The organism is Paenibacillus sp. FSL R10-2796, assembly GCF_037965315.1.
Taxonomy (GTDB): Bacteria; Bacillota; Bacilli; order Paenibacillales; family Paenibacillaceae; genus Paenibacillus_AQ; species Paenibacillus_AQ odorifer.
The window spans coordinates 6,684,033-6,799,375 of sequence record NZ_CP150178.1 but is presented as its reverse complement, the minus strand read 5'-3'; the positions used below and the strand labels follow the sequence as shown (position 1 = coordinate 6,799,375).

Annotated in this window: 83 protein-coding genes, 1 tRNA gene, 3 rRNA genes and 1 riboswitch (2 of these 88 cut by a window edge); of the genes, 72 read left to right on the top strand and 15 right to left on the bottom strand. The window is 43.6% G+C overall.

Going from position 1 to position 115,343, the window contains the following annotated elements; genetic code table 11:
- The 10 genes from argC to NST58_RS30360 all read left to right on the top strand — a co-directional run.
- Positions 1 to 456: the 3' portion of an N-acetyl-gamma-glutamyl-phosphate reductase gene (argC, locus tag NST58_RS30405; protein WP_339248810.1), read on the top strand. 594 nt of this gene lie to the left of the window's left edge; only the last 456 of its 1,050 coding nucleotides appear in the window; its start codon lies beyond the left edge, outside the window; its stop codon occupies positions 454 to 456.
- A gap of 20 nt (positions 457 to 476) precedes the next feature.
- Positions 477 to 1,709 (top strand): bifunctional ornithine acetyltransferase/N-acetylglutamate synthase, encoded by a 1,233-nt coding sequence (argJ, locus tag NST58_RS30400; protein WP_339245259.1) that lies wholly within the window; start codon positions 477 to 479, stop codon positions 1,707 to 1,709.
- A 41-nt stretch (positions 1,710 to 1,750) separates the two neighbouring features.
- Positions 1,751 to 2,581: an acetylglutamate kinase gene (gene argB, locus NST58_RS30395; protein ID WP_339245256.1), complete on the top strand. Its 831-nt coding sequence runs from the start codon at positions 1,751 to 1,753 to the stop codon at positions 2,579 to 2,581.
- A gap of 69 nt (positions 2,582 to 2,650) precedes the next feature.
- Positions 2,651 to 3,937, top strand: a complete 1,287-nt coding sequence (locus NST58_RS30390) for an aspartate aminotransferase family protein (protein ID WP_339245253.1) — start codon at positions 2,651 to 2,653, stop codon at positions 3,935 to 3,937.
- A complete protein-coding gene (gene argF, locus NST58_RS30385) occupies positions 3,934 to 4,902 on the top strand; it encodes an ornithine carbamoyltransferase (protein WP_036678521.1) in 969 nt (322 codons plus the stop codon). Before NST58_RS30390 ends, argF begins: the two co-directional genes overlap by 4 nt.
- Before the next feature lie 292 nt (positions 4,903 to 5,194).
- Positions 5,195 to 6,430, top strand: a complete 1,236-nt coding sequence (locus tag NST58_RS30380; protein WP_339245250.1) for an argininosuccinate synthase — start codon at positions 5,195 to 5,197, stop codon at positions 6,428 to 6,430.
- Between the two features lie 94 nt (positions 6,431 to 6,524).
- Positions 6,525 to 7,940: an argininosuccinate lyase gene (gene argH, locus NST58_RS30375; RefSeq protein WP_076192422.1), complete on the top strand. Its 1,416-nt coding sequence runs from the start codon at positions 6,525 to 6,527 to the stop codon at positions 7,938 to 7,940.
- Between the two features lie 137 nt (positions 7,941 to 8,077).
- Entirely contained in the window at positions 8,078 to 9,277 is a 1,200-nt protein-coding gene (locus NST58_RS30370) for a phosphoenolpyruvate hydrolase family protein (RefSeq protein WP_076182123.1), read from the top strand.
- A gap of 100 nt (positions 9,278 to 9,377) precedes the next feature.
- Positions 9,378 to 10,586, top strand: coding sequence for a Tm-1-like ATP-binding domain-containing protein (locus NST58_RS30365; protein WP_339245246.1), 1,209 nt, complete (start codon positions 9,378 to 9,380; stop codon positions 10,584 to 10,586).
- Between the two features lie 43 nt (positions 10,587 to 10,629).
- A complete protein-coding gene (locus NST58_RS30360; RefSeq protein ID WP_038573568.1) occupies positions 10,630 to 11,466 on the top strand; it encodes a phosphoenolpyruvate hydrolase family protein in 837 nt (278 codons plus the stop codon).
- Positions 11,467 to 11,579: 113 nt separating this feature from the next.
- Here NST58_RS30360 and NST58_RS30355 read toward each other — a convergent pair whose 3' ends face one another.
- Positions 11,580 to 12,368, bottom strand: coding sequence for an alpha/beta hydrolase family protein (locus NST58_RS30355; RefSeq protein WP_076307514.1), 789 nt, complete (start codon positions 12,366 to 12,368; stop codon positions 11,580 to 11,582).
- 188 nt (positions 12,369 to 12,556) lie between these two features.
- Between NST58_RS30355 and NST58_RS30350 the strand changes: the two genes are divergently transcribed.
- Genes NST58_RS30350 through NST58_RS30340 form a run of 3 tightly spaced genes read left to right on the top strand, consistent with a single transcriptional unit; the run spans position 12,557 to position 15,486 of the window.
- Complete coding sequence (locus tag NST58_RS30350) at positions 12,557 to 13,147, top strand: type II secretion system protein (protein WP_339245242.1); 591 nt, start codon at positions 12,557 to 12,559, stop codon at positions 13,145 to 13,147.
- Positions 13,131 to 13,676 (top strand): prepilin-type N-terminal cleavage/methylation domain-containing protein, encoded by a 546-nt coding sequence (locus NST58_RS30345; RefSeq protein ID WP_339245239.1) that lies wholly within the window; start codon positions 13,131 to 13,133, stop codon positions 13,674 to 13,676. The genes NST58_RS30350 and NST58_RS30345 overlap by 17 nt, the downstream gene beginning before the upstream one ends.
- Positions 13,677 to 13,689: 13 nt before the next feature.
- Positions 13,690 to 15,486 (top strand): hypothetical protein, encoded by a 1,797-nt coding sequence (locus tag NST58_RS30340; RefSeq protein WP_339245237.1) that lies wholly within the window; start codon positions 13,690 to 13,692, stop codon positions 15,484 to 15,486.
- A gap of 70 nt (positions 15,487 to 15,556) precedes the next feature.
- Here the strand turns inward: NST58_RS30340 and NST58_RS30335 are convergent, their stop codons facing one another.
- The gene (locus tag NST58_RS30335; RefSeq protein ID WP_339245235.1) at positions 15,557 to 20,002 is read right to left on the bottom strand and encodes a DUF5057 domain-containing protein; all 4,446 of its coding nucleotides are present in this window, start codon (positions 20,000 to 20,002) and stop codon (positions 15,557 to 15,559) included.
- A gap of 364 nt (positions 20,003 to 20,366) precedes the next feature.
- Between NST58_RS30335 and NST58_RS30330 the strand changes: the two genes are divergently transcribed.
- The 8 genes from NST58_RS30330 (at position 20,367) to NST58_RS30295 (ending at position 28,837) form a co-directional block, all read left to right on the top strand.
- On the top strand, positions 20,367 to 22,031 hold the full coding sequence (locus tag NST58_RS30330; RefSeq protein WP_076099665.1) for an ATPase, T2SS/T4P/T4SS family: 1,665 nt from the start codon (positions 20,367 to 20,369) through the stop codon (positions 22,029 to 22,031).
- A 43-nt stretch (positions 22,032 to 22,074) separates the two neighbouring features.
- Complete coding sequence (locus tag NST58_RS30325; protein ID WP_076307512.1) at positions 22,075 to 23,124, top strand: type IV pilus twitching motility protein PilT; 1,050 nt, start codon at positions 22,075 to 22,077, stop codon at positions 23,122 to 23,124.
- Complete coding sequence (locus NST58_RS30320; RefSeq protein WP_076123841.1) at positions 23,124 to 24,329, top strand: type II secretion system F family protein; 1,206 nt, start codon at positions 23,124 to 23,126, stop codon at positions 24,327 to 24,329. The genes NST58_RS30325 and NST58_RS30320 overlap by 1 nt, the downstream gene beginning before the upstream one ends.
- Before the next feature lie 190 nt (positions 24,330 to 24,519).
- A complete protein-coding gene (locus NST58_RS30315; RefSeq protein WP_076282437.1) occupies positions 24,520 to 24,981 on the top strand; it encodes a type II secretion system protein in 462 nt (153 codons plus the stop codon).
- Positions 24,982 to 25,083: 102 nt separating this feature from the next.
- Positions 25,084 to 25,833, top strand: coding sequence for a prepilin peptidase (locus NST58_RS30310; protein WP_339245231.1), 750 nt, complete (start codon positions 25,084 to 25,086; stop codon positions 25,831 to 25,833).
- A 15-nt stretch (positions 25,834 to 25,848) separates the two neighbouring features.
- A complete protein-coding gene (pilM, locus tag NST58_RS30305) occupies positions 25,849 to 27,450 on the top strand; it encodes a pilus assembly protein PilM (RefSeq protein WP_076192439.1) in 1,602 nt (533 codons plus the stop codon).
- Positions 27,434 to 28,039, top strand: coding sequence for a type 4a pilus biogenesis protein PilO (gene pilO / locus NST58_RS30300; protein ID WP_076279158.1), 606 nt, complete (start codon positions 27,434 to 27,436; stop codon positions 28,037 to 28,039). The genes pilM and pilO overlap by 17 nt, the downstream gene beginning before the upstream one ends.
- Before the next feature lie 195 nt (positions 28,040 to 28,234).
- A complete protein-coding gene (locus tag NST58_RS30295; protein WP_051491029.1) occupies positions 28,235 to 28,837 on the top strand; it encodes a DL-endopeptidase inhibitor IseA family protein in 603 nt (200 codons plus the stop codon).
- 37 nt (positions 28,838 to 28,874) lie between these two features.
- Here NST58_RS30295 and NST58_RS30290 read toward each other — a convergent pair whose 3' ends face one another.
- Both NST58_RS30290 and NST58_RS30285 read right to left on the bottom strand, forming a co-directional pair.
- Positions 28,875 to 29,282, bottom strand: coding sequence for a CBS domain-containing protein (locus NST58_RS30290; protein ID WP_076123832.1), 408 nt, complete (start codon positions 29,280 to 29,282; stop codon positions 28,875 to 28,877).
- 153 nt (positions 29,283 to 29,435) lie between these two features.
- Positions 29,436 to 30,863, bottom strand: a complete 1,428-nt coding sequence (locus tag NST58_RS30285) for a VanW family protein (RefSeq protein ID WP_076301417.1) — start codon at positions 30,861 to 30,863, stop codon at positions 29,436 to 29,438.
- 342 nt (positions 30,864 to 31,205) lie between these two features.
- Here NST58_RS30285 and ftsE point away from each other — a divergent pair, with 342 nt between their 5' ends.
- The 5 genes from ftsE to NST58_RS30260 all read left to right on the top strand — a co-directional run bounded on the left by ftsE (position 31,206) and on the right by NST58_RS30260 (position 37,139).
- Positions 31,206 to 31,892, top strand: coding sequence for a cell division ATP-binding protein FtsE (gene ftsE, locus NST58_RS30280; RefSeq protein WP_036678556.1), 687 nt, complete (start codon positions 31,206 to 31,208; stop codon positions 31,890 to 31,892).
- On the top strand, positions 31,882 to 32,796 hold the full coding sequence (ftsX, locus tag NST58_RS30275) for a permease-like cell division protein FtsX (protein WP_076123828.1): 915 nt from the start codon (positions 31,882 to 31,884) through the stop codon (positions 32,794 to 32,796). The genes ftsE and ftsX overlap by 11 nt, the downstream gene beginning before the upstream one ends.
- 28 nt (positions 32,797 to 32,824) lie before the next feature.
- Entirely contained in the window at positions 32,825 to 34,123 is a 1,299-nt protein-coding gene (locus tag NST58_RS30270; protein WP_076123826.1) for a peptidoglycan DD-metalloendopeptidase family protein, read from the top strand.
- A gap of 124 nt (positions 34,124 to 34,247) precedes the next feature.
- On the top strand, positions 34,248 to 35,714 hold the full coding sequence (locus NST58_RS30265) for a S41 family peptidase (RefSeq protein ID WP_076123824.1): 1,467 nt from the start codon (positions 34,248 to 34,250) through the stop codon (positions 35,712 to 35,714).
- Positions 35,715 to 36,254: 540 nt separating this feature from the next.
- Entirely contained in the window at positions 36,255 to 37,139 is an 885-nt protein-coding gene (locus NST58_RS30260) for a PDZ domain-containing protein (protein WP_244886400.1), read from the top strand.
- Positions 37,140 to 37,493: 354 nt separating this feature from the next.
- Here the strand turns inward: NST58_RS30260 and NST58_RS30255 are convergent, their stop codons facing one another.
- Both NST58_RS30255 and NST58_RS30250 read right to left on the bottom strand, forming a co-directional pair.
- Complete coding sequence (locus NST58_RS30255; RefSeq protein WP_076123821.1) at positions 37,494 to 38,147, bottom strand: response regulator transcription factor; 654 nt, start codon at positions 38,145 to 38,147, stop codon at positions 37,494 to 37,496.
- A 17-nt stretch (positions 38,148 to 38,164) separates the two neighbouring features.
- Positions 38,165 to 39,322 carry a sensor histidine kinase gene (locus NST58_RS30250; protein ID WP_076219747.1) on the bottom strand — a complete coding sequence of 386 codons (1,158 nt, stop codon included), beginning with the start codon at positions 39,320 to 39,322 and terminating at the stop codon, positions 38,165 to 38,167.
- A gap of 164 nt (positions 39,323 to 39,486) precedes the next feature.
- On the opposite strand from NST58_RS30250, the gene NST58_RS30245 reads away from it, so the two are divergent.
- From NST58_RS30245 to NST58_RS30215, 7 genes are all read left to right on the top strand, one after another.
- On the top strand, positions 39,487 to 40,422 hold the full coding sequence (locus tag NST58_RS30245) for an ABC transporter ATP-binding protein (protein ID WP_036678569.1): 936 nt from the start codon (positions 39,487 to 39,489) through the stop codon (positions 40,420 to 40,422).
- A 17-nt stretch (positions 40,423 to 40,439) separates the two neighbouring features.
- Positions 40,440 to 41,612 (top strand): ABC transporter permease, encoded by a 1,173-nt coding sequence (locus NST58_RS30240; RefSeq protein ID WP_081387166.1) that lies wholly within the window; start codon positions 40,440 to 40,442, stop codon positions 41,610 to 41,612.
- Positions 41,605 to 42,765: an ABC transporter permease gene (locus tag NST58_RS30235; RefSeq protein WP_339245224.1), complete on the top strand. Its 1,161-nt coding sequence runs from the start codon at positions 41,605 to 41,607 to the stop codon at positions 42,763 to 42,765. The genes NST58_RS30240 and NST58_RS30235 overlap by 8 nt, the downstream gene beginning before the upstream one ends.
- Positions 42,766 to 42,887: 122 nt before the next feature.
- Complete coding sequence (locus tag NST58_RS30230) at positions 42,888 to 43,211, top strand: L-rhamnose mutarotase (RefSeq protein ID WP_038573529.1); 324 nt, start codon at positions 42,888 to 42,890, stop codon at positions 43,209 to 43,211.
- Positions 43,212 to 43,434: 223 nt separating this feature from the next.
- A complete protein-coding gene (locus tag NST58_RS30225) occupies positions 43,435 to 44,589 on the top strand; it encodes a cation:proton antiporter (RefSeq protein ID WP_076123814.1) in 1,155 nt (384 codons plus the stop codon).
- 277 nt (positions 44,590 to 44,866) lie between these two features.
- Positions 44,867 to 47,875, top strand: coding sequence for an efflux RND transporter permease subunit (locus tag NST58_RS30220; RefSeq protein ID WP_339245220.1), 3,009 nt, complete (start codon positions 44,867 to 44,869; stop codon positions 47,873 to 47,875).
- 675 nt (positions 47,876 to 48,550) lie between these two features.
- Complete coding sequence (locus NST58_RS30215) at positions 48,551 to 49,342, top strand: helix-turn-helix transcriptional regulator (RefSeq protein ID WP_076220158.1); 792 nt, start codon at positions 48,551 to 48,553, stop codon at positions 49,340 to 49,342.
- 186 nt (positions 49,343 to 49,528) lie between these two features.
- Here NST58_RS30215 and NST58_RS30210 read toward each other — a convergent pair whose 3' ends face one another.
- Positions 49,529 to 50,716 carry a copper amine oxidase N-terminal domain-containing protein gene (locus NST58_RS30210; protein WP_076276889.1) on the bottom strand — a complete coding sequence of 396 codons (1,188 nt, stop codon included), beginning with the start codon at positions 50,714 to 50,716 and terminating at the stop codon, positions 49,529 to 49,531.
- Between the two features lie 44 nt (positions 50,717 to 50,760).
- On the bottom strand, positions 50,761 to 51,114 hold the full coding sequence (locus NST58_RS30205; protein WP_339245216.1) for a hypothetical protein: 354 nt from the start codon (positions 51,112 to 51,114) through the stop codon (positions 50,761 to 50,763).
- A gap of 750 nt (positions 51,115 to 51,864) precedes the next feature.
- Between NST58_RS30205 and NST58_RS30200 the strand changes: the two genes are divergently transcribed.
- The gene (locus tag NST58_RS30200; protein WP_076220896.1) at positions 51,865 to 52,080 is read left to right on the top strand and encodes a helix-turn-helix transcriptional regulator; all 216 of its coding nucleotides are present in this window, start codon (positions 51,865 to 51,867) and stop codon (positions 52,078 to 52,080) included.
- A gap of 225 nt (positions 52,081 to 52,305) precedes the next feature.
- On the opposite strand, the gene gcvPB is transcribed toward NST58_RS30200, so the two are convergent.
- From gcvPB to gcvT, 3 genes are all read right to left on the bottom strand, one after another.
- Positions 52,306 to 53,766, bottom strand: a complete 1,461-nt coding sequence (gcvPB, locus tag NST58_RS30195) for an aminomethyl-transferring glycine dehydrogenase subunit GcvPB (RefSeq protein ID WP_076276886.1) — start codon at positions 53,764 to 53,766, stop codon at positions 52,306 to 52,308.
- Positions 53,763 to 55,115, bottom strand: a complete 1,353-nt coding sequence (gene gcvPA, locus NST58_RS30190; RefSeq protein ID WP_076276885.1) for an aminomethyl-transferring glycine dehydrogenase subunit GcvPA — start codon at positions 55,113 to 55,115, stop codon at positions 53,763 to 53,765. Before gcvPA ends, gcvPB begins: the two co-directional genes overlap by 4 nt.
- A gap of 106 nt (positions 55,116 to 55,221) precedes the next feature.
- On the bottom strand, positions 55,222 to 56,334 hold the full coding sequence (gene gcvT / locus NST58_RS30185; RefSeq protein WP_076276884.1) for a glycine cleavage system aminomethyltransferase GcvT: 1,113 nt from the start codon (positions 56,332 to 56,334) through the stop codon (positions 55,222 to 55,224).
- A gap of 186 nt (positions 56,335 to 56,520) precedes the next feature.
- A riboswitch (glycine riboswitch) is annotated at positions 56,521 to 56,619 on the bottom strand.
- Positions 56,620 to 56,845: 226 nt separating this feature from the next.
- Between gcvT and gcvH the strand changes: the two genes are divergently transcribed.
- A complete protein-coding gene (gene gcvH, locus NST58_RS30180; protein ID WP_036678614.1) occupies positions 56,846 to 57,238 on the top strand; it encodes a glycine cleavage system protein GcvH in 393 nt (130 codons plus the stop codon).
- Positions 57,239 to 57,659: 421 nt separating this feature from the next.
- On the opposite strand, the gene NST58_RS30175 is transcribed toward gcvH, so the two are convergent.
- Both NST58_RS30175 and NST58_RS30170 read right to left on the bottom strand, forming a co-directional pair.
- Entirely contained in the window at positions 57,660 to 58,496 is an 837-nt protein-coding gene (locus tag NST58_RS30175) for a flagellar motor protein MotB (RefSeq protein ID WP_339245211.1), read from the bottom strand.
- Positions 58,493 to 59,275 carry a flagellar motor protein gene (locus NST58_RS30170; RefSeq protein ID WP_076123782.1) on the bottom strand — a complete coding sequence of 261 codons (783 nt, stop codon included), beginning with the start codon at positions 59,273 to 59,275 and terminating at the stop codon, positions 58,493 to 58,495. The genes NST58_RS30175 and NST58_RS30170 overlap by 4 nt, the downstream gene beginning before the upstream one ends.
- Positions 59,276 to 59,454: 179 nt before the next feature.
- On the opposite strand from NST58_RS30170, the gene uvrB reads away from it, so the two are divergent.
- From uvrB to galU, 7 genes are all read left to right on the top strand, one after another.
- A complete protein-coding gene (uvrB, locus tag NST58_RS30165) occupies positions 59,455 to 61,446 on the top strand; it encodes an excinuclease ABC subunit UvrB (RefSeq protein WP_036678623.1) in 1,992 nt (663 codons plus the stop codon).
- Between the two features lie 504 nt (positions 61,447 to 61,950).
- Entirely contained in the window at positions 61,951 to 64,824 is a 2,874-nt protein-coding gene (uvrA, locus tag NST58_RS30160; RefSeq protein WP_076137311.1) for an excinuclease ABC subunit UvrA, read from the top strand.
- Positions 64,825 to 65,784: 960 nt separating this feature from the next.
- The gene (locus NST58_RS30155; RefSeq protein ID WP_036678627.1) at positions 65,785 to 65,994 is read left to right on the top strand and encodes a DUF2759 family protein; all 210 of its coding nucleotides are present in this window, start codon (positions 65,785 to 65,787) and stop codon (positions 65,992 to 65,994) included.
- 176 nt (positions 65,995 to 66,170) lie between these two features.
- The gene (locus NST58_RS30150; protein WP_249267658.1) at positions 66,171 to 67,220 is read left to right on the top strand and encodes a trypsin-like peptidase domain-containing protein; all 1,050 of its coding nucleotides are present in this window, start codon (positions 66,171 to 66,173) and stop codon (positions 67,218 to 67,220) included.
- Between the two features lie 27 nt (positions 67,221 to 67,247).
- Positions 67,248 to 69,161 carry a stalk domain-containing protein gene (locus tag NST58_RS30145; protein WP_076276880.1) on the top strand — a complete coding sequence of 638 codons (1,914 nt, stop codon included), beginning with the start codon at positions 67,248 to 67,250 and terminating at the stop codon, positions 69,159 to 69,161.
- A gap of 694 nt (positions 69,162 to 69,855) precedes the next feature.
- Positions 69,856 to 72,378: a U32 family peptidase gene (locus NST58_RS30140; RefSeq protein WP_076276879.1), complete on the top strand. Its 2,523-nt coding sequence runs from the start codon at positions 69,856 to 69,858 to the stop codon at positions 72,376 to 72,378.
- A gap of 278 nt (positions 72,379 to 72,656) precedes the next feature.
- Positions 72,657 to 73,544 (top strand): UTP--glucose-1-phosphate uridylyltransferase GalU, encoded by an 888-nt coding sequence (gene galU / locus NST58_RS30135; RefSeq protein ID WP_076220717.1) that lies wholly within the window; start codon positions 72,657 to 72,659, stop codon positions 73,542 to 73,544.
- Positions 73,545 to 73,609: 65 nt separating this feature from the next.
- Here galU and NST58_RS30130 read toward each other — a convergent pair whose 3' ends face one another.
- Positions 73,610 to 76,375 carry an O-antigen ligase family protein gene (locus NST58_RS30130; protein WP_076276878.1) on the bottom strand — a complete coding sequence of 922 codons (2,766 nt, stop codon included), beginning with the start codon at positions 76,373 to 76,375 and terminating at the stop codon, positions 73,610 to 73,612.
- A gap of 113 nt (positions 76,376 to 76,488) precedes the next feature.
- Between NST58_RS30130 and NST58_RS30125 the strand changes: the two genes are divergently transcribed.
- The 24 genes from NST58_RS30125 to NST58_RS30010 all read left to right on the top strand — a co-directional run bounded on the left by NST58_RS30125 (position 76,489) and on the right by NST58_RS30010 (position 106,480).
- On the top strand, positions 76,489 to 77,859 hold the full coding sequence (locus tag NST58_RS30125; RefSeq protein WP_076220619.1) for an ABC transporter permease: 1,371 nt from the start codon (positions 76,489 to 76,491) through the stop codon (positions 77,857 to 77,859).
- Between the two features lie 10 nt (positions 77,860 to 77,869).
- Positions 77,870 to 79,087: an ABC transporter ATP-binding protein gene (locus NST58_RS30120; protein WP_076220620.1), complete on the top strand. Its 1,218-nt coding sequence runs from the start codon at positions 77,870 to 77,872 to the stop codon at positions 79,085 to 79,087.
- A gap of 30 nt (positions 79,088 to 79,117) precedes the next feature.
- Positions 79,118 to 82,144, top strand: coding sequence for a glycosyltransferase (locus NST58_RS30115; protein WP_339245203.1), 3,027 nt, complete (start codon positions 79,118 to 79,120; stop codon positions 82,142 to 82,144).
- Between the two features lie 5 nt (positions 82,145 to 82,149).
- Positions 82,150 to 83,412 (top strand): hypothetical protein, encoded by a 1,263-nt coding sequence (locus tag NST58_RS30110; RefSeq protein ID WP_339245201.1) that lies wholly within the window; start codon positions 82,150 to 82,152, stop codon positions 83,410 to 83,412.
- A gap of 64 nt (positions 83,413 to 83,476) precedes the next feature.
- Positions 83,477 to 85,504 (top strand): DUF2142 domain-containing protein, encoded by a 2,028-nt coding sequence (locus tag NST58_RS30105; RefSeq protein ID WP_076276875.1) that lies wholly within the window; start codon positions 83,477 to 83,479, stop codon positions 85,502 to 85,504.
- A gap of 110 nt (positions 85,505 to 85,614) precedes the next feature.
- Positions 85,615 to 86,316 (top strand): glycosyltransferase family 2 protein, encoded by a 702-nt coding sequence (locus NST58_RS30100; RefSeq protein WP_076276874.1) that lies wholly within the window; start codon positions 85,615 to 85,617, stop codon positions 86,314 to 86,316.
- A gap of 13 nt (positions 86,317 to 86,329) precedes the next feature.
- Complete coding sequence (locus NST58_RS30095; RefSeq protein WP_076276873.1) at positions 86,330 to 86,737, top strand: DUF2304 domain-containing protein; 408 nt, start codon at positions 86,330 to 86,332, stop codon at positions 86,735 to 86,737.
- A complete protein-coding gene (locus NST58_RS30090) occupies positions 86,730 to 87,680 on the top strand; it encodes a lysylphosphatidylglycerol synthase transmembrane domain-containing protein (RefSeq protein ID WP_076276872.1) in 951 nt (316 codons plus the stop codon). Before NST58_RS30095 ends, NST58_RS30090 begins: the two co-directional genes overlap by 8 nt.
- Positions 87,673 to 88,683, top strand: a complete 1,011-nt coding sequence (locus tag NST58_RS30085) for a glycosyltransferase family 2 protein (protein WP_076220599.1) — start codon at positions 87,673 to 87,675, stop codon at positions 88,681 to 88,683. Before NST58_RS30090 ends, NST58_RS30085 begins: the two co-directional genes overlap by 8 nt.
- 17 nt (positions 88,684 to 88,700) lie before the next feature.
- Positions 88,701 to 89,444: a sugar phosphate nucleotidyltransferase gene (locus NST58_RS30080; protein WP_076220600.1), complete on the top strand. Its 744-nt coding sequence runs from the start codon at positions 88,701 to 88,703 to the stop codon at positions 89,442 to 89,444.
- Between the two features lie 20 nt (positions 89,445 to 89,464).
- Positions 89,465 to 90,013, top strand: coding sequence for a dTDP-4-dehydrorhamnose 3,5-epimerase (gene rfbC / locus NST58_RS30075; protein ID WP_339245195.1), 549 nt, complete (start codon positions 89,465 to 89,467; stop codon positions 90,011 to 90,013).
- A 54-nt stretch (positions 90,014 to 90,067) separates the two neighbouring features.
- Positions 90,068 to 91,090, top strand: a complete 1,023-nt coding sequence (gene rfbB / locus NST58_RS30070) for a dTDP-glucose 4,6-dehydratase (RefSeq protein WP_076276871.1) — start codon at positions 90,068 to 90,070, stop codon at positions 91,088 to 91,090.
- Positions 91,091 to 91,114: 24 nt separating this feature from the next.
- Positions 91,115 to 91,978 (top strand): dTDP-4-dehydrorhamnose reductase, encoded by an 864-nt coding sequence (rfbD, locus tag NST58_RS30065; RefSeq protein WP_076276870.1) that lies wholly within the window; start codon positions 91,115 to 91,117, stop codon positions 91,976 to 91,978.
- Between the two features lie 118 nt (positions 91,979 to 92,096).
- Positions 92,097 to 93,077 carry a glycosyltransferase family 2 protein gene (locus NST58_RS30060; RefSeq protein WP_339245192.1) on the top strand — a complete coding sequence of 327 codons (981 nt, stop codon included), beginning with the start codon at positions 92,097 to 92,099 and terminating at the stop codon, positions 93,075 to 93,077.
- A 108-nt stretch (positions 93,078 to 93,185) separates the two neighbouring features.
- Positions 93,186 to 94,139 (top strand): glycosyltransferase family 2 protein, encoded by a 954-nt coding sequence (locus NST58_RS30055; RefSeq protein WP_076220752.1) that lies wholly within the window; start codon positions 93,186 to 93,188, stop codon positions 94,137 to 94,139.
- Entirely contained in the window at positions 94,136 to 95,542 is a 1,407-nt protein-coding gene (locus NST58_RS30050) for an undecaprenyl-phosphate glucose phosphotransferase (RefSeq protein ID WP_076276867.1), read from the top strand. Before NST58_RS30055 ends, NST58_RS30050 begins: the two co-directional genes overlap by 4 nt.
- Before the next feature lie 108 nt (positions 95,543 to 95,650).
- Positions 95,651 to 96,520: a phosphatidylinositol-specific phospholipase C/glycerophosphodiester phosphodiesterase family protein gene (locus tag NST58_RS30045; protein ID WP_339245188.1), complete on the top strand. Its 870-nt coding sequence runs from the start codon at positions 95,651 to 95,653 to the stop codon at positions 96,518 to 96,520.
- A 226-nt stretch (positions 96,521 to 96,746) separates the two neighbouring features.
- Positions 96,747 to 97,466 carry a heptaprenylglyceryl phosphate synthase gene (locus NST58_RS30040; protein ID WP_139330100.1) on the top strand — a complete coding sequence of 240 codons (720 nt, stop codon included), beginning with the start codon at positions 96,747 to 96,749 and terminating at the stop codon, positions 97,464 to 97,466.
- 61 nt (positions 97,467 to 97,527) lie between these two features.
- A complete protein-coding gene (gene pcrA, locus NST58_RS30035; protein ID WP_076276865.1) occupies positions 97,528 to 99,867 on the top strand; it encodes a DNA helicase PcrA in 2,340 nt (779 codons plus the stop codon).
- A gap of 77 nt (positions 99,868 to 99,944) precedes the next feature.
- Positions 99,945 to 101,957: an NAD-dependent DNA ligase LigA gene (gene ligA / locus NST58_RS30030; protein WP_339245186.1), complete on the top strand. Its 2,013-nt coding sequence runs from the start codon at positions 99,945 to 99,947 to the stop codon at positions 101,955 to 101,957.
- Between the two features lie 180 nt (positions 101,958 to 102,137).
- Positions 102,138 to 102,845: a response regulator transcription factor gene (locus tag NST58_RS30025; RefSeq protein WP_036678667.1), complete on the top strand. Its 708-nt coding sequence runs from the start codon at positions 102,138 to 102,140 to the stop codon at positions 102,843 to 102,845.
- Between the two features lie 19 nt (positions 102,846 to 102,864).
- A complete protein-coding gene (locus tag NST58_RS30020; protein WP_076099628.1) occupies positions 102,865 to 103,977 on the top strand; it encodes a HAMP domain-containing sensor histidine kinase in 1,113 nt (370 codons plus the stop codon).
- 62 nt (positions 103,978 to 104,039) lie between these two features.
- The gene (locus tag NST58_RS30015) at positions 104,040 to 104,624 is read left to right on the top strand and encodes a HAMP domain-containing protein (protein ID WP_076220674.1); all 585 of its coding nucleotides are present in this window, start codon (positions 104,040 to 104,042) and stop codon (positions 104,622 to 104,624) included.
- 53 nt (positions 104,625 to 104,677) lie between these two features.
- Positions 104,678 to 106,480 (top strand): PBP1A family penicillin-binding protein, encoded by a 1,803-nt coding sequence (locus tag NST58_RS30010; protein ID WP_339245182.1) that lies wholly within the window; start codon positions 104,678 to 104,680, stop codon positions 106,478 to 106,480.
- A 4-nt stretch (positions 106,481 to 106,484) separates the two neighbouring features.
- Here the strand turns inward: NST58_RS30010 and NST58_RS30005 are convergent, their stop codons facing one another.
- Positions 106,485 to 107,741 (bottom strand): MFS transporter, encoded by a 1,257-nt coding sequence (locus NST58_RS30005; RefSeq protein ID WP_036678676.1) that lies wholly within the window; start codon positions 107,739 to 107,741, stop codon positions 106,485 to 106,487.
- Positions 107,742 to 108,145: 404 nt separating this feature from the next.
- On the opposite strand from NST58_RS30005, the gene NST58_RS30000 reads away from it, so the two are divergent.
- The 6 genes from NST58_RS30000 to NST58_RS29975 all read left to right on the top strand — a co-directional run.
- Positions 108,146 to 109,703: ribosomal RNA gene (locus NST58_RS30000) — 16S ribosomal RNA — on the top strand.
- 101 nt (positions 109,704 to 109,804) lie between these two features.
- Positions 109,805 to 109,880, top strand: a tRNA-Ala gene (locus tag NST58_RS29995).
- Positions 109,881 to 110,052: 172 nt separating this feature from the next.
- Positions 110,053 to 112,979, top strand: a 23S ribosomal RNA gene (locus NST58_RS29990).
- A 128-nt stretch (positions 112,980 to 113,107) separates the two neighbouring features.
- Positions 113,108 to 113,224, top strand: a 5S ribosomal RNA gene (gene rrf, locus NST58_RS29985).
- Together the 16S, 23S and 5S rRNA genes with 1 tRNA gene alongside form the textbook arrangement of a ribosomal RNA operon.
- Before the next feature lie 421 nt (positions 113,225 to 113,645).
- Entirely contained in the window at positions 113,646 to 114,818 is a 1,173-nt protein-coding gene (locus NST58_RS29980; protein ID WP_339245180.1) for a GNAT family N-acetyltransferase, read from the top strand.
- A 293-nt stretch (positions 114,819 to 115,111) separates the two neighbouring features.
- Positions 115,112 to 115,343, top strand: partial view of a CtsR family transcriptional regulator gene (locus tag NST58_RS29975; protein ID WP_036680465.1) — the 5' portion only. 230 nt of this gene lie beyond the right edge of the window; the window shows 232 of its 462 coding nt (coding positions 1-232); it begins with the start codon at positions 115,112 to 115,114; the stop codon falls past the right edge of the window.

Below are 115,343 nucleotides of genomic sequence, written 5' to 3'. Positions count from 1 at the left end.
GAGATTAATGAGAACTTTAAAGCTTATAAAATCAATAAGCATCAACATATACCGGAAATTGAGCAGACGCTCACAGAGATTGCTGGAGAAAAGGTAACGGTAACGTTCACCACACATCTCGTGCCGATGAGCCGGGGAATTATGAGTACGATGTATGCAGGGATGACGGACAATTATACGGAACAGGATTTTGTGAATTTATACCGTGAATATTATGCGGGCCGGCCATATGTGCGGGTGCGTGATGTAGGTGTGATTCCAGCGACAAAAGAAGTTAGCGGCTCTAATTATTGTGATATCGGATTTGCAACAGATGCTCGTACAGGGCGGGTGACCATAGTCTCCGTCATTGATAATGTTGTAAAAGGTGCGGCAGGGCAGGCAATACAGAACCTTAATTTGATGATGGGATGGGAGGAAACCCTTGGCCTCGGCTACACACCTGTGTATCCATAAGGATCAGCGGTACAAATAATATGAGCGAGATTGAGTTATTTACCAAATTGGAGGGTGGAAGCATCACTTCACCTAAGGGTTTTAAGTCCGGAGGATTGCATTGTGGATTGAAAAAAACAGATCGCAACGATCTCGGAGTGATTCTGTGTGAAGTTCCGGCAACGGCTGCGGCCGTGTATACGACGAATGTTTTTCAGGCGGCTCCGCTGAAAGTGACTCGGGAAAGCCTTTCGAACGGAGTATTGCAGGCGGTTATCGTGAACAGCGGGAATGCCAATGCCTGCACAGGCGAACAAGGTGAAGCAGATGCTTATGAGATGCGCGCTGCTGCGGCTCAGCATTTAGGTGTGGCCGTTAATGATGTGGCTGTTGCTTCGACTGGAGTTATCGGTGAACTGTTGAAGATGGACTGCGTACGTACCGGGATCACTGCAATACCAGAGAAGCTGGACGGAGGAGCTATTGGCGCGGAGGAATTCTGCCAAGCTATACTTACCACTGATTTAGTTAAAAAAGAGATCGCCGTGAAGGTGCTCATTGGCGGTGTAGAAGTTACAATTGCCGGAGCTGCAAAGGGCTCAGGGATGATCCATCCTAACATGGCTACCATGCTTGGCTTTATGACCACGGATGCTGATATTGCAGCGGAGGATTTACTTAGTCTTCTGCGTTCAGCTACGAATGTTACTTTTAATATGATTACAGTCGATGGAGATACTAGCACCAATGATATGTTAGTGTCGATGGCGAGTGGGCTTGCCGGTAATGAGAAGCTGACACGGCTGCATCCGGATTGGGACGCTTTTGCTGCTGGATTCACGTATGTGTGCCAGACGCTTGCCAAAGCGATTGCTCGAGATGGCGAAGGTGCAACTCACCTGATTGAGGTTCAAGTGAATGGTGCTGTTCATGATGAGGCGGCGGCAGCGATTGCCAAAACAGTGGTTGGTTCTAGTCTAGTGAAATCTGCTATTTTTGGAGCGGATGCGAACTGGGGGCGGATTATTGCTGCGGTTGGACGCGCGGGTGTTCCGGTATCGCCGGAGCATGTGAACATCTCGTTAGGGGATATTGAGGTGCTTTTGCACTCGAAGCCAGTTGCTTTTGACGAGGAAAAGGCTTTGGCCTATTTGCAAAAAAGTGAAACTGTGCTGATCACTGTAGATCTGCATGATGGAAGCGGGAAAGCAACGGCTTGGGGCTGTGACCTAACTTACGATTATGTGCGTATTAACGCCGCATATCGCACTTAATTTATGGCGTGTTAAGCCCATAAGGGAAGGATACCGATCATATGACGCTAAATAGCGAGCTTGAACTTATAGATGCTTTAGATGGTAGTGGATTGTTTGTAATGAAATGCGGCGGCAGTACGCTTGCGGCTCTACCTGAATCTTTTTTTGAGGATTTGCGAGATTTGCAGGAGGAGGGCATTCAGCCAGTGATTGTTCATGGTGGAGGGCCAGCCATTTCCGAGAATCTAGCGAAACTGGGCATTGAAAGCAGCTTTGTGAATGGCCTGCGAGTAACCACCGAGGAAGTACTAGATGTTGTAGAGATGACGCTGGCAGGAAGTATAAACAAGGCGATTGTCCGGCGAATTCAAGGGAGCGGCGGTCTAGCTCTGGGGCTTTCGGGCATCGATGGCAATATGATTATTGCTAAACCAGTGGCGAACAGCGCCGAAGTAGGTTTGGTAGGAGAAGTAACAGAAGTTAAGGCTGAGATCGTAACTGGTATTGTTGGGATGGGTTATATTCCTGTCATTGCACCTATCGGAGTAGATGCAGCAGGTCAGCGCTACAATATTAACGCAGATACGGCAGCAGGGGCAGTTGCTTCCTATGTGGAGTCTCCCAAAATGATCGTCGTCACAGATGTTCCAGGCATCATGAGTACAGTGGAAGGTGAAAAGGTTGTGCTTCCCTCCGTTACTGTACAGGAAATCGAAGCCTTGATCGAAAGTGGGGAAATCTACGGTGGCATGATCCCTAAAGTGCGGGCAGCTATCGATTGCATTCAGGGCAGCGTATCAGAGGTTATCATTGTGGATGGAAAAGAACCACGGGTGCTTAGTCGAGTACTGCAAGGTGAAGCGATAGGTACACGTATTATTCGTTCGTAGAATCATAGATGAATACAAATTAGAGGCGCAGCCTGTTCACAGGAGCAGCCGATGGGAGAGTGACTTAGAATGAGCAAGCTTACACAAGCGGAGTTGGATTCGCAAGCAGGGGCACAGCAGACCGATACAGTAGGATCAGGTACATCGGATGTTGCAACAAGCAAGCTGAGTGCAGTGTTCCCTTCTTACGCCAGATATGATCTCAGCTTAGTTAAAGGCAAGGGCACCTGGGTATGGGATGATAAAGGCAATAAGTATCTGGATTTCACCAGTGGATTGGCTGTGACCAGTCTAGGTCATGCTCCTGAAAAAGTCGGCGCTAAGCTGAAGGATCAGATTGATACGCTCTGGCATGTCTCGAATCTGTTCCATATTCCGGGACAAGATAAAGTTGCCAACCTTCTGACAGAGAATAGCTGCGCTGATCAAGTGTTTTTCTGCAATAGCGGGGCAGAAGCGAATGAGGCTGCTATTAAGCTGGCCCGCCGTTACCATCAGAAGATTAAGGGTGTCGACCGTTATGAGGTTATCACATTCGAACAATCCTTCCATGGACGTACACTGGCCACACTAACAGCTACAGGCCAGCAAAAGGTGAAAGAAGGGTTCCTGCCGCTTCCAGCAGGTTTCAAGACCGTACCTTTGCATGATCTCCCAGCGTTAGAAGCTGCTATCGGAGATCATACAGCTGCTATCATGCTGGAGATGGTGCTTGCAGAGGGTGGCGTACTTGAGGTAGAGCCTGAGTTCTTGAACGCTGTAGTGACCTTGTGTAAGAACCACGGATTGCTTCTGATTGTAGATGAGGTACAGACAGGTATGGGACGTACAGGCAAGCTGTTCGCTCATCAGCATTATGGAATTGAACCGGATATTTTCACCTTGGCTAAGGGGATAGCTAGCGGGTTCCCGGCAGGTTTAATGCTTGGCAAAGGGTATTTGCGTGAAGCCTTCTCAGCGGGCAGCCATGCGTCCACCTTCGGGGGAACACCGCTAGCAACAGCTGTTATGGCAGCGACGATTGAGACGATGCTGGAAGATGAGCTTCCACAGCGCGCCGAAGATATGGGTAAGTACCTGACAGGTCTTTTGAAAGAGAAGCTGGCGGACTGTTCTTTTGTGAAGGATATCCGTGGTAAAGGGCTGTTGATCGGGATTGAATGTCAATCCCCAGTGGGCGATATTGTACTGGCTGGACAAAAGAAAGGCCTGTTGTTCGTGACAGCCGGTCCTAATGTCCTTCGTCTGCTGCCTAATCTATATGTAAGCAAAGAGGAGATCGACCAAGCGGTGGACATCCTATGCGAACTCATTCATACTTATGCTAAACAAGCAAACGGGGAGGTAAGCTCATGAGTCAGGGCGTACAGAGTAACAAGCACACCATTGCGCAGCAGCTGAAAGGCCGTGATTTACTGGAGCTGAACGACTACAGCCCGGAGGAAATTACGTATCTGATTGATTCGGCGATTGAGCTGAAGAAGAAACAGAAAAATGGCGAAGAATTTCAGCCGCTGAAGGGTAAAACCATTGGTCTTATTTTTGAAAAATCCTCTACACGTACGCGTGTGTCGTTTGAAGTTGGAATGTATCAGCTGGGAGGGCATGCCCTTTTCTTGAGCAAAAATGATATCCAGCTTGGACGCGGAGAAACTGTTGGAGATACAGCGCAAGTAATGTCGCGTTATCTCGATGGAATTATGATCCGTACCTTCGGTCATGACAAGGTTGAAGATCTCGCTCGTTATGCTTCTATTCCCGTAATCAACGGTCTTAGTGACCTGGCACATCCTTGCCAAGTGCTGGCCGATTATCAAACGATTTATGAGCACAAAGGAAAGCTCAAGGGCCTGAAGCTGGCTTACATCGGCGATGGCAACAATATGGCGCATTCCTTAATGATTGGCGGAGCTAAGCTGGGCGTGGACGTATCTATCGCCGGACCGGAAGGTTATGAGCCAGATGCAGCGGTTGTCGCAGAAGCTCGTGAGATCGCTAAAGAAACCGGAGCGAAGATTGTGGTCACTCGCAGCCCGCAAGAAGCTGTACAAGACGCTGACGTCATCTATACAGACGTATGGGCGAGTATGGGCTTCGAGGAGGAGCAAAAGGCACGTGAAGCGGCATTCAAGGACTATCAGGTTAATGAGGAGCTTGTAAAAGGCGCTAAGAGCGATTATCTCTTCCTGCACTGCCTGCCAGCCCACCGTGAGGAAGAAGTCAGCACAGGCGTGATTGACGGCCCTAACTCGGTGATCTTTGATCAGGCTGAGAACCGGCTGCATGCACAAAAAGCTTTAATGGCTGCGTTGATGAGTTAAGGAATTTAAAAAATATAAAATATAAATCACTATATAAATTGAATTAATGTTGGGCGAAGTTAGACTTTGGACGATGGAGTAATGGAGCGGAATTTTTGGAACTGTAGGAGCGTAGCGTTCGCCTTTATCATCAGATTTTATCCGCACAATGCGGTTTGAAATAAAAGAAATCTGATGATAACAGCGACCGGAAGTCCAAATATTCAGTGTAATTGCGATTTATCGTCAGAGTGCTGGCAAAGGCACGTTTATTTTAATTTATATAGCCCACACGAAAGGAAGTTGCCACACCATGGCTAAAGAAAAAATTGTACTCGCCTATTCCGGCGGATTGGATACATCTGTTATTTTAAAATGGCTTAAAGAAACTTATGACGCGGAGATCATTGCCTTCACTGCTGATATCGGCCAAAAGGAAGAGCTCGACGGTTTGGAGGAAAAAGCACTCGCTACTGGCGCATCGAAAGTATACATTGACGACCTGCGCGATGAGTTCGCTAGCGATTTCATCTATCCAATGTTCCAATCTGGTGCCCTTTATGAAGGCCAATACTTGCTCGGAACTAGTATTGCTCGTCCATTGATCGCCAAGCGCATGGTAGATATCGCCATCGCTGAAGGCGCAACGGCTATCGCGCACGGCGCGACAGGAAAAGGGAACGACCAAGTCCGTTTCGAGCTTGGCGTAGCTGCATTGGCTCCGAACATTAAGGTGATTGCACCTTGGCGTCTAGAAGAGTTCCGCAATCAATTCCCAGGTCGTGCGGAAATGATCGCTTATGCGGAAGCTAATGATATTCCGGTACAAGCCTCTGCGGCGAAGCCGTATTCGATGGACCGTAACTTGCTGCATATCAGCTATGAGAGCGGCGTACTGGAAGATCCTTGGTTTGATCCAAGTGCACCAGAGAACAAAGGAATGTTCCTACTGAGCAATGCTCCTGAGGATGCTCCGGATGAAGCGGAATATTTGGAGCTCGAATTCGTTAAGGGAGACTGCGTAGCCCTGAATGGTGAATCCTTATCCCCACTTCAAGTTATGGAGACACTGAATGAGCTAGGTGGTAAACACGGTATCGGGCGTGTGGATATGGTTGAGAACCGCTTTGTCGGCATGAAGAGCCGCGGCGTGTATGAGACTCCAGGTGGAACAATCCTGTTCGTCGCTCATCGCAAAATGGAATCCATCACGATGGACCGTGAAGTGATGAACCTGCGTGACAGCCTGATCACTCGTTACAGCACTTTGGTGTATAACGGTTTCTGGTTCGCTCCAGAGCGTATCGCACTGCAAGCTCTTGTAACACAGAGCCAACAAAATGTAACGGGTACTGTTCGAATTAAACTGTACAAAGGCAATATCATTGGCGCTGGAGTGAAGAGCCCAGTCAGCTTATACAATCCTGAGATTGCAACAATGGAAGCTGATCCTACACAAGCTTATGATCAAGGGGATGCTACTGGTTTTATCCACTTGAACGCATTGCGCCTTAAGGTTTCTACAGGTGTAAATGGAGCTTCTAAATAGTACGATAACATAAACTTAAACGGGCAACCCCGAAGGCCGTTCCTCCCGTCAGGATAGGAGCGGCCCTCTGGCGTCCAAGAGGAGGAAACAACAGGTGAGCAAGCTTTGGGGCGGACGGTTTACTAAAGGAACGAACAAGCTGGTGGAGGAATATACGGCTTCCATTGGCTTTGACAAGGCTTTGGCCAAAGAGGATGTGCAAGGCAGTCTGGCACATGTCACGATGCTGGGCAAATGCGGAATCCTTCCACAAGAAGACGTGGAAACAATCAAACAAGGCCTGAATAAAGTGCTGGACAAGGTCAATGCTGGAGAGGTTGTTTTCTCAGTATCGGATGAAGACATCCATATGAATATTGAAAAACATCTGATCGAGGAAATCGGTCCAGTTGGCGGTAAGCTGCACACAGGACGTAGCCGTAACGATCAAGTGGCGACGGACATGCACCTTTACTTACGTGGCCGTGTAGTTGAGCTAGTTAGTTTGCTGCATGAGCTGCAGGAAGCTTTGATCGAACAAGCAAAAGACAATGTGGAGACCATCATCCCTGGTTATACGCATTTGCAACGGGCACAGCCGATCCTGTTTGCTCATCACTTGCTGGCTTACGTATCGATGTTCCGCCGCGATGCAGAACGTCTGACGGACAGCTACAAACGGATCAACGTGCTGCCACTCGGAGCAGGAGCGCTTGCTGGAACGACCTTCCCGATTGACCGTCATTTTGTAGCGGAACAACTGGGTTTTGACAGTGTGTATGAGAACAGTCTGGATGCTGTCAGCGACCGCGATTTCATCGTGGAGTTCTTGGCGAATGCTTCCCTTATCATGACACATCTATCCAGACTCAGTGAGGAACTGGTGCTGTGGAGCAGCACAGAGTTCAGCTTTGTAGAACTGGATGATGCTTTCTGCACAGGCAGCAGCATTATGCCGCAGAAGAAGAACCCTGACGTACCAGAGCTGGTGCGGGGCAAAACAGGCCGCGTTTACGGCAACCTGATTGGCTTGCTGACGGTGCTGAAATCATTGCCACTGGCGTACAACAAGGATATGCAGGAAGACAAAGAAGGCATGTTCGATACGGTTACTACGCTGACTGGTGCACTGCAATTGTTCGCGCCGATGATCTCCACTATGAAGGTGAACAAAGGTCGTATGCGTGAAGCGGTGAACACGGATTTCTCGAATGCAACGGATATTGCCGACTTCTTGGTAGGCAAGGGGCTTCCTTTCCGCCAAGCGCATGAGGTAATTGGGAAAACGGTACTCTACTGCATCAACGAAGGCAAATTCTTGTTGGATTTGACGCTGGAAGAGTTCAAGCAATTCTCATCGCTGTTTGACGAGAATATCTATGCTGTTCTTCAACCGGAAGCTGTAGTTAACGCTCGTAACGTTTATGGCGGCACAGCCACTGTTCAGGTGAAGGCTGCAATTGAACGGGCAGAGCTGGCATTGCACGAAGCTAATGAATGGGTTGTACAACACGGAGACGCTATATTGTAAACCGTATCAATATCAAATCTCGCCTCAGACCTTTATAGGTATCAGGCGGGATTTTTTTATTATCTAAATGAACTATGACTGGATTAGCAGTGTTCTTTACGGTTATCCTTAGGTTAGAGATAGGAGGGTTCGTAGGTATGAACAGAGAGCAAATCCTAGACGAGCTTAGATCGGAATTAAAAGTAGGCAATCATATTATTGGAGTAGCCACCGGTGCTGGTATAACGGCAAAGTATGCGAAGCAGGGTGGAGCTGATTTCATTCTGATGTTAAACTCGGGTAAATTTCGCCAGATGGGGAGGAGCTCTCTCGCTGGTATTTTACCATTTTGTAATAGCAATGATATGGTGATGGACTTTGCATCTAGAGAGATCATACCGTTGGTCAGAGATATCCCTATTATTTTTGGCCTCAATGCAACTGATCCGACCAAAGATATGGAATCCTATATAAGTGAAATAAAGAATAGAGGCTTTGCCGGCATTAACAATTACCCCACGGTGGGTTTAATAGATGGTCAATTTGGAGAAGCGCTCGAAGAAGAGGGGAATGGTTATCTACTTGAAGTAGAAGCCATAAGAATAGCCCATGAGAAGGATTTGTTTACCATTGCTTTTGTATTTGACGAAATCCAGGCAGCACAGATGATCGAAGCTGGAGCGGATATTATTTGTGCACATCTAGGTCTAACAGAAGGCGGGTTATTAGGCGCTAAAAAAGTATTCTCTCTGGAAGCTGCCAAGGTTAAAGCGGATAAGATATTTAATACATGCAATGAGCTAAAGCCAGATTTAATTAAGCTGGTTTACGGTGGTCCGGTGAAAACGCCAATTGATGTGCAATATATGTACAGCAATAATCAAAACTTGATGGGATATATCGGAGGCTCTGCTTTTGAAAGAATTCCCTCGGAGAAGTCCATTACGAATATAACCAAAGCTTTTAAAGTGTCGGGGACGCTGGATGAAGATGATTTTATGGTCAAAATGTTAGACGGCATCACAAAGCACTATGATTATGTTGAATTTGTAAAAGAATACGTAGCTCAAAATTATAGGAATGAGATCTTGTTTGCAGATTTAGCTAAGGTGGCACATGTATCCCGAAGTTACTTGAGTAGTTTGTTCACCAAAAAAGTAGGCTGCAGCTTCCAAACGTATCTCGTGCAATTTCGGATGGATAAGGCGGCGGAAATATTACATAGAGACCCTATCCAGTTATCTGAGCTAGCGCCATTAGTTGGATACCAGGATTATGCGCAGTTTAGCAAAATGTTCAAGAAGTATAAAGGGTTCTCTCCAAAACAATATAAATCTAACATAAACACAAAAACATAAGACATAAAAGCGTTTTCATCCATAAATCAAAGAAGTATGATTAACTCATAAGTTGATCATGCTTTTTTTGTTGTAGATATTTGAAGAGGAGGTTGAAGAAATGAAGACGATTGCTATTGCCGGAACTTTTGACACCAAGGGTGAAGAATATCTCTACATTAAAAATTTACTGGAAAGCTTGGAGTTAGGTACGTTTACGATTCATACGGGTGTGTTTGAGCCCACTTTTACACCGGATATCTCTAATAGAGAAGTAGCAGCAGCCGCGGGTGTAAGTATAGATGAGCTCGTTGCCAAAAAAGATAGAGCACTAGCAACAGAATTATTAGCCAAAGGTATGGAAAAATTAGTACCTGAATTATATAAGCAAGGCAAATTTGATGGAATTATCTCCTTTGGGGGCACTGGAGGCACTTCACTTGTAACCCCGGGTATGCGGGCATTACCTATTGGTGTACCTAAAGTGATGGTTTCGACTGTAGCTTCAGGAAATACTGCTCCATATGTAGGCACTAGTGATATTGTCATGATGCCATCCGTAGTGGATGTTGCCGGACTAAACTCTATTTCAACAAAGATTTTTACCAATGCAGCTTTCGCCATCGCCGGTATGCTTAAATTTGAGAATAAACAAGTGATAGAGAAAAAACCATTAGTAGCTACAACAATGTTTGGGGTAACAACCCCATGTGTAACGGCGGCCCGTAACTATCTTGAGGCTAGAGGCTATGAAGTGCTTGTATTCCATGCAACAGGGGTAGGTGGCCAGTCCATGGAAGCGCTAATCGAGGCTGGTTTTATTGAAGGTGTATTGGATCTGACCACAACAGAATGGGCGGACGAAATTATTGGCGGCGTGCTGAATGCTGGACCTCATCGGTTAGAAGCTGCTGGTAAACATCATATTCCACAGGTTGTCTCGGTAGGCGCGCTTGATATGTGCAACTTTGGTCCTTATGATACGGTACCAGCGAAATTTGCTGGGCATAAGTTTTATAAACACAATCCAACAGTTACTCTGATGAGAACAACGGTAGAAGAAAATGAAGCCATCGGCAAAAAGCTTGTCGAGAAATTAAATATGGCCAAAGAGAAAACGGTGTTAATGCTGCCGCTTAAAGGGATATCCGGCATTGATGTTGCAGGGGAAGCTTTTTATGGGGTAGAGGAAGATCAAACGTTATTTGATACCTTAAGAAATGGTGTAAACAGAAATGTTGTCGAGGTTATCGAAATGGATTGTGCCATTAATGATATGGAGTTTGCAGAAGCAGCAGCGCAGAAGCTAATAGATCTCATGAGCAAATAAGGCTTTTATAAGATAAATAAATATTTAAATGGAGGCGCTACACATGAACAAAAATACAAGAACTGAAATCATGGCGAAGTTTAGAGAAGAAGTGGCAAATGGAAAGATTCTTTTAGGCGTGGGAGCCGGCACTGGAATTACTGCAAAAAGCAGCGAAGCTGGCGGAGCGGATATGCTGATTGTTTATAATTCAGGAAGATACAGAATGGCAGGCCGTGGATCACTGGCAGGGTTATTATCTTATGGGGATGCCAACCAAATTGTAGTCGAAATGGGCTCGGAAGTATTGCCTGTTGTTAAAAACACCCCTGTATTGGCAGGCGTATGCGGAACGGACCCTTTTAGAGTAATGGAAGTTTATTTAAAACAACTTAAGGAACAAGGTTTTAGCGGCGTGCAAAACTTCCCAACCGTAGGTTTGATCGATGGCGTGTTCAGACAGAATCTAGAAGAGACCGGCATGGGATATGGTTTAGAAGTAGATATGATTAGAGCTGCGCATGAATTGGATATGCTCACCACTCCTTATGTATTTGATCCTGAGCAAGCAAAAGCCATGGCAGAAGCCGGCGCAGATATTTTGGTGGCACATATGGGCTTGACTACCAAAGGTACAATTGGAGCTAAGACCGCTCTGACATTGGATGATTGTGTAGAAAGAATCGAAGCGATTATTAAAGCAGGGAAAGCAGTAAATCCAGATATTATGGTGATTTGTCACGGTGGACCGATTGCAGAGCCGGAAGATGCGGCGTACGTAATTGAACGGACAGAAGGCATAGACGGATTCTTTGGTGCATCGAGTATTGAAAGATTTGCTGCTGAAAAAGGAATCACAGAACAGACTGGATTATTTAAAAATATCACCAAACAAGCATAATTGCCTTCGGCGTCCTTATAATTAAAAAGAACCCTCCGAAGAGGGCAATCTGAGTAGAACAGATATTAAGATGCAGCTTATGGCTGCATCTTTTTGTTGTCTATTAGGTACAGCTAGTTACTTTTTAAAGGTAGCCATGCCAGCACATCGCGGATTTTGGCATCCCAGTATCCCCATTCATGTGTCCCCGGACCTTCTTCATAGGTTAAAGAAAGTGAGGTTGCCTGGCAGGCATCGCGGAATCTCAAGTTATCGGTATATAGGAAATCCTCTGTGCCACAGCATTGATACAACGCTGGTTTTGGTCCCGTGGAGCGGTTCACTACCTCAAGCAGCCAAAGAAGGTCTTCCGGCGTTCCGGCGGTATCTTCTTTTCCGAAGATCATTTCGTATTCTTTACTTTTAGTGGTAGCACCTTCCCCGTTCAAGAAATTATGCGCCATATCAAGTGCTCCAGACAAACTCGCTGCCGCTGCAAAAGACTCGGGTTTACGCAGTCCCAGCTTAATTGCTCCATAACCACCCATCGACAACCCGGCTACAAAGTTCTCCTCGCGTTTATCGGAAAGCGGGAAAAATGAGCGCGCCAGCATCGGCAACTCCTCACTAATGAAGGTCCAATAACGGCCTCCCATCGCCATATCTGTGTAGAAACTGCGGTGCACATTCGGCATTACCACAGCTATCCCCATCTCCGCTACATACCGTTCTATGGAAGTCCGGCGCAGCCAGATCGAATCATCGTCAGACAAGCCATGCAGTAAATACAAAGTAGGGTGAAGATCACCTCTTGTTACATTACTCATCCCGATTTGTGTAGTTGTTTTTTGCGGCAAAATTACAGTCATTGAGGTATTCAAACCTAGTACTTCAGAATAAAATTTGCACTCTATTAAAGCCATTTCATTCATCTCCTCTCTTTCCAAATCATAGCATAGACCTAAAGTGAGAGATATTGTAGAAATATCTGAATTATAAGGGTTTTGAGGATTGCTGTAGCTGGATATGAGAGAATATAATGGAAGTAGAAAATTTAGGAAAAACGTGCAAATACGAAAAGTATTTTCATAGGCGAGAGGCGGAAAGTAGGATGAAACCGGGCCTAAAGCAGGAAAAAGGATTTACGTTAATCGAAGTTCTGGCCGCTATTGTAATTTTATCGATAGTTTCTCTGGTGCTTACGTCTTACTTTACTAACGCCATGAGTTACTCTAAATCGAACCAGAACAAAACGATTATGGTCAATCTGGCGCGAAACGCGCTGTTTTATGTGGAGAAGCAGGATTTTAAGGAAATGCAGGAATTTTTTGTAACAGATCCATTAGAGCATAAGAAGGTTGTAGATGCAGGTGGGGAACCGCCCATGATTAAGGCTTCTGAGTGCACGGCGAATATAACATGTGTTTATAGCAATATTTTTGTAAATGGTGGAGCTTTACCAGATGTATTAAATCCAGTCGTTAACAACATTAAATATGAGATTAATATTCGATACCAGTTTCAATTACATCAGGAGATGCAGGATGGAAAGAACAGTGGTGGAGGGGTAGATACCCGCAAGAGCGAGATGGCACCTTATCTTATACCTGTTGAGGTGGAAGTTAATGGTAATGGTGGGCCTGGTGGAACAGCTTATACAACGGTGGTGGAGGGATATATTACGGATGAGAAGATTCGCTGACCGCCTAAAATATCAGCAGGGCTTCACACTGATTGAGATGATCGCCGCAATTACCCTCTTCGCTATGGTTGCAGGAATGATTTCTATGGTGATGATGTTCGGTTTTCGCAGCTATCATAAAATAACGATTGAGAACTCACTTCGTGAGGAAGCAGATTTGATTATGTCATCTATCATTAATGAATTATATGTATTCGGGCCTACTAGAGTGGAGAATACAACAGATGGATTGAATCTGATAAAGGATTCAGATGGTGTGATATCTACGCGAACTATTCAATTTGTTACTTCTGAGGGCGGGGGAGGTGGCATTACCACACTTACCATTAATAGTGTCATAAACGATCCTCGTACCTCAATTCATTCCGATCTTTTTGGTTCTACGATTGTTTCTACCAATTCTAATGGTACGGGTTGCAATGTTAATGTACCTTGTAGAAGCGGACTAGTCGATATAAAACTACTTCTAACTCAGCATTACGATGGAAGGACATATGATATGGAGATGGTGAGCAAATTTGGTTTTTAGGAGGAATCACACAATGACAGGACAACCATCACGGTCTACCCGCGTCAGAATAGCTCATACTAGTTTGCAATGCTTAAAGGAAGAGAGAGGCTCGGCACTTGTACTGGTCATGTTCATTGTACTGATTCTTACTATTCTCGGTCTGAGTGTACTTAGTGCTACAGTGGGCGGTACACAACGGACGGAGACGCGTAAAAATGATGTGCAAAGTCTACACTTAGCTGAAAAAACGCTTGATGAGGCTGTGGCGTATATTACATCGAGCTTAAATAAAAAGATAGAAAATAATGTAGATATGAGCCAGGAAGACTTGGATCAGTCTATAAAGAATTTTTTGGGAACACTTCCAACCACACTTCCAGATACACTTTCGGCAGGCCTTAAGACAAGTACTGGTTTGGCAAACGCAAGTGGGAAGATAAATGGGGTTACATATGCAATAGAGGGAACGATTGGAACTGGAAAGTTGGTCAAATACATAGTGACTATCAACTCGGAGGCTGAAGTTAACGGGGTCAAGCGTAGCCTTAAGCAAAGGGTGTTTATAGACACTTTTCCAGATTTTCTTAAATACACTATAGGGTCAGAAAAGAATCTTACAATTAATGGAGCACCTTTAATTATTGGAAATATTTATGCAGGAGATACACTGATTATCAGCGACAAGGCTGAGTACACCTATAAGAAGAAATTCCATACACTTGTATCAAGTCCCTTTGAAATAGATGGTGAGGCGCATGTTCAATCTCTTGATAAGCTGATATATCGAGAGGAAGGCAAAAGTGAGTTGAAGGCTTCTGAAATTACTAAAGTAACCTCTATGACAGGAAAAATCCCTCAAGATAAGGTGGGAATTAGAAACCGTCGAACGTTTGTAGAAGTTAATGTTGAGGGTTCATTTGTGGATAAAGTAGCGGAAGCAATAGGGGCGGGGGCTGACAGAACTACGATTAGGAATAAGCTTGCTGAAGGCGAACTAGCATCTTATTTAGCAGGTATGAATCTTTATAATTTTGATGCTATTGACCAGGTTGACTTGATCAAACCAGTCCTTATGGATGATTCGCCTGAGGCTCAGGAGGACTTTGTTGAGGAGATGGAGGAATACAATGAAAAAGTAAACATTATAAAGCATCCAACCAAATCAGTTATTTATAAAGGAGATTTGGATCTGGACGGCAGTGGTGACTTTCCGGGTATTTTATATTTAGTAAATGACAAAAACTCAACATTATCCCGTAAGTGGTTCATTGTAGACGGAAATTTAATCATTGATAATTACGGTAATGAAAAACCAGTACAGATAAGTGCTAATATTTTGGTGACTGGAAAGGTGGAAATTCGGGGGAACGTTCAAATTGATTCCACTATGTTTGTATTTAAAGAACCCTCGACAATTAATGGAATTCCCGAACATACTACATTGGTGGAAGATGCAACACTTCAAGGCTTGGATGGTAAGGAACTAGTATTGATCTCCCGTGGGCCAATACTTATTAATCGATTGGCCGCCTTCAATAACACTCCTACTAAGTTAGATGCTTTTTTCTATACAGACTCGGATGCAGATTTATATGGTGTAGGATCTATTTTCTCGCTTAGTGGAGGATTCTTTGCAAAGGGGAATCTTACTATAAATGCTGTACGGGGAACAGCTGTAGGGAAAGATAATGATATTGTAATAGACAACAACAGCAATTTGATCCGGTTTAAGGCAGTTTATAACGATCAGATCTTTGAGGATCAGAAGGCCGGACTTCCCCGTGTCAAGACAGTGAATATTAGCGTAGAAGACATGCAATTGGAGTAGCAAATGATATAAATGTGGAATATAAAACCCCCGAGTCGCAGTATCTTTGCGACTCGGGGGTTTTGCCTTTTTAGTAACGATCTTCGTTCTCTACAATTACCTCTACAGAGGCTTGGATTTTAGGGTCTTCAATATACGAAACAGTAATAGTGGCTTTCCCTTTCTTTAGACCGGTTATTTTACCATCTGCTGAAACCGTTAGGATGGCTGTGTTGCTGCTTGTCCAGAGGAGTTTATCTTTAAAGTCACTTTTGATTAAGCTTTCTGGCCAAAGTACAAGACCGTTATTAAATAAATCTCTGGAATTATCCGGCCCAACTCCTATTTTGAATGGCGCGGGTAATGATAGGTTAGTTAATTTAACACCAATTGCTATTTCTTTAAAGGCTTCAATAACAGGGGAGGATCCTTTTACAATCACTTTGACCTTGACTGATTTGGTAAACACGTAGCCCTTTAACTTTATAGTTTTGTTATCAGGGGTAGGTACGTATGTCGCATAATTACTTCCATCCCCTTCCAGGCTCCATACGTATTCAACCGGATCGGAATTCTCTACAGGTTGAACGACAGACACATTTAACGGAATTTCGCTTCCAATATTCACAAAAGAATCGCCGTTAATCCTTATCTCACGAACAGGATTAGTAATTTTAATTGTAAGTTCTTCAGTATCGGCTCCATCAGGCTTTCGGGTTGTGTTCACCGTAGCTACAATAGTCACAAATCCAGATCGTTTAGCCTGCAAGGTGGCGTTACTTCCGATGTATGGATCCGGATTCTTGGTTATCGTTGCATCGGCTGAATTAGATCCTGGCTTGATGGACCATTCGTAGCCAGTTATCGTTTCTTCAAAGGGCTCATAGCTCGCTTCGAAGGAAACTTTCTCGCCGACTATAGCGTGATCTGCTCCCTTAATAGTTAAATCAGGTGAAACGACAGTTACTATTGCAGTGGTAGAAACCTTACCTCCATCATTTCTTATATCTCTTGCCGTAATTACTAGTGTTGCTGCTCCGGATCTCAAACCTGTAATGACCCCTGTCTCTGTAACTGATACAACATCTGGCTGCATCGATAACCAAATTACTTCTTTATTGTTTGCATCTTCAGGCGTTATAACCGGTAGAAGTTTCAGCTCACTACCTACCCGAATCCGAGTATCTTGAAGTTGAATATTCGCTACTTTAACGATCGCTTCAAAGGAGATCGGCGAGAAGCTTATTGTTACCCGGTCCCGTATGACTGGTGTCGGGTTCGGTAAATTCCCAGTGAATGAAGATAACTCAATACTGTGCCCACCATTATATGGAGAGATGGATTTTCCGATTACCGAGCCAACAATATCACCTGTAAAAGATATATTTGCTAATGGAGCCAGAATTGAACCATAGATTTTGTATCCATGTAGGTTCAATGAAGTAGCTTCATAAAAATTGTATAAAACGTTATTACTGAGCACTCCTTCGAGGGTATTGGAGCCATTGCTGACGGTTACATTCTGTCCAGGAATATTGACAACAGTAGTGGAACTAGGTGGTGTATTAATGTTCAGACTTTTAATATTTCCATTGATTGGTGTTACATAAAAGACGTTAAGGTTAGGATCAATTCCTTTTAGAGTGATGGTGTGCTCCGGACCTGTTGGTTTGGCAGTCTCGGGTAATGCTGCATACGATAATGAGCGACTTTTCAGGCCTTTCGCAACCTCAGCGAAATTAATGAACTTATCTTTATGCATGGTTTGGTTGAGGAGATAATCTGGAGCAGTTATACTACCTCCGTAATAAGCCATCCCATTCAGTGTACCGTCATTTAAGGTCAGGTTTCCTCCTGCCACAATAGTCGCAGTAGTATCGGTATTTGTTAATGATTTCCCTACACCAAAAGAACTGATGTGTATATTCCCACCTGCTGCTATGCGCCAGTTATTGGTGAATCCAAAGTTTCGAAAATCAATGTTCTCTAGCATAAAGATTGAATAATCATTAGCTATGCCGAGTGAAGTAATTGGAGCATTGGAACCAGGAAATGTAAGCATCTCAGCATGGATATCCTCATAAGTAATCTTTGAATTATCTAGCAGGTATAACTTCTTTTCCTGCGGAACTGCTGTAAGACTAAAAGTGATAGTAGTTCTGTTTTCTGGCGTATAAGATTTGACGTTGTTACTCTCGGTTAACTTGTAAGTGATGTTTCCTAGATTTTTTCTTAAAGTATATCCTGTGCTTAAAGTACCGCTCTTGGTCATACCATTCGGGAGAGGTTCGCTAAATTCCAAATTCGGAGGGAACTTTTCTTCAAACTGAACGTCTGAAATCACTAGGTTATTAATTCCTTGTTCACCGGGATCAACAGCAAGATAGGGAACAGAGTTTGGCGTTACAGTGTACGTAAATATAATCGGCTTACCCTTCTCAACAGTAGCGGAAGGCTGTGTACGTTGAATCGTGAGGTTCGAATCGATCTTTTGTACAGTCACGTTTACGATTTTAGTTGAGAGTGCGCCTTGTTTGTCCCAAGCAGTAATCTCGATTTGAAGATTTCCACCTGCAGGGAGAGGGTTGTTAAAAGCCTGAGTAACTGTCTCTCCAGAAAAAATTTCCTTCTCGTTCATTATGTAGCCGGCAATTACATTGTCGTTTTGTTTAAACTTTACACTGGTAAATAGGTTCTTGTCCTTCAAATCCCAGTCATCGACTGTATAACTGACGACCAGTTGGTTCTGATACGAAGGCTTTATGCTGTTGTCAGTGGGTGTGTGCACTGTGATTTCTGGAGCATGATTAGCACCTGTAAATGCACGGTACATTGTATTTACGAACAACTTTTGTTCCCACTTTGGGAAAGACGTTGCTTCAGTTTTTTTATAAGACGTTCCAATGATATGTCCGGTTCCTGAGTAAGTTACATTTCCTTTAGAATACGTATAGTAATGGTTCCAGCTATCATTGCTATCTCGGTTACTACCAGTGATATTGTACCAAGGGGTCACTGAGGGGTCCTCTAAGTCAAGGGTGAAATATTGATTATGTGTACTGGCTACAGTATTCCTACCATCTTGAACACTTAAATTAAAAGGATATTGTGTGAGTAACCCATCATTCACAGGAGTAATTGATGTTGATGTGCTTGGAGCATTTAATCCCAAGTTGGTCTGAGGGGTGGTTTGACCGGTAATTCCTTGGAACTTCTTCGTCCATTGGCTGCTATTGTTGTTGCTGGTATTAATATAAATAGTATCGTGAGTGAACATGGCAGATTGTTTAGTTTCATTTATGAATTTTAATACGGCATCCGCCGAAAGTTCGTTAATTGGAGCTTTTTCATTGTATATATCCCGGAATCCAAATAGGAGCATGTCGTATGTGCCATTCAAACCGTATTTTGGTGTAGAACTTTCCTTATTCTTAATGTAATCGTTGAATTGAGTCATTGTTTTTGTATCGATAACCAGTTCGTAGTCTTTGTCTAGACTATTTAGAAAACTGGAATCCATAACTAATTCATTATTAATGAGTTGGCTGTCATTATTTCCATCAGGTAATATCTGCAATACATTAACCATCGTCTTCTTACCCTTAAATTGAATAGTACCGGTTGTGAAATCACTTAGAACCTTTTGATTCAAAGAATCTACTGCCTCTAGCTTCCAATATAATAGACCTGAATAAGTTTTAGGAAGCTTATATTTGATTTCACCGGTTGGCGAAGTGCTCAAGGACGTGGTAGCAACGACTTGATCTTCAGTCATTTTTATGGACTTATCTAAGCCCAGATAGAGCTTAACAAGTATAGGATTCGTTCCTAAATTAACATTTGAAACATTGAACTTGAATGTGAGCTCGTCGCCGGGCGTATAGATCTTGGGCACAGTCGCACCGTATTCGATAATTTGACTCTTGTTAGTAATGTTTAGTTGAGGTCTTTGCTTCATTTTGGACAAATAAGTGGAATTACTTTTTTTCAATTCGGAGATAAAGGCATTTAACTCAGAATCATTGAAGAATAGAACATTTGATTTTGGTGTTAATGTCCGGTAGGTATTGAAGGTGTTGTACAATATTCCGCGTTGGTTAGTTGTTTGCGTATCAAACGGCTCTTTGTTGAGTAATACGTAAAGTCCTTTATTAATAAAATAGTCGGTAATTTCTTTGGCTTTCAGGGCAGTTATGTCATTCATAACTGCTTTGGTATTATGATCTTTTCCGGAGACCCCACTTGTACTGTAAGTCCCCTTCCCGATATATACCGTATCATATCTTCCGTCCAGATCATCCCGCAGCGCCACAAAGCGCTTCATACTCATCGTGTCGATGGTAAGGTTAGATATTCCCGTTTTTAGAGACGCAAGCTCACTAACCCCACTCTCTGTAACCTCCAGCATACGAATTTGGTATTCATTAGAACTGGCATCGACATTCATAAAGTGATTTTTGATTGGCAGAACAAGCAGAAGGAGAAGCAGGGTAGTTACTGTAAAAATAAAAACTTTTTTGTTACTGGCAAGTTTCATTGTCATCTCTCCCTGATTGTTAACTATTGGCAGATATGGTCGTATTCCGTCTCGTATATGCTAGATTCCGACAGCCTTTTTCATTCCGTGTCGTTGTAAAATTATCCAATCTATGTTATATACATTCTAGGACATTCAGCATTGATAGACAACACAAATCTATTGAAATATACCTATTAAATTATAACTAAAGTCCTAGTTAGATTGAAAAATACTCAAAATTGACAAATTTATGGAAGGTCTATTTATGGTAATTATATCTTTCGTTTTTGAGTGAATTTTGCTGGGAGTTTGATTTCTATTTCTATAAAAAATATCCATTATTTCAGCCGGCATAAATAACGGCATACGGAGATGAATAGACTTGGCTATCGCGAAAAAGAGACTGGGAGACTTGCTGGTAGAAAATAATATTATTTCGCAGGACCAGTTGCTTGAGGCTCTCGCGGAACAGCGTAAGAGTAAACGTAAGCTCGGCGATCTGCTAATCTCTCAAGGTTATATCACGGAGCAGCAGCTGATTGAAGTGCTTGAATTTCAACTCGGCATCCCGCATGTCAGTTTATTTAAATACCAGATAGATCCCGCAATCACGCAGATTATCCCTGAAAGTATGGCTAAGCGATATCAGGTGCTTCCATTCTTAAAAGAGGGTGGCAAGCTGATGGTTGCGATGGCGGACCCGCTGGATTATTTTGCGATAGAAGATTTACGAATGAGTACTGGTTTTCGGATCGAACCCGCTATTTCTACGAGAGATGAGCTGCAGCGGGCGATTGCGCGTCACTATGGCATGCGCGATTCTATGAATCAGATGCTGGTAGAACTTCCGACACAGGAAGAAATAGAGGAGACCGAGATTACAGATGAGGACTCTCCAATCGTACGTTTGGTCAACCAGATGATTCAGCAGGCAGTTGCTCTGCGGGCGTCTGATATACATATGGATCCAGGTGAAAATAATTTAACCATCCGCTACCGCATTGACGGAACCTTACGGACAGAGCGGATTATACCTAAGCAAATGCAGGGTTTTATCACCGCCCGTCTGAAAATAATGGCCCGCCTGAATATCGCAGAACGGCGTTTGCCGCAGGACGGGCGGATCAAAATGCAGTTCGATTACAAAATGGTAGATATTCGTGTGTCTTCATTACCAACGATGCACGGAGAGAAGATTGTGCTGCGGCTGCTAGATTTAAGCACAGGGGTCAAATCCGTAGATGCTTTGGGATTCAGTGAGGGGAATGCAGAAGCTTTTAAGGAGATGATAGCTCGTCCTTATGGGATTTTGCTGATCACGGGACCTACTGGCAGCGGAAAAACAACAACTTTATATTCAGCGTTAAATCAACTTAATGTAGAAAGCGCAAATATTATCACAGTCGAAGATCCAGTGGAATACCAGCTTGAAGGAGTAAATCAAGTACACGTAAACTCGGCTATTGGACTAACCTTTGCAGCTGGGCTGCGTTCGATTCTTCGACAAGATCCGAATATCGTAATGGTCGGTGAGATACGGGATGCTGAAACTGCTGAAATTGCTGTTCGCGCCTCATTAACGGGTCATCTAGTGTTGTCTACTTTACATACAAACGATGCGATTAGCTCCGTCTCCCGATTGCGGGATATGGGGGTAGAACCTTATTTGATCGCTTCTTCGCTGATTGGTGTGGTAGCACAGCGGCTGGTGCGCAAAATTTGCACTGACTGCAAAGAAACCTACAAACCATCTGAACAGGAAGCAATTATGCTACGTAGCCTAGGACTACCTGCGGAAGAGTTACAGCGTGGACGCGGCTGTGGTAGCTGTAACAATTCTGGCTATCGTGGACGAATAGCGATTCATGAAGTACTCAGTATTGATGATCACTTACGGCAGCTCATTACAAACACTGCCTCAGTAGAGGAACTGCGTGCAGCAGGTAAAGCGCGAGGGCTTGTTCAACTGATGGATGACGGACTACTCAAGGTCAGTCAAGGAATTACAACGCTTCAAGAAGTCATGCGCGAGACGGTCTCACATTAGAGGTTAACAGCGATTTAGCATTCTAACTTAGGGGGAGCGGCTAATGCCAACGTATACGCGGGATATTAGACAACTATTACAAACGGCTTACTCCTCCAAAGCTTCTGACTTACATATTTCCGTAGGATCACCGCCGGTTATTCGGATGGATGGAAAGCTGCACTCGCTTGAGGGTGAGTCCGTGGTTGCTGAAGAAGCGGCAGATATGGCCAAAATGCTACTTGGTAGTGAACGAATTGAAGCATTTCGGAATGCGGGCGAGTTGGATTTTTCATATCCGCTTGATGGTGGGGTAAGATTCCGGGTGAACGTTTATCGTCAGCGGGGCGAGGTTAGTATCGCCGCCCGGGCCATTCCTGCAGAGATTCCGAGTCTGGAACAGTTGTCGATGCCTTCGATTTTAACTACTTTGTCGCTTAAGCCACAAGGTCTAATTTTGGTTACAGGACCCACAGGCAGCGGCAAATCTTCTACGCTTGCAGCTATGCTGAATTATATTAACCAGACAGAGAGCAAGCATATAGTGACGTTGGAAGATCCGATAGAATTTCTACATAACCATGGAACCTGTCTAGTAGATCAACGTGAAGTGGGAAGTGATACGGCTAGTTTTGCTAATGGATTACGTGCTGCCTTACGTCAGGACCCGGATGTTATTCTCGTTGGTGAGATGCGGGATTTGGAGACCATTTCAGCAGCGGTTACGGCCGCAGAGACAGGTCATCTTGTGATGGCAACTTTACACACAACAGACGCACCACAGACGATTGACCGAATTATCGACGCTTTTCCGGGCCATCAGCAGGGACAGATTCGTTCACAACTAGCATCAGTGCTGCTGGCAGTAGTCAGTCAGCGGTTGTTCCCAAGGGCTGGAGGTCGGGGGCGTTTATGCGCTACGGAAATTTTGATCAATACACCAGCCGTAGCCAATCTTATTCGTACCGAAAAAACACATCAGATCAAAAATGTGATGCAAACGGGACGCTCACAAGGCTTGCACACCTTGGACATGAGCATCCGTGACTATTTATCGCAGGGGCTTATTGATCCAACAGCAGCTAAGGCGTTTATGGCGGAGGTGAGCAGCTGATGCCTCTTTTTGAATATCAGGTGAAGACATCCGCAGGCAAATCTATCAAAGGGAAACTAACGGCAACCGATAAACCTACGGCGATGGAGGAGCTACGCAAGCGGGGACTTACGGTATTTTCACTGATTGAACGCAAAACCACAATTTTATCGATGGACATTTATATTGGTAATCCCGTTAAGCCGATTCATTTCATCATTTATTGCAGGCAGTTTGCCACGCTTATGCGGGCGGGGGTATCGATTGTGGATGCAACGCGTATTTTGGCAGAGCAGACCGAGAGTAAGCCACTGCGCAAAGCGTTAGTAGATGTTAATTCCAGCCTGATGCGCGGGATATCGTTTTCACAAGCCGTTCAGGATCATAAAAAAATCTTCCCGCAGCTATTTGTCAGTATGATCCGTGCCGGTGAGGAATCCGGTGATATTGAGGGGACGTTGGACAGGTTGGCTATGTTTTTTGAGAAACAGCACACCACGACAGAGAAGATAAAATCAGCGCTTACGTACCCGATTACCGTAGGGGTTATGGCGATTGCCGCGGTTATCTATCTACTTTGGGCGATTGTGCCGCAATTTGTGACCATGTTCGAATCGATGGATGCCGAGCTTCCGGCAATTACACAGATGGTCTTGGCACTTAGCAAAAGCATTCAAGGTCAATGGTATTTCTGGATACTCGGAGTACTCCTCCTAGTGATAGCTTTTCAGATTACAAAACGTACGGAAAAGGGTGCTTACGCTCTGGATTATGCCAAGCTTAAGATACCTGTGTTTGGTAAGCTGAATCAAAAAGGCTCGATTGCTCAGTTTACGCGCACATTTTCTTCTCTTTATGCCAGCTCTGTACCGATCCTACAGTCCTTGGTGATTGTTGAGGAGGTAGCAGGAAATAAGGTCATCGGGAAATTCATCCGTAGTGCAGGGGATTCGCTGAGACAAGGAAATCCACTATCTGAGCCGCTAAAAAAAGCTTGGGTCTTCCCGCCACTAGTTACGCAGATGATAGCGATTGGCGAAGAGACGGGGGCGCTCGACACGATGTTGTCCAAGGTAGCTGATTTTTATGAGATGGACGTGGAGAATACCGTTGACCGTCTGAAATCGCTGCTTGAACCACTATTGATCGCTTTTCTAGCCGCTGTTGTAGGTGTCATTGTAGCCGCCATTATGCTGCCGATGTTCAGTCTGTACGGTAATATGTGAACCTCTTGGTTCCTTGTATATATTGAGAGGGGTGACGCCGGGGAGGCGGGGCAAGATCCACGAACTTACGCTGGCATTTAGACGACGATGGACGAGCTGTTTCCGTAAGCACAAGAAAGATGATGCTGGATTCACTGAAATGAAGAATATAGGTTTTATCACTCACACACCACTTAGAGGGGGAAATCAAATGTTAGCACAAGCCATTAAGAGAAGATTAAGCAAAGAGGAAAATCAAAAGGGGTTTACGCTGATTGAGTTGCTGGCGGTTATTGTTATTTTGGGGATTATTGCGGTAATTGCTATACCTTTGATTGGGAATGTAATATCGAATGCTAAAGAAGATTCTGATGTAGCAACAGCTCGTCAAATTTATGATGCATCAAGATTATATATTGTTGGTGAAAAAGATGGGAAGTTTAATGATGATACTGCTGCTGTAACGGTAACTCTTAAAGAAATGCAAGATGAAGGTTATCTAGATAAGGAGATCAGTCTTCCAAGTTCAAAAGCAAAGATCACTGAGGCAACAGTTAATTATACCAAGGAAGGACAATTGGATAACATTGTAATTAAACCAATAGCAGCTGGTGCAGATAAAACAACAGGTGTTTTTACAGCTAAACAAGTCTTAAGTTCTAAAGCAAAATAATATATAACTTACTACTGTTATTATATTCCACTGATTTGTTTCCTTAAGGAATCGGACTTCCCGATTCCTTTTTTAAAATCCAGAAGCTAACAGAGGACAGCCATGACGATATTTATCGCAAGTTACATCACATTACTGGGTCTGATTCTAGGCTCCTTCTATAACGTAGTGGCGCTGCGGGTGCCGGCCAAGGAATCCTTGCTTAATCCGCCGTCACATTGCCCGAACTGCAATATGCGGCTAAAAGCGCGGGATTTGTTTCCAGTGGTAAGCTACCTGCTGTCAGGAGGCAAGTGCCGATACTGCGGAACGAGGGTTTCGCCATTATATCCGCTTGGAGAAGCGGCAACGGGTTTGCTTTTTTTATGGGTGTATTTGCAATTTGGCCTGACGGGTAAGGGAATCATCGGGTTCATTCTTGTGAGTTTAGTGGTTATCGTGACGGTTGCGGATTTGAAGTACATGCTGATTCCCAACAAGGTATTATTGTTTTTTTTACCGCTGCTGCTGATTTTTGTACTGCTATTTCCAGAAGGACCGATATGGCATCATCTGCTAGGAGCTGTGCTTGGGGGAGGGGGCCTTATCCCTTTTGTTCTATTAGGTGGCATGGGGGCTGGAGATGTGAAGTTATTTGCGCTGCTGGGCTTGGTGATTGGCTTTCCGAATGTGATTTTGGCCTTTTTTGTGGCTTGTCTGCTTGGGAGCGTGGTGGGCGGACTGCTGATGCTGCTCGGTGTAATCAAACGTAAACAGCCGGTACCCTTCGGCCCATGGTTAGCTATAGGAGCTTTAATTAGTTTTGGATATGGTTCACACATCATCGGCGCGTATCTCTCGCTCATCGGATAGGAGGACATCGATCACATGCTTGGATTAGGCCCCAAAGTGGCCGGACTTTCAATTGAAGCTGCCGGAATCCGTTATATTAGTTTTAAGAATAAACAGTCATGGGAAGTCCGTAAAAAACGGTTTCTCCCGCTCCTTCCAGGCATGATCATTGAGAATCAGGTGGCGGATAGCGAGGCGCTTTATGATCGGGTAAGGCAGTGGGTGAAGAAGGAAGGGTTAAGGGGAAGTAAGGTTTCTTTGTCCATTCCACCTTCGCAGATCATTATCCGTAAAATGAGTATTCCTAGTACCAATGACAAACAGGTAGAACAACTCGTGAAGCTGGAAGTGGAGACGGGATTGCATTTACCTTTTGAAAATCCTGTCTACGACTATGTAACGCTCGAAGTGGATGAGGAGCAAAGTCACCTGCTCGTATTTGCTGCTCCGCGAAAATCGATTCAGGATTACGTAGAAATTCTGGAGCGGGCGGGTCTTCGGATAAGTAGTGTCGAAATTTCGGCAACCGCCTTAGCGCGTGCTATAACCACTGGGCACGGGGAGAGCTTTGCGGAGACGATGCTGATTAATATGGAGCCATCGGTAATGGACATTTATATGTTCAGAAACGGGAATCCGGTCTTCATTCGTACGATAAACTTACTTGATCTACATAAAGGAAGAAATTTAGCGGGAATGGATCTTTTGACAGACAGTGAAACCTTGGCAGAAACAGCTGTCGCTGTGGAAGAACATTTATCACCCGAGCAAATGGTGGAAATCACTGCGGAAATCTCCCGTATGCTCAGCTTTTATCAATACAGCTTGCATGACGGTTCCACTCGTATCAACAATTTAGTGATTACGGGCACTCCCTCGATTCGTAAACAACTGGACCTGGAACTCCAGCAGTCCCTAGCTGAACTTGAAATAACACCAATAAGTCTGGAACAGATGGCTAGTGCTGCTGTTTCTGACCCTGATCTAAATGATTACCGTGTAGCTGCCGGGACCGCTCTAAAAAATAGCATCAACACGGATACGATTGATCTATTGCCGAGAGAAGATCGGGAGACGTTGCTATTTCCTTATGTCACGATGGGGCTTGTAGCGATCTGGCTGCTGGGGATGATCGGAACGGGGATATATTTTTCGGCCAATAAGGGTCAAATTTCTAATGGTAAAGAAGAGCTGCAAGGCCTGCAGGATCGCAGTTTAATGCTCCAAGTAGAGCTCGCGAAGCTTAAGAACAGCGGACCTGGACAACTGGATCGGAAAGCAGCCATCACAGTGCTTCAGGACAATAAGGTGATTGCAGTCCCTATCTTGGACGAATTAGTGGAAGGATTGCCTAAGGAGGCACTAATCCGTGATATTAACTATACCTACCGGACATCTATAGATCTGACTGTAAATGTATCCACTATGGAGGATGCTTCTAACTATTTAAGACAACTTCGCCAAATGTCTTTTACGGCCGATGCCTCTATTCAAAAGCTTACTGAAGGAGCCGCCGATGCCATTTCATACAATACGTATACGGCTATTTATAAAGTGAACTTAGCAGCGGCTAAGCAGCAAAAAAGTGATACGGATGCCAGCCAAGGGGAGGTGAGAAGCGATGGAACAGATCAATAAATATCGCTCTCCCATCGTACTAGGGGTGTTAATTCTATTCCTGATATTGTTTGCATTCTATATGCTGGGTGTTCAGCCGACTAATAAGGAAATTTCCGCACAGAGCAGCGAGATCAGTCAGTTGGAAAAGGAAGCAGAAATGCTCCAAACCAAAATCAATGAGCTGAAGGGCAGCGGCACTGAGGGAGATCTAGAACAGAAGGAATTACTGGGGGAACTCCCAAAGGGCGATGACAGCGAAGGTCTGATTGTTGATTTGCGGGAGGTTAGCACGTCCTCACAAGCGCGGCTAAAGGATCTTAGTTTTGTTTTGGATGAGGCTAATCCGATTCAGCAAATGACAGGTTCAGCTGAGGTGTCATTCCCGACGGTCAAACAGATCAAAATGACTGCAGTGGTGGAGGGGACATATTCGGGGATACGGCAATGGATGGATGAAATACAAGCCTTACCTCGTATTGTGAATGTGGACTCTTTCAATTTTCAGCAGTCCTACGAGGATCGTACTAAGAACAATACGGAGAGTATTTTGACTGCTAACGTAGCTTTTACAGCGTATTATGAGGCCACCGCAGCAGCATCCAATTAGGGTTCTAGTACTACTTTATTTAATTATATTACTCCGCTTTTCCTGTGAATCAGGAGGGTGGAGTTTTTTATATTTTCAAAAGAGTTGTAATACGTTTTCATTCCTCTGTTTATTGGGTATTTTAGCTTGCGGGGTGCATAAGCTGAAACAGTGGCGATCGCCTGTATTTTTTAGATGAAAGAGGAGGAACTTCAGATGAACAAAAAATGGATGCTTGGTTCGTTGGCCCTTTCCTTAGGCCTTTTATCAGCAGGTAGCGGAGTTATGGCAGCTTCATCATCAGTGGGAAGCTCGGCAATAAAAAATGTGGCTGTGATTGGCACAGGAAAAGAAGGTCCAGCTACCATAAACAATTTGACGGTAAAAAGTGTTGTACCGCTTGTTGTACATGCCAGAGCAATCTATTTCTATACTAGCCGCGGGGGCAACTTTTTCCCGATGGAAACCTTCATGTATAAAGCGCAAGAGTACCGTTACCTTTCCAATGATATTGGGACAAAGGCGAAGCTGATGAATTACATAAAAAAAGCCTACACGCATAATGCAGCAGCTTATTATGTGCAGACTCAATTTTTGGAGCATGAAGGTAGAATGTCACAGGTGAATGCGGATCTTGGAAACTCATTAATGTTTGAAAAAGCCACCGCCCGAATGCTCTCCAAAACTGCAACAACCGCTGAATTTGACTTAACAGTTCCTTATTCGAGCGGGCAGGAAGGCAGTGAGTCGGTGTATGTGAAGCTGAAAAAGGTGAATGGATACTGGAGAATTGATACGTCACCGGATATTCTTTTTTGAGGAAGGTTTAGGGTAGAAGAGGAAAGGTAAAGAGGTTCTACGCTTGGGCGCGGATAAGGTCAGAGGTATATGCAACACCAGCGAATTTACCTTTGCGAGTGATAATGACACAATCATTTTTCATAGGATCTGGGCGGTTCATAGCGAGGCTCAATACCATATCGAGTGGAGTGGAAATATCAAGAATGAGCGGGGTTTTGTTCATAAGCTTCATGGCAGGTTCTCTGTAGAACAGGTCTACTCCCGATCTTCCTGTAGCTTTCAAAAAGAAACGTTCGCTCATCAACAATCCGAGGGGTTCATTCATAGCATTGCAGACGACAATACATTTGGATTCTGGATGCTGAAACATGACGCGAAGGGCTTCTCTGCAAGTGCGTGAGGCAAAAATAGCAGGAGCACTGCGGACAATACCAGTAAGATCATTTACAAGAGCTGTTGTCATAGGATGTTCATCCTTTCTGATTATGGGTCTACTTCTAATGTACCCCTGAATCGTAAATTTCAAAGCCGGGTAACGTAAGCTACTGGTAAAATAGATTGCTGGTAAAAATAACCGATCAGACCTTAGGGGCTCTGAACGGTTATTTGTTGTTAGCTATTCACTGCGGACGCCGTCCTCCACCAGCTGCTTTCGGGGGACATCCGGGATTATGGATTTGCTCACGCCTCCACGATTAATGGCGATTAATCGTTTTTGTGCGTAATATACGTCGCGGGACAGTTTATTCACCTCAGTGGATTTACCGTCAACATACTTTGTAATGTAGGTTTCAACAATATATCCGGTTTTCCCATTTTGAATAACGCGTGAGCTGCCACGAGGCAGTGAAGAATCGTTTACGTATTTATCGACTGGTGGGAGTACCTCTACTGTTTTTGAATGAACTTTGTAAGTGACATTTTGCGGAAACGTGCCGAACAGCTTTATGGTCAGTGATTTACCCTGCACAGCTGCTTTAATTATGAGATATTTGCCAGTCGTATTGCGAAAACGAAAGTTGATATAACCTTCAGCGAATGTTGCGTCCTGACCTTTGGGCAAGTAGTTGACGGGTAAGGAATGATTACGGCGTTCCACAATTTCTAGCCCTATACGCAGTGCGGCATTGTAAAGAGTGCTCGACACTTGGCAGATCCCTCCACCAACACCTGCTTGCAGCTTGCCGTTCACAATCACCGGCGCTTCACGGAAGCCGTAATTTACCTTTGCTTTTTCTATAGCTTTTCCATAATCAAAGACGGCTCCAGGCGGGAGAATGGTTCCATCCACAGCTTTGGCAGCAGCTTCCACGTTGTAGCTCCGTCCAGGTCCACTTGCACCTAGAGAGGTGCTGAACTGCATTACTTTTCGCTCGATACCTTGTTCCTTTAATTTCTTTAAAGTTATGTCAGGCTGCAGAATTAACAAAGGGACCTCCATCGTGATTCCCTTCTCCAGCAGGGCATTCAGATGATTAAAGCTGGTGGGGGCAGCTGCTCCTAAGGAAGTCTCCAGAGCTGTCCAATCAACCTCCAGGGAAGTTTTCTCAGAAGTATATACGATTCGGTCATCGCCTGTAATTCGTCGTGTAGCGTCCACTGGTTCACCAAAGGACTCCTTCTCCCAACTGGGACTTAGAATCTTTTGAAATTGTGCGATTTCCAGATGGGTTTCAAGCCTCCACAGCTGAGGAAAGTTATAGCGTGCCTTTACCCGCTCCCAAAGCGTTCCTTCGGCAAGCTCTTTTAAGCCCTGCTGAAAAGCAGAGGCTTCATAGCTCAATCCAGTCTTACTAAGAGTTAGGGGTAAATCTGCATTGCCTTCCACTTTTAGCACTAGAGGGACGGATTCGAGGGCATGTAGCCGTTTATCCAGCTGGGAGCGGACCTCGGTGAGGGTCATGCCTCCGACCTGCCAGCCGGCAAGGGTTGTACCCTTTGGAAGCGTGGTTTTGCTGCCATATAGATGAAGCCCTCCGTAAATACAGGAGCCGATAAGGACGAGTGCGATGACCACTATGAGGGCAGCATGGATTTTTTTCATGATTAATCTCCTTTTGGGGATTTGGATTGCGCTAAGCAGACGCGGCCCTGTAACAGAACTTAAAGAACACTTCGTGGGATACCGATAATAAATTAGTAAGAAATAAGTAGTCTCTAATAAAGGGAGTTACGACATCTGATAACAGGCACCGCTAGGTGCTTTTTTATATGTATATGTCCAGTCACTACAAAACTTTCGAATAGTCGTGCAGTTACGGGGTACTCAATCAGTTACAGATTTGTTACAATAGATACATTGCGGAAATATTGAAGTTTATGGAAACTTGAGGTGGACAATGTCGATTCGCACAAGTGGAAAATGTCATAATTGGGAAGTGAGAAAATGATTGAGATGCAAGATGTATGGAAAACGTACCCTAACGGAACTCACGCACTGCAAGGAGTTTCAGTGAAAATCGACCGCAATGAATTCGTGTACGTTGTCGGCCCTTCCGGCGCGGGTAAATCTACTTTTATGAAATTGATTTATAGAGAAGAAGTGCCTACCAAAGGACAGATTTCGGTGGGAGGTTTCAATATAGGAAAGCTAAAACCACGCAAAATCCCTTATGTCCGCCGTAATATCGGCGTTGTATTTCAAGATTTTCGGCTTTTGCCCAGAATGACGGCATACGAGAATGTAGCTTTTGCTATGGAAGTTATTGAAGCGCCGAAAAAAGTCATCAAGAAACGTGTGAATGAGGTTCTTGATTTGGTTGGGCTGAGAAGTAAAGCGAATCGTGAGCCCTCACAGCTTTCTGGTGGTGAGCAGCAACGGATCGCTATTGCACGGGCTATCGTCAACAATCCTTCTGTTATTATTGCGGACGAGCCTACGGGTAACTTAGACCCTGAGACTTCATGGGGCATTATGCAGCTGCTTGACGAGATTAATTTTCGTGGAACAACGATTGTAATGGCTACCCATAACAGAGATATTGTGAACAAAATGCGCAAACGGGTGCTTGCGATTGAGAATGGAAACATTGTCAGAGACCAAGCGAGAGGGGAATATGGTTATGAGTTTTAAAACCTTCTTGCGACATGTGCGGGAAGGCTTCAAAAGCGTATTCCGTAATGGCTGGATGTCGATCGCCTCAATCACTTCGATTGTTGTTTCTCTTTTTGTTCTAGGTGTATTTATTCTTCTTGTTCTTAACGTAAATTCTGTAGCTGATGAGGCAGACAGTCAGGTACAGATCAAAGTGCATCTAGCTTTGAATACAGATCAGAAGATGCGTGAGACCCTGCAGACTGAAATTGGCAATATGCCGGAGATCAGCAAGATTACGTTCATCTCCAAGGAACAGGGACTTAAAGATCTCCGCGCAGATATGGGCGAGGAGGCAGCAGAGCTTCTGGAAGGGTTCGATGAAGACAATAACCCGCTTCCAGATACCCTTCAGGTAGAGGTTATTGAACCTACTACCGTTGCTTTTGTGGCTGAGAAGATTCAAGCCCTTAACAAGACACATACCGAGCAGCCTATCTACAAAGTGAAATATGGCAAAGGCTCGATAGAAACATTGTTTAAAATTACGCGTGCCGTACGCAACATTGGCTTTATTTTTGTAGCGGGGCTGGCACTTATGTCTATGTTCCTCATCTCCAATACTATTCGGGTAACGATTCTTGCCCGGCGCAAAGAGATTGGGATTATGAAGCTGGTAGGTGCGACAAATTATTTTATTCGTTGGCCTTTCTTTATAGAAGGGGCATTAATTGGACTCATTGGATCATTGATTACTTCGGGTGTTTTATATGCCGGTTACAAGGGTTTGGAATCTTCGATACAGGGAGATCCAATGCTCGGATTGCAGCTGATCCCTTTCAGTGATATTTGGCTGCTGCTCGTAGGTCTGTTAGTTGGACTAGGTGTGTTGATCGGCGTCTGGGGAAGTACGGTTTCTATTCGTAAGTTTTTGAAAGTTTAATTTAAGAGTGAAGGATGGGGAGTGCGAGTTGAAGAAGATTGCCGCCGGACTAGCCGTAATGTTACTAGCTGTCACTATATTCCAACCCTCTGATGGATATGCCAAAAAAACAAGTGTTGCCGAAATCGATAAGCAATTAAAGCAGCTGCAACAAGAGGTGCAGGAAGCTAAGGCGCAGCAAGAGAAAGCGGAGTCCCAAACGCAGGAAGCGCAGCACTATAAGAATAAGACAAATATCAATTTACAATATGTATTGCAGCAAGTGGATCAAGTTAAAGGCAAAATGACCGAAATCTCTAACAAAATTTCCGACACAGAAGAATCTCTTAATGTTACAGCAACGGAATTGGATGAAGCAGAGGCACGAGTGGCCTCAAGAGAAGAACTCTTAGGATCCCGTGTCCGGTTGATGTACACCGATGGAGCGGTATCTTACCTAGATGTTTTGCTCTCATCGACAAGCTTCTCTGATTTTCTGGGCCGCACCGATTCGCTTAAGATGATTGTGGATCAGGATCAGGAGCTGTTAGTCCAACACAAGCTGGACAAGCAGACAGTTGTAGAGAAAAAGCAGGAGCTTGAGGGGCAATATGCTCAAGCCAAGCAGTTATACACCTCCTTGGAAAATCAGAGAAGCCTGCTGAAAGAGAAGGAAGCGGAGAAGCAGGAGCTTATCGCATTTTATGATAAGCAGATTCAAGAAAGCGATGATCTAAGTGAAGAGCAGAATGAGAAGCTGGTTAAGCTGGCAAGCGAACGTTCTGCTTTGGAAACCCAAAAGGATAAGATTAAAGCTGAGGAAGCAGCGCGCAAGGCAGCAGCCGCCAAAGCAGAAGCGGCACGCCGGGCAGCAGCAGCTGCCAAGAAAGCCGCAGCCAGCAAGGCAAGCAGCAGTTCAAGCTCCAGCTCCTCAACCGCGTATGCTGGTGGAGATGGACCCTTCCTGCTCCCTGTAGGCTCGGCAAGAATATCTTCCTCATACGGACCACGGACACATCCTATTACGGGGGAGAAGGGGAAAGTACACACCGGGGTAGACTTTGCAGTTCCACAAGGAACCAATATTCATGCGGCTGATTCGGGAACGGTAATCGTAGCTGAATGGTATAGCGGCTATGGATATTGTGTAATTATTGATCATGGCGGCGGAGTTTGGACCCTCTACGGACATATCCGTAAAGGTGGTATCAAGGTTAGTCCTGGGGATAGAGTCAATCGTGGGGATGTGATTGCTGAATCCGGTTCTACAGGTAATTCGACGGGCCCCCATCTCCATTTTGAAGTTCGGATCGACGGCAAGACAGTAAATCCGATGCCTTATCTCTAATTTTTAAGAACTTATAACTCATATTATTTGAGCGTACGGCATATACTGGAAGAGATACCGTACCTTTCAGGACGGACTTATGGAGTTGTTTGCGAGATGGACAAGAAGGGACGGTGGGAACATCATGTTAAAAAAAAGCACAGCGGCGTTTATGATTATCGCCGCCCTGCTATGCGGTAGTCTGGTGACCTTGGGCGTGACGGGTTATAGTCATGTTATCGGACAAGCTGCAGGAGAAGGACTGGCCTCGGCATTGCAGGTTACTGGCCTTCAGCAGAAGGAATCCCAGAAGCTTGGAACGGCTCTCAGTCTGATTGAGAGCAATTACTACGAGACAGTAGATCGGGAGAAGCTGATAGACGGTGCTGTCAACGGTATGATGGAAGCGCTGGGCGATCCTTATTCCAACTATATGGGCAAAGAAACAGCTGAGAAATTCGAAGAAAGCATTGAGGGTTCCTTTTCAGGTATCGGTGCGGAGGTCTCTTCGGATAATGGCAAGGTAGTCGTGGTCTCTCCGATCAAGGGCTCACCTGCTGAGAAAGCTGGGATTCAGGCCAAAGATGTTATTCTGTCCGTTAACGGTGAATCGCTGGAAGGCATGGAGCTGAATGCAGCTGTTGCCAAGATTCGCGGTCCTAAGGGCAGTGAGGCCACTTTGAAAATACAACGTTCCGGCTCTGTAGAGCCACTCGAATTTGTTCTTACCCGGGATGATGTGAAGCTCGAAACAGTCTACGCTACTATGGAAAAAGACAATGTGGGTGTAATCGAGGTTACGCAGTTCTCCCTGAATACCGCAGAACGATTCAAGGAAGAGCTGGAGAAGCTGGAGAAGCAAGGCATGAAGGGACTTGTTATTGACGTCCGTAATGATCCAGGTGGTGTTCTTCCGATTGTTATTGAAATGGCAGAGCAATTCGTTCCAGCTGGAAAATCTATAGTGCAAATAGAATATAAAGACAAAAAACGCGAAGTTAGTACCTCAAAAGGATCGAGTAAAGCTTATCCAGTGGTCGTGCTGATGAATAAAGGTAGCGCAAGTGCTTCGGAAATATTGGCGGGTGCTTTGCAGCAGTCGGCAGGAGCTAAACTAATCGGTGACAATTCTTTCGGTAAAGGTACCGTGCAGACGAGCTTTGATAAACAGCTTGGAGACGGCAGCTTGCTGAAAGTTACCATTGCCAAATGGCTTACGCCAGACGGCACATGGATCCACGGTAAGGGCATTAAACCGGATATCGCGGTAGCGCAGCCGGATTACTTCTCGGTGGCTCCGATTAACAAGAGCGTGGCGCTGCAATATAATATGAACAACGCTGATGTGAAGAGTGCACAGACGATGCTGGACGGTTTGGGTTATAAGCCTGGACGTAAAGATGGCTATTTCGATGCTGGCACTAAGGACGCAGTGAAGAAGTTCCAAAGTACAGCAAAGCTCCAAGTCACAGGCATAATTGACGCCAAGACAGCCGAGGCGCTGGAAGCGGCGCTGATCAAGGTCATTCAAGACCCTGTTCACGACAACCAACGGAATAAAGGGATTGCTGAGATTCAGAAGGAAATTAAGGCGGCAGCGTCGAAAAAGTAAGAAGGCTGAATTCAGCCTTCTTTTTTTCTTTTAGATAAGAAAATGCCAACCGACGTAGAGGAATTAGAATATATACAAATCAGTCATCGGACGAAAAGGAGTGTGACGAACAGTTTGAATGTGATTCAGGAACTGTTAGGAAGCTTGGGCACTGCGTTCTTACACTTATTGATCCAGCCGTATTACTACATTGCTATTATATTTATTGCGTTATATTACCGTAGGCAGGTGGCATTAGAACGAAAGCTGATACATGTGAAATTACATAGCTGGGGTCAGGAAACGTGGCGGACGGTATGGAGTGGTCTAGTCATGGGTTTGGTCGTCTCTATAGCAGCCGTTCTGCTAGGAATATCATTATCAGGTACCGCTGTAGCCTGCATTTGGGTAGTTAGTCTCGTGTTGTCGCTACTGCGTGTACGGTATTTGTGCTTCGCGTATTCTATAGGGTTGTTAGGTATCATACAATTTGTAATTTCTTTCTTTCCAGATACTTTAGATAGTGGAACGGTAGGGAATATTACCACCGCCATACGGGAGATGGATATTCCTGCTTTGCTAGTGTTAGCTGCGCTGCTGCACATGGCGGAGGCACTGCTGGCCCGCAGACAAGGGGCCAAGCTTGCAACGCCGCTCTTCCTGAAGGGAAAGCGCGGCATGGTCGTCGGCGGCTATCAGCTGCAGGCCTTCTGGCCGCTGCCGCTGTTCCTGCTGCTCCCATCGGGAGCAGGAACGGATTTGCCATGGCACTCGCTGCTCGGCGGCAGCCTTGGCATCGTCTCTTTGCCCGTCATCATCGGCTTCAGCGAGATGACGCAGGGCATGCTGCCCGGGCGCAAGGCGGCCCGCACTGCAGGACGGCTGCTGATCTACAGCATCGTCCTGCTCGGCTTAAGCCTGCTTGCCGCTTGGTGGAGCCCGCTGACTCTGGTCGCGGCGCTCGCAGCCATTGTGCTGCACGAAGGGTTAAGCTGGTACAGCGCTCTGGAAGAGCGCAGCATCAGCCCCATCTTCGTGCATCCACCGCGCGGCCGCAAAGTGCTGGCCGTGCTGCCGGGCAGTCCCGGCCAGGAGCTGGGCATCCTGCCCGGCGAGATCTTACTGAAGGTCAACGGGGTCCTGTTGACCGATGCGGCGCAGCTACATGAGGCGCTGCGCATGAATCCAGCGTTCTGCAAGCTGGAGGTGCTGAACCGTGAAGGGGAGAGCAAATACCTTCAAAGCCCGATCTATGATGGGGATCACCATCAGCTCGGCATTATTTTGGTGCCGGAGACAGATGGGATGATTACCGCTGAGGCGAAGCCTTCCAGCATCTACAGCATCATCGGGATGAAGACAGGCATACGCAGCCGGAATCTTCCGGACGGCCAACTTAAACGAAAAAAAACCACTGAAGCCAAGCAGGAATCAGCGGAAGGATAACTAGAAGATGCCCCATAAGCCATGAAATGGTGAATGGGGTATCTTTGTTTTTGATTAGATGGTAATTTCGCGTGCGAGAAGTTGCTATCGGACCCAGTTGCCCCTAATCGCAGCATTTTCGCTTTTTTAGAATGGTAACGGACCCAAAAGGCGCTATTGGCATCAAAAACACCCCAAATGAGCCTCTTTCTGAGGAATAACGTCGCTGGGGTCCGAAACTCTGCTCAAACGCCGATAAAATTGTAAATAGCGTCGCTGGAGTCCGAACCCGCGTCCAAGGAGCAGCGCGTCACTGGAGTCCGTAAGAAAAACTAACTTTGGCAGTGGACTATTCATATGCAATATGTTACTAGTTCAACCTTGCCTATTCTTCAAATAAAAAATTGCAATTTGCGTACGATCGCGGAGCTCTAATTTGCTTAATATATCCGTTATGTAATTTTTGACGGTACCCTCGCTTAAAAAAAGTTGTCCGGCGATTTCTTTGTTGCTATGCCCCTCAGCGATAGAAGCCACTACAGCCAGCTCTGTTTTGGTCAATCCGAAGGATTCCAGTGGCTGTACCTGTGGCAATTCTTGCCGTGCCGTAGGTTGCAGAAAGGTTGCCAGCTTGCGGGCGATATCAGGGTGGATAAGCATGTTCCCTTCAAAAACCGTTTTAATGCCCTGGATGATCCGGTCTGGCGGTATGTTTTTGAGCAAATATCCACTAGCTCCGTTACGCAGTGCCTCAATGATATATTCATCATCGTCGAAGGTGGTCAGCATCAATATTGCAATTTGCGGAAAAGCCTGCTTAATCTTCTCCGTTCCTTCAACGCCACCGCAGCCGGGCATGCGGATATCCATCAGAGCCACATCGGCCATTAATCCTTCTTGAAGTAATTCCAAGGCTTCGTTACCTTCACAAGCTGCTCCAACAACTTCAATATCTGGGTCCATCCCTAGCAATACTTGCAGACTTTGGCGAATAAAGGGGTCGTCATCAACAATTAACACTTTAATCATTAGCATGGCTCCTTTCGTTATACAATCTCATCTTGCTTATAAATGGGCAGCCGCGTAATGACTGTAAAATATGGCTTCTGCCTTAGTTCGAGTGTTCCACCGATTAAATGCGTTCGCTCGTACATTCCTTTCATTCCGTCCCCACCACGGCCCAATAATTTGCTGAGTTTCTCTCCTTCGGGTAGAGAGCCATTGTTGCTAACCTCCATAGTGATTCCTGCTTGCACATAGTCAATTTTGATCCGGATGGACGTTGCTTTTCCATGCCGCAAGGCATTAGTTATAGCCTCACGGGCGTTTTTGTACAGGATTACTTGAATACTAGGATAGAGTGGATAAGGTATGCCTTGTACTTGGTATGAGGTCTCGATCCCCGTCTCACGCCCAATCTCTTCGAGCAGCCGGTCTAACGCATAAGCTCCCTCAAGCTTCGGGGTGTAGTTGATACGTTTAACTGCGGACCGCATATCGTCCATGCTAGCCGACAGCTGGTCACGAATCAATTCCATCATTTGCATTCCGCTCTCGGGAGAGGTGGGCAAGGTCTGGAGGGCGGCCTCCATCATCATTTTAATCCGGATTAACCGGTGGCCGATATCGTCATGGAGCTGGCGTGAGATTCGGACGCGCTCTTTGGACTGGGCAGACTCTTCTACTTGCGCGCTGAACTCCAGCAGGCGGTTGCGAGCTTCATCGAGTTCGAAATGCTTTTTGCGCAACTCATCATATAGAAGAAGAGTGTCTTCGCGCCGCTGGCCAGCTTTCAATAATAGCTTATTTAGGTAGGCAGTGAGCAGAAATGAAAGGTTAATGTAAGTCACTACGAGCGATGGAGAATTCTGGAGTGCGACGTTCAAAGCTATCAGATGTACACCTGTGAACACGTAAGGCACCGCTTTAGGCTGGAGTCTGGAATAATAAAGCAGTGCTGATATAGCGGGGAAAATCATCATGCTGCCATATTGATAACATAACCAGGCCGTGAACAAGATTTCAATGATACTAATCAAAGCATGAAAGGATCGAGGGAGCTTTGGCACCATGACCACAAGGAATAGAAGCATCAGGATATGCAGCGTGAAGATTCCATAATCGTTATATTGATAGACATAAATGGTAATAAACGCAGGGATTAAGATGAGTCCGTAACGCAATAAGTTTAGCTCTCTGGGCACGCCTTAGTCATCCTTTATGTTTTTTAATAATCTTAGCATATTATCCCACTACTTCAGGAGATGACTTTAGTCACCTTCAAAAAATGACCTTTCGTACATCCGCAAAAATTCAACCTAGAATAAAATTGAAAATATAGAAGCACACACGACAGGGGAGATAAGAGATGGCAATCGCGGTGTTGACCGATGTGGTGAAACGGTATGAGAACAAATTAACGGTAGATCATGTGAATGTTACGATTCAAGCAGGAGAGATCTTTGGCCTGCTAGGCCCGAACGGGGCAGGTAAAAGTACAACTATAAGTATGATTTGCGGCCTGCTAAAGATTGATAGTGGAGACATTGTTATTGATGGGTTATCAGTCTCTTCGTACGCACTGGAGGTTAAGAAAAAGATCGGTTTGGTTCCGCAGGATTTGGCTTTGTACAATACAATGACAGCAGCTGAAAATGTAACTTTTTTCGGAAGATTGTATGGCTTGCGGGGGAAATTGCTGAAAGAGCGGGTGGCGGAAGCTCTTGCTTTCACAGGACTTAGTGACCGGGCCAAAGAAAAACCAGCCACCTTCTCCGGAGGGATGAAAAGACGTTTGAATATCGCTTGTGCCATCATGCATCATCCAAAGCTGATTATTATGGATGAGCCGACCGTAGGGATTGATCCGCAGTCTCGTAATCATATCCTTGAGTCGGTCAAAGAGCTGAATCGGCTTGGCTCAACCGTCATCTACACTAGTCATTATATGGAAGAGGTTGCAGCCATTTGTGATCGGGTAGCGATTATGGATAAGGGACATATCATTGCTTGTGGCACGGAAAAGGAGCTGCGGGAACGGGTTTCTCAAGAAGAAAAAATAGTGGTCAAAGCAACGAACATCACCCCGGAGCTAATCAATGAGCTTAGTCTACACCCGCGGATCACGAGAGTGGAAAGTAAAGAGGGAACGGTAGAAATGTATCTCCCCTCCTCACAGGATGAGCTGCAGGATATCTTATTTATTTTTGCTAAACATGAAGGCGTTATTGGTTCTTTAAATATTGAGGAGCCGGATCTGGAGACTTTATTCCTTAGTTTGACAGGACGGACATTGCGCGATTAAAGGAGGGAGAGAACGCTTTGAGAAATATTTGGACAATTATGATTTATGAGCTTCGCAGGCTGTTTATTTCACGCTCAATCATCATTAATATGTTTCTGTTACCGCTGCTTTTGATCTTTCTGCTGGGTGCTTCCCTCTCCAGTGTAATCGGTGATAAGGCAGCGTCTAAGATTGACCCTGTACGTGTTGGTGTAGTTAATCTTTCTGGAGAAGGGTATGAAAGCTCGGCGATGATAGACAGCTTTTTAAAGACGCCGGAGCTTAAGGATATCATTATTCCGGTCAAAGTAGGGAGCCGAGAGACAGCGGAAAGTGGCCTGCGCGCCGGGAAATATGCTTATGCGGTTATTGTTCCCCTAGGCTTCGATAAGAAAGTACAAAGCGGCGAAACTGCAAAGCTAGAGTTTGTTCTGGGCAAAGATCGGACAGATAACATGGTTGCGGGGACGGTATTCGATAACTTTTTGAACAATATTAACTATAAGCAATCCGTAGCTATGACGTTGGGTCCAGAAGCTTTGACCGCTACTGCACCAAGTTTGGGAGAGCAGCCATCTGTTAAGGTTGGGGCGCTCAGTGAAGGTGGCCGATCCTATACAGCCTCCCAATTCTATGCGGTATCCATGATGCTGATGTTTCTGCTATATAGCGGTTTGACCGTCAGCAGCTCTCTTTTTAATGAAAAAGAAAATCACACCCTCTTCCGAATAACCTCAATGCCGGTAAAAGGTTCTGAGCTCTTTATTGGTAAAATGCTAGGCGTAGGGGTTGTAAGTGTAGTGCAGTGCGCAGCGATTATTATCCTGACTCATTTGTTGTTTGGCGTAAATTGGGGCAATCGTCCGGGCTTGCTGCTGCTCTTCTGTCTCTTAATGATCATAGCTTCCATGACGTTATCGATTGTTATTTCAATGTTTAGCAAAACTAAAGCAAGTGCAGGAAGTATTGTTAATGTTATCACTGTGGTCATGACCTTCATTAGTGGAGGGATGGCTCCACTTCCGGAATCATGGGTGAACTCGGTCGGGGCATTTACCCTGAATCACTGGGTGCTACAAGCTGTTCTAAAAATGATGCTGCATGCAGAGGTCTCAGAGATTTTGCCGAATCTGCTGGTCTTGTCGATCATCTGTCTGGTTCTATTCAGTGCAGCGGTTATCTCGTACCGGAAGGTAGGTTACCATGGATAAGATCTTAACGATTGCTTGGAATATGGTGAAAAGAACGATTGGTTCTCGGAATGGGCTGCTTTCGTATATTCTTCTGCCATGTCTTGTCGTGGCCGGGGTAGTAGCAATTAGTGGAAGTATGGGTGAGAGACCGGCTACTATTTTATATTCGAATATGGACGATGGTGCAGCGGGCAAACATTTGCTTACCGAGCTGGAGAATACCGGTGATTATAAGCTTGTAGAGAAGACAGATGAGGCTAATTTGAGGGAGAGTATTATCGATCAGAACGGAGAAGCCGGTGTTTTGATACCGCAAAACTTCACCTCCGCACTGCTTGCTGGAGAAGAGCCACAAATTAGTGTGTATGAGCTTAAGGCTACTGAAACATCCATTATGGTAAAAATGAAAATCAGTGTAATTGCTGATGAAATGCGAAACACTGCTGGACTAATTGGAGCAGCTCGGACTGAGGCTACGGACTCGGACTCACAGTTTGCTGCCGTAATGCAAAGAGCTGAGCAACATAGTGTAGGCAGTATAAGAACAGATTATGATTTATATCCAAAAGAGGGCTTAAGCATCGTCACAGGATTTACTTTGATGTTCTTAATGGGGCTGGTTACAAGTTCAGTGTCGCTTATTATGGATGATCGAAGAGAACGAACGATGAAACGTATGTTCAGTGCCCCGGTTCGTTCGTATGAGATTGCCCTCGGTAATTTTCTGGGAAGCTTCATTGTTGGGTTAATTCAAATTGTTGTAGTACTTGCTTTGGGCCGTTATGTACTGCAGTTTGACTTTGGATTACCGCTCTACTTGTATTTTTTGGTTCTTGCAGCATTTATGCTCGTTTCCATGGGCTTAGCCAGTACGGTAGCAGGTCTGATTCGCAATCCCAATAATACTGGCATGCTTAATTCGCTGATCCTGACCCCGACCTGTATGCTTGGAGGCTGTTTCTGGCCGTTATCCATTATGCCGGATTATATGCAGAAGGCAGCTAATTTTGTACCGCAAAAATGGGCGATCCAAGCGATCGATATCGCTGCTACAGGTGGAGGCTGGAATGAATTATGGCTGCCTTTTGCCATCTTGGGTCTTATGGCCGCGGTGCTGCTGGCGATTGGTTCTGCTATTTTACGTCCGAGTGAAGCCGGAATTAACGCTTAAAAAATTTACAGATCATATAGATATGCATAGCTTGGACTACTCTATTCAGGTACAATAATAGGTATCAAATGTCCCTAGTTCTTAATATGTGTAAAAGAGGGGATTTCTAGGAGGATGAGCAGATGAGCAGCAATAAATTGGCTTGGACATGGCGGGTGAAGGAAGAATGTTTAGAGGAGTATGTAGCTATGCATTTAAATCCTTGGCCAGAAATTTTGGAGGAGCACAGTAAGGCTGGTATTTCTAACTATTCCATCTTTCAGAATGGCAATCAATTTTTTTACTGTTATGAGTGTGAGGATAGTAAGGCGGCTTTTGATTACATTGCCAAAAGTGATGCTTGCAACCGCTGGAATGCGATTACCTCTAAGATGGTTGAAGGGTCATTTGATTTCAATGATGAGGTGCCTATGCAGCCCTTACGGGAAGTGTTCTATCTGAAATAAGCAATTCAATTCTAGAACAAATCAAATGTGCATAATTTATATTATCGGCGCATCTGGTTTACAGTTATTTTAAATATAGGTATAATATAATTTATAAAGTTAAATTGAATAATTATTTGTTTTTTGGAGGAGCCTGTCAACAAGGGCTCCTCTTTGTCTTTTTTTGGCTTGGAGAAGCTCCTGGTTGGCAGTTCTTATATACAACAAGGGAGTGGATTGAAAGATGGAGTTTGTTTTATATCTTATGCTGATCATATTGTTCACCAAAGTAGCTGGTGATCTATCTGTGCGGCTTGGGCAACCAGCTGTGCTAGGTAAGCTTATTGTGGGAATCATACTGGGGCCTGCGGTACTGGGCTGGGTTCAGGATGGAGAGTTTATTCATTATATCTCTGAGATCGGTGTTCTACTGTTAATGTTCATAGCGGGGCTTGAGACGGATCTGGATCAATTGCGCAAGAACTGGAAATCAGCTTTTGCAGTAGCCGTCGGTGGAATTATATTACCCTTTTTGGGTGGGTTCGCCTTAGGAGAAATGTTTGGTTTTGCTTATCATAATGCTTTGTTTATGGGCGTTATTCTTAGTGCAACATCGGTCAGCATATCGGTGCAGGTGTTAAAAGATATGAATAAGCTGAACACACGTGAAGGCTCTACAATTCTGGGGGCTGCCGTAGTAGATGATATTCTAGTTGTTATTTTGCTCGCTGTTCTGATGAGCTTTTTTGGTACAGGTACAGACGTTTCTATTGGTCTTTTAATTGGGAAAAAGGTGTTGTTCTTTGCCGTAGCGATTATTGCCGGCTGGTTCATTGTTCCTCGGGTCATGAAATGGATGGCTCCGTTGAAGGTGACAGAGGCGATTATTTCAGCAGCGTTAATGATTTGTTTCGCATTCGCCTATTTTGCTGAAATCATGGGGATGGCAGGAATCATTGGTGCCTTTGCGGCTGGGATTGCTATCTCGCAAACTTCCTTTAAGCACACGGTAGAATCCAAGCTCGAGCCGATTGCTTATTCGATTTTTGTGCCGGTCTTTTTTGTAAGTATCGGACTTAGTGTTTCCTTTGAAGGGGTAGGCAGTCAAATCGGCTTCGTGATCTTGCTTACGGTTGTTGCCATTCTGACCAAGCTGTTTGGTGGCGGTCTGGGTGCGCGTCTTACAGGCTTTGATAACCACTCGTCAGCCATTATAGGGTCTGGGATGATTTCACGGGGGGAAGTTGCGTTGATCATTGCCGCCACAGGGCTGCAAAGCGGCTTGTTACAGCAACAGTATTTTACTTCGGTCATTATTGTTGTCATTGTAACTACACTTGTAACGCCGCCACTATTGAAATTTATGTTCCGTGATCCAGTACGTGCGGAAGGGAAATAAACCATAACAAAAGGGAGTCCTGTTGGCCATTTATATGGCTAACGGGGCTCTTTTTTTATGCTCACGTTCCAGTTGCCATCATCAAGAAAAAGGACGGGGATCTGTCTACAGAAGGGGAAAGTTCCCCGTCTTAAGACTGAGTACGAAACCAGCCGTAGGGCTGTTTTGAGTTCAGCCAAAAATGACTAAACTAAATCTCGGGATGGAAATTAATACATAATCAAACAGACATAAGGGGAGTGCCAGAAATCATGTGGAGCGGAAGGGGAAAAAGAAAATGAAATGGTTAACAAAATGGTCGTTCGGTAACAAGGCTGCGGTGGGGCTTTTAGTAGTCATGGCTCTTGTGGTGGGAGGGATGAGCTACACTTCGCTACCGATGGAATTTATGCCAGAGGCGGATAATCCTCAAGTGACTGTAACTGTACTGGGTCCTGGCCAGGATACACATGCTATGGAGACTAATGTAACGAAGCCGATAGAAGCTGGAGCAGCTTTTGTGAAAGGGAAGAAGGAAATACTGTCCACTTCCGGAGACGGATATGCGCAGGTAAATATTTTTTATGATTCGAAAACGAATATGAAGGATGCTGCGCAGGAGGTCCAGAAGGTCGTCGATTCATTGAAGTTCCCGGAAGGGGTAATGGCTCCTTTTGTACTTCAGTTGAATACCTCCATGATTCCTGTATCACAGGTTACTCTTGCTTTTGACGAAGGCCTGACTAAAGAGAATCTTAAGCTTGCGGAAGAAACTATCATTCCAGAGATGCAAAAAGCTGAAGGGGTAGCGAACGTTGCTTTATATGGTAAGGTAACTCCGCAGGTCAGCGTTAAGCTGGACCCGAAATTAATGGCTGAGAAGGGAGTCACGACTCCACAAGTATTAGGTTTACTTCAAGGACGTAATGTATCGGCATCCCTTGGGGAGCAAACGATTGGTGGTCAGACCGGCAATGTTAACGTAGTTTCTACGATAGATAGTATGGATACTTTGAAAAAGCTTCCTGTATCTGCGGGCGTTAAGCTACAGGATATCGCTGCTGTCGAATTGAAGCAGGATCAGGAAAGTGTCAGCCGTTCGAACGGGAAAGACGTTCTATTCGCCATAGTGACCAAAGAGGCTAATGCGAATGCAGTCAGTGTCGGAGATAACATTCAGGCTGCCGTAAATCATATTAATACAACCATTCCTAATGCAGAAGCAGCAGTGGTATTCAGTACATCGGATATGGTAGTTAGCTCGGTGAACAGTATGATGCGTGAGGTATTGCTAGGTGCATTATTTGCGACGATTGTGATTCTGTTGTTCCTGCGTAACCTGCGGGCTACTCTGATTACGGCAGTATCCATCCCACTTTCGTTAGCAGTCACCTTATATCTGCTGAATATTTCCGGCATAAGCTTGAATATCATTACACTCGGGGGAGTCGCGGTTGCGGTAGGCCGTTTGGTCGATGATAGTATCGTGGTGATTGAGAACATTTACCGTAGGCTGCAAAAAGAACCCTTTTCCCGTGAAATGATTATTAGTGCAACTGGGGAAGTGGCTAGAGCGATTACCTCATCAACCATTGCTACCGTAGCAGTATTTCTGCCGATGGGTCTCTTGCGTGGTAGTTTGCAAGCTTTCTTACTGCCGTTTGCTTTAACAGTGACCTATTCATTGCTTACTTCACTCGTAGTAGCTTTGACGGTTGTTCCTCTTTTAAGCTCATGGCTGCTGAGAAGAACATCAATGAAAGAACACGAACCTTCTAAATGGTTTATCCGCTTTCTGGACTGGAATCTTCGCCGTAAATGGGTTAGCTTATCGTTGGGTCTCCTGCTTCTGATTGGCTCCATTGCTGCTTATGTGACTATGCCCAAAGGGGCGCTCGATGCTTCGGATGCCAGCTATGTTTCTGTTCAGATGAATTATCCCAAAGATGTTCCTGTCAAAGATATTTTGGAAAAGGGAAAGCAGTTAGAACAAGATTTGATGAAGCAGCCACAAGCAGAAACGGTAATCATGCAATCAGGGAATAGTGCGGACGCCGCTAAGTGGGGGAGTGTTACCTCTGAAACCTTAGTGGACTATACCGTTGTTATGAAAAAAGGTGCAGATGCTCAGGCTTTTATTGATCATGTTCGTGAGGTAAAAGATTCATACACTGGAGCAACACTTGTTGCTAACCAAATGAGTATGATGGGATCCAGCTCTACCAGTGAATATATTGATATTGTCGGAGATAATCTTGCGGATATTACTACTGTAGCAACAGAAGTCACCGCTAAGCTGAAGTCCGTAGAGGGAATTCAAAAAGTCAGCAGCAATATGGAGGACACGAAACCTGTATTTTCCTTTAAGGTAGATCCGGCGCAAAGTAATGCGCAAGAGATTTCAATGCAGCTGTCAGCGATGCTTAATCCGATTCCAATGGGGCAAATTGAGCTTGATGGTGACGCAGCAGGTGTAGTGTTAGATCCTATGGTTCAGCCGCAAACGGAGCAGGATTTAAAAGCGCTGACGCTCATGACGGCTGAGGGGCCGAAGCCACTGTCTCAGCTCGCAACTTACGAGGTTCGGAATGAACCGGCAATGTTGTTCCATAAAGATGGGAAGCCGTATGTACGAATTACAGCAGAGGTTGATCCGAAAAAGGTGTCTGAGATCGGTGCGAATATTAAAAAAGAAACCGATAGTCTTACACTTCCGAAAGGCGTGACCTTATTTGCAGGCGGAGCGTCAGTTGATCAGTCAGAGGATTTCAACGACTTGGGCATGACGGCATTGATCTCCATCGGGTTGGTCTATCTGATTATGGTACTCACCTTTAAAACCCTTCGGGCTCCACTGGCGATTATGTTCTCCTTACCGCTCGCAGCGATTGGTGCGATTGTTGGACTTATCGTGTCCGGTGTAACGCCTGACTTCACAGCTCTGTTCGGGGCGTTGATGTTAATAGGTATTGTTGTTACGAATGCCATTGTGCTCATTGACCGGATTAAGCAAAATGAAGCCAATATGAGTATCCACGAGGCTATTCTAGAAGCTGCCGGAACACGGATGCGTCCGATTCTCATGACGGCGATTGCCACCATCTGCGCCATGACACCGCTGCTGTTCGGCCATGCCGAGATGGGCAGCATCGTCTCGCAAAGCTTGGCGATTGTAGTCATTGGCGGTTTAACCGCAGCAACACTGCTTACGCTGATTGTAGTGCCGGCGATTTACGAGTTGTTCTACTTCCGTAAATCGGCAAAAGAGCGTAAAGGAGCAGAAAAGACTAATGCTCCGGCGCTTTAAATAAGCAAACGGCAAGCCTCCGGGTTAATGGGGCTTGCCGTTTTTTTTGTTTTGTTACAAATTCTTATAATTATGGAGTTAACTTGTCTACACTAATAGCCAAAACTTTGTTTAGGAAAGGCTGAAAGGCGCTTTGCCAGATTGCAATATCACCCCCCTGAAATAAATATTTATTTTTTAATTTTAAATATTGCTATTTTCACAACAATGTACAGAGCATTTAACATAATTATTAAGAAAGATATTATTGGAAATATTCTATTTACCGCAGAAAATGCCAATATAAATAATGAAAACAAAAGTAAAAATGGAATAGACTTTGTATACTTTCTACTGAAAATCCCTACTAAACTCTTGATGGAATTCATTCCTTTCAGGGTAGCAGATATAAGTATCTCCATTGTTTTATTTTCCCTCTGATCGACGTACATCCTAATTTTTATAGAAAAATTGGATTTTGTCTATGTCCTAGGTAGGATATAGACAAGTGTTAATTATTATGCTCTGTTCTTTTTTGCGAAACTTCAAGGATACAGGACAGTGAAATGTTCTTGTTAATAATCATTTTAAATCTTGCTAATCTCTCACAATCCTAACGACTTATGTCATTGTTTTCCTTTGTATGGAGTGCTATGCTCTGTTTTAAAAATACCATTAGTTAGGAGATTTTACTGTTTGGATATTCTTGAATGCGAACGTGCCTGGTTTACGGTAGATGATGTAGATAAAAAATCCAATAATTCTGTGTGTGAATTTTGCCAACCCTGGAGTAACATCAAAACAGAAAAATCCTTTTCTATTGAAGAGCTGGTTCCCTACGAGATATTGGTTGAAGTATTGCATTCAGAATTGGCGGAAGTAACAGAATTTCTCTTATTGCCCTTTGTCTTTTTCTTAACAGATCGAGCCGGTAATATTATTAATATTGTTAGTCCATTCGAAATGTTTCAGGAGAAAATAGATCATTTTGGAATTAGGAATGGAACTAACCTCTCGAAGCAATTCTCTGGAGTGAATGCAGTTTCTTTAGCGATGGAGGTCAAGTCAATTGCAGTAGTGCGTGGAAAAGAGCATAGTAATCCAATGTTTAAAGAGTGGAATTGTGTATGCGCTCCTATAATGATAAATGGTTTTATATGTGGATACATCGACATCTCATTTGAAGCCGAGAGACAACTGGGTTTTTCGATCCTCTTTATTAAGCAATTATCCGAAAAGATTGTTTTGAAGTTGAAGGAAAAAAGCCCAAAGCTAATTGAACACAGATTTCAGGAAAAGTGTGATTCGTATCGATTATCGCCTAGAGAAAGGGAGGTAGCCTATCATTGGTCGCTAAGAAAGGGTGCGTTGCAAATTTCCAATGACCTTAATGTGAAAGAGGGGACTGTGCGGAATATCGTTAAGAGTATTTATAGTAAGCTGAATATCAGCGAGAGATGGGAATTGATTGAGATACTTATGTTATAAATTTGGATAAATGAAGTTCTAAACATTTATTTGTACATAGGATTTTTAAAGTTATATGTCACGTAAAGATTGGCGATTGTGGGGGGGAGCGGGTAAGACTGAAGATCCGGCGCTTTAAATAAGCAAACGGCAAGCCTCCGGGGTTATGGGGCTTGCCGTTTTTTGTTTTGTTACAGATCCTTATAATTATGGAGTCAGCTTGTCTACACTAATCGGATAGGTCTGATCCAGCATCCATTTGCCTGATTTGGATTTCTTCAGCGTTGTGACAGAGGTGGAGCGGTTATCCTGAAAGTCAGGACCCTTAAGCTTGATGCTCGTCTGAACCATATATACGGCTGCGGTATCCTGGGTATAATGAATGATTTTGGCAGATTCCAGAGTGAACTTTAGATCATAGGCTGTGAAAATTTGGCTGAAGAGCTGTTTGGTTTGTTCGAGAGCAGGGGACTCAGGATCAATAGTAGATAGCACACCTTGAATATTCTCTGCATTGGTATAGTCCAAGTTGCTCTTAAGCACAGCTAATATATCCGTTTCATCCGCCTTCGTCACAGCTGGCTTAGCGTTCAGCAGTTTATCTGGGAGGATATATTGTACGCCTTTAATCTGCAGGTTGTTGATTTTCCAGTCTTCAGTGCTGGCGGTACGCGTTAAGCTATAAATATATTCAGAGGTATTGTCTAAGGTGAATGGACCGCTGAGGTGTGTAGTCGTTTCAACGGTGTGAATCGTAGCCTCTGTGGGTTGAAGGCTGATAACCTCTAATTGATCAAGTGAAGTGGTCAGATCGTATTGTTCCATTTGGCTCTTAATTTGTGGCCCGATGACCACAAGAGGAGACTTGCTATCGATTAGGCTCATGAACCCTTCATAATTCTCATTGTTGGTATAGGTTACGTATTTTTCAAAAAAAGCATTGATTTCCTGCGGATTTACCTGATTAGTCTTGCCTGTAATGGTTACTGTCTTCGAGTGTGCATTCCAGGAGACTTCATTACCTGTAGCCTCCCCAACGAAGCGCAGCGGAATGTAAGTGGAATTATTGATGAGCTTAGGGGCAACAGAAAGTTGGGTTATAACACCATTGATGCTGGCCTGCTTACTACCTAGTTGCAGTGTAATCGTAAGCCCTTCCTTAGTACCCGTTATGGTACCTGTGGTTTGATTCCAATCGATTGAAAGTCCTAGTTTTTCAAAAACCGGACGAAAAGGAACGACAATTGTACCATTATCATTGAAGGGAGACTGTCCCTTCAGTGCGAGCTGTTGCTGATTGATCTGAATGGAGATTGGCTTCTCTGCGGCATGGACAGGCCAGGCGATAGCGGTAGAAAGAAGAGTTGCTGCGATTAGGCTAGATATGGTTTTCATCTTGTGATATCTCCTTTGGGTTATGAATGATAAATTAATGGTTATTAGAGGATAACTCCACTAAGAGCCAAAGTAACTTTTGCTTGGAATAAACCGTACTTTACTTTTTGCTTATCGAATTGCTGATTTAAGTTTAGTAAATCCAGCTTGTTCTGATCTGCCTGAGCCGCTGAGATTAACCTGTTTTTTAGGAGAGTATCATTATCCTGGGAGACGCGTACGAGTTCCAATCGCTGCTCTTTTAGTTCTGAGTATTCAAAATCAATTTCATTGGCTTCCGGCTTATAACTAGCCAGTTTTTCTTCGAGTTGTTGTATTATATTTTTGTGTGCAATCTGGCTAGACCATAGGACTGAATAATAAGTGATGAGTTCAGCATCGGTTGGAGATGGTCGCAAGACAGGATGCTCCGCAATCTTTGATGTCGTATTGTTTGACGCAATGATATTTTGTGAATGCCATAAAATCGCCTGTAAAGCATTTATTAAATGATCAAAAATTTTATTTTTTCAATGAATATAATAATTCCCCGATGTTCTTACCTGTATTAAAGATAATTAAAGAACAACTACCAACAAATATAATAAGTATAAGTAATCCAACGATAGGATTCTTATCAACGTAACTGCTCAAGTTACTGAATAAGAATTTGATATTGTTCATTCATTCCCACTCCTCATTATAAGTTGTCAAGACGGCAGATTACCGACGCACTAATTGATGCTTATTTGATCCAACATTTTCAGAATTCATTTTCGCCTGGTAGACAGCCATGTTTTCGAAGTGAAGTTTTTTATTCTTTTCAATTATCAGGTTATCAAGCATGTTCATATTCATGATCTCCTAACTGTTCAACTTATCAAGCACTTACAAATACAACAATAGTGCTGTGATAAAAAAAGTTATATATCCCCTGTTAGATATTTACTTTTATCGATTATTGTGCTTTGTGTAAAAATGAAAGCTTGTAACATACTTAGTGGTCTTGAAATATAGTGATGGAGAGTTAGAACCGCACTATCATAATGCAATGGTACAACTGGTACATAGTGAGGTGAGCAGAATCGCAGAATTCATCACGATTTGCGATCCCTTTTATACAACAAATAACGGACAATATTAGCAGAAGATGGTTGGAGAGTTCTGATTTGAGGAAGCAGGACCTAGAAGCCAGATTTCAAGAATACAGACTTACTGCAAGAGAGAGAGAGGTTGCTCACTTGTGGTTGTCAGAAAAAGGAGCTCTGCATATTTCGGGTGAACTGGGCATCAGTGAAGGAACGGTAAGAAATATTGTAAAGAATATTTATACGAAGCTACGTGTGAATGAAAGGAAGCAGTTTGTAAAAAAACTGGCGGACTAGACATCAAGCTTAACTTTTTCTGGTCTTACTTACATACTAGATATAGGCAGCGGCTGTCTCGAAGTCTTCATGACTTTGAAAGACAGCCGCATTTTTGGTTTGCTTGGAACTCTAACTTATCTGATTTGGCTTCTATTATTGCAAGAATAGTAGCCACCTAATGAAGGATTCGGTTACATCTTCGAGAGACTCCGAGAGAATTTTTCTTAGAGGAGGACATTATCCTTACCCGCAAGAACAATTCAAAACCGGCTTACGCGCAGCCTGTGTCTCATCCAAACGGCTAATCTCTGTAGTATGCGGTGCGTTGATTACGATTTCCGGTGTCTCCTGCGCTTCTTTCACAATCTGAATCATCGTATCGATGAAGCCGTCCAGTGTTTCTTTACTTTCGGTTTCCGTCGGCTCGATCATCATGCATTCCTCAACAGTCAAAGGGAAGTACACGGTTGGCGGGTGGTAGCCAAAGTCGAGCAATCGTTTAGCGACGTCTAAGGTGCGCACGCCATATTGCTTGAGGTTTTTGCCGGACATCACGAATTCATGCTTACATACACCCGGATATGGGATTTCGAAATACGGCGCCAGACGGTGCATCATATAGTTTGCATTCAGCACGGCATTTTCGGATACCTCACGCAGTCCGTCTGGACCATAGGTGCGGATATAGGCATAGGCACGAACCAGAATACCAAAGTTTCCGTAAAAAGCTTTCACACGTCCAATGGATTCAGGACCACCGAAGTGAAGTGAGAAGCTACTATCTTCATTCTTCACCACAGTAGGTTGTGGCAATAATGGAATGAGGATAGATTTTACGCCGACTGGTCCGGCTCCAGGGCCGCCACCACCATGTGGGGTGCTCATTGTCTTGTGCAAGTTCAGATGCACAACGTCAAAGCCCATGTCGCCAGGGCGGGTAATGCCCATAATGGCATTGGAGTTGGCTCCATCGTAATAGAGTAGGCCGCCTGCTTCATGCACGATCTCAGCAATCTCGACGATTTGGGTTTCGAACAAGCCGAGTGTGCTTGGGTTAGTTAGCATCAGCGCGGCTGTGTCGCTACCGACGGCTGCTTTCAATGCTTCAAGATCGACCATTCCTTTATCTGTGGAAGGGATCGTGATCGTTTCAAGTCCTGCTGCTGAGGCACTAGCAGGATTGGTTCCGTGCGAGGAATCCGGCACGATAACCTTAGTACGCGTCTCGCCGCGACTTTCATGGTAGGCGCGGATCATCATGAGGCCGGTCCATTCACCATGCGCACCTGCGGCAGGCTGTAAAGATACTGCATCCATGCCCGTCAGCGCGGACAGATCATTTTGCAGGGTATACATTAATTCCAGTGCGCCTTGAATACTTTCTTCCGGTTGGTAGGGATGAATTTTGGCGAAGCCGGAGAAGCGGGCAACATCTTCGTTAATCTTCGGATTGTATTTCATCGTGCATGAACCGAGTGGATAGAAGCCATTGTCTACACCAAAGTTGCGACGTGAAAGAGAAGTGTAGTGGCGAATGACATCCACTTCCGATACTTCTGGAAGTACGACGGGTTCGCTACGGAGTAAATCTGATGGAATCAGGGACTCCAAGGTTTCTTCCTGCGGCACATCGCATAGTGGCAAAGAATAGGCCGAACGGCCGGGACGGCTTAATTCAAAAATTAGACTTTGCTCCGGTTTCATAAACAGCCCTCCAGTGCGCTAGCGAATTGGTCGATTTCGGTTTTGCTTCTTTTTTCCGTTACGGCAACCAGCATATGTCCAGCAAGTTCAGGATAATCACGACCCAGATCATAACCGCCGAGATAACCGTCCTTCAGTAGCTTCGAATTAATAGCGCTCACGCTGCAGCCTTCAGGAAGCTTCACGACAAATTCGTTAAAGAATGGGGAGGAGAAGGCAAGTTCAGCACCTGTTAGTCCGCTAAGTTTATTAGCGGCGTAATGACTTTTGCGAATGTTCAGTTCGCCTACTTCCCGCATGCCTTCTTTGCCCATAACGGACAAATAGACGGATGCGCAGAGAGCCAGCAGCGCCTGATTGGAGCAGATATTCGATGTCGCTTTTTCACGACGAATATGCTGTTCACGCGCTTGAAGTGTAAGAACGAAGCCGCGTTTACCATTACGGTCTACCGTTTGGCCAACGATCCGGCCTGGCATGCGGCGCATCAGGTGATCAGCTACGGCAAAGAATCCGCAAGTTGGACCCCCGAGAGAAGCTGGAATACCGAGTGGCTGAGCATCACCGACTACGATGTCGGCTCCAAGTTTGCCCGGAGTTTCAAGTACACCAAGAGCTATTGGGTTGGCGCTGACTACAAGAAGACCTTTAACCGCGTGAATCAGCGGCTCAACCGAGCGAAGATCCTCAATGCTGCCGAAGAAGTTAGGCGATTGCACCAGTACTGCGGCAGTATCACCATCGATAGCTTCAGCAAGTTTAGCTTGATCGGTAACACCGTCTTTATAGTCAATCTCCACCACCTCCAGACCCCAAGCATTAGCCGAAGTACGTAGCACTTGGCGAGCCTCAGGATGAACGGTACGGGAGACGATTAATTTTTTGCGTTTGGTAGCACCAGCCGCGAGAACCGCTGCTTCGGATAAAGCTGTAGCGCCATCATACATACTGGCATTGGCAACTTTCATACCGGTTAGTTCGCAAATGTAGGATTGGAATTCGAAGATCGCTTGCAGCTCACCTTGGCTGATCTCCGGTTGATAAGGAGTGTAGGCAGTGTAGAATTCAGAACGGGAAATGACATGGTTGATGACCACAGGGATGTGATGATCGTATAATCCGGCGCCGAGGAAGCTGGCGTGAGAATCAAAGTCGGCATTTTGGTCAGCCAAACCTTTCATGTGGCGCAGCAGGGCGTATTCATCGAGTGGTTCAGACATCGGCATAGTGCCTTGGTAACGTACCGCTTCAGGAATATCGGAGAACAGCTCATCTATAGACTGAATCCCGACGGTCTCCATCATCTCTACGCGGTCCTGTTCTGTCATGGGCAGATAACGGTGCTTCATTAAGGTTTCACTCCTTGGCTTTTTTAAAATATAAGAAAGTACAATTTTCACGCTATACTTTATCCTTCTATTTCTCGCTTAAAAGTTCACCGTCCTTATATGGACGCTAAAGGCGTTTATACTTGTAAAAAGGGGCCTTAATCACTACAGCCTTAAGCTGCTTACCGCGTATCTCCACGTAAACCTCTGTGCCTATTTCACTGTAAGCAGCATCAAGCAATGCCAACCCCAGGTTACGTTTCAGCGTAGGGGACTGCGTTCCGGTTGTGACCTCACCAATCTTAACCCCATCTGCCCAAACAGGATAATGGGAGCGTGGAATGCCTCGATCAATCATTTCTAGGCCGACAAGGCGACGGGGAATGCCAGCTTCTTTTTGCTGTATTAGTGCATCGCGTCCGATAAAGTCTATTTTGTCCAGCTTCACGAAGAACTGTACTCCTGCTTCAAGCGGGGTGATGTCAGCAGATAGCTCCTGACCGTACAGTGGTAATTTCGCCTCAAAACGCAGGGTATCCCGTGCACCCAGTCCAGCAGGTGTTAATCCGTGGGGCGCGCCTGCTGCAAGCAGTCCGTTCCATAACGTTTCTGCACCTTCCAGCGGAGCGTAAATCTCGAAGCCATCTTCACCGGTATAACCCGTACGGGAGATAAGTACCTCTACACCGCAAACGGTGGCGCGTTCGATGAAATGGAAAGGCTTGAGTGCTGAAATAGGAGCATCCGTAACTTCCGCGAGAATGGTCTCTGCCAGAGGACCCTGCAAGGCGAGCAAAAGCGTCTCGTCAGAGACATTAGTGAGCGTGACTTCGCCGAATTCAGAGGTCAAATGCTCTTGCAGCCACTGGAAGTCTTTGTCGATGTTGGAGGCATTAACGACGAGCATATAATGCCCTTCGCTTAGGCGATACACGAGTAGGTCGTCGACAACTCCGCCATTTGGATAACAGAGCAGCGTATATTGCGCCGCACCATCTGTAAGGCGGCTGACATCATTGGTTGTCATTTTTTGCAAAAAGTCTTCTGCACCGCTCCCAATCACCATGAATTCACCCATATGCGAGACATCGAACAGCCCAGCCTGCTGGCGAACGGCTTCGTGCTCTTTCACGATACCTGTAAACTGTACTGGCAGCTCCCAGCCACCGAAGTCAATGCACCTGGACTCCGTATAAGCGGAATAGAGATCATAAAAAGGTGTTCTTCTCAAAGCATCCATGTCGTCACTCCCCTTGATCTGATTACATACGAAAAAAGGACAGGCAGAAGCAATCATGCATAAATGCACAAATCGCTTTCTGCTCTGTCCTTTGTACCTGAGAGTTACCCTGCCGTAACTAGCTTGCAGGTTTCCCCGTTGGTGATCTGACGCATCTAGCCTTGCGTCTGATGCTCTCCAGAGATACGTCCGACAAAGGTCCTTTTGCCTGAGAGATTCACCCCTGTTAGGGCTTACTCCTTCGGCGCCGTCTTCAAGTGAGACAGTCTCTCCCTATGCCATCATCCGCAATTATATTTCTTCGAGAAACGGTTATTGTCTATAAAAAGACGACAACGTCATTTCTTCTTGTATGTCTCCATTAAACGGGTATAGTCGGGCGCTGTCAACAAGAAAACGTCGAAAAAATGACAAATTTAAATTTCCTGTTAGTAATATTGACATTGTGAGCCGGGATAACTTAGGCTATAACTAAATTTAGAACTCCAAATTGGAAATGAGGCGGCTTGAAATGAGTGAAGTATTAGACAACCTTCTTTACAGCGAAGAGCATGAATGGGCACAGCAAGTAGAAGGGCGAGTAGTACGTGTTGGGATTACGGACCATGCTCAGCATTTATTAGGCGACATCGTATTTGTTGAGTTTCCTGAGGTAGGATCGACCATTTCGGCCGGTGACAGCGTAGGCAGTATCGAATCCGTTAAGACGGTATCGGAGTTGTATTCGCCCGTCTCTGGGACGGTTACCAAGGTGAATGATGGATTAGAAGCTAGTCCGGAGCTTATCAATGATCAGCCGTATGGCGGGGGTTGGATTTTTGAGATTGAAGTTGATGGAGAGTATGCTGATGCTGTAAAAGGTCTGTTAGATGCAGCTGGTTATAGCGCGTTAGTTGCTGAATAATTGGAAATCGGGGACGGAAAATAGTCTGATCAAGTGTGATATTTTTAGCAGCAAGTTTCTGTGATTCGGGGACTTGCTGTTTGTGTTTCTTATGTAGATTGTGCGAGTATTCGTAAACCCAATCGAGTGGTTTGAGGGTCTAGTGGAGTATGGAATTAGGGAAAACCTCCCTCATTTTAGACGATTATAGCGTGAGAGTTAGGGTTTTAGGAAATTCCTCCCTAATCATCTCGGTAAAACCACTATTTCAGACTAAAAAGAGTAATAATCAGGGAGAAATTCCCTCATTCCGCGATTGGATACGATAATAGGTGAATAATCAGGGAGGTTTTCCCTAATTAAATTGGATGAAGCCCCTTGTTAGCTCAATGTGGTAATTGCCATTGCCCCTGCTGCCGAACTTAGCTCTGAGCGCAAACTTTTATTCCACCTCTTGAAGCTGTCGAAGTACAATGATCTCTACGCGTCGATTTTTCTGTTTGCCTGCTACCGTAGTATTATCTGCTGTTGGTCGGGTATCGGCATAACCTGCATATTGAAAAGTGTCCGGGTTCAGTCCTTCATTATCTAAGAAAAAGCGCAGCACAGAAAGCGCACGAGCACCCGATAGCTCCCAATTGTCGTTATAACGTGAAGCTGATGACACTGGTGTATTATCCGTATGTCCTTCAATGCTAATCGTTGCCCCGATATCTTTGAATAAGCCAGACAACTGCTGAAGAGCTGGAAGGGCTGGTGACTTCACATCTGCTTTACCCACATCAAAAAGAAAACGGTCGCTGAGCGTGATTTCTATGCCCTGCGGTTTGTCGGCTACAAATATTTGTTCACCGAGATTATTCTCCTCCACATAGTGGGTGATCACACCCATTAACTCAGCAAGCTTCGCCTCTTGTTCTCGAAAAGCCAACTCCCGTGCTGAAGGTGTTTCATTCTCCGTTTGTTCATCAGAACCGTCATTTGGTTTTGCAGTTGCGTTCGCATTTCCATTCCCATCTGTACTCTCTGGTTTGTTGTCAGGGGTCTTTCCAGCATCTAAAATACCGTCCCCGCCTTCAAGAACAGTGCTGCTCGACTTGAAAGTCTCGGATAAAGAGCCGGTTACGATATTATATTTGTCAGTGTCCAGGCTGCTCATCGCATACAATATAACGAAAAATATAAGTAAAAGTGTAATTAGATCAGCGTAAGTAATCATCCAACGATCACGGCTTTCTCGATTCTCTACCCGCCGTTTGCGCCGGTCTCTTTGTCTCATATAAAACCTCTTGCTTCTGCACGGTCATCTGTGGTGGTGTCTGAAATGAAGGAGTTCAGTTTTTTACGCACCAGCAGCGGATGATCCCCGTTCTGTAGAGAAAGAATGCCTACTAGCAGCATCTCCATGCTATGCAGCTCACTTTGGCTGCGGGATTTGATTTTGGAAGCAATGGGTAAAAATATTAGATTAGCGATGGCTACTCCGTACAGTGTTGCAGTGAACGCTACTGCGATAGAGGTACCTAGATTTGATGGGTCCGTAAGGTTGCCCAGTACCCTAATGAGTCCCATAACTGTACCGATGATCCCCATCGTTGGAGCATATCCGCCAGCGGCTTCAAAAATCTTGGCGTAGCTTTCATGCTTCAATTCTTTCGCATCCATTTCCAATTCCAAAATCTGTCTTACCTGCTCAGGGTCAGTGCCATCGACGATAAGCAACAGTCCTTCGCGTGTAAAAGGATCAGGATGTAGTTCCGCTTGTTTTTCGAGCATTAAAACGCCGCCGCGGCGGGCCACTGTGGCCATTGCGATAAGCTCTTCTGCTTTCTCTTCATCACGTTCAGGATTGCGGCCAAAAGCCATGCGCAGAGCGGCGGGAATGGAGCGTAGCTTAGCTGCCGGGAAGCTGATCATTACGGCAGCAATCGTACCTCCAAATACAATCAAAGCTGCATTAAGCTGCAGCAGTCCGGAAAGGCTTCCGCCTTCCCAGAGGTAGCCGCCGATTAGCGCAGCCAGTCCGGCCACTAGGCCGATTATTGCGGTAATATCCATGCTTCAAGCTCCTAACATTTCTGTGTATTATGGTTTGCATCGATCTAAGCAACACTGTATAATGAACGGGAACACATATTCTTATCTTCCATATTTTTTACTGTCGTATGGAGAGAGAAGATTCAGACAACAATTATAATATATTAATCTAGTTTAGACGATAGAGGGGAGACGGGCAAATGAGTGATATTGTCGTCAGTACGAAGACTTTTGAATTGGAGTCCGAGTATACACCCCAGGGCGATCAGCCTCATGCCATAGATGAATTACTACAAGGCATCCGGCAGGGTAAGAAGCACCAGACGCTGCTGGGAGCGACAGGTACAGGGAAGACCTTTACTGTCGCGCAAGTTATTTCCAAATTAAATCGCCCCACGCTGGTTATTGCGCATAACAAGACACTCGCTGCCCAGCTGGCAAGTGAGTTTAAGGAGTTTTTCCCGAATAATTCGGTAGACTATTTCGTCAGCTACTACGACTATTACCAACCAGAGGCGTATATTCCCTCCTCCGATACTTATATTGAGAAAGATTCCAGTATTAACGAAGAGATTGATAAACTTCGCCACTCCGCGACAAGCTCCTTGTTCGAACGGCGTGACGTTATTATTGTAGCGAGTGTGTCTTGTATTTACGGTCTCGGTTCACCAATGGAATACGGAAGCTTGCTGTTGTCCTTGCGGGTTGGGATGGAGAAACCGCGCAATGAGATTCTGAGCAGACTGGTGGATATTCAATACCAGCGCAATGATATCAATTTTGTACGCGGAACATTCCGTGTACGTGGTGATGTGGTTGAGATCTTCCCGGCCTCTCAGGGTGAACATGCGATTCGTGTTGAATTGTTTGGGGATGAGATTGAGCGGATCACTGAAATAGATGTTTTAACGGGCGAATTGATCGGTGAACGCGATCATGTCGCCATTTTTCCGGCTTCTCACTTTGTTACCAAGGAAGAAACGATGCGTGTAGCAATAGTCAATATTGAACGGGAGCTAGAAGAGCGGTTGACCGTGCTTCGTGACGCAGGCAAGCTTCTGGAAGCGCAACGTTTGGAACAACGGACACGTTACGACATTGAAATGATGAAGGAAGTGGGTTTCTGTTCGGGGATCGAGAACTATTCCGGGCCACTAACCTTCAGGGAACCGGGAGCAACTCCATATACGTTAATGGATTATTTTCCTGATGATATGTTAATCGTCGTAGATGAATCCCATGTTACCCTTCCGCAAATTCGGGCGATGTATAACGGTGACCGGGCGCGTAAAACAGTGTTGGTAGAGCATGGTTTCCGTCTGCCTTCTGCACTGGATAACCGTCCGCTTCAGTTCGAAGAGTTCGAAGATAAAGTAAACCAGATCATTTACGTTTCCGCGACACCTGGACCTTATGAAATGGAACACTGCGAAACTATGGTGCAGCAGATTATCCGTCCGACTGGTTTATTGGATCCAATCATCGAGGTCCGTCCTACAGAAGGTCAGATTGATGATCTGATTAGCGAAATCCGTGACCGGGTCGAACGCGATGAACGTGTACTCGTTACCACTTTGACGAAGAAGATGTCGGAGGATCTGACAGACTACTTTAAGGAAATCGGGATTAAGGTTCGTTATATGCACTCTGACATCAAAACACTGGAACGGATGGCGATCTTGCGGGATCTTCGTCTTGGTACGTTCCATGTACTGGTAGGGATTAACCTCCTGAGAGAAGGTCTCGACTTACCGGAGGTATCTTTAGTTGCAATTCTCGATGCCGATAAAGAAGGGTTCCTTCGTTCCGAACGTTCACTAATTCAGACGATTGGCCGTGCGGCTCGTAACTCTGAGGGTCGTGTAATCATGTATGGTGATCGGATCACTGATTCGATGGAGAAGGCGATGAGTGAAACATCACGCCGTCGCGCCATTCAAATTGCTCATAATGAGAAACATGGCATCACCCCCACCACTATTAATAAAAAAGTGCGTGACATCATCGAGGCAACGAAGGTTGCTGAGTCTAAAGCTGATTATCTCACAGGTGTTGGTGGCAAGATGAATAAGAAAGAAAAACAAAGTCTGATCCAGCGTCTGGAAGCTGAAATGAAGGACGCTGCCAAGAACCTGCAATTCGAACGCGCGGCAGAGCTACGCGACGCATTGCTGGAGCTTCGGGCTGAGTAACAAACCATTAATGCATCACCGATATTTAAAATAGGTATTGAACGGTGCTGTCCTAGACCGTTCTTTTTGAATCAATAGAGGGTCGCGTATCCCGCGATGTTTATGACACTTATGCGTATCCGCAGGGACAGCGCCCGAAATGCACTCGGCACTTATGCGTATCCCACAGGGACAGCACCATGCAATGAACTTGGCACTTATGCGTATCCCGCAGGGACAGCACCATGCAACGTTTATGACAGTTGCATGTACCTGTCTTTAGTTAGTGCGCTAACGTCCAAGCGGTCCCGTAGGGATAAGCGCTCTGAGCATTGTAGTCACTAAGTTACGTCCCACCATACTCCTTCTCCAGAAAATGCGGGTGTCCAGAGGGTGCAACCCTTGGGGCCCTCCCTTGGAAGGGAGGGTTTGGGAGGGATCGAAAGGCTTTGAAAGGGCTTTGAAAAGGCTTTGAGAATATTTTGAAATAAAGTTGAAATAGTTTTTTTAAAAGGAGAGGTTCCGTTGGCGAACGAAAATATTGTAATTAAAGGCGCGAGGGCGCACAATCTCAAAAACATCGATGTGACGATTCCACGTGACCGTTTCGTCGTGCTGACGGGACTTAGCGGCTCAGGTAAATCGTCGCTTGCATTTGATACGATTTATGCTGAAGGACAACGGCGTTATGTTGAATCTTTGTCGGCTTATGCACGTCAGTTTTTGGGACAAATGGAGAAACCAGATGTGGATTCGATTGATGGTTTGTCCCCGGCGATATCTATAGATCAGAAGACAACAAGCCGGAACCCACGCTCCACGGTAGGTACAGTTACGGAGATTTATGACTATTTGCGGCTGCTCTTTGCACGTATTGGTCATCCCCATTGCCCAGAGCATGGCATTGAGATTACCTCCCAGACCGTTGAACAGATGGTAGACCGGATTATGCAGTATCCAGAGAAAACTCGGTTACAGATCCTGGCGCCAATCATTTCAGGACGTAAAGGTGAGCATAAAGGACTTTTCACAGATATCTCTAAGCAAGGCTTCGTACGTGTGCGTGTGGACGGGGAGCTAAGAGATCTGTCAGAGGATATTGAACTAGAAAAGAATAAAAAACATACAATAGAAGTTGTGGTAGACCGGATCGTTGTTAAAGACGATGTGGAGACCCGGCTGACGGATTCACTGGAGACGGCGCTTAAGCTTTCGGGCGGTAAAATCCTTGTTGATATCATCGGCCAGGAAGAGCTGCTTTTCAGCTCAAACTTTGCTTGTCCAATTTGTGGTTTTAGTATTGAAGAGTTGGCACCACGGATGTTCTCTTTCAACAGTCCGTTTGGAGCTTGTACAGAGTGCGATGGACTTGGCATGAAAATGGTTGTCGATCCAGACCTGCTTATTCCTGATGCTGAGAAATCCATTGAAGAAGGTGCCTTTTTAGCTTGGACTGGAAGTACTTCTAATTACTATCCGCAATTTCTGAAGTCGGTTTGTGAACACTTTAAAATTCCACAAAACGTTCCTGTAAGCAGTCTGACGCCTGATCATATGAATAAGTTACTGAATGGTACAGGCAGTGAGAAAGTCCGCTTCCGTTATGAAAATGATTTCGGTCAAAAGAAAGATGCGATGGTTGCTTTTGAAGGGATTATACCTAACCTAGAGCGGCGTTACCGTGAAACTGCTTCGGATGGTATTCGTGAATTTATCGAAGGGTTTATGAGTGCTAAGCCTTGTCATGTATGTAAAGGTAAACGTCTGAAAAAAGAAATATTAGCTGTGACCATCAACGATCATAATATTTCTGATGTTACGGACCTTTCAATAGGAGACTGCCAGCATTGGTTTGAAGAGATAAAATTGAGCGAAAAAGAAACAGCCATCGCCAATCTCATTTTAAAAGAGATCTGTAATCGGCTTGGATTCCTTGTGAATGTAGGTTTGGATTATTTGACGCTTAGCCGTGCAGCGGGTTCGCTTTCCGGTGGTGAGGCGCAGCGTATTCGGTTGGCTACTCAGATCGGTTCAAGTCTCATGGGTGTATTGTACATTCTGGATGAGCCAAGTATTGGTTTGCATCAACGGGATAATGATCGCCTGATCTCTACGCTTGCGCATATGCGTGATTTAGGCAACACGCTGATTGTTGTAGAGCATGATGAAGATACGATGATGGCAGCGGATTATATTATTGATATTGGTCCGGGCGCAGGTATTCATGGTGGACAAGTTATGGCTCAAGGGACGCCAGAAGAGATTATGAAAGATCCGAATTCATTAACGGGTGAATATTTAAGCGGACGTAAATTTATTCCGGTTACTGCTAAACGCCGTCCTACCGATGATCGCTGGGTAGAAATACGTGGTGCTAAAGAGAATAACCTGAAAAATGTGAATGTGAAGATTCCATTAGGTGTATTTACAGCGGTGACAGGTGTATCGGGTTCCGGTAAATCCTCGCTTATCAACGAGATTCTTTACAAGAGTCTGGCACGGCAGTTGAATAAGGCTGTGAAGGTGCGTCCTGGTCAGCATAAAGAAATTCGTGGACTAGAAAATCTCGATAAGGTTATTGAAATCGATCAGTCGCCAATCGGGCGGACACCGCGTTCCAATCCAGCAACCTATACAGGTGTATTCGATGACATCCGTGACCTGTTCTCCAAGACAAATGAGGCTAAGGTACGTGGTTTCCAAAAGGGACGCTTCAGCTTTAACGTAAAAGGCGGACGTTGTGAAGCTTGCCGTGGAGACGGGATCATTAAGATTGAGATGCACTTCTTGCCGGATGTGTATGTCCCTTGCGAAGTATGTAAGGGCAAACGGTATAACCGGGAAACACTAGAAGTGAAATATAAAGGCAAAAACATTTCAGATGTGTTAGAGATGACGGTAGAGGACGCAACGGAGTTCTTTGTAAATATTCCGCGTATCCATCGTAAAATGCAAACACTAATGGATGTAGGCCTTGGTTACATTAAGATTGGCCAACCAGGAACCACTTTATCCGGTGGTGAAGCACAGCGGGTAAAATTGGCTTCTGAGCTCTACCGTCGCAGCACGGGTAAAACACTTTATATTTTGGATGAGCCTACGACAGGCCTGCATGTAGATGACATTGGTCGTCTCCTTGAGGTGTTGCATCGTTTGGTGGATTCCGGAGAATCTGTTCTTGTTATTGAACATAATCTGGATGTAATCAAGACAGCGGATTATATCATCGATATGGGACCGGAAGGTGGTAGCGGCGGGGGTACTGTCCTGGCAACAGGAACACCGGAGAAGATCATTACAGTCACAGAGTCTTACACAGGTAAGTATCTGAAGCCGGTTCTGATTCGTGATACAGAGCGGACCGAAGCGCTTATGCTTGAGACGGCGGAAACCCTTTAATAAATAGTAAGTAATATAACCTATGTATAATAAGGCCTCGGTATCTTACCGGGGCTTTTATTGTAGGTTGTAAGCAATAGTTTTTACTGGGGAAATATCCAACAAATAACAACGAACGGCTAACCTCGTCCTCTAGAATGGAGTCAAGGCCATTTAAGACGTTGTAGGATTATCCGGTAATTATACGAAAGACGGCTCATAGATATATGATGTGATCTTTCTAGCAAAAGTTATACGGATTCTATAGAAAAAATGGATTTAATAATAGGCAAGGTAGGCATATGTAGGACATGTTCGTAGTAAGATTCAATGAGGAGTATTCTGTTGATAGGGTTAACGGGTAATTGACTAACGTTAGGGTCAAAAGTTCCTTGAAAACCGAATAATTAATCATTCATATCACTCTATCAAATAACTGTTTATTAGATTAGGGAAAACCTCCCTGAAAATCCGAGTTTTTAGATCATAAAAGGTGAAATCCGGGAAAACCTCCCTAATTATCGGGTAGATTCATTCATATAGCCGGTTTTCTAATGATTTTTAGGGAGGAATTCCCTGATAATCACAAAATGAGCTGATAATCGATTAATTTTAGGGAATATTTCCCTAATTCATTAACACCCTAAATTTCGAGCCCAGAGTTCTAAGTTCTGAATTCCAATTCCAATTCCAATTCACTGCTCAATTTATCTCATCTCTAAAGCAGTTAACGGACTTTCTATTGTAACCTTCATGACGATAGAGTTGATTGGACTCACAGTACTTTCACTAAGCCACCCCAATTGTCAGTGATCAATCTCATCGTTATTACGGATTTTGCAGGGATAAAATATATTTTTTACGACAAATACATAATTTTTCTACAAAACCTATTGCATCGCCCAAATGGTAGCGATAACATAGAAGGTGATATGGGGATTACTGGATCTTGCTTGACAACATTTTTGAGGAGGTAAGGTTATGCTGCTTGCAGAAGTTGCCGCGCAAGGACCGTCTAAATTTCATACCTTTGATGTGTTTATGATTTTATTTACCATCTTGATTTTGGTCGGGGTTGTTCGACTATTGAAAGCTCCCCAGAAGAACAAATTTGCCATTGGTTTTGGAGCCGTTAGCTTGCTGGTTTTTGTGATCTCTGACTATGCCATGGTGATGCATTGGTTAAGTTAATGAAAGAACTAAATTGAACAGCTTTGCACCAAAAGACTCCTTTAACGCCATGGGCGCATTGAAGGCGTCTTTTTTCAAATAATATAATGTAAAATTTATCCATGAGCAAAGAGAGGGTCTGGTGAGGAATGAGGAGTATTGGGGAGAAGCTGGTGAAGAAAGGATTAGGTCTATTACTGTGCGGCGTAGTGCTGTCGGGAGTATGGAGTCAGTCGGTGTTTGCTTTTGATAGTACTAGTAAGGTGGTTAGTAAAGCAGCGGCAGAAGATCCGATACCTGGAATTATTAAAAGTATCACTCCTTCTGTTGTGGGCATTATCGGCAAAGACGAGAGTGGCGGGAATAGTGGCCCGGATGATCGGTACAATCTGACGCATGGCTCCGGCATCATTGTGAAATCGAACGGATGGATTGTAACCAATGCTCATGTAATCAAGGATCTGCAAAATGCCATAGTGGTCACTTCGGACTCCAAAACCTACAGCGTTAAAGAAACCTATCTGGATGAAGTTAGTGATCTGGCGCTGATCAAAATCAATGCCACCCATTTAAAGCCCGCCAAGTTTATTCCAGCGAATAGCAAAACAGTGGTTGGGGAGAAGGTTATTGCTATCGGAACACCGATTAGCTTTTCTCTACGAAACTCAGCGACTGTAGGCGTTATAAGTGGTCTTAACCGTGAGGTAGATGCGGCTTATCGTCTTATCCAGAGTGACACTGCGATTAATCCCGGAAACAGCGGAGGGCCGCTTGTAAATATGAAAGGTGAGGTGCTGGGAATCAACAGCCTGAAATACTCAGCGGTGGGTGTGGAAAATATGGGGTTTTCGATTCCAGCGAATACTGTGCAGTATATTATGAACCAACTTTTAAAATATGGTGAGGTACAGCATCCGAGTCTAGGGCTAGAGCTGGAGGCGAGCTGGTCTACGATTGTGGGATTGCCAACGCTGGACCCGCTGTCCGTCACTAAGGTGGTGTCTTCAGAAGCGCTCAAGTCAGGGGTTGCTGAAGGGGACGTCTTGTATAGCATTGATGGGCATCGTGTGGTCTCACTAGTTGATATTAATGAATTGTTCAAAAGCTACCTGCCGGGAGCAACTGTGCGGTTGGTTATGCAAAGCGATGGGGATATCGTCGTCCGTAAACTCGTGCTCACTCAAGGTGATCCATTGTTAAGCGGAGATGATTATGAAACGGATGGGGACGAGCACGCGGAAGAGTGATTAGCAAACTGGAGAGGGGGACGGTAAATGGGCTTGAAAATTTTAAAACAAGGATTTTGTGCGATGCTGACCTTATTACTGCTATTTTCTATATTACCCATACAAACAGTATTAGCTTCACAAGGAGATAAGCTACAGCTGAGTCTAAAAGTTGGCAGTACTTCAGCTACGGTGAATGGTAAGAAGGTGGCTATCGAGCGGCCTTATACGGAGAATGGAACGGTTATGGTCCCGCTTGGGGTTTTTAAAAAGACGTTTGGCAGCACTGTTTCCTTAGAGCAGAACAATGTTGTAAAAGTAACCTATGGTGCTCATTCAGGGGTGATGACGATTGGGAGTGATATCGCTTGGAAGGATGGGATCAAAGTTAAACTGGGCTCAGCGCCCCGGATGGTTTCAGACGTGCTGATGGTACCGCTACGTTTTGTAGCTGATGTGTTAGGTGCGACTCTCTCTCAAGGGAGTGGGGGTGAGCTAATGGTTACCCTAGTGCCTATAGACAACGAAGAAGAAACGCCAGAGGAGACTGGGATTGACAGCGATGTTGGTAAGACTCAAATTGGGAACAGCTATTTTCAATGGACACTGAATTATCCCTCTGGGCTGATTGCTGGAAATAGCGGTGGAGATGAAAGTGTGGCTACCTTTTCAAGTGCGGACAATCTATATTATGTGGAGATTCATGTAAGTGACCAGGCGGTTGCGGTGGATGCGGATGGGCTGCTGGAACAGCTGGTTCGGGAGGTCGAGGCAGGTGGGGAGTTGATATTGGATCGGGAGTCGTTCCCCAAGGCCGCGGTACCTTATGCTAGATTGATCAGTAAAGATTCCAGTGGAGCGCTCTGGGAGAGCAGACTGTTATATGCTGAAGGTCGACTCTACGAGATTTATTTGACGGATAACAAAGCAGTTAATTATAAGGATTTTGCTAAATATACAGGATTACTTAACTCTTTCCAGCCTTCTTTTGATACTAAAAGCAAAAAAATCCGTGATCTTTCTACGGTGAAAAGTGGATTGCGTGACGCGTACAATGAGGACTATGGGATTTCACTACAGGTTCCCGCAGATTGGAGTAAGGACGACCAGCATCTCTATTACGAGAGTAAGCAGGGAAGTCATCTGAGTGTGGCAGTTACCTCGGCACCTGCTGGTTCTACACTAGAGAGCTGGGCTGAAGATCTGAAAATGAAAACTAAAGAAAACTTTGTAGCGGATGCTTATATTCTGAAAGACAGCAACAAGTCGGAGATCTCGGGCGTATCCGCACAAATTAATGAGCTACAGCTAAATTACGGCAACGGTGTTACTACAGAATATCAAGCTCTCATACTCAAAAATGGGTATCGTTACTATTTTGAATATGTAACAGCTGCTGGGCAAGATGACGATAAGGCAAAATTCAAAGCCATCATATCCTCTATTGATATTGATTTTGCTCTGCTGAAGGAGAACTTCGGGCGGCTCGCTAGTGATGATTATAAGACGCTCAAAAATAAGACACTAACCAAAGTATCCAAAACCTACGGTTATGCCATTGATATTCCAAGTTTATGGACACCTTATCAGGATATTTTCGAGACGCAGTCGATTGAGTATCGCTTCAGCGGAGGACGTCTACAGATCAATTCAAAACCCGAGGGTTCAGTGGATTATACAGTTAATGTGCTCAAAGATGCTTATCAAAATAAAAATAATGATCCTAAAGGCTCTCGTATAGAAAGTGTAGTGGAATCTACCATTGCGGATGTCCCTGCTACGATCATAACTGTACATCAAATCAAAAATGGCATCCCTCTTCGCAGTAAGCAGGTTGTGTTTGGTAAAAATGATGTGGTCTACACGATTACCGTTACGCTGAATGATGCCAATGCCACTGCAGAACAGCAGGCTCTGTTAGACAAGACACTACAATCGTTTCGGTTTACAAACAGTAAGTAGTTAAAAAAAGTACGAAAATCGTAGCTGACACACGAATAGAGGCGTATAATTTAATCAGACGAAGAACGTCCCAGTTGCCGATTTGGCTTGGGGCGTTCTTTATTTGGATAAAGGGGGAAAAGGGATTCGACCTAAGGATGTTATGAACGATTATGGCGTTAACTTTCGTACTGCTCGTAAATGGTTGCAGAGTTTAGTGGATAAGGGATACCTGCGGCCTATTATTAAAAATACATATATTTGTTACTATAAACCGATAGAAGGGTTGTCGGAAGGGTTGTTTTAGAGGTTCGGAGCCAATGTTATCCAAGTTGGGCATAATGTGAATAGCTAAAGGGTGGATTGATGTATTTGATACAACATTCTATCGTATGTCCCGTATGTCACGGATTTTCTAGTGAATTGTTGTAAATGTTGCAACTTTTTGTACCGGTTGTCGATACTAGAGTGTGAGAATGATGCTTTATGTACAACATTTAGTTGTCGAAGCGCTGAATTGGGCAATAAAGTTGCATGTTCTACAACATTCATGGAGTAAAGAGCAATAAGCAAGAAGTCAGCTTCCTGACAGCATTATGACTTTTATTCTATATAAATGTTGGTAAACGCATAGCGCTCAAGTGTGATATTTGATACAATTATCAAGTTAATCAACTAGAAATGACCCGTCAAATGGCGGTTTGGGAGGATATAAATGAAAGAGCAACAAATACGCAGAGAAGACGTGGAGCTATTGGCACCCGCAGGTGATTGGGACTGCATGCGTGCAGCGGTAGCAAACGGAGCGGATGCTATCTTTTTTGGCGTAGAGAAGTTTAATGCACGGGCCAGAGCGAACAACTTTCGCATGGACGAGCTGTCGGAAATTATGGCGTTTTTGCATAGCTATGGTGTGAAGGGCTTTTTGACCTTTAATATATTGGTTTTTGAAAATGAATTGTCTGATGCAAAAGAACTGATTGATGCGTGCGTGGATGCTGGCGTAGACGCAGTAATTGTACAAGATTTAGGTTTGGTCAAAATGATCCGCGAAATCTCACCGGATTTCCCGATTCACGGATCGACACAGATGACCATTACTTCGCCGGAAGCGGTCGAGTTTACTAAACCTTTCAGTTTGGAACGTGTGGTATTAGGTCGTGAGAACAATTTGAAACAAATTCGTACGATCGGGGAGCAAGCCCGCTTACCGATGGAAGTATTCGTACACGGTGCTTTGTGTGTTTCCTACTCAGGTCAATGTCTGACCTCTGAAATGTGGGGCGGACGTTCTGCCAACCGCGGTGAATGTGCTCAGGCTTGCCGCCTGCCGTATGATCTGATGGTGGATGGTGAGGTAAAACCTATGGGAGACGTAACTTATTTGCTTTCTCCTAAGGACCTGGCAGCAATTGATCTAATGCCTGAACTGATCGAGGCGGGTGTGACTTCTTTTAAAATCGAAGGTCGCCTCAAAAGCCCGGAATATGTAGCGAATGTAGTTAGTAAGTATCGTAAAGCGATTGATCGGTATTTTGAAGGCGATCTGTCCAAACCTTCGAAGGAGGAGGTGCGCGAGCTGCAACAAAGCTTCTCCCGCGGGTTTACACATGGTTTCCTGGATGGAACGAACAATAAGAAACTGGTAGACGGGACTTTCCCAAAAAGCCGTGGTGTATATTTGGGGACGGTTGAGCAAATTCTGCGTGACGGAGTGGTCTGCCGTATTCATGCACCGCTTAAGCGTGGGGACGGAATTGTTTTTGACGCTGGCGATCCGACGAAAAAAGAAGAAGGCGGTCGTGTCTACGACCTTCGTCGTAAAGGTGTGAAGCTGGAAGGCGAAGCCGGAGAAGGCTGGATCATCGACATCGTAGCCGGTCGTAATGATGTGGATCTTCGTCGTCTAAATGTCGGTGACCGCATTTGGAAGACAAATGACCCTGCGTTAGATAAGGCGCTGCGCCAGACTTATGAAACTGAAAAGCCGTACCGGGTATTTCCGGTACATGTTAGAGTGCAAGGCTGCGTCGGAGAGAAGCTGACGACTTGGTGGACGGACGTTCAGAAGAACGTTACCGTCCGTGTGGACTCGGAGCTCGCGCTGGAAGCCGCGCAAAAGCGTCCGATGGATACCGCGCTGCTGGAAGAACAATTCGGCCGCCTGGGCGGGACCGTGTTCCAGCTTGACGCGTTGGAGTCGCATCTGCAAGGCGACGTCATCGTCCCTATGCGCGAGCTGAACAGCATCCGCCGCCAAGCGGTGGAGCTGCTTGCGGGCGAGCGCCCGAAACCGCCCGTCTATGTGAAACGGGCGATCGAGGTTTACGGCGACGCCACCCACAAGGGCGTCGCTCCGCAGCGCGCTGGTGAAGCGGAGCTCACCGCGCTGTGCCGCAGCCTGCCGCAGGTGCAGGCTGCGCTCGAGGCCGGCGTGAGAAACATCTACGCCGACTTCGAGTTTATCAAGCAGTTCCCGGCAGCGGTAGATGCGGTACGGGCTGCAGGGGCCAGCATAGCGCTGGCCACGCCGCGCATTCATATGCCGGGCGAGAACGGCTACCACGCGAATATTCTTCGCTTGCAACCGGATGCTGTGCTCGTGCGTAATACAGGCGCGTTATATTATTATCTGCGCCGCCGCCAGGAGCAGCCGGATGCTGTGCATCCACGGCTGATCGGTGATTTCTCACTGAATATCGCCAATCATAAAGCAGTGGATTTGTTCCTTGAGGCTGGCTGTGACATAGTAACGCCATCCTATGACTTGAACATTCAACAGATGGTTGATCTGCTTGAACACAGTGATACGTCCCGGATGGAGGTCGTTATCCATCAGCATTTGCCGATGTTCCATACTGAACACTGTGTGTATTGTACCTTTATGAGTGAAGGCACAGACTATACGAACTGTGGTCGTCCTTGTGAAGAGCACCGTGCTTCTTTGCAAGACCGTATTGGAATGTCACATCCAGTTCGTGTGGATGAAGGCTGCCGTAATACCGTCTATAACGCTGTTGAGCAGTCTGGTGCGGAGTATTTGAACAATTTCCGTGACCTAGGAGTATCTTCATACCGAGTGGAGTTCTTGGAAGAGACGCCAGAGCAAGTGGCTGAGGTAATCAGCCTCTACAGTCGCGCTCTGCGTGGTGAAATCTCTGGTACACAAGTATGGAAGAGCCTAAAGGCTACTAATCAACTTGGCGTAACGCGTGGGCAATTGGTAAATGCGAAGTAATAAGAGTTAAAGAAAGGGCTAAGTAACTACCAGGTAGATGCTGGTATTGCTTAGCCCTTTTATTAGATTTGATCTCGCCCTCACCTAAATTTGCATATACTAAAAAGTATATCGTGAGGGTATTCCTTCCCTCTCACTTCAATGGAATAGATATACAAATATAACAAACACTCTGACATAAATGTGCTGTAACTGCTATAATTGAAAGAAATATGCCATTTTAGGGTACATACAGATATGTAAATTGAAAAGAGTATACGATAGAAGGAGTTAATGTGATGAAGATCCGTAAAGCGATTATTCCCGCCGCAGGTCTCGGCACTCGTTTTTTACCTGCGACCAAAGCAATGCCTAAAGAAATGCTTCCGATTGTAGATAAACCGACGATCCAATATATTGTTGAAGAAGCGGTCGCTTCCGGGATCGAGGATATTATTATTGTAACGGGGAAAGGCAAACGTGCGATTGAAGACCACTTTGATAACTCTTTTGAACTGGAATTTAACCTAGCGGAGAAGCAAAAGTGGGAGCTTCTTGAATCTGTTCGTAAATCTTCCGAAATGGCAGATATCCATTACATTCGTCAAAAAGAACCAAGAGGTCTCGGACATGCGATTTGGTGTGCACGTAAATTCATAGGAAACGAACCGTTTGCTGTCCTACTAGGCGATGACATTGTTGAAGCGAACATACCATGCCTCAAACAGATGATTGACATATATGATGAGTATAAATCTTCTATCGTGGGTGTTCAGCCTGTTCCGTGGGAGGAAGTATCCCGGTATGGTGTTGTAGATGGTTCGCCTTTGGCGGAACGTGTCTACAAGGCAAATCGTCTAGTAGAGAAGCCGAAGAGAGAAGAGGCTCCATCGAACTTAGCTATTCTGGGACGATATATTTTAACCCCACGAATCTTCGATATGCTTGGTGAGCAGCAAGTAGGTGTGGGTGGAGAGATCCAACTTACCGATGCGATAGCACGTCTAAGTGAGGTTGAACGAATTATTGCCTATGACTTTGAAGGTAAACGTCATGATGTTGGTGAGAAAATGGGCTTTATCCAGACCACCATTCATTATGCACTTCAACACGAGGAACTCAAAGATGATTTGCTTCGATATATGAAAGAGCTTGTCGAAAGCGAAGCGGCCAAAACAGGGAAATGATTTTAAATAATTACAAAGGAAAATAGCCTCCTACTGTAATCCAGTGAGAGGCTATTTTTTATTCATTAGTTTCTATCTTGGAGTTGCATATTCGCAATTTCTTCGATCTGTGCTGCTTCCGCAGGATCGGCTGCGATCAGCTTATCATACACTGCTTGATCTTGGTTGTTCGTTTTTTGTAATGCGGCGAGGTACCAGCGAGCGATTTCACGATTATTAGCATCTGAGAAATCTTGGCTTAGTACCGATTTTAAAGTAGCCACCGAGGGTTTGAATTGTCTTGACATGTATTGCATTGTTCCAACCTTCAGTGTCACATCCGGAGCAGGAGTCTTGGAAGGATCGTTATCAGCCAATATATGATTGTAGGCCAAAAGCCCAATGACAAAGCCAGCTTTCATGTGTTCTACTCTATCTTCATCATCTTGTTGTGCATAAGCTGCCTGCCCCAAATCAAATGAACGGCTGATTAGTGAACTGTACCAATTTATATCCCACGGAGTTTCGTTGTTCATTATATCCGTGTAATTAGGATCCGAATTAAGCTTCAGAGTGGTCTTCGCTGCATCCTCTTGTCCGGATATAAGTTGCATTTTGCCAACGTTTAAAGCGATAGTTGGCGTTACTGAGAAAGGACGCCCTTGCAGTTGTTCTGGTGGAAGAGTCTTCAGATGTTCAATCCCAGCGAGAACGTGGTTATATGCTTCAAGCTCTTCTGCGAAGTACTTTTCTTTCTTAACTTCATCCTTTTGATTAAGGGCTTGCTGGCCTAATACAAAGGATCGTCTGATTAATTCATCATACCAACTAATATCCCAATTGAACTTATCAGCATTGTCGAGGTATACATTGTATGCAAGGTCACTTTGACCCTTTAAATCATAGTAGCTCGCCATTTGAGCTAAAAGATTTTTGTTGTAGGGCTCATCTTTGAGCGCACGAGTTAATACGTTATTTGCTTCAACAAGAAATTGCTCATCTTGCGTTTGGTTGAATACCGTCATATCTAAAGCAGATAAGGAGAGGGCGGATTCAGGATGATTAGGGCGGCTTTTTAAGGCTTTAACCAACGGTGCTTTAATTTCTTCATATGAAGTGCTCACTCTAATTAGATTCTTACCCTTTAGAGCAGCATTATTGGAGCCTATATAGCTGATCGAAAGGAATAACAAGAACACAGTACCTATTGTGAGAGCTGCGAAATATCCAAGCCGAATAACGGCTTTATTCCAATTTTTTCGTAACTTTTTGCTGTCCATCACAACTGCCATCCCAGCCAGTCCAAGGAAGACGAGTATCCCCATGAAGGCATAACTCATATTGAAATCAAGTAAACTGTGCACAAGAATCGATAAAGCAATGATTAGATAGAAGAAACCATTTTCAAAATCATTTTTATCCCGTTTTACATACCCGCGAATATACTTATAGAAAATATACAGAATGAAACCCATAAATACGATAAAACCAAGAATCCCAACTTCGATCAAAAATTGAAGAAAGAAATTGTGCACCTGGCGGCTAGTATAAGGGTTATTCTGATAATGTTCATATAATGAGGACCAGCCTCCACCACCAGCACCAAGGATTGGATAATCCTTAACTACCTTCATGGCATCTTTATAAAAGGTAATCCGTTCAAGTACGCTATGTTGTTGGAAATTGATGTTCTCAAGACGAGTCTCCATATTGTCAGGTAAGATGCTTTTTGCACTCGTACCGATAAGTAAGAAAGCTACAATAGCTACTAGAGCGACAGATCCGAGCGGAATCCAAAGACCTGTTCGTTTACGTGACGACCAATTCTCTAGTTTTGCATACAACCATGGAGCGACAAAACGCTGAATGACCCAAGATAGGCCAGCTACAACTAGTGAAGCTGCTAACAGGTAACCCCAACCTTTTAAAGCGGCAGAAGAAGTGAAACTCGCATTTAACTCTATTCCTAGATTAGTTACGGGTGTTGTAATGAGCAAAGCTACAATACCAGCAACTCCTAAATGTAGAATCCAAAGGATTTGCTGTGCGGGTTTTAGAAATAGAAGCAGAAGTATAAATACCACAGGTAGCAAGACAAGGCCACCACGAGATAAGGTTAACAAGATCGACAAAATGATTGGCACTAACATAAAGCCATGAGTCAAGGTTCCATACCATTTTTTAGAGCGAATAAGCGCGAATATTGCTACAAATAGAAAAGCCATCAAGAATGCAGCGTATGTGTTCGCATACTGAAAGATCGAAGTCAATCGAAGTCCATTAGAATCGGTCATAACTGCTTCTAAATAAATACTGTTCCGTACAGTGTTTGAGAACCAGCCCACAAGAGAGCCAGCTAATTTACTGCTGCCTAGCCAATTTAAGAGTCCAAAACCCACTATGAAATAAGCAATCGCCAATATAGCATTTTGAATGACAACATTTACTTGCTTTTGCTTCAAGAGATAAAAGGCTATAATGAAGACTGCAACATACATGCTCTGAATAAACAGCATATTCATCGCCATATAATGCGAAACTGCGACAAACAATGATAAAGCGTAGGTCACAGGCAGCAATATAGAAGCTGAAGCTACTAAATCCCTCTGCTCATCAATTTTGAATTTTTTGTAGTATAAGCCAAGGCAGACTAGCAGCAAAAGGCCGCTTAGTAATGCAGATACATAGATTGGCTTTTCGAAGTCTAATTGCTGACCGTTAAATAATCCCACTTGAAATGGGGCCCAACACAAAAATAAAATGAAAGCAACAACCAATGCCCAGATCGGGATTGCTATCTTTTCTGCATTTCTCGACTGAGCGGCGTTTTTACCGTATACTGGTTTCGACACGTTATAATCTCCTTTTCCTGTAGGTACGACAATATTTTAGCATATGACTGATTTGAATTAAACTTATATATGATTTGTAAAGTTACTCAATGAAATAGTTAGGGGAAATATGAATGAAGTTATTAAAGCATCTTATTCTTTTAGGTTTTACACTTGTGATTTTCATAGGCTCTTATTACTGTATTGATTTTTATATTAAGGATAATGTTAATCTCTACTTACATATGGATGTTAAATCAGAGATATCAGATGATTATCAGATTTTTTTCGCTACTTCTAATAATGGATGGAATGAGACCGACTCAATAGGCAAACCATACCCACAGCCCGGTATTTGGCAGAGTTTGGAGTTTAAGGTTCCTAAAGGGTTTGCCTTCATTAGAATAGATCCAGGGAATAAAGAAAGCTTGGTTTCCATTAAAAATGTTCACTTTTCTGGAATATCCGACGCCCAAGTAAACTTCAATACGCTAGATTATAAACTAAATCAATTGGAATTGAAAAATATAGATGAGAATAGTGGGCAGATTGATCTTCAGTCTACGGGAAATGATCCATCTATATTGTTCAATATGAGCTCACATATTGAACAATCTCAGCAAGGGAATGATTCGGGACCAAGCATAATTTCATTGATTATCAGTTTCATAGTCGCTGGATTTTGTTACTTCATAGGAAGATTTTCGAAAGAAACTTTTAATTTCGCCCACGATTTTTTGGGAAATAAGAATCTAATAATAAATTTAGCTAAGAATGACTTCAAAACTAAATATGCTTCCTCTTATTTAGGCGTTTTATGGGGATTTATTAATCCTCTTTTGACAATAGTTACTTATTGGTTTGTTTTCCAGGTTGGTCTAAGAAGTGGAGATGTAGGAAACATACCATTTATAATTTGGTTTATTGCTGGAATTATACCTTGGTTTTTCTTTTCAGATGCATTTTCAAGTGCAACTAATGCCTTTACTGAATATAATTATCTAGTAAAAAAAGTTGTGTTTAAAATTGAATTATTACCTTTAGTAAAGGTATTTTCTGCATTTTTTGTACATCTATTTTTCATTGCCTTTATACTTATCGTTTACGCAATATATGGATATTACCCAACCCTTTATAATGCTCAATTAATATATTATGTTTTTTGCCTGTTAATATTAGTGATATCACTTTCGTTTTTCACTTCGGCGGTTGTTCTTTTCTTCAAGGATTTGAATCAAATTATAGCCGTAATATTACAAATGGGATTTTGGTTTACTCCTATTGGATGGTCGGTAACAATGTTATCTGATTTTTGGGGACGAGTGTTTAAGTTAAACCCTATGTTTTATATTGTTCAGGGATTCAGGGATTCTTTAATAGACAATGTATTATTTTTTGATAGACCGTACCAAACAGCTTATTTCTGGTTTTTATGTTTTTTGATGTTAACCTTTGGTCTTAAGGTATTTAAGAAACTTAAACCGCATTTTTCTGATGTACTTTAGGAGTGATGAGATGGACGGGATAATTGATATAAAGAATATAGTGAAATCGTACAAACTATATGATAAACCGATGGATCGTTTTAAAGAAGCTATTCATCCTTTTAAAAAGAATTACCATAAAGAGTTTGTAGCCCTAAATGGGATTACTTTATCAGTAGAAAAAGGCGATGCAATTGGTATACTAGGCAAAAATGGTTCTGGCAAATCTACGCTCTTAAAATTAATTACTGGAGTGTTGACTCCTACCAGCGGTGAGATTGAAATAAATGGGAAGATCTCTGCTATATTAGAGTTGGGAGCAGGATTTAATCCGGAATATACAGGTAGGGAAAATATTTATTTAAATGGATTAATGATGGGATACACCAGAGAAAAAATGGATGAAAAAATCGGCGCTATAATTGATTTTGCAGATATTGGGGTTTTTATAGATCAAGCGGTTAAAGTCTATTCCAGCGGAATGTTTGCAAGACTAGCCTTTGCTGTTTCGATAAATGTAGAACCAGATATTTTAATAGTAGATGAAGCCTTGGCTGTAGGAGATGCAAGGTTTCAGACAAAGTGTATTGATAAAATGAAAGAATTAAAAAGCAAAGGGACGACTATATTATTTGTCTCACATGCTTCCGAACAAGTGAAACGGTTTTGTAATAAAGCGGTGTGGATTAAGAACGGAAGAATTGAGGCAGAAGGCGATTCTAGCGAAGTTGTTGATTTATATGAAGATTACATGAGATATAGTAATTTGGAAAATAGTGATGACGTTATTGAGCTGAAGGAGTCAGCGGAAGTATCACACGATGATTTTGTTATTCCAAGTAACCCAGACATTCTATCATTGATTACTAAGGTGAATATTAATAAAAATAAGTTCAAAACGTTTGATGAAGTTGAAGTTGAGGTTGAATATGAAGTTTATGAAAAGACAATTCCAGGCTTATTAGTAGGGGTTGCGCTCTATACTCCTGATAGAGAATATATATTTGGCCCGAATACCCATCTAGAAAAAGTTAAGATTCCTGATATTAGGGGTAGGCATAAAGTGAAATATGTAATACCAAGTTTGCCATTACTTGGTGGGACGTATCAACTAGATGTAGGTCTTTTCAATAATGAAGGAATAGTTTGTTTAGATTATAAGCAAGATGTAGTTAGTTTTAATATTACGAATAAATATTTCTCTGAAGGACTTGTTTATATCAATCATAAATGGGAAATATTAAATTGATTTTTCATATCTAGATTGGAGTGTTTAAGCATGGTTGTTCCATTTGATCAATATCAAAGATATAAAAATGCAGCTGATCTTATTAATTTAATACGTGAAGACAATAAGGCTTTCTCGATCTTAGAAGTTGGGGCTAATGAGCATAAAAACTTAGAAAAGTTCCTTGTAACTGACAAAATAACTTATTTAGATATCATAGTACCAGAAGAACTTAAAAGTGATCCTTCTTATATTGAAGGGGACGCAACAAATATGCCAATTGAGACTGATACGTTTGATTTAGTAATTGCCCTTGATGTATTTGAACACATAAGTCCCTTACTCAGGCAGAATTTTATTTCTGAGTTAATGAGAGTTTCTAAACATGGGTTTATTTTGGCAGCACCTTTCAATACTACTGGTGTGGAAAATGCAGAAATTCGAGCAAATAAATATTTTGAGACTATGTATGGATTTAATTATCAATGGCTTGAAGAGCATCGCCAAAATGGTCTACCCGAAGCAGGGCAACTTATAGATTTTCTTAATGAAAAACAATGGCCATATCTTCATTTTACCCATGGAAGAGTTGATATATGGGAGAAAATGATTAAAATTCATTTTTTGGCAACTGGTAGATCGTCATTATACTCTTATAGAGAATCCATTGATGATTATTATAATACTAATATATATCAAAACGACTTTAACGGGCCCTGCTACAGAAATTTTTTCTTTGTATCTGAAAATCTCAATATGATTAAAAAAACAATGAAAATGATTGATACTAAAAATGAGAATCCAGTTAGTGTAAATGTACTTGAAAATCTGGATAATCTTGAAAAAGATTTGATTAATTTAAGTGTTTATGACCTAACACATAAAGAATTAATATCTAAAAATTTTGAATTAAAACAAAAGGACGAATTGATTGAAAAAGTCTTATATGATGTGAAACAAAAAGATGAATTGATTGAAAAATTTACAAATGAAATGCAAAATAAAGAGGAACTATTACGAAGAAAAAATGCAATAAATGAAGAATTAAATGATCTTATAACAATGAAAGAACAAGATTACAAACGTTTGGAATCAGAAAAACAGTTAGTATCTACAGAAAATCTCTCTCTCTTAGAACAAGTAGAGATTTTGCATACTGAAGTGAATCTGTTGAAGGAAGAAAATTCTCATAAAGATAATTACGTTCAACAGTTAGAACTTATATCTCAGCAGCTTAGAATAAAAAATAGAATCAAAAAGATAGTGCCGAAGAAGTTGAGAAGTAAAATTAAGTTTGGACAAACTGTATTTAAGAAATTAAAAGACAACCCGTCTTTAGCAAAGAAAGGAATTAATGAACTACGGAGGAATGGATTTAATTCCCTGAATAGTAAAATGCATTCTGCTGTCACGGTTAGTGAGTTAACATCAGATTATGCATACCAAGATATTAATCTTGAGGAAATTGAAGAGCTTAAGATAGAAATAGAAAAGTTTACTTACCGTCCTTTAATATCAATAATTATTCCAGTTTATAATGTTGAACCAAAGTGGTTGGAAATTGCAATTAACTCAGTAAAAGAGCAATTGTATTCATTCTGGGAGATCTGCATCGTAGATGATAGCTCTGATAATATTAATACAATCAAATATTTAGAAGGTATTGATGATCCGAGAATTAAAATTAAGACTTTGAAAATAAACTCGGGGATATCAAGTGCTTCTAATGAAGCTGTCTCATTAGCAGAAGGCGAGTATATTGCGTTATTGGATAATGATGACGAAATCACAAGGGACGCGTTATATCAAGTCGTCAAATCCCTTAATCAAGAAAAATCAGATATTTTATATTCTGATGAAGATAAAGTCGATGAGTATGGTAAGAAAAAGTGTCCTCTTCATAAACCAGACTGGTCTCCTGATTTATTACGGTCACAAATGTATATTGGTCATTTTTTGGTCTTCAAAAGGGAACTGTTCCACGAAGTGGGTGGGTTTAGAACTGAGTTCAACGGTAGCCAGGACTATGATCTCGTTCTAAGGATGAGTGAGAGATCATCGAAAATTCATCATATTCCCAAAGTTCTTTATTCATGGAGGGAATTAGAGACTTCTACAGCTTTGAACCCATATTCTAAACCTTATGCGCATACTGCGGGACTTGCTGCTTTAAACGAACACTTAGTGAGGGTTTTTGGTGAAGGTAACGCTTATGCTACTGAAGATGAGCATTTATTTGTTTATGATAGTAGATATAAAATCAAAACAATAAAGGCTAGTATCATTATTCCTACAAAAGATAAAATTGAACTATTGGAACCTTGTGTTTCAAGCATTATTCAAAAAACAAAGTATCCAGATTACGAAATTATTATTGTTAATAACAATTCAGTCGAACAAGAAACATTAGATTGGTTTAAACAACAAAATGATAAAAATGTAAAGATTATTGATGCTAATTATGATTTTAATTGGTCGAAACTAAATAATCATGGAATAAAGGAAGCGAGTGGCGAAGTATTTATATTTTTAAATAATGATACGGTAGTTATTAAAGAAGACTGGTTACAGCGATTAGTTGAGAAGGCTCAACGTGATGATGTTGGAACTGTTGGAGGCTTACTCCTATATGAAGATAAAACAATTCAACATGCTGGAGTTGTAATTGGTTTAGGAGGATGGGCCGATCATATCTTTAAAAGTATGGCGCCAAATCATTTTGGTTCTCCGTTTATATCGCCCATGGTCACTAGAAATGTAATTGCTTCTACTGGGGCATGTCTCGCGATATCAAAGAAGACTTTAGATAAAATCGGATTATTTAATGAAGACTTCATCATATGCGGTAGCGATGTTGAAATCTCATTACGTGCACTCCAACATAATTTAGTCAATATTTATGATCCACACGTAAGGCTATATCACTTAGAATCGAAATCAAGATCTTCTTATATACCACCAATTGATTTTGAATTATCAGCATTATTCTATGGACCGTATTTGAAGAGTGGGGATCCTTACTTTAATAAGAACTTAAGCTTGAATAGTCTTGTACCAAAATTATCTCAAGGAGAATGATGACAATGTCTAGGTTAATTGAACATATTCTTAGAAAGGCGAAAAATAATAAGGTGATCAAAAAAGCATATCAATCCACTGTGAACTCTTATTTGAATTCCCACATTGGTGAAATTACGCCCTTTAACCCGCGAAGTACTTCATTTGAAAAAAGACGGATAAATTTACTCGTACCTTCGATTAATCAAGAACATTTATTTGGTGGCATATCAACTGCCATCAATTTTTTTGACCAGTTGTATAAATATGAACAAGACTCTTTTAGACGGATTATTACTACTGATGCAGCGCCAAATAGTGAGGACTTACTGAAATTTTCAGGGTATACTCACGTTTCTAGTGAAAATGATGTGGATGGCAACTCTCAGATAGTTTCTTTCAATGATAGATATAATAAAACAATACCCGTTGGGAAAGAAGATATATTTATCGCCACTTCTTGGTGGACAGCATATTTTGCTCAAAGAATAGTGAAATGGCAAGCGGAGTTTTACACTCAAAAACCGAAGCGAATAATTTACTTCATTCAGGATTTTGAGCCTGGATTCTATTCTTGGTCAAGTCAATACTCTCTTGCTCTAAGTACTTATTTATATAAGGGAGAGCAAATTGCGGTATTTAACTCTAGTTTGCTGAAAAATTTTTTCAACAATCATGGTTACAAATTTACAGAGGAATACTATTTTGAACCTAAACTTAATTCATCGTTAAAAAAACATTTGATATCATTTGATAAGATGGAAAAGAAAAAGAAAATACTGATATATGGCAGGCCTTCAGTGGCCAGAAATGCTTTCGCTTTAATTGTGGAATCGTTAAGAATCTGGGTTTGGACCCAGCCTAATGCGGATCAGTGGGAAGTGATTTCAGCAGGTGAGCATCATAGTGATGTGGAAATCGGAAATGGAGTTGTAATAAAATCTAAAGGTAAAATGTCTCTTGAAGACTACGCCAATGAATTAAAGGAGAGTGCATTAGGTGTGTCTTTAATGATTTCCCCTCATCCTAGTTATCCTCCATTAGAAATGGCACACTTTGGAATACTAGTCTTAACAAACAACTATGAGAATAAGAATCTTTCAGAATTACATCATAATATATATTCCCTTGATAATATAAGTCCAGATTCAATCGCTGCACAACTTACTAAGCTGTGTACTGAGTTTGAGGGGAATAAAAAGGCTGGGGATAAAGAAAGTATGGCGGATTATCTGAGTGAAGGAGAGCAATTCTTATTTATACAGGAATTATCAGAAAAGTTGAAATGAATTTGAGTGAATGCCAAATCCTTTAAAAATATTCGAAAATAAGATGAAGTGGGGATTTTTTTCGATGAAATTATTTTTTCATAATAAAGTACTTAATACTCAGAAGGTACTTTTTGCGTTTTTTATTCTGATTTCTGCAATATATTTTTCAAACGTTATATTTGAAAATAAGGATTTTTTCACGAAGATTAATCAAGATAAGGCCATGATTATTAGTCAAGAAAAAACGGATGATATCATTGGGGAAATACAAGATGAAATGACGATCACGCAGAAATTCGAGGTGAATGGTCAGGCCAATTTAGAAATCAAGATACCATTTGGGACTTTTAAAAGAGCCAATACCGGAGAACTATACTTTGATTTAAAGGAAAATGGCCAGGTAATAGAGCATAAGATTTTTGACGTTTCCCAACTTCCGGATAGTCAGGATATTTCCATAGAAATACCGAATAGTGATAATGATTCCAAAAAGAGATTGTTAGAATTTGAGATTAAAAGTAAAGGCTTATCTGGGGGGAATTCTGTAACATTATGGAGAAGCAATAATCAATTAGGGGAATTCTTTATTAATGATCAGATTCAAGATGGAAGTATTTATTTTAAGTTATTTGCTAGTAATACAACGGCTGCGTTAACTAACGGAACATTTTACTTATTATTAATTTCTTTTTTATTGCTATTTGTTGTTGTTACTTTACTTATATTTAAATTTAGAGGGAATGTTCAAAAGATATTTGTAATTCTTTCATTATCAATAGGATTATTTTTTGTTGTTATTTTTCCACCCTTTGAACATTTGGACGAGTTGGATCATTTCTATAGAGCGTATGAAGTTTCAGAAGGGAAATTCATTAATCAAACGGTTAACGGAGAACTTGGAAATTATATACCTACGAGCTTAATCTCAACTGTTAATAAAGTGAGGTATGTCCATTATACTGGGTATCAATATAATGTTGTGAAAGATACATTTTCTATGGAATTGAATCCTCAAGAGCGAGTTTTTCATAGGAATTATGCATCTATATATTCACCAGTTCTTTATATACCTCAGGCATTGGGCGTTCTCTTAGGGAGAATCTTTAATTCACCTCCAATAATGATGCTTTATTTAGGTAGATTATTTAACTTTCTTGCTTATGTTATAACTGTTTTTTTCTCGTTAAAAATATTACCATTTAAGAAAAATCTGCTTCTTGTAATAGCTCTATTGCCCATGACTCTTATTCAAGCAACATCACTTTCGGCAGATGCTCTTATGATTGGATCCTCATTTTTGTTTATCTCAGTTGTTCTTAACTTAGGGTACAATAAAAAAATACTTGAAATAAACACTAAGGATTTTTGGATATTAACTACAGTGGGTATGTATATGTCGATTTCAAAACCAGTTTACCTTCCCTTGTTGCTTTTGATATTTGCTATACCTTATCAAAAATTTGGGGATAAAATTAAATATACAAAAAAAATTCTTATTATATTGGTAAGCTCTCTGCTGCCAATGTTGATTTGGAATTTGCTTAATTTAAAAAATTTAGCGGTCCCTGACGTTCGTGGAGATACAGGAATTTCCCCAAGTAACCAAGTGCATTATGTATTAACTCACCCTTTCCGCTATATTAAGACTATGTTTGATACCTTAATAAGTCTAGGTGATTCGCAGTTTATGGGCATGCTTGGAAAGGCAGTTACAAATTATGGATATTCACTTTCTTCTTCTTTAGTTTTTGGTTTTATTTTTTTATTACTTTTCACCGCTATACTTAAGAGTAGTGATTATGAAAGAGACTCTTTAACTATAAATGTTAAGGGAAAACTCATTTTTGTTGTAATCATAGTAGGTGTTATTATCTTAACTTATACAGCTCTATATACGGGCTACACTACTGTAGGCAACAATCTTATTCTTGGTATTCAAGGCAGGTATTTCATTCCTGTTTCTCCTCTACTATTTCTTATAATCTCATCGAATAATATTGTAATTAAAGATAAAAAGATTGATATATATGTGATTTTATCTTTGTGTTTATTATTGTTTATAGTATTGCTGAATTATATCCTTAAAATCAATGGAGCAATCCCTTTTTAAAAAGTTAAGAATCAGACTAGTGTTTTTGCAATTGCTTTGTTGTTAAGCTATGACATATTTGTATTGATTATTTGAGCTTTTCTAAATCTCATTGAAAGGATAGTGAATTAATGAAAGTACTTGGGATCATCCCATGTTTCAATGAAGAGGAAAATATTGAAGCGTTAATTAATGAGTTATCTGGTTATTCAGATATTTTAGATTTTGTTATTATCAATGATTATTCAACTGATTTGACTTCTGTTATATGTGAAAAAAATAATGCTAATGTAATAAATTTACCGTGCAATCTAGGTATTGGAGGTGCTGTTCAGACAGGGTATATCTATGCCAAAAAGAATAATTATGATATTGCTATACAGATTGATGGTGATGGGCAACATAATCCGGCCTATATCAAAAACTTAATAGAACCCATAGTAAAAGATGGATTTGATTTTGTAATCGGTTCAAGATTTATTGAAAAAGAAGGGTTTCAATCATCGATTACTAGGAGAATTGGTATAGTTTATTTCTCGGGTTTATTGAAGTTGTTGGCCAAACGCAATGTAAGTGACCCAACTTCAGGATTTAGAGCATGTAACAAAAAAGTAATTGATTTTTTCGCAAACAATTATCCAACAGATTATCCTGAACCAGAATCTATTATGGCTCTTAGCAGAAATGGATACAGAATAGCAGAAATACCTGTTCAAATGAGGGAACGTAGTGGTGGAACTTCATCAATTAAGTCGTTAAAATCAATTTATTATATGATTAAAGTTACTCTTGCTATTATTATTGACTTTACAAGAAAACATCAAGTTACTTAAGGATGGGGTTATATTGTTCCCTTTAAAATTACAAATTTCTCTTATTTTCTTATGTTTGATTTTACTGTTTTTTTTAATTAATATGATTAAAAAGTATGAATTACAATTAAGATACGCACTTTTATGGATTTTGGTCGTTATTGTTATGTTAGTGATTTCTCTAGTGCCTCAAATCGCATTTTATTTTACGAATATATTTGGTTTCCAAGCACCTTCAAATTTTGTGTTTTTAGTGGGTATACTTTCTGGATTGGTGATTATATTCGGGCTAACCGTGTCTATTTCAAATTCATCTATAAAAGTACGTCAAATGTCCCAAGAAATTGGTTTATTAAAACAACAAATAAACAACTTGGAAGTCAAAATTAATAACTTAAATGAAGAAATTACAACGGAGAGAAGAATGGTGAGAGGTGAATAGGAAAAGACTTTTATATGTTGTTTTGGGAACAGTAGTCTCTCTGATACTCTTAGTATATGTTGAAAATAATTTTAGTAATGTGAATTACTATTATTTTATTATCGGAATTCTTGTGTACTCTTTAGTGCTCTTACTGAGGTCTTTTAAATTAAATAAAATTATGAGAGTATATACGAATATTAGTTTTAAGGAAACTGTATCATTAACCGCGTCTAGTCAACTAATGGGGGCTTTTATCCCAGGGCGAGCCGGAGAAATCCTTGTATCAGCTTATCTGAAACTTAAGTACACAGTGGATATATCGAAGGTTCTACCCATTTTATTTCTCGATAAAATTATAGAATTACTCTGTGTCTTGTTATACTCATTATTTGCAGTTTTTGTAATTAGTGAAGGCCTACTTTCCTTTTTGAATGATAGTATAAAAGGAATTCAAGATAATTATCTACTGATATCTATTGTAATAGTATTTGTATTCTTGTTGTTATTAATAATGTATAAGATTCTTGGACCCAAATTAAAGAATGTACTATCAAATATAAAACAGAGTTTGTTAATCCCGATAAAGAACCCTAAGTTAGGTATTATTATTATTGCAACATCTTTATTAACTATTATATCTGAGTATTTTTATTTATATTTTATTTTCCATGCATTCAATATTGAAATTACAATAGCAAAAGTTATTCTTGTACACTCTTTAGGGATGATTGTCGGTGTATTAAGTATGATACCGGGGGGCCAAGGTAGTACGGAAGTTACGATGCTGGCGGTATTACATTTTTGGGGTTACACAACACTCACTGTGATCTCTCCAATCTTAGCAAGTAAGTTTTTAACTTATTTTATATTGGCATTGTACGGGCTACCCTTATTACCGTATAGTGTGTCAGTACTAAAAGAAAGGAAAAAACGTTCTAGAAAGAAGATGAGTAATGAATAAGTTGGTATCTATTATTATAGTCAATTTCAACGGAGCGGAATATATTGTAGATTGTCTAGAGTCTTTGATTAATCAGACGTATGAGAATTTCGAAGTTATTGTATTAGATAATAACTCTGCTGACAATTCAGTAGAATTGATAAAAAAATATCCCTTTGTAAAACTGATAGAATCAACTGAAAATCTGGGATTTGCAAAGGGGAATAATGAAGCAATTAATCATTCTAAGGGCGAATATATTGCTCTACTGAATAATGATGCTAGAGCTGACTCAGAATGGTTAGAAAAGTTAGTAAATGAACTTGAACGAAATACTGAACTTGGAAGCTGTGGTTGTAAAATTATTTCTCACTATGATCCAGATGTCATGGATTCTGCTGGCCTACTTGTAAATGCAAGCGGTATGTCACGAGGTAGGGGGAGAAATGAGAATGTACTAAAATATAATGTTTCTGAACCCATTCTTATACCTAGTGGATGTGCTGCTATGTATAGAAGAAAGGCTCTTGATGAAGTAGGGTTATTTGATGAGGATTTTTTCTGTTACTGTGAAGATACAGATTTAGGATTTCGTCTCCAAATTGCTGGCTGGAAATGTTTATATGTAGGGGATGCAATTGTATATCATAGATACTCTGCGTCATCTGGAAAGTACTCTCTTTTTAAAACCTATTTGGTTGAACGTAATCATTATTGGTTTGTTATGAAGAATTACCCTCTATATTTGGTATTACTAAATCCCATTTATACAATAAGACTGTATCTATTTCAGTTGTATAATATGTATAAGGAGAAGGGGGCGACTAATGAGTTAATGAATAACTCCTCAAAAAAGGAGTTGTTTCTAACTTTATTAAAAGCACACAGGGATGTATGGGGAAAACTCTTTATAATGATGAAAAAGAGATCGGATATAAATAAAATAAAAAAAGTCGATAATAAACAAATTAAAGAGTGGATTAAACAGTATGGAATTTCATTTTCGGATTTGTTTAAGTCCTAAAAGTTGGAGGTCACCTAATGAAAGGCATCATTTTAGCAGGAGGTACAGGCTCACGCCTTTACCCTTTAACCAAAGTAACAAACAAGCATCTTCTTCCCGTGGGCAAATACCCAATGATTTTTCATTCGGTTTATAAATTAAAGCAAGCTGATGTAACAGACATACTAATCGTTACTGGTAAAGAACATATGGGTGATGTAGTGAATTTATTAGGCAGTGGCCATGAAATGGGTGTTTGCTTTACTTACAAAGTACAAGATGAAGCAGGTGGAATTGCGCAGGCATTGGACTTGGCAGAGCAATTTGTCGGAGATGATCAAATGATCGTTATCCTTGGTGATAATGTATTTGCTGACGATATTGCTCCGTATGTGCGTAATTTCCGTGAACAAAGGACAGGTGCGAAGATTTTAATACAAGAAGTTTCTGATCCTAAGCGTTTTGGTGTACCTGAACTAGATGGAAATCAAATCATTTCTATTGTAGAGAAACCAGTTATGCCTAAATCAAACTATGCAGTAACAGGTATTTATATGTTCGATAGTGAAGTGTTTAATATTATCAAAACGATTACTCCTTCTGCACGTGGAGAATTAGAGATTACAGACGTTAACAATGCATATATCAAACGTGGAGAATTGACATTTGATATTCTACAGGGCTGGTGGACGGATGCAGGTACACATGCCTCATTAGCTAAAGCACATAACTTGGCTCAAGACCTTCTCTTTGGTGAAGAATTCGGAAAACTGAAACTTTAGATGTGAAGGAGCTTTGCAATATGAAAGTTACACCTCTACAACTACAAGACGCTAGTATACTAGAACCTGTAGTTCATGGCGACAACCGGGGTTTTTTTATGGAAAGCTACAACGAAGAGATAATGCATAAACTCGGTATAACTTACAATTTCGTTCAAGACAATCAATCCCTCTCCGCAGAGGTTGGGGTGTTACGTGGGCTGCACTACCAGTTGACCCCTAAAGCGCAAACAAAGTTAATCCGCGTCTTATCCGGTGTGATTTACGATGTTATCGTAGATATCCGTCGTAATTCCCCTACATTTGGTCAATGGGTCGGAGTAATTCTTAGCGAATATAATAAACGTCAACTACTGGTGCCTATAGGCTTCGCACATGGTTTCTGTACGTTGGTACCTAACACCCAAGTATTATATAAGGTGGACGAATATTATTCCCCTGAAAATGATCGCGGCATATTATGGAATGATCCAGCCTTAGGTATTGATTGGCCGATTTCTAGTCCGGTATTGTCGGATAAGGATCAACGTCATCCATTACTGAAAGATGCGGAAATAAACTTTGATTAAAAGTGGAAAGCAAAAACTTAAATATAATCTCAAAGAACAAAAGGTGGGCTATAAATGAAACTGCTAGTTACCGGCGGAGCTGGGTTTATCGGCAGCAACTTTGTGCTGTATATGCTGCAACAACACCCTGATTACGAAATCGTTAATGTAGATGCGTTGACGTATGCAGGCAATCTAGAGAATCTGAAAGCAATTGAGAACCATCCTAATTACACTTTTGTAAAGGCTGATATTACTGATGTTACTGCGATGGATGAACTGATTAGCCAGGGTGTCGATGTCGTTGTTAATTTCGCGGCTGAATCGCATGTGGATCGGAGTATTTTAGAGCCGGAAGTGTTTGTGAAGACGAACGTACTTGGAACACAAGTGCTTTTGGATGCGGCGAAAAAATACAGTATCACTAAATTTGTTCAAGTATCTACGGATGAGGTATATGGATCACTGGGAGCGACTGGATTATTCACCGAAGAAACTCCTTTAGCTCCTAATAGTCCATACTCAGCAAGTAAAGCAGGCGGAGACTTACTAGTACGTGCATATCACGAAACGTTTGGACTGCCAGTGAATATTACCCGCTGCTCAAACAATTATGGCCCGTACCAATTCCCGGAAAAGCTTATTCCGCTGATGATTTCCCGTGCACTTGCTGATCAAGCGTTGCCTGTTTATGGCGATGGAATGAATATCCGCGATTGGTTGTATGTTGAGGATCATTGCAGCGCGATTGATCTGGTTATTCACAAGGGTGTGAACGGCGAAGTCTACAACATTGGTGGTAATAATGAACGTACGAATGTGCATATTGTAAACACGGTGTTGCAGGAACTAGGCAAGCCCGATTCTTTGATTACTTATGTCCAAGACCGTCCAGGTCATGATCGCCGTTATGGTATCGATCCAACTAAGATTATGAATGAACTGGGATGGAAGCCGAAACATACGTTTGAAACAGGTATTAAAGAAACTATACAATGGTATCTTAATAACCGCGAGTGGTGGACCCGTATTCAATCTGGGGAATACCAAAAATATGCTGAACAGCAATATGGTGATCGTTTAGGCGACTCATTGTAATTTTGATACGGAGGTAAACTAGCTATGAAGGTACTTGTTACAGGTGCGGCCGGACAACTAGGTCAGGACGTAGTTTTACTGCTCCAGCATCAAGGTCACGAAGTGTTGGCTTGCGATCGTCAGGAGATGGATATTACTGATCTGGATCAGTGTATCCAAGTTATTGGCGGGTTTGGACCGGATGCGGTTATTCACTGTGCTGCTCATACGGCAGTAGATGCGGCAGAAAGTGATATTGATGCAGCTTATTTAATTAATGCTACTGGCAGCCGAAATGTAGCGCTAGCTTCTGAAAAAACTGGGGCTAAGCTGGTGTATATTAGCACGGATTATGTGTTTGATGGTATGGGAGCACAGCCTTACCATGAATATGATAATACAGACCCTAAGAGTATATACGGCAAATCGAAACGTGCGGGTGAGGTACTCGTTCAATCCCTCACCTCTAAGTATTTCATCGTACGAACATCATGGGTGTACGGCAAATACGGGAATAACTTTGTCAAAACAATGCTAAAGCTTGGTCAAGAAAAGCCAATGCTTCAAGTTGTTGATGACCAAAAAGGTTCGCCTACTTATACAGTCGATTTAGCTCGATTCTTGCTTGAGCTTGTTCAAACTGAGAAGTATGGTGTATACCATGCGTCAAATAGCGACTCTTGTACCTGGTTTGAATTTACACAGGCGATCTTTGCAGAGGCTGAGGATATTTTGGGTTTTAAATTCACTGCTGCGCTTGAACCGTGTGCCACGGAACAGTTTCCAAGACCTGCACCACGTCCTCGGAATTCGGTGATGGAGCATCTGTCCATACGTACGAATGGTTTTGAGGACATTCGACCTTGGCGTGAAGGCTTGAGAGATTTCCTCTTAGAGTTAAAAGAATAGAACAATACCAATTGAAACTCCCATATCGTTTATAACGATGCGGGAGTTTTTTGTGTTCTTTCGTTATAATAAGAAGGAAGTAGGTAGTTAATAAGAAATTACAAAGTCGAGGATACTCATGAATAACAAAACAGTTAGTGTACATATCGTCACCTACAACAGTGCGGATGATATTATAGATTGCTTAGAGGCAGTAATGGCACAGGATTATCCTATTGAGAAAATTGTTGTTGTGGACAATGCGTCTTCGGACGATTGTGCAGAGAAAGTGAACACTTTCTTTAACATGGTCGATACTATCAATTCACAAGCTAACAAGGAAGCGCCCACGAGCCTTCTACTTATCCAAAATCAAAAAAACACAGGCTTCGCCCCAGCTCATAACCAAGCTATAGCTGCTACAGAAACAGATTACATACTAGTCCTTAATCCGGATTTGACGCTCGCTCCAGACTATATCTCCAGACTAATCACACAGATGGAGAATAATCCACAGATCGGCAGCGCCACAGGTATGCTTTTGCTAAAGGCTGATCACGGATCAGTGGATAGCACTGGTCTTCAGATGAACAAGGCACGTCGTGCGTTTGACCGTGGTGCGGGGGAGCCAGCAGAACTATGGAAACAGTCGGGTACAGTATTTGGTGTATCTGGGGCGGCGGCGATGTATTCTCGACGGATGATTGAAGACGTTAGTGTTGATGGGGAGTTTTTTGATGCAGATTTTTTTGCATATAAGGAAGATGTGGATGTGGCTTGGAGAGCACAGCTATTTGGCTGGCAGGGGTATTATGATGCTGAGGCAATTGGGTATCATGAACGTGGGTGGAAAACGTCTGGCCGTAGTACCAAACCAATGTTCATCCGGCGAATATCTTACATTAATCGCTACAAAATGATCTACAAGAATGAATCGGCTCGAACTATGCTGAAGACAATTTTGATTTCCCTTCCCTATGAAATTGCCGCGCATGGTTATATGCTTCTGAGAGAGCCAAAGTTAATCGTAGCGTGGAAATCCTTTTTCACTCAGCTCCCAGCGTTAAAAAAGAAACGAAAATATATACAGACCATCGTAAAAGAGCGAAAGAACACGTAAATCAAACAGTATCTGGAAAAACCTCCCTGAAAGGTCATCTCCTCTCAGGGAGGTTTTATGTTATAATAATTGTCGGTAGATTACTATATTTGTCAGGAGCGTTACGCAGTGAATGTAGATGTAAGCATACTTATTGTCAATTACAACACGTGTCGCCTGACGATGGACTGTATCAGGTCGGTATATGACTCAGAAACGAACTATTCCTATGAGATTATTTTGATAGACAACAATTCCCATGATGATTCGGTAGAGATGATTGGTAGAGAGTTTCCAAGTGTCATGTTGATCGCAAATAACGACAATGTCGGTTTTGCCCGTGCAAATAATCAGGGGATGGAAGCTTCATCCGGACGGTATGTACTATTGCTCAATTCAGATACGGTGGTACGCAGGGATACGCTGGAGACGATGATCTCCTTTATGGATGGTCGTCCCGATGTTGGGGCGTCAGGATGTAAGATTATATTGCCAGATGGGTCGCTGGATAAGGCGTGTAAGCGAGGATTTCCTACACCGTCAGCTTCCTTCTATTATGCTTTTGGTTTCAGTAAGTTGTTTCCGGATCGACCGAAGTTTAACGGTTACCAGTTAGGTTATCTGGACCCTGATCTTGATTACCCGATAGATTGTCTGGTGGGTGCGTTTATGCTGCTGCGGCGGGAGATGATTGATCAGGTAGGCGGCTTAGATGAAGAGTTTTTTATGTACGGTGAGGATTTAGACTGGTGCTATCGTATTAAAGAAGCTGGTTGGGAGATTTATTATTATCCGAAGACCTCCATCGTACATCTCAAAGGCGGCAGTGCCAGACGTAGACCGTTTAAGATCGTCTATGAATTTCACCGGGCAATGATATTATTTCACCGTAAGCATTATAGCAGGAAGTACAACAGTATTATAAATGGAACAGTATATGCTGGTGTTGGTGTGAAGTTTGCCCTGTCCCTCTTGCGGAATGCCCTAATCTTTCCTAAAGCAGTTCCATCACCTGCACAGAGTCTTAGCTCTGCTACGGAAACAGGCGCTCGTAACGATAAGAATACTGAGGTGAGATTATGATTCGGCGGAATCAGAAATTTTTGACACAGCTCTATATGGTTGCTGACTTTCTTGTCATCCAACTGTCCTTTTTAGCGGCTTGGTGGATCAAGTTCAAGAGCGGATGGATGGAATCTTATAACACGCTGCCTGTAGAGTCTTACGCTTATTGGAGTATGATTTATGGCGTAGTAGCTGTCTTAATCGGTATCCTTTTATCGCTTTATTTGCCTAAGCGTAAGAAACGTTTTGTCGATGAGTTTATTAAGATTTTTCAAGTGCATATCATGAGCATCTTCATCCTGCTCGGTCTAATGTTTTTCGTGAAAGAAATTGATATCTCCCGTACATATCTGGCTATTTATATGGGATTTAATGTTCTTTCCATTATGCTTTACCGTTATGTGTTGAAGAAGATGCTTAAATCTTTTCGAGAAAAGGGCTTCAACCGCCAATTCGTGCTTATCATCGGCGCTGGTACACTCGGCAAAAGATTCTACAACAATTTGGAACAATATCCTGAGCTTGGATATGAAGCCATTGGCTTTTTAGACGATTACCATACTTGGGATGGGATTGAGGAGCAACGGTATAAACCGATCCTGGGAACGGTCGATCAGTTATCCGGAATGCTGGAGATGCTGCCTGTGGACGAGGTTATTCTTGCTTTGCCGCTCGATGCGCATTCTAAATATCCTTCGATTATTGCGGCCTGTGAAAAAGCAGGGGTACGCACATTGATTATTCCGGATTTCTTTGATTATTTACCGGCGCGTCCTTACTTTGATAACTTTGCAGGTATGCCAATGATTAATGTTCGTGATATTCCACTGGATATGACGGGGAATAAGATGGCAAAACGTTTGTTTGATATCGTGTTCTCTCTATTCGCTATTATTATGATATCTCCCGTGATGCTGATCGTAGCTCTCGGCGTACGTCTTACCTCACCGGGACCGATCATATTCCGGCAGGAACGGGTGGGACTTAATCGGCGTAATTTTATGATGTATAAGTTTCGTTCAATGAAGCTGCAGCAGGACGGGGAAGAGGATACAGGTTGGAGTACGCGGGAAGATCCTCGTAGAACTCGATTTGGAACCTTTATCCGTAAGACAAGTCTGGATGAGCTTCCGCAATTTTTTAATGTATTACTCGGTCATATGAGTGTAGTTGGCCCACGGCCAGAACGACCATTTTATGTAGAACAATTCCGTGATGAAATTCCGAAGTATATGGTGAAGCACCATGTGCGTCCAGGAATTACGGGCTGGGCACAGAGCAATGGGCTGCGCGGGGACACTTCAATTGAGGAACGGATTAAGCACGATATTTTCTATATCGAGAACTGGTCCTTACTGTTCGATATTCGAATTATTTTCAAAACGATTCGCAACGGCTTCGTTAACAAAAACGCATATTGAGACCTGCACTTATTTAGATTTGTGAAATTTTAATAATACCCCGTTTTGCCACTGGCAGAGCGGGGTATTAATTTTCTAATCTAAACTTTGCAAAGGAAACTCACAACTATGAATAAGAAAAAGATTATTGCAACCGTAGTAATGATTGTCGCACTAATAATAATTCTTGTAATAACGTTGAACAAAGAGGAAGAGCAACAACCCGCGAGCGGTTTTGAAACGCACAGAATCGTTGCACATGCCATGGGGGGAATTAACGGCTACACGTATACCAATGCTTGGGAGGCCTTTGTCGCTAACTATGAACGGGGAACTCGCGTATTTGAAGTTGATTTTTTGTTATCGAAGGATGATCAGTTGGTTGCTCGGCATGAATGGACAGGCAATATGAGCAAGCTTTTAGGTCAGTTGGAGGTTCTCACTGCTAATAAACAGGGTGTGGCACTAGATTACGAGGAATTTATGGACAGCCCCATCCTGAATATATACTCTCCGCTTGATATTGAGAAGGTGCTTGATCTAATGCAGAATTATCCAGATGCTTATATCGTTACGGATACCAAAGAAATCCAACCGGAACTTATAGAGAAGCAATTTACATTGCTGACCGAAGCGGCGCAGCGTCGGGATCCAGCGTTGTTGGAGCGGATAGTTCCACAGATCTACAATCAGCCGATGCTTGATGAGATCAATAAGGTGTATTCTTTTCCAGAAGTGCTTTACACCCTGTACCAATCTAAGGATACGGATGAACAAGTTATTGAGTTTGTTAAAAAAACAGGTGTGGATATTACGATGCCAGTTAGCCGGGCCACCAAGAGTTTTGTCAAACAGTTAAAAAATATCGGAGCTCGTGTATACGTTCATACAGTGGATGAAGAGGATGAGATTAGAGAGCTATCTCGTATGGGTGTAGACGGATTTTATAGTGATTTTGTGCCTGAAAATGATTTGAATAACCTCAGAAGTATACGTTGAAATCTATCTCCACTCATTACAACTAATATATCCCCGTAAAGTGGTGCTTTCCTCAGATGCGTATTCAGGTACTTTGCGGGGACCTCAAATTTACATGCGAAAAAATGTTCGTATTTTTGTTCGCTTTAAATTGACACACCTCCTGTGCTGGCATAGACTAGATCTATATCTTTTGCGGCGGCAGGAGTGTTTTGTCTTGCCCAAATGACAATTAAGGATGATTCCCATGAAATCAGTACAGCAAATGATCAAACCTTGGCGGCATGTGTTTAAGTTGGACCCAGATCGTATGATTTCAGATGAGGATTTGGAAGCCGTTTGCTTGTCCGGCACGGATGCCATATTGATAGGAGGCTCTACAGGAGTTACTTATGAGAATACAGTAGATCTCTTATCAAGAGTAAGACGTTTTGAGCTGCCCTGTGCACTCGAGGTATCCGAACTTGAAGCTGCTGTACCCGGATTTGATCTTTATATGATTCCTATGGTGCTAAATACACCTGATCCAGCTTGGATTGTAGGCCATCATCGTCGAGCTATAGAGCGTTATGGATTTATGATCCCATGGGATCAGCTGCTAACGGAAGGTTACGTCGTTTTGAACAGTGATTCTTCAGTTGCGCGGATTACAGGGGCCGAGACAACCATTAATGCTGAAGAGGCGGCTGCGTATGCCCAGGTTGCGGACAAGCTGATGTCCCTGCCAATAGTCTATCTTGAATATAGCGGTAGATTTGGGGATATGGAGACAGTACGTATAGTGCGTGAGATGGTGGAGCAAGCCCAACTATTTTATGGAGGCGGCATTACTTGTGAGGCAGAGGCCGAGCAGGCAGCAGCTCTATGTGATACAGTAGTTGTCGGCAATATTATTTATCGGGATGTAGAGCAGGCAATTCGTACGGTATTTGCTGTTAAAAAGACGGTGCAAGAGCAGTTCGACTAGCGGTTAGCTTATGGACTACTTATGATTTGTAATTTCATTTTTAGAAAGGAGCATGTTACACATGCAACTTATTAACATACAAGACGCGGTCAGCCGATTGAATCCTCCACAAAGGCAGGCTGTCGAAACTACTGAAGGACCCCTTTTGATTATGGCTGGTGCGGGCAGTGGGAAGACGAGAGTGCTGACTCACAGAATTGCCTGGCTGATTGCTAATCGAAAGGCGCCGCCTTGGGCGATTTTGGCGATTACATTTACGAATAAAGCTGCGAGGGAAATGCAGGAACGTGTATCTAAGCTCGTTGGACCTGAGGGAAGAGATATTTGGGTATCCACCTTTCACTCCATGTGTGTTCGGATCTTGCGGAAGGATATTGAGCGCATTGGATTTACTTCCAACTTCTCGATTCTGGACTCTACAGACCAGTTATCAGTAATTCGTAATTGCATGAAGGAACTGAATATTGATACGAAAAAATTCGAACCGAAAGCTGTACAAGCCATAATTAGCGCATCTAAGAATGAACTGATTACTCCGGCGCAGTATGAGCAAAAAGTCGGTGATTATTTCGAAGGTTTAGTTGCCAAGGTTTATAAAATGTACCAACGGCGTTTGAGAAGCAATAACTCGCTTGATTTTGATGATTTGATTATGAAGACTATCGAATTATTTAAGGAAGTTCCCGAGGTTCTGGATTTTTACCAAAAGAAGTTCAAATACATCCATGTGGATGAGTATCAGGATACGAACAGAGCACAATACATGTTGTGCCGCATGCTGGCAGACAGCCACCACCGCATTTGCGTGGTAGGGGATAGTGACCAGTCGATCTATCGCTGGCGTGGTGCGGATATTACGAATATTCTTAATTTTGAAGAGGATTATCCGGAAGCGAAGACGATTCTGCTAGAACAGAATTACCGTTCAACCGCTAATATCCTGAATGCAGCCAATGGGGTAATCGCGCTTAATAGTGGCCGTAAACCGAAAAAGCTGTGGACCGATTCCGAGGAAGGCGCCAAGATTAAGGTGTACCGGGCGGATTCCGAGCATGACGAAGGGTATTTTGTAACCGGAGAAATCAGCAAAAATGTGAAGCAAGGTCAAGCTTACCAGAATCACGCGATTCTGTATCGGACGAATGCTCAGTCACGGGTAATAGAAGAAATTTTGATCAAATCAGATATTCCATATCAAATCGTTGGCGGGATCAAGTTCTATGATCGTAAAGAAATCAAGGATCTGCTGGCGTATCTACGTTTACTGTCTAACCCTGATGATGATATCAGCCTGACGCGTATTATTAATGTTCCTAAGCGTGGATTAGGAGATACAACGGTTGGCAAGCTGGCAGCTGCTGCTGGTGAACGTGGTGTTTCTATTTTCCGAGTACTGCAAACGGTCGATGATTTGGGCTTTGCTGGACGGACGCGGAATATGCTAGTAGAGTTCTACGATATGATTGAAGCTCTACACCGTATGGTGGAGTTCTTGTCTGTAACCGAATTGACGGAAAAAATACTGGAAATGTCGCAGTACCGTTTGGAGCTGCAAAATGAAAACACACTCGAATCACGCTCGCGGCTAGAGAATATCGATGAGTTCTTATCGGTGACGATGGAGTTTGAAAAGAACAACGAAGACAAGTCGCTGGTCTCCTTCCTCACAGATCTTGCACTTATCGCAGATATCGATAGTGTGAACGATGATGAAGAGGATCGTAGTGATGCTGTTGTGTTAATGACGATGCACAGCGCCAAAGGTCTGGAGTTCCCGACGGTATTTATCGTCGGAATGGAAGAAGGCGTGTTCCCACACAGCCGTGCCTTCCAGGACAACGACGAGCTGGAAGAGGAACGCCGGCTTGCGTATGTGGGGATCACCCGCGCGGAGAAACAACTGTTTCTCTCTTGTGCGCGGATGCGTACGCTCTTTGGCCGGACGACGGCGAACCAACCGTCCCGCTTCTTAGAGGAAATTCCGGAGGAACTGAAGGAAGATACCGTTAAGACTCAAGACCGCTTCCAGCGCGGAGGCGCGGAGGCAGGCGGTGCTTACGGCGGACGCGGCTTCGGCAGCGGTGGCCGTGGGAACTTTGGCGGCCGGGGTGGAGCCGCCGGAGCTACGCCGGCAGGCGGCGGAAGCACGGCGTCAGCGGCGGCAAGCAAGAGCAGCGTGACCGTGACCTCCGGAGGCGCACAGCGTGCTACCGGAGCAGGGGCTGCAGCAGCTGGCGATTACAAAGCGGGTGACAAGGTCTCCCACGGCAAATGGGGCACGGGCACCGTTGTATCTGTTAAAGGCAGCGGGAATGACACGGAGCTACAGATTGCTTTTCCGGCTCCCGTGGGTGTGAAACGCCTGCTTGCGGGGTTTGCGCCGATTACCAAAGTGGAATAATAGCAGACAACGATTAACGAACGGATATTTAGACCACGCTAACTTTAGGAAACTTATTGACGGAGGGATGTACCTGCATGGATGCTATGCATGTGATGGAAGAGCTTGTTGCGGAATTAAATAACTATAATTATCACTACTACACGCTGGATGCACCGCTAGTCAGCGATAAGGAATACGATGTTTTATACGACAAGCTTGTAGCACTGGAGGCTGAGAGTGGCTTCGTACTACCGGATTCGCCTACACAACGTGTAGGTGGAGAGCTGCTTAAGGGCTTCACGCCGCATCGGCATCTGGCACCGCTTTGGAGTCTGGATAAAGCACAGAATATTGAACAGCTGCGCAGCTGGAATACCCGGGTGCTCCGGTTAGTGAATGAATACAATCTTAAGAATCCAGATACCCCTCTTCCTGATCCTTGTTATGCAGTAGAACTGAAGTTCGATGGCTTGACGCTGAATTTAACCTATCGTAATGGTGTTCTCGAACAGGCATCAACGCGTGGCAATGGTGTAGTTGGCGAAGGAATACTTGCACAGGTGAAGACCATCAAATCCGTTCCATTGACGATTCCCTTCAAGGATGGGGTCATTGAGGTTCAGGGTGAAGGGATTATGAATCTGTCTGTGCTGGCTGATTATAATACAAGGGCTGCAGAGCCGCTGAAGAATGCGCGTAATGCAGCAGCAGGTGCACTGCGTAATCTTAATCCGAAGACTACTGCGGACCGCCGTTTGAACGCTTTTTTCTATAATGTAGGCTTTGCAGAAGGCGCGGAGTTCGCTGACCATCAGGAAATGATGGATTTTCTGCGGAATAACAAATTTAAAGTGAACCCATACCTGACCTACTGCAATGATTTTGATGATGTAACTGAGCAGCTCGCTGGAATCGAGGAGAGTCGTTCGAGTCTTGATTACCTCATTGATGGGGCTGTAATTAAGGTCACGGATTTCCGGATCCGTGAGGTGCTTGGCTACACTGACAAGTTCCCGCGTTGGGCAGTTGCTTATAAATTTGAAGCCGAAGAAACGACGACCGTGCTGGAGTCTGTTAGCTGGAATGTAGGTCGTACAGGTAAAGTGACTCCGCTGGCTCGGGTTGAGGCTGTAGAGCTTGCCGGAGTTACCGTTCAGAACTGCACCCTGAATAATGTGGGTGATATTGAGCGCAAAAACTTGAAATTCGCCTTAGGTTCGCGGGTCTTTATTCGCCGTTCCAATGATGTTATCCCAGAAATTCTCGGCAAGGTAACAGAGGAGAATGACGGTGGAGAGATTATTTTCCCTGAGGACTGTCCAGCTTGTGGATATCCGTTAGAAATGCGCGGAGCACATCTTTTCTGTAACAATAAACTGAATTGTAGGCCGCAGATTATCAGTCGGATCACCCACTTTGCTTCGCGTGATGCGATGGATATCGAGACGTTCAGTGAGAAGACGGCGGGTCAGCTCTATGATGAGCTTAATGTACATGACTCTGCGGATCTGTATGAACTGAACTTTGAGCAGCTTGTACAGCTGAACCGTTTTGGTGAGAAAAAAGCACAGAATTTGCTGCAAGCTTTAGAAGATAGCAAAGGTAGAGATCTTGCTTCATTTCTCTTTGCGTTAGGGATCCCTAACACAGGTAAAGCAACGACGAAGATGTTGGCTGATCATTTCCGCGATCTGGATGCTGTGATGCAGGCCAAAGCCGAGGAGCTCGCTGAGTTACCAGACATTGGTGGGATTGTCGCCGAGAGCATTGTCAGCTTCTTCACAGACCCAGTTGTAGTAGCTAATGTTTCCCGCTTGCGGGCGTTGGGTGTGGAAGCGAAGGCTCCTGAGGCACCACGTCCTGTTAGTACCGATTCCTTCTTTAGTGGCAAAACGGTCGTATTGACCGGTTCCTTGCAAAAGCTTACCCGAGATGAAGCAGCTGAACGTCTGGAAGCACTCGGAGCAAAGGTGTCCGGAAGTGTTTCCAAGAAGACGGATTTAGTTATCGCTGGTGAAAAAGCTGGCAGTAAGCTGGCTAAAGCGCAGCAGTTAGGCATTCAGGTCATTGAGGATGAAGATGAGCTAATTCGCTTGTTGGATATGTAAGTAACAAACTATATTCGATTCCAAAAGGTTCCCGGTTCCATTTCGTTTAAGTACGAGAGGAGCAGGGGCCTTTTTTGCGTGGATTACAACTAAACGTTTCATTTTTAGAAAAAAATTCGGATGATCTGCTAATATATAGCTATAGATATTTATTACTATATTTGAAAGGAAACCCTTCCTGTGAAGAGAGAAACGATATTGTTAGTAGACGATGAGAAGGAAATTGTAGAACTGTTAACGATTTATCTCTGTAATGAAGGCTATAGACTGCTAAAGGCTTATGATGGAATGGAAGCGCTGGAATGTCTGCAGAAAGAGGAAGTTGATCTAATTATTCTTGATGTCATGATGCCTAAAATGGACGGGCTAGCTGCATGTATGAAGATCCGTGAAGAGCGGAAAATGCCAATTATCATACTATCAGCCAAAAATACAGATATGGACAAGATCTCCGGCCTGAGCCTCGGGGCAGATGACTACGTGGGCAAGCCGTTTAATCCTTTGGAGATTGTGGCACGAGTAAAATCACAGTTGCGCCGTTATCACGGATTTAATAAGGATAGTAATACGTTAGGAAACGACAGCAAACTAAGCTTTGAGGATCTGACTATAGATACGTCTAAGCATGAGGTATATGTAGACCAGCAGAAGATTAAACTTACTCCGCGGGAATTCTCTATTCTAGAGCTTTTAGCGAGACACCAAGGTCAAGTGCTTAGCTTGGAGCAAATTTACAATAAGGTATGGAATGAACCCTTTTTAGATGGCGGTAACACAGTGATGGTACATATTCGTAATCTCCGAGACAAAATCGAAATCGATTCGAAACGCCCACGTTATATACAAACCGTCTGGGGAGTTGGCTATAAATTAGACGGACCTTCCTGAAAGGATTAGGTGAGGCTTCTTGAATTCTAAATATATAACGACGATTCGCTGGAAGTTTATGTTTGCTTTTTTGCTGAGTGTGCTTTCGGGCGCTTTGCTGCTCATGGCAGGGTACCAACTCGTCAACTTTATGATCTATCTAAATCCGGCTTCAGAGTCGGCTCCCTATTCACGCATACTGCGCTGGATTATTAATCATATTGGCTCTATGCCACTAATGACAGCAGCGGGTATTATCAGCTTTTTATTATTCTTTTTTATCTACACTCGTAAAGTTGTGCTGTATCTGGAAGAGATCACAAAAGGGATTCGAGAAATTACAAGCTCCGGGATGTCCCATAGAATTGAAGTCAGAACCACAGATGAGCTGGGTGTGCTGGCTGAGAATATTAATGAAATGGCTGAGCGTTTGCAGCACTCCATAGAGGAGGAACGTAAAGCTGTAAATGCGAAAAATGACTTGATCACAGGTGTTTCCCATGATTTACGCACCCCGCTTACCTCTGTCTTGGGCTTTCTGGAATACATCGAACAAGATCGATGTCAGGAAGAAGCGGAAATCCGGTATTACGTGGATATAGCCTACAACAAATCCCTGGTGCTGCGTAAACTGATCGATGATCTTTTTGAATACACACGTGTAAATAGTGGAGAGTACCCTTTGGTTATGCAGAGATTGGATTTGAAGGCCTTCATACGGCAGCTGGCGGAGGAGTCAGTTCCTGAACTAACAAAGGCGGATATGATCTATGAAATCGAGGACGTTGCTGATGAGTTATGGATAGAGGCTTCGCCTAAAGAATTAGTACGTGCTTATGAAAATTTGATTACTAACGCGATCCGTTACGGCAGAAGCGGCGGGAAATTGGAGATAGGTTTCAGTAAAAAGGAAAATGATGCTGTGGTCCGTATTAGCAACTTCGGAGAGAGGATTGCGGAAAGTGATATCCCTTTTATTTTTGAACGATTCTATCGGGCAGAAAAGTCGCGTTCACAGCATACAGGCGGCTCAGGGCTTGGACTTGCGATTGCCAAAAGTATCATCGAACGCCACAATGGCGTTATTTATGTAGAAAGTACATCTCTTCGCACGGATTTTATTACCCGTTTCCCATTCTTCATAGAATCTTAAGAAAACTCTGGCGGGTTCTTAAGATTTGGAAGTTATCCTTGTGGCACAAGGAGGGAACTACCATGCCAAAACTTCGGACGGTTCGTATCAGCTATTTATATATTTTTATGGGTTGTGCTCTTTTGAGTGCTGCCTTTCTTTTTGTTGTCCAGCGGGCTGTCGCTTTGCTGTATTCTCATTATTCGGGTCAACCAGGAGCCTTTTTTGTCCGGCTTATTCATTGGGTTATTAATCATATGGGTCAAACCCCTAGTGCCATCCTTCTTTTTATTCTAGTCTTCGGTGGGCTGTATGTTCTTCGTTCACAGAAAATGGCTGATGATTTGCGCTCGCTAGTGGTGGGAACCACGGAGCTGGCAGATAAAGGAGTCGCCCAGAACATCAAGGTTCTCTCTGGAGGAGAAATAGGTGAAATTGCTGCTAACCTCAATCGAATGCAAAGAATAGAAGTTCCAGATAGAGGTGCAAGCTCAAAGCGGATAGAGGACACACCAGCAGTAGCTTTATTAATAAGAACTAGGGCGATACTTCGCACTCTCCGTGAGGTTGAAGAGGATGGGGCGGAAGTACATACACTTCTTGCAGCAGCGAATGATGAAGTACGCAGTATGGAGCGGTTCCTGGAGAACCTGATTATCGAATCATGAGCAGATGGAATGCACGCACCCGGATATTGCGAGTAGGGTACCTATTATTTGATGTGAGTGTTATTAGTGCGGTATTGGTGCTTTTGATTTTGTTTTATGTATACCAGTATGGGGGGATTGTACTTAACCGGCATGAGGATAGGCTGCAATTGCCAGAATCAAGCCTCATCACAGCTTCAGATGGAACAGTTATACGAATGACTCCGCTACCGAGCTCGGGTTATAGGCTTACAGCAGAGCTTGAGGAGATGCCGGCTTTATTAATAGATACCTTTTTAACAGTAGAAGACCGCCGTTTTTATAGCCATCAAGGGGTCGATTATAAAGGGATATCACGCGCGTTCTTAAAAAATATCTTGGACATGAGTTTATCAGAAGGTGGCAGTAGTATTACTCAACAGCTTGCTCGCAATCTTTATTTGAACAGAGATAAGAATATGCTGCGTAAGTTAAATGAAACCTCTATTGCTTTTGCCTTGGAGCAGCGACTGACGAAACGTGAGATTTTGCAGCTGTACCTCAATCAGATTTATATGGGGCGGGGACAATATGGAGTAAAAGCAGCAGCGAAGCGTTACTTCGGCGTGTCTGATCTGAAAAAATTGGAGATCTGGCAAATAGCCACTCTGGCGGGAATCCCTAAAGGCCCCTCTATTTATAACCCAGTAGACAATAGTGCATTATCCAAAACGAGAAGAAATCTAGTGCTAAAGATGATGTTCAATCAGCGACTAATCACGTATGAGCAAATGCAGGAAGCTATGAATAAACAATATCAGTCTCCAGCTGCGGTCGAAAATGGGGTTGCCGGAGTGTATTATGTGGATGCAGCCCTTAAGGAAGCGGCTCAGATCACAGGGGAATCCGTAGAGGAGCTTCGTACAGGCGGCTACACTATAGTTACAGGTTTGAACATCAAAGCACAGCAGGCACTTGAGCAGGCCGTTCTCAAAGAGGCTTCATTTCCACCTGACGGAAAAGATCAGCAGGTAGAAGCAGCTATGACCATAATGGATCATCGTACAGGAGAAGTAGTGGCATTGATTGGTGGGCGAGATCAAAACGAGGGCAATTTGAACAGAGCTATTATTGATGCACGTCAGCCGGGTTCCAGCTTTAAGCCGATCATTGATTATGGACCTGCACTCGAGAGCGGGAAATTCAACCCGAATAGTATGCTGTCCGACCGTAAAGTTGCTTATGGCAGCTATAAGCCTGAGAACTTGAACGGTATATACCAAGGTCAGGTCACAATGAACACAGCTTTGCAAAAATCCATCAATGCACCAGCCGTATGGGTATTGAAGCAGGTTGGAATCTCTTCTGCGCGGCAATTTGCCGCCAAATTAGGAATTGTACTGACGGAGGAGGACAATCATTTATCAATAGCTTTGGGGGGGCTTCATAATGGGGTTTCTCCACTAAAAATGGCCCAGGCCTACAGTGTCTTTGCTAGTGGAGGAAAATTTAATGCGGCTCATATGGTGCGCTCCATAACGGATTCAAAAGGGAAGGTCTTGTATACTCATCCCTCTGAATCACGTCAGGTAATCTCGCCGCGTACCGCAGAAGCGATGACGGCTATGTTACGCAATGTTGTTAATGAAGGAACAGGGAAAAAAGCGCAGATGAACAGACCAGTAGCGGGAAAGACCGGTACGACCCAATTGGACTTGGCTGGCGTGAGCAAGAAAGCTAATCGGGATCTTTGGTTTGTAGGCTATACTTCGGAGTGGACAGCTGCGGTATGGATGGGTTTTGATCGTACGAATCAGGATAATTACATGACTGAAGGCAGCGGGAAGGCTGCCGCTCTATTTTCTACAGTAATGAGTAAAGCCTTAAGTGATCATTGAGAAGTTATTGCGCCGCCCATTCTTCTAATTTCTCATCTCTAGGAAGCAGCAAGGCAAGAAACCCAAGCAGCGGGAGGAAGCCGCAAGCGATGAACACTTTAGCAATCCCGATACTATCAATGAGGTTGCCGAGGACTAATGAGCCGATCCCGCCGAGTCCAAAAGCAAGTCCCGTGATCAGACCTGAAACTGTGCCAATGTTGCCCGGATATAGCATTTGAGCATAAATGACGGTAACAGAGAAGCTGGACAGAAGGATGAAACCGCCAATCAGCAGCAATACAGCCGCCCATAATGGACCTACAAAGGGTAGAGCAAGTGCAAAGGGAACGGTTCCTACCATTGATAGTAAGATGAGATTACGCCGTCCAAAACGGTCAGCCAGCGGACCTCCAAAAAATGTGCCCACTGCGCCAGCAGCCAAATACATAAAAATATAGATTTGGGCTTTATCCAGCGTCATTTGATATTTGTCCATTAGATAGAAGGCGTAGTAACTGCCGATAGAAGCGCCATACCAAGACCTAACAAAGACTAGGAATACAAGAATAATCGTTGCTGTTCGTATACTTTTTCGGCGGGCGGGGTCGATTGCTCGTGCTGTTGATTTTTTATGAAAGGTATAACCGGCATCTAGCATTTCTCTATACCAGCGAGCTACATAGGTCTGAACAGCGATTCCGGCAGCCGCGACGATCGTGAAGCCTAGGGCACCAATCTGGCCAAAGGGGATGAATACCCATTTCGTAAGCATTGGACCCAGGGACTGGCCAGCATTGCCGCCCACTTGAAAAATAGATTGCGACAATCCCTTTCGCTGACCTGCGGCCATATGAGCAACACGCATACCTTCTGGGTGGAAGGTGGCTGAACCGAATCCGATCAGGATAACCGAGAATAAGACCAGAAAATAGCTATTGGCATAAGCCAATAGAAGTACACCTAAAAATGTGCTGCACATACCCAGTGGTAATAATATAGGACGGGGTTTACGGTCTGCAGCATATCCAATGACGGGTTGGATTACTGATGACGTCATATTTAAAGCGAATGAGATCCATCCAATCTGGGCGAAAGAGAGCAGTAGATTATCTTTGAGAATAGGGAAGATTGCTGGAATGACTGCTTGTATAGAATCATTAAATAAATGAACAAAACTGACAGCTAACAAAATTTTATAAATCGTTGCCTGCTGCAGATTACGCTGCTCCTTGTCCTTGCTGTCTACCGTGGACGCAGCGTCTGTAGGTTTGGTCTTCATTTTGACTCCTCTCTGTACTGATAGTTAGAAGGTAAGATTGGCGAATACGATAAATTCTATTTAGCCACAAATAATGGATGAATGGTATCAATTTGTGTTGTATTGAAGTTATTTATACGAATGATTTTTTTATTTCAAAAAAAGCTTGCAAACTCAATGACAGCATGGTATATTATCTCTTGTGCTTACGACGCATCGCACATACGAAACACAAGCGATGAAGAAATAAGTTGACAAGATAGAAACAAACATGATATACTCTAATTCCTGTGCAAGAGACATTGAATGTCGAAATGCTAGGAGCAAGTTCTTTGAAAACTGAACAAATGGAACACGTTAATTTTTAAAAAGATTCAATTAATGAATCGTCAGTTTCAAAATGAGCATATCGCTCTTTTCAATACTAATTGGAGAGTTTGATCCTGGCTCAGGACGAACGCTGGCGGCGTGCCTAATACATGCAAGTCGAGCGGAGTCATTTTGAAAGCTTGCTTTCAAAATGACTTAGCGGCGGACGGGTGAGTAACACGTAGGCAACCTGCCCTTCAGACTGGGATAACTACCGGAAACGGTAGCTAATACCGGATAATTTCTTTTTTCTCCTGAGAGAAGAATGAAAGACGGAGCAATCTGTCACTGAGGGATGGGCCTGCGGCGCATTAGCTAGTTGGTGGGGTAACGGCCCACCAAGGCGACGATGCGTAGCCGACCTGAGAGGGTGAACGGCCACACTGGGACTGAGACACGGCCCAGACTCCTACGGGAGGCAGCAGTAGGGAATCTTCCGCAATGGGCGAAAGCCTGACGGAGCAACGCCGCGTGAGTGATGAAGGTTTTCGGATCGTAAAGCTCTGTTGCCAGGGAAGAACGTCCGGTAGAGTAACTGCTACCGGAGTGACGGTACCTGAGAAGAAAGCCCCGGCTAACTACGTGCCAGCAGCCGCGGTAATACGTAGGGGGCAAGCGTTGTCCGGAATTATTGGGCGTAAAGCGCGCGCAGGCGGCTATTTAAGTCTGGTGTTTAAACCTTGGGCTCAACCTGAGGTCGCACTGGAAACTGGGTGGCTTGAGTACAGAAGAGGAAAGTGGAATTCCACGTGTAGCGGTGAAATGCGTAGATATGTGGAGGAACACCAGTGGCGAAGGCGACTTTCTGGGCTGTAACTGACGCTGAGGCGCGAAAGCGTGGGGAGCAAACAGGATTAGATACCCTGGTAGTCCACGCCGTAAACGATGAGTGCTAGGTGTTAGGGGTTTCGATACCCTTGGTGCCGAAGTTAACACAGTAAGCACTCCGCCTGGGGAGTACGGTCGCAAGACTGAAACTCAAAGGAATTGACGGGGACCCGCACAAGCAGTGGAGTATGTGGTTTAATTCGAAGCAACGCGAAGAACCTTACCAGGTCTTGACATCCCTCTGAATCCACTAGAGATAGTGGCGGCCTTCGGGACAGAGGAGACAGGTGGTGCATGGTTGTCGTCAGCTCGTGTCGTGAGATGTTGGGTTAAGTCCCGCAACGAGCGCAACCCTTAACTTTAGTTGCCAGCAAGTAATGTTGGGCACTCTAGAGTGACTGCCGGTGACAAACCGGAGGAAGGTGGGGATGACGTCAAATCATCATGCCCCTTATGACCTGGGCTACACACGTACTACAATGGCCGGTACAACGGGAAGCGAAGCCGCGAGGTGGAGCCAATCCCATCAAAGCCGGTCTCAGTTCGGATTGCAGGCTGCAACTCGCCTGCATGAAGTCGGAATTGCTAGTAATCGCGGATCAGCATGCCGCGGTGAATACGTTCCCGGGTCTTGTACACACCGCCCGTCACACCACGAGAGTTTACAACACCCGAAGTCGGTGGGGTAACCCGCAAGGGAGCCAGCCGCCGAAGGTGGGGTAGATGATTGGGGTGAAGTCGTAACAAGGTAGCCGTATCGGAAGGTGCGGCTGGATCACCTCCTTTCTATGGAGAATCGTTCTCTGCAATGAGAACATTCAAATCGGAAGTTTGACTTCCACAACCAATTAACGTGTATCCATTTGTTCGGTTTTGATGGAATTTGCGGGGCCATAGCTCAGCTGGGAGAGCGCCTGCCTTGCAAGCAGGAGGTCAGCGGTTCGATCCCGCTTGGCTCCACCAACAAACTTCATCTATTTGTTATGTCTATACACTTGATCCTTGAAAACTGGATACCGAAACGAATTTGCGTTTTAGAACATCTTTTAGCAACTTGTGTAAACAAGTAAATGTTATTAGTGAGATGATTCCAAAGAGAGTGTCATCGTATGATATTTTCCTGCGGAAAAATCAAGGTTAAGCTAATAAGAGCACACGGAGGATGCCTAGGCGCCAGGAGCCGACGAAGGACGTGGCGAACAACGAAACTGCCTCGGGGAGCTGTAAGCAAGCTTTGATCCGGGGGTGTCCGAATGGGGAAACCCAGCTGTGGTAATTCGCAGTTACTCATTTCTGAATACATAGGAAATGTAGAGGCAGACCAGGGGAACTGAAACATCTAAGTACCCTGAGGAAGAGAAAACAATAGTGATTCCGTCAGTAGCGGCGAGCGAACGCGGAACAGCCTAAACCTAAGAGCTTGCTCTTAGGGGTTGTGGGACGTCTCACATGGAGTTACAAAGGAATATGGTAGGTGAAGAGGTCTGGAAAGGCCCGCGATAGAGGTAAAAGCCCTGTAACCTAAACTGTGTTCTCTCCGAGACGGATCCCGAGTAGTGCGGGGCACGTGAAACCCCGTATGAATCCAGCAGGACCATCTGCTAAGGCTAAATACTACCTGGCGACCGATAGTGAAACAGTACCGTGAGGGAAAGGTGAAAAGCACCCCGGAAGGGGAGTGAAATAGAACCTGAAACCGTGTGCTTACAAAAAGTCAGAGCCCTATTAATGGGTGATGGCGTGCCTTTTGTAGAATGAACCGGCGAGTTACGTTTAACATGCAAGGTTAAGCCGAGAAGGTGGAGCCGCAGCGAAAGCGAGTCTGAATAGGGCGAATTAGTATGTGGACGTAGACCCGAAACCGTGTGATCTACCCCTGTCCAGGGTGAAGGTGCGGTAACACGCACTGGAGGCCCGAACCCACGTACGTTGAAAAGTGCGGGGATGAGGTGGGGGTAGCGGAGAAATTCCAATCGAACTCGGAGATAGCTGGTTCTCCCCGAAATAGCTTTAGGGCTAGCCTCGGTATAAGAGTAGTGGAGGTAGAGCACTGATTGGGTGCGGGGTCCGCAAGGATTACCAAGCTCAGTCAAACTCCGAATGCCATATACTTATTGCCGGGAGTCAGACAGTGAGTGCTAAGATCCATTGTCAAAAGGGAAACAGCCCAGACCATCAGCTAAGGTCCCCAAGTGTGTGTTAAGTGGGAAAGGATGTGGAGTTGCACAGACAACCAGGATGTTGGCTTAGAAGCAGCCACCATTGAAAGAGTGCGTAATAGCTCACTGGTCGAGTGACTCTGCGCCGAAAATGTAACGGGGCTAAACACACCACCGAAGCTATGGCTAGATACGTATGTATCTGGGGTAGGGGAGCGTTGTGTAGGGGTTGAAGGTGTACTGAAAAGAGCGCTGGACACTACACAAGTGAGAATGCCGGTATGAGTAACGAAAAGATCAGTGAGAATCTGATCCGCCGAAAGCCCAAGGTTTCCTGAGGAAGGCTCGTCCGCTCAGGGTAAGTCGGGACCTAAGGCGAGGCCGAAAGGCGTAGTCGAAGGACAACAGTTTGAAATTACTGTACCACCGTAATCCGCTATGAGCGATGGGGTGACGCAGGAGGGTAGTGACGCGGACTGATGGATGTCCGTCTAAGCAGTGAGGCTGATGTGTAGGCAAATCCGCACATCGATAAGGCTGGGCTGTGATGGGGAGCGAAAATTGTAGTAGCGAAGGTCATGATCTCACACTGCCAAGAAAAGCCTCTAGCCAGGAGAAGGTGCCCGTACCGCAAACCGACACAGGTAGGCGAGAAGAGAATTCTAAGGCGCGCGGAAGAACTCTCGTTAAGGAACTCGGCAAAATGACCCCGTAACTTCGGGAGAAGGGGTGCCCCGGTAGTGTGAATAGCACGAGGGGGCCGCAGTGAAAAGGCCCAAGCGACTGTTTAGCAAAAACACAGGTCTGTGCGAAGCCGCAAGGCGAAGTATACGGGCTGACGCCTGCCCGGTGCTGGAAGGTTAAGGGGAGTGGTTAGGGGTAACCCGAAGCTATGAACCGAAGCCCCAGTAAACGGCGGCCGTAACTATAACGGTCCTAAGGTAGCGAAATTCCTTGTCAGGTAAATTCTGACCCGCACGAATGGCGTAACGACTTGGGCGCTGTCTCAACGAGAGATCCGGTGAAATTTTAATACCTGTGAAGATGCAGGTTACCCGCGACAAGACGGAAAGACCCCATGGAGCTTTACTGCAGCTTGATATTGAATTTGGGTACGATCTGTACAGGATAGGTGGGAGCCGTAGAAATCGGAGCGCAAGCTTCGGTGGAGGCGCCGTTGGGATACCACCCTGATCGTATCTAGGTTCTAACCTAGTACCCTTATCGGGTACGGGGACCGTGTCAGGCGGGCAGTTTGACTGGGGCGGTCGCCTCCTAAAGAGTAACGGAGGCGTTCCAAGGTTCCCTCAGAATGGTTGGAAATCATTCGCAGAGTGCAAAGGCATAAGGGAGCTTGACTGCGAGACCTACAAGTCGAGCAGGGACGAAAGTCGGACTTAGTGATCCGGTGGTACCGCATGGAAGGGCCATCGCTCAACGGATAAAAGCTACCCTGGGGATAACAGGCTTATCTCCCCCAAGAGTCCACATCGACGGGGAGGTTTGGCACCTCGATGTCGGCTCATCGCATCCTGGGGCTGAAGTAGGTCCCAAGGGTTGGGCTGTTCGCCCATTAAAGCGGTACGCGAGCTGGGTTCAGAACGTCGTGAGACAGTTCGGTCCCTATCTGTCGTGGGCGCAGGAAATTTGAGAGGAGCTGTCCTTAGTACGAGAGGACCGGGATGGACGTACCGCTGGTGCACCAGTTGTTCCGCCAGGAGCATGGCTGGGTAGCTACGTACGGACGGGATAAGCGCTGAAAGCATCTAAGCGTGAAGCCCCCCTCAAGATGAGATTTCCCAATTAGTAAGACCCCTTGAAGACGACGAGGTAGATAGGTTGGAGGTGGAAGTGCAGCAATGCATGGAGCTGACCAATACTAATCGGTCGAGGGCTTATCCTATATGTAGAATGCAGATTCGTTTCGGATTCAGTTTTCAGGCATCAAGCCTGTAACACGCTTAGAAATTCATTGTCACTTCTGGTGATGAACCGAATTTCACGCGGCAGCGTCTGTTTCACAGATGCATGTTTGGTGGCGATAGCGGAGGGGTTCCACGCGTACCCATCCCGAACACGACCGTTAAGCCCTCCAGCGCCGATGGTACTTGGACCGAAGGGTCCTGGGAGAGTAGGACGTTGCCAAGCACAAATAGACCACTGTTGATAACTCGACAGTGGCTTTTTTGCGTCTATTATAGATTGTGGAAAACTTGTGGATAATTCATTGGAATTTGCAGAAAACTTACGCACATGTGGATAGATGATTAAAAGGCAAAAAATCACCAAATGGTGTGGATTAAGTACATATTTATGTAGATCTGTCAACAGAAAACCTAAGTAATACACGGGTTGCTGTGGATATAGTCATATTTATGTGGATAGAGGGATTAATAAGTGGATAATTATTTTAACTTGAATAGAACAAGATTACAAGACTATTTTTAAAACTGCCTAAGGCTGTGGATAACTAAAAAAAGTTCGAAAAATATCCTTATAATTCGCACACAATAAACTCTCTTGTTATACTAACCATAAAAGTAAATTCATAAATGATGAGGTGAGTTTTGTGGATATCAGACAGTTGCACTCAGAAGAGTTTGATCTAAGCATGGATTTATCTGAATATGCTTTTCAATACAAGCTGCCCAGTGAGAAAAGGGCGAATGCTAAGGAAAGATTTAAAGCAGAACGCGTATGGGGTGCTTTTGAAGAAGGTACTTTGGAAGCTAAACTTACTCTTCTTCCGTTCGAAGTGTACATACAAGGTAGATTAGTACCTATGGGAGGGCTCGCAGGGGTAGCGACATGGCCAGAGAATCGCAGACAGGGGCATGTGGCAAAGCTCCTGGCGCATACGCTGCAAACGATGAATGAGGCGGGGCAGACATTATCTTTTCTGCATCCGTTCCTGATCCCCTTTTATCGCAAATTTGGTTGGGAAGTTTATTGTGAATATAAGAAATACTCCATTCCTGTTGCCAGGTTCCCCAAGAAGGTTGAAGTTGAGGGCAAGGTAAGACGTGGTGTTATAGATATCGAAGTATTGGACAACTTATACAATCGTTTTGCAGTTAGATATAACGGAACACTTAAGCGTGATTTGGACTGGTGGGAGAGCTCTGTTCTGGATGATGAAGGTCAGACTGCGGTATTTTATTCACAGCTTGGGGAACCTGAAGGATACGTACTATATAAGATAGAAAATAGAGAGCTGGTCATTGATGAATTTGTGTTTTTGAACGAACAGGCCCGGCAGGGGCTGTGGACATTTCTTGCGAATCACGATTCGATGGTGACCGGTGCATCGCTAAAACTGGTGCCATCCGATGATATGTTACCCTTTTTGCTGCCTGATCCGCGTATAGAGCAGGAGAATTATCCTTATTTTATGGCGCGTATTGTTAATGCTAAAGCATTCGTGGAGAGTTATTCTTTTAAGCGTCACAACAGTCAGAAGAAACAGGTTATCTATATTGAAGATAAATATGCCCCATGGAATGACGGGTTGTGGGAATGGACTGTCTCCGAAAAGGGAGCAGCAGCTTTCTTGCGTATAGAGGGTGAACGGGATGCAGCTGACTTAAGCTGTGATATTGGTACGCTGACGATTCTAATGTTTGGATATAAACGCCCGGCAGAGCTGGCTCGTTATGGACGTGTGACTGGTAATCCGAGGGCTCTGGAATGGCTCGAAGAAATCATACCGCAAGCTGAAACTGCACTTTTTGATCATTTTTAGAAAATAATTAGGCTCTCCCCTTCGAAAGATGCTGGGAGAGTTCTTTATTTCCGAATACATTCGCTGAAAAAAGTGAAAAATAAGAGAATCCACTTGGAATTAGCACAGAATATGTTATAATATTAAAAAGTCAAAGAAAGTCAAAGTCAACGCACCTGATGACATACAGTGCGATCCTCTGAATTTGTGAAGTTTTCTTCAGACTTATATGAATGAAGTTCACTAATGAATGTCATTAAGGATGCGGGCGCAAGCGATATTATGAAGCTTTAAAGAGCACTGGAGGATGAGTGATGCGCAATATCTCTGATATTATTGAACAATATCTGAAGAATATTTTGCATGAAAGTCCCGAAGGTACGGTGGAAATCCAGCGAAATGACCTGGCGGACCAGTTCTCATGCGTACCGTCACAGATCAATTATGTTATTAGTACACGCTTTACACTGGAAAAAGGCTATGTGGTGGAAAGTAAGCGTGGTGGCGGGGGATATATTCGTATTCAACGTTTTGAATTGCCGCCCA

Bases quoted from the DNA above. Each gene is read 5' to 3' on its own strand.
- argJ (WP_339245259.1), top strand. From the start codon at position 477: ATGAGCGAGATTGAGTTATTTACCAAATTGGAGGGTGGAAGCATCACT.
- argB (WP_339245256.1), top strand. From the start codon at position 1,751: ATGACGCTAAATAGCGAGCTTGAACTTATAGATGCTTTAGATGGTAGT.
- NST58_RS30390 (WP_339245253.1), top strand. From the start codon at position 2,651: ATGAGCAAGCTTACACAAGCGGAGTTGGATTCGCAAGCAGGGGCACAG.
- argF (WP_036678521.1), top strand. From the start codon at position 3,934: ATGAGTCAGGGCGTACAGAGTAACAAGCACACCATTGCGCAGCAGCTG.
- NST58_RS30380 (WP_339245250.1), top strand. From the start codon at position 5,195: ATGGCTAAAGAAAAAATTGTACTCGCCTATTCCGGCGGATTGGATACA.
- NST58_RS30370 (WP_076182123.1), top strand. From the start codon at position 8,078: ATGAACAGAGAGCAAATCCTAGACGAGCTTAGATCGGAATTAAAAGTA.
- NST58_RS30365 (WP_339245246.1), top strand. From the start codon at position 9,378: ATGAAGACGATTGCTATTGCCGGAACTTTTGACACCAAGGGTGAAGAA.
- NST58_RS30360 (WP_038573568.1), top strand. From the start codon at position 10,630: ATGAACAAAAATACAAGAACTGAAATCATGGCGAAGTTTAGAGAAGAA.
- NST58_RS30355 (WP_076307514.1), bottom strand. From the start codon at position 12,368: ATGGCTTTAATAGAGTGCAAATTTTATTCTGAAGTACTAGGTTTGAAT.
- NST58_RS30350 (WP_339245242.1), top strand. From the start codon at position 12,557: ATGAAACCGGGCCTAAAGCAGGAAAAAGGATTTACGTTAATCGAAGTT.
- NST58_RS30345 (WP_339245239.1), top strand. From the start codon at position 13,131: ATGAGAAGATTCGCTGACCGCCTAAAATATCAGCAGGGCTTCACACTG.
- NST58_RS30340 (WP_339245237.1), top strand. From the start codon at position 13,690: ATGACAGGACAACCATCACGGTCTACCCGCGTCAGAATAGCTCATACT.
- NST58_RS30335 (WP_339245235.1), bottom strand. From the start codon at position 20,002: ATGAAACTTGCCAGTAACAAAAAAGTTTTTATTTTTACAGTAACTACC.
- NST58_RS30325 (WP_076307512.1), top strand. From the start codon at position 22,075: ATGCCAACGTATACGCGGGATATTAGACAACTATTACAAACGGCTTAC.
- NST58_RS30320 (WP_076123841.1), top strand. From the start codon at position 23,124: ATGCCTCTTTTTGAATATCAGGTGAAGACATCCGCAGGCAAATCTATC.
- NST58_RS30315 (WP_076282437.1), top strand. From the start codon at position 24,520: ATGTTAGCACAAGCCATTAAGAGAAGATTAAGCAAAGAGGAAAATCAA.
- NST58_RS30310 (WP_339245231.1), top strand. From the start codon at position 25,084: ATGACGATATTTATCGCAAGTTACATCACATTACTGGGTCTGATTCTA.
- pilM (WP_076192439.1), top strand. From the start codon at position 25,849: ATGCTTGGATTAGGCCCCAAAGTGGCCGGACTTTCAATTGAAGCTGCC.
- pilO (WP_076279158.1), top strand. From the start codon at position 27,434: ATGGAACAGATCAATAAATATCGCTCTCCCATCGTACTAGGGGTGTTA.
- NST58_RS30295 (WP_051491029.1), top strand. From the start codon at position 28,235: ATGAACAAAAAATGGATGCTTGGTTCGTTGGCCCTTTCCTTAGGCCTT.
- NST58_RS30290 (WP_076123832.1), bottom strand. From the start codon at position 29,282: ATGACAACAGCTCTTGTAAATGATCTTACTGGTATTGTCCGCAGTGCT.
- NST58_RS30285 (WP_076301417.1), bottom strand. From the start codon at position 30,863: ATGAAAAAAATCCATGCTGCCCTCATAGTGGTCATCGCACTCGTCCTT.
- ftsE (WP_036678556.1), top strand. From the start codon at position 31,206: ATGATTGAGATGCAAGATGTATGGAAAACGTACCCTAACGGAACTCAC.
- ftsX (WP_076123828.1), top strand. From the start codon at position 31,882: ATGAGTTTTAAAACCTTCTTGCGACATGTGCGGGAAGGCTTCAAAAGC.
- NST58_RS30265 (WP_076123824.1), top strand. From the start codon at position 34,248: ATGTTAAAAAAAAGCACAGCGGCGTTTATGATTATCGCCGCCCTGCTA.
- NST58_RS30260 (WP_244886400.1), top strand. From the start codon at position 36,255: ATGGATATTCCTGCTTTGCTAGTGTTAGCTGCGCTGCTGCACATGGCG.
- NST58_RS30255 (WP_076123821.1), bottom strand. From the start codon at position 38,147: ATGATTAAAGTGTTAATTGTTGATGACGACCCCTTTATTCGCCAAAGT.
- NST58_RS30245 (WP_036678569.1), top strand. From the start codon at position 39,487: ATGGCAATCGCGGTGTTGACCGATGTGGTGAAACGGTATGAGAACAAA.
- NST58_RS30235 (WP_339245224.1), top strand. From the start codon at position 41,605: ATGGATAAGATCTTAACGATTGCTTGGAATATGGTGAAAAGAACGATT.
- NST58_RS30230 (WP_038573529.1), top strand. From the start codon at position 42,888: ATGAGCAGCAATAAATTGGCTTGGACATGGCGGGTGAAGGAAGAATGT.
- NST58_RS30225 (WP_076123814.1), top strand. From the start codon at position 43,435: ATGGAGTTTGTTTTATATCTTATGCTGATCATATTGTTCACCAAAGTA.
- NST58_RS30220 (WP_339245220.1), top strand. From the start codon at position 44,867: ATGAAATGGTTAACAAAATGGTCGTTCGGTAACAAGGCTGCGGTGGGG.
- NST58_RS30210 (WP_076276889.1), bottom strand. From the start codon at position 50,716: ATGAAAACCATATCTAGCCTAATCGCAGCAACTCTTCTTTCTACCGCT.
- gcvPB (WP_076276886.1), bottom strand. From the start codon at position 53,766: ATGAAACCGGAGCAAAGTCTAATTTTTGAATTAAGCCGTCCCGGCCGT.
- gcvPA (WP_076276885.1), bottom strand. From the start codon at position 55,115: ATGAAGCACCGTTATCTGCCCATGACAGAACAGGACCGCGTAGAGATG.
- gcvT (WP_076276884.1), bottom strand. From the start codon at position 56,334: ATGGATGCTTTGAGAAGAACACCTTTTTATGATCTCTATTCCGCTTAT.
- gcvH (WP_036678614.1), top strand. From the start codon at position 56,846: ATGAGTGAAGTATTAGACAACCTTCTTTACAGCGAAGAGCATGAATGG.
- NST58_RS30175 (WP_339245211.1), bottom strand. From the start codon at position 58,496: ATGAGACAAAGAGACCGGCGCAAACGGCGGGTAGAGAATCGAGAAAGC.
- NST58_RS30170 (WP_076123782.1), bottom strand. From the start codon at position 59,275: ATGGATATTACCGCAATAATCGGCCTAGTGGCCGGACTGGCTGCGCTA.
- uvrB (WP_036678623.1), top strand. From the start codon at position 59,455: ATGAGTGATATTGTCGTCAGTACGAAGACTTTTGAATTGGAGTCCGAG.
- NST58_RS30155 (WP_036678627.1), top strand. From the start codon at position 65,785: ATGCTGCTTGCAGAAGTTGCCGCGCAAGGACCGTCTAAATTTCATACC.
- NST58_RS30145 (WP_076276880.1), top strand. From the start codon at position 67,248: ATGGGCTTGAAAATTTTAAAACAAGGATTTTGTGCGATGCTGACCTTA.
- NST58_RS30140 (WP_076276879.1), top strand. From the start codon at position 69,856: ATGAAAGAGCAACAAATACGCAGAGAAGACGTGGAGCTATTGGCACCC.
- galU (WP_076220717.1), top strand. From the start codon at position 72,657: ATGAAGATCCGTAAAGCGATTATTCCCGCCGCAGGTCTCGGCACTCGT.
- NST58_RS30125 (WP_076220619.1), top strand. From the start codon at position 76,489: ATGAAGTTATTAAAGCATCTTATTCTTTTAGGTTTTACACTTGTGATT.
- NST58_RS30120 (WP_076220620.1), top strand. From the start codon at position 77,870: ATGGACGGGATAATTGATATAAAGAATATAGTGAAATCGTACAAACTA.
- NST58_RS30115 (WP_339245203.1), top strand. From the start codon at position 79,118: ATGGTTGTTCCATTTGATCAATATCAAAGATATAAAAATGCAGCTGAT.
- NST58_RS30110 (WP_339245201.1), top strand. From the start codon at position 82,150: ATGTCTAGGTTAATTGAACATATTCTTAGAAAGGCGAAAAATAATAAG.
- NST58_RS30105 (WP_076276875.1), top strand. From the start codon at position 83,477: ATGAAATTATTTTTTCATAATAAAGTACTTAATACTCAGAAGGTACTT.
- NST58_RS30100 (WP_076276874.1), top strand. From the start codon at position 85,615: ATGAAAGTACTTGGGATCATCCCATGTTTCAATGAAGAGGAAAATATT.
- NST58_RS30085 (WP_076220599.1), top strand. From the start codon at position 87,673: ATGAATAAGTTGGTATCTATTATTATAGTCAATTTCAACGGAGCGGAA.
- NST58_RS30080 (WP_076220600.1), top strand. From the start codon at position 88,701: ATGAAAGGCATCATTTTAGCAGGAGGTACAGGCTCACGCCTTTACCCT.
- rfbC (WP_339245195.1), top strand. From the start codon at position 89,465: ATGAAAGTTACACCTCTACAACTACAAGACGCTAGTATACTAGAACCT.
- rfbB (WP_076276871.1), top strand. From the start codon at position 90,068: ATGAAACTGCTAGTTACCGGCGGAGCTGGGTTTATCGGCAGCAACTTT.
- rfbD (WP_076276870.1), top strand. From the start codon at position 91,115: ATGAAGGTACTTGTTACAGGTGCGGCCGGACAACTAGGTCAGGACGTA.
- NST58_RS30060 (WP_339245192.1), top strand. From the start codon at position 92,097: ATGAATAACAAAACAGTTAGTGTACATATCGTCACCTACAACAGTGCG.
- NST58_RS30050 (WP_076276867.1), top strand. From the start codon at position 94,136: ATGATTCGGCGGAATCAGAAATTTTTGACACAGCTCTATATGGTTGCT.
- NST58_RS30045 (WP_339245188.1), top strand. From the start codon at position 95,651: ATGAATAAGAAAAAGATTATTGCAACCGTAGTAATGATTGTCGCACTA.
- NST58_RS30040 (WP_139330100.1), top strand. From the start codon at position 96,747: ATGAAATCAGTACAGCAAATGATCAAACCTTGGCGGCATGTGTTTAAG.
- pcrA (WP_076276865.1), top strand. From the start codon at position 97,528: ATGCAACTTATTAACATACAAGACGCGGTCAGCCGATTGAATCCTCCA.
- ligA (WP_339245186.1), top strand. From the start codon at position 99,945: ATGGATGCTATGCATGTGATGGAAGAGCTTGTTGCGGAATTAAATAAC.
- NST58_RS30015 (WP_076220674.1), top strand. From the start codon at position 104,040: ATGCCAAAACTTCGGACGGTTCGTATCAGCTATTTATATATTTTTATG.
- NST58_RS30005 (WP_036678676.1), bottom strand. From the start codon at position 107,741: ATGAAGACCAAACCTACAGACGCTGCGTCCACGGTAGACAGCAAGGAC.